This window comes from Nocardia sp. NPDC060255 (genome assembly GCF_042727395.1).
Lineage (GTDB): Bacteria > Actinomycetota > Actinomycetes > Mycobacteriales > Mycobacteriaceae > Nocardia.
The window spans coordinates 1-113,222 of record NZ_JBHXAU010000014.1; the positions used below are offsets into that span (position 1 = coordinate 1).

The following is a 113,222-nucleotide window of genomic DNA, read 5'->3' on the forward strand; positions in this document are numbered from 1 at the left end:
TGCTTCTTAGGGACTCCAGGCGATGACCTGTCCAGTGAGCTGAAGACCTGATCCCATGTTTTCTTGTGAGTAGTGCTGGGCACGTCGTGTGCCGTCCCCGGCTTTAGGTGCGCGTCAGGTGCGTGATGTCGCGTTCTGGAGGTGGTCACCTGGCTGTGGTGGCGTTTCGAGAGCTCGAAAACCAGCGAATCTCGGCTCCCGGGGGGTGGTGAAGCTACCGTCGCGCTCCCGCTGTGTCAGCCTCACACCCAGTACAGGCGGTGTTCGGCTGACACAGTGGGTGTACGGAACGGGTTCTCGCGTGGTGATCTGGCCGGGGTTGCGTCCCAAGCGCTTTGGACAAGCGCGAGTAGGCGGCGGCCGGGCCTTCGCAGGATCCAATGGTGGTCGCCGCGCGTGAATTATGTAGCCGCGCACGGTATTGCTAGCAATTTCGGGCGCGGGCGCACAACGCGTACGCAGGGAGGGCTTGCTCGTCGTTCGTAGGGCGGATCTGCACTGGGACTCGGGAGTTGCACTGGCTTTAGGGCCCTAGAGCGAGTGCGGGTCCCGAGTGAGGGTGCAGATCTTCTGGTCGCGTGGGGGGGTTACTTCGGTGACGGGAGTTCTAGGGCCTTCGCCAGTATCGGCCAGGCTCGGGGGAGTTCGGCTTCGAAGTCGGGCCAGGTGTGCATGCCTGCGGGGTCGTATTCGAGGGTGGCGGGGATGTTCAGGTCGGTTAGGCGGGCGGCGAATCGTTCGGTGCAGGAGCGGGCGCCTGCTTCGAGGGCCGCGCCGCCGCCTGCTAGGCGTAGTGCTTCGACGACCGACGGTGATTGGGCGATGGCGACCAGGTCGGCGCCGGTGGGGGCGCCGGTGGCGGCGGAGAGGTAGATTGCGGTGCCGCGCAGGGCTTCTGCACCGAGTAGGCTGTCGTGTTCCGCCCATTCCGGGGAAGTTGGTGGGCCCCAAAGGTTTTCGACGTTGCCGCCGCGTGAGGCGACGGTGATCGTGGTGACGGCGTGGCCGAGGGGGTCGGCGGTGGAGTAGCAGCCGCTCATGCCTGCTACCGCGCGATAGCGGCCCGGATGTCGTTGGGCCAGCATCATTGCCGCCTGTGCGCCCATCGAGACGCCGGCGATGGCGCGGCGGCCGCTGGACTTCAGTAGCGATTCCACGATCGGCGGGAGTTCCTCGGTGAGGAAGGTTTCCCAGCGGTTGAGGCCGAGGGTGGCGTCGTGGCGGTCCCAGTCGCTGTACATGCTGCCGGTGCCGCCGCTGGTCAGCACCACGTCGACCGGTTTGTCCGCGAAGAACTCCGCAGCGCCGCCCTTGCTGAGCCAGCCCGAGGTGGTTTCGCCGTCGACACCGTCGAGCAGATACAGCGTCGGGCGCGGTCCCGAGCCGGTGCCGCGCAGCACGTCGACCTCGATGATCCGCCGCATGGCCGCCGACGCGATCCGCAGGTGATCGCGGTGCGGGCCCGCGCTCTCGATCGAGATCAGCCCGGTCCGCGTCATCGCCGGATCGACGGCGGGCGGCGACCCACTCGGCACGCCGGGCGGGTCCGCCACCGCGGGCACAGCGACCGTCGCGGCGATTACGGTCATCGCCGCCACGGTGATCGAGCCCCGGAGTCTCATCGCGCCGCGGCGGCTCGTTCTGCCTGCCTGGCCGCCACCCGATCTCGTTGTTCCTCGAATCTGGTTGCCTTCTCGGCCAACTCGTCGAGGTAGGCGCTGAGCTCGTCGCGGGCACGCTCACCGTCGCCGGATAAGTCGTTGCGCTCGAACACATGCCACGCTCGCAGCACCGGCCGGACCACTACATCGAGGTGCTGGCGTAGGTCGTAGATGCCGTGTCTGGCGAGCACGACCGCGTTGCGGCGGAAGTTCGGCTGGGTGAGACCCGGCATCTGGAAGCGCGTGACGATGTCGGTGATGGCACGCAGCATCTCGTTCGGCAGCAGGTCCAGAGCGGCGGAGCTGAGGTTGCGATAAAAGATCATGTGCAGGTTCTCGTCGGCGGCGATCCGTTGGAGCATACGCTCGGCGACGGGTTCGTCGCACGCGGTTCCGGTGTTCCGATGACTGATTCTGGTAGCCAATTCCTGCAGCGTCACATAACTCACCGAACGCAGAAACTGTGGCCCCGGCACCGGTTTCGCGACACCCGCGGTCATATGCGCCATCCTGGCCTGTTCCAGCAGCACCGGATCGACCGCGCGGGTCACCACCAAATAATCGCGCATCACGATGGCATGCCGGTTCTCCTCGGCGGTCCAGCGACCGACCCAGGTGCCCCACACGCCGTCCAGGGAGAACGAATCCGAGATCTCCCGGTGATAGGACGGCAGATTGTCCTCGGTGAGCAGGTTCGTCACCATCGCCGTCCTGGCCACCTCGGTCAGCTTCGATTGACCGGGCTCCCAATCTATTCCGCCCATCGCGGCGAAATTACGCCCGTCGTCCCACGGCACATAGTCGTGTGGCTGCCACGCTTTGGCTTTGCGCAGATGGTCGTTGAGCAAACGTTCGGCGACGGGTTCGAGTTCGCGGAGAATATCGCGATCGGTCAGCGCAGTGGTCACACGTGCTCCTCTTGCTCGGCGCGGCGAATTCGACACTAGGCGGGAAATCTCACGCCGAGCGACCGATTTCGTGATCATTGGCCGAGGTGACGACGGGCATCCGAACCTGCTGGGCCGGATCACAATCGGTCGCCTCCTGCGGCTCGGCCACCCGATAGAGACCGGGCGGCCTGCCCGCGGCGCGGATGCGGTCGAGCAGGTCGTGGGTGCGGGCGGCGAGTTCCGGAATCCGCGCGGTGGCGCCGGTGGCCAGCACGGCGGTGAGCGGCACCTCGGCCGCCTCGGTCAGCATCGCGAGCACCTCGGCGGTCATCGCGGGTGCGCCGATGCGCACGGGCCGCACCTCGGACGGCACCAGCACGGTGCCACCCGCCGCGGACAGCAGCGACAACGCGCGCGAGCCGAGCGGATCGGCCAGCGCGGCCTGCACCCGGCGCAGCTTGCGCCGGGCCGCCGCCGCGCCCGCACCCGGTCTTCGCTCGTCGGGATGGGCCGGAATGCTCAGCGCCACCACCTGATACGCCGGCGCCACGGCGATCCCGGTCTCGCTCACCAGTTCGCCGACCGCATGGCCGCCGAGCAGCGCGGACACCAGGGTCTGCGCCGCGGTCTGGTGTTCCCTTGCCACCAGGCGATGTTCGTCGACATAGGCGGTCGATGACGTCACCGTCACCATTTCCAGCACCCGCAAGATCAACTGTGCCCCGGCGACCGCGTCGTCGCCTTCGGTATGCGCCGCAACGAATTCCAGGCCGGAGCGAATTTCGTCGTGATAGGCCGCGAGCACGGTTTCCAGCGACACCCCCTCGCGCGCCCAACGCGTTGCGGCACCGGCGATTTCCGGTGGCTCGGCTACTCGGGAACGCTTGCGCGGCGCCAGCAACTCGACGGCCGCCGCAACGCAATCCCGCGTGGTGGTCACGACGTCACCGGGTGGCGCGCTACCCGCCCGTGGCGCCAGGTAGTCGAGAAGTTTCGACGCCAGACTCTCGGAACTCGAACTCATCCGCATTGCCGTCATGACTGCCAAAGGCTAGCGCCGAATCGTGACCGAATCGGGATACGATCACGAAATCGGGTAAGTCATCAGTGATCACGTCATCGGTTGGGCGAAATCACAAGCCTCGGAGTGCGTTTCGTTACGTCAACCGTCCCATACGAGAAATGTTCCGACGGAAAAGAAGCATCCGGCGCAGACCGATTTTCAGTTCGACGCGATCCCCCGGCCCCCCAAATTATTTGTGACGCAGCGCCGACCGCGCATTCCGGCGCTGCGTCGACGTCACCTTAACGCCACTCGCCCGCCCCCGAACAGACATCTCGGCGATCCTCGGGAGCTGTCCTCGGCGCGTCGCCCGCCGACTGGTAAGTTGCCCAAACACCGCGCTCCTTCGCAGGCAGCGCGGGCTGTCGCATTGACCACTAGCGCCTCGGCCAAACCTGTGAGCAGTCCCATGGGATGTGACGAACAACTGTGCAGTAGCTCTCACCACGGTTAACATCGAGCGCTGCGCCCCACATACGGCGACGCTGCAGAGTTTTCGAAGGGCATAGACACCACACATGACCGGAACGCGAGAGAAGCTGGAAGAGCTGCGGGGCATCCTGGAGCTTGCCGAGGAACCCGCAGGCGAAGTCGGCATCGCGAAGCGCAAGAAAAAAGGCATCCCGAGCGCGCGGGAACGCGTGCGCGCCCTGCTCGACCCCGGCAGCTTCGTCGAGATCGGCGCGCTGATGCGCCAGTCGGCGCAACCCGGCGCCATGTACGGCGACGGCGTGGTCACCGGCCGCGGCCGGATCGACAACCGGCCCGTCGTGGTGATCGCGCACGACCAGACCGTGCACGGCGGCTCGGTCGGCGAAATGTTCGGCCGCAAGGTCGCCGCCGCCATGGAGTTCGCGTACGAGAATGCCTGCCCGGTGGTGGCGATCAACGACTCCGGCGGCGCCCGCATCCAGGACGCGGTGACCTCGCTGGCCTGGTACGCGCTGATGTGCCGCCGCCAGGGCGACATGTCCGGGTATGTGCCGCAGGTGGCCGTGATGCTCGGCAAGTGCGCGGCCGGTTCGGTGTACGGGCCTGTCAACATGGACGTACTGGTCGCCACCGAGAAGTCGTACATGTTCGTCACCGGGCCGGAGGTCACCAGGGAGGTGACCGGCGCGGACGTGAGCGCGGAAGAGCTCGGTGGCGCCGCCGCACTCACCCGCAACGGCACGGTCCACCACGTCGCGCCCGACGAGCAGGCCGCCTTCGACTGGGTGCGCAACTACCTGAGCTACTTGCCGTCCAGCTGCCTGGAGCAGCCGCCGGTGGTGAACCCCGGCCTGGAACCGGAGCTGACCAGCCATGACCTGGAACTGAATTCGATCATCCCGGATTCGGACAAGGTCGGCTACGACATGCACGAGATCCTGCTGAGGATCTTCGACGACGGCGACTTCCACGAGATGGGCGCGGGCACCGCACAGAATCTGATCACCGGCTTCGCCAGGGTCGACGGCCGCAGTGTCGGCGTCGTCGCGAATCAGCCGCAGGCGCTCGGCGGCGCGCTGGACGCGCAGGCCTCGGACAAGGCGACACACTTCATCCGGCTCTGCGACGCCTACGGCCTGCCCATCATCTTCGTGGTCGATACCCCCGGCGTGCTGCCGGGTATCGAGGAAGAGCGCAACGGCGTCATCAAGCGCGGCGGGCGTTTCTTCCGCGCGGTGATCGAGGCGACCGTGCCGATGGTGACGATCGTGACCCGCAAGGCCTACGGCGGCGGCTACGCGGTGATGGGCTGCAAGCAGCTCGGCGCCGATATCAGCCTGGCCTGGCCGACCGCCCGCATCGCGGTGATGGGCGCCGAGAGCATGGTCGGCATCGTCGGCCGCAAGCAGCTCGAGGCCGCCCCGGTCGACCAGCGCGCCGCGGTGCGGCAGCAGATGATCGATTTCTACAACGCCACCATGGCGACCCCGTGGATCGCCGCCGAACGCGGCTACATCGACGCGGTCATCGAGCCGGCGCAGACGCGGCTGGAGATCCGTAAGGCGTTGCGGTTGCTGCGGGAGAAGGACATCGCCAAGCCGAATCCGCGCAAGCACAGCCTGCTGCCGGTGTAATCGCGCGACCCGGTTGTGTCGGGTCACAACGCAGCCGGGTCCCGATCGTGGTCTGTCCGGTGATCATGTTCTTGCCCAACGACTTCGGGCCGGATGGCTTAACGTCGAGCACGTGCCCGGCCGTCGTTCGCCGCGACCCTGGCACGCGACGTGCCCGCCGGACCTGAACCCTACCCTCGTCGGCGGGCGCGTCGCACTCTCGATCAGCTGTGGCTGCCCCAGCGCAGATCCGCTGTGGCCCATTCCATTTCCCACATCCGCAGGCGCTTGCGGTCGAGGCTGCGGCGCAGCACGAAGTAGCAGGCCACCACCGCGAGCAGCACGCCGAACAGGGCGCCGGAGGTGAGCAGCACCGCCTTGCTGAGCGCCTGGGTCGCCGACGGCGGCTCGACGATCTTGTCGGCGCCGTTGAGCCAAATGGTCACGGCCTGACCGGGTTGCACGACGGTGGTGGATTGATAGTCCTCGGTGTGCGCGACGCCGTCGGCATCCTTCCACTGCACCTTGGTCGGCATGATCGGCGCGTACAGCGGCGCCTTCCCGGTCTCGATCACGGTCGCGGCGACCTGGTGCAGCTGCGCCGTCTTCGCTTGCACCACAGCGGTTTCCGTGTGGTAGACGCGAACACCGACCACGAGCACCAGTACCGGCACGATGATCAGGAACACCAGCGCCAGCGTCGCGGCGACCATGGTCTGCACGCGATCTTCTCTGCGGCGCATCGGGTTTCGATCCAGCCCGACGCGGCGGCAGGTCCTGCGATACATATTCACCGACCCTGTGGTCATGACGGTGACTCCTCGGTCCGGAACTCGGTGGTGAGTGCGACGAGTGTGGCGAAATAATCCTCGATGAGGTCGGGCAGGGCGCTCGGATCGTCGCCGGCGGCCCAGGTTTGCAACGCGGAGATGAGCAGGCCCGCGCCCGCGGCCACCGCGGTGGCGGGGCGCAGGTCCAGCTCCGGGTCGACGTCGAGCCGGGCGGCAATGATCCGCACTGATTCTCGCTGACCTTCGATGCGGATGCGCTGATATCCGGCGAAAAGCTCGGGTTCGTCCTCGAAACGCTGGAACAGCGTCCACCGCCGGGCCAGCAGCGTGGCGCGTTCGCCGCCGTATTCGACCTCGAACCAATCGTGGACGGCGTTGCGGTACGCGAGCAGGGGCGATTCGTGCGGCGGCCGGCGGCACAGCGCCTCGTTGAACAGGTGGACGTCCTGGTCGACATCGCCGAGGACGGCCTCCGCGATGGACGTGAAATGGCGACTGAAGGTGCGCCGGGTGACTCCGGCCCGCACCGCGATGTCCTCGACCGCCACCGCGCCGAACCCGCGTTCGGTGAGCAGGTCGAAGGCGGCGCGCGACAACGCTTCCCGGCTGCGCCTGGTGCGCAGCCGGCGGCCATCGAGATCGACACCATCGTCGCTCATGTCGTCAGTTTACCACCTTATTGTCCCATTGGGACAATACTTCGCGCCCAGTTTTCGCCCGCGTCGGGGTCACTCAGAGCCAGATAGGTCCGCACTCAGCGCGATGCGAGCATTCGTCTCGTATATCGACATGCCCAATTCGGCCGAGCCGAATCATGGTGGCGTACCGGCAGGGTCAGGCCCTGCGGATGTTGGACGGCTGATCGAGGATCGGCGGTTGGCGCCGGCGCAGCGCTTTCAGCAGCGAGACGGTGTACTCCGGCGGCGCGGCATGCACCGAAAGCTGGTTCGCCACAGCGCGATACGCGTCGAGGTCGGCCTGCTTGTCCAGATACAGCGCGCTGGTGAGCTGCTGCAGGTAGACGATGTCGGGCAGGTCGGCCTCGGCGAAACGCAGGATGGTGAACGCGCCGTCGGCGAGCGCGGGCCCACCGACGTGGTCGGCGAGCACCTGAACGATCACGTTCTTCTTGTCGACCACCCGCAACAGGTGATCGATCTGCTCGTTCCACACGGTGGAGCCGCCGATCGGCCGCGACAGCGCCGCCTCCTCGACGACCACCCACAGCTGCGGCGGATTCGGGCGGTCGAGGATCGCTTGGCGGCGCATCCGCAGCGCGACCCGCCGCTCGATCGAGGGCTGCGGCTCACCCGAATGCGCCAGCGACAGCAGCGCGCGAGCGTATTCCGGAGTCTGCAGCAGCTCCGGCACCGCCCTCGGTTCGTAGGCGCGGACCAGGGTGGCCGCCTGTTCCAGGCCGAGATAGGTGTCGTACCACTTGGGCAGCCAGTCGTTGTCGCGATGCCACCAGCCCGACTCGTTGCCCTGCCGCGCCAGCTCCAGGTATTCCTCGCGCTCGGTGGGATCGGTGACCTGGTAGAGGTCGAGCAGATCGACCAGGTCGCGCACCCGGAAACCGGTGCGGCCCAGCTCGAGCCTGCTGATCTTCGAATGCGAGCCGCGAATCGCCTCGCCCGCATCCTCGCGGCTCATCCCGCAGTTCTCGCGAAGTTTGCGCAGGCGGCTGCCGAGCATCATCCGCAATACGGTGGGCCCGCCCGCCGGACCCACCCCGCGCGCGAGCGGGGATTCAGCCGACTGTCGAGCCTCCAAGGGACGCATTCCTAAAGTTTGCCATGCGAAGCTTGTCTGTTTCTACTGACCAAAGACCCTGTGCCGGTTTCGGACCGCCGGTACAGTGCCCGCCCAGAACGCGAAATCTCGACGAAAGCACCGTCTCGGACGCCGCGATAGGCGAACTCAGCGCAGCGCGACGTCCGCCGTCGCGCGGCCGAACAGCTTCCGGCCGTCACAGGTCGCCGTGAGCGCGACGGTAGCCATCCGCCGCTCGGGATCGAGCGACTTGATCTTGCCGCGGAACTCGATCTCACTCGCCTTGGTCGCCGCGACCGGCGCGAAACCGGCGAACCGCACGCCGTAACTCGCGACGGCGGCGGGATCGCCCAGCCACGAGGTCAGATAACCAGCACCGAGGCCCATGGTGAGCAGCCCGTGCGAGACCACGTCGGGCAGGCCCGCGCTGCGCGCGACCACATCGCTGAAGTGGATCGGATTCGAATCACCGGACACGCCTGCGTAATTCACCAGATCGCCGCGCGACAGCGGCATCGAACGCACCGGCAGTTCCATCCCGACGGCGAGCTCGTCGAAGCTCGGCACGGTGCGCGGGGTCCGCCGGTGGTCGAGCGGGTCGGCCTGCGCGGGTGCGTCGAAGCACTCGACCACGCCCGCGTCCGCACCCAGCGAATCCCGCTGTGCCGCAGCGTCGTTGCGATCGGCCGTCGACTGCCCGCTCATGATCACGCCGTCGACCGCGGTCCGCAGGTCGGCGGCTATTTCCACGCCGGTCTGCGCGACCGCGGTGGAGGTCGCGATCTGCAGCAGTTCCTTGTGCTGGTTGGTGAGCACGTTCTTGGTCACCATGAAGTCTTTGTCGCCGAACTGCCGGAACGACTCGATGTACGAGACGCAGTGCAGCCGATCGCCGGCCAGCACCGGGCGATGCACCTGGATCGACTGTTCGGTCTGCAGCACCTGGCCGATGTCGTAGGCGCTGAGCACGGACTCGAACATGTTGCGCTGCATCAACATCAGCACGATCGAGGTGAAGGTCAGCGGCGCCAGCAGCGCGTCGTAGCCCAGCTCCGCGGCGGCGTCCTCGTGCCAGTGTGCTGGATGCCGCTCGTGCACAGCGCGGGCGAATTCCCGGATCTTCTCGCGCCCTACCTCGTAGTGCTCGGTCATCCGATAGTGCCGTCCCACCAAGGCCATTGCCTGTTCGGACGCGGTGGTCGTGATGTCGTTCATCTGCCTCTTTCGCGAATCCTGGCGTCAAGCTCGCCCGGACCGGCCCACAATACCGAAACGCGGCAGAGTCGCACCGCCGGGGCGGCAGGTCCGGACTTGGCCCAACCGACATCGGGGGGAAGGGTTCGTCCGTCTTAGATCGCGACGAACGCGGCAAACGCTAACACCGATTATCCAGCAGCCTTGACGACACACCGGCCGGTGGCTATTCGTCAGCACTCATTGGGTGCGGGCACACCTTGCAGCCGTTGATCCAGCCACAGCATTGCCTCCGGATAGCCGAGCCCGCCCGCGATAAGGTGCTCGCCGAGCACACTGCGATAGACCGCGGGCACCCCGAGCCTGCATTGTTCGAGGTAAAGATTGTGCGCGCCTTCGGCCGGGATCCAGAATTCCTGCTCGCCGTTGTAGATATAGAGCGGGGTACCCGATTTCAGGTCCGCCATTTTGGTTACCCGGAATATCTCGTCCGCGACCGCGGAGTGCAGCGGGTCGGGGATGTTCGCGGCGATATCGATCGGCAGCATCAGCACCCCGATCAGCCCGTAGGTGCTGCCGCACAGGTCTTTCGCCGGCGAGGTGACCACCCACTGCGCCAGATTGTTCATCCGGGCCAGGATTTCCGGGCGCTCCCGGCCGATGCCGAAGACCGCCGCCATGAACACCGCCGAGGCCAGGTTGCCGTTCATGCTGCGCGACAGGATCTCGTAGTCCGCGGGCACGCCGCCCAGCGCCGCGCCGACGATCACGCCCGCCAATTCCGGTGCGTAACTGTCGATCAGCTTCACCGCGCCGTGCGTGGCGATGGCGCCACCCGAATAACCGGCCAAGCCGAATTTGCTGGCGCCGAACTCGTCCGGCAGCAGCCCGCGCACCGCGCGGATCGAGTCGAGCACCGCGTGCCCCGCGACGTATGGCTCGGCATAGGCCATCCACGGGCCCTCGTGATCGGGAATGAGCACCGCGTAGCCGCGCAACGCCGCGACATAGGTGGTGGGCGGGACGAAGTCGGTGACGCTGGTGTCCGCGTTGAAGCCGTGCGACAGCGTGTAACTAGGAGTGCAGGTGCGGCCGAGCGCGTCGATCGGCAGGTTGTTCACCACGACCGGCCGTTCCCCCGGCCCCGGCCAGGCCGCAGCCGGAACCACCAGTGTCGCAGTGGCATAGGACGGCGCGCCGTGCGCGTCGGTGGTCCGGAATTTCAGCAGCTGCGCGCGTTGGATCGGCAGCAGCATGAGTGGCGCGGTGGTCGCCGTAATGTCACGTGACTCTATGACCTGCCCCTCGGCGTAGTCCGCCAGGTTCGCCGGCCAGGCATCGAAGATCGGATCACCGACGTTTCCGGGCAGCGCGGCATCGCGCAGCGCGACCAGCGGCGGCGTCACACTCGTCGCCTCCCACACCGGCGACGGCTCCGTCTGGGCGGGCGCGATCGGCGGCGGTGGAATCACCTGATCGATCAGCTGCTGCACCCCGGCCAGCAGCGAACCGCCGCCCGGCGGCGGCGGGAAAAGACCCGGAAATTGCGGCAGCGCGGGCAGTTCCGGCAGCGCGGGTGGTGCGGGCAGCGGCTCGGCGACCGCCTGCCCCGTCACCATCGGGCAGACGATCAGCAATGCCACGGCAATGGCAGGCAAGCATCTCATGGCACACGCCTTTGGGTGCGGACGTCGGGTTCACCTGGCACCCAGGAAGATGCGGCTTTCGCCCCCGAAAATGCCCCCTGTTGTACCAGACAGTCAGGCTAACCCGTGCGGCGCGCAACTCCGCGCTGACGCGACCGAGTTGTGTGTGACACGTGGCCGAACCGCAACAACCGAGCCGAACGCCGCGTCTCTCGAAACGGCTCGGCTCGGCAGTCGCCAGATATTCAGCAGTTGCTGGGCGCCGGGTCTCCGCGGAATCGGGCGTCGAGCCAGTTCAACGCGTCCGGAATGCCGAGCACCGCTGCGGTGAGGTGATCGGGCACCGGGATCTGTTCGGTCTGCACCTTCGCGCCTGCGGTGCACCAGCGCTTGTCGGTGTTCACCACGGCATCCACCGGGATCAACCCGTCGATCGGCGAATGCCATTCGAACACCGGCGTTTTCGGGACGCCGTCGTAGAGCTCCAGGCTGTTCTCCTCCACTACGCCGCGGGCGGTGTTGTCGTTGATCATCGACGTCGTCTTCGCGAAGTCCAGCGCGCCGTGCCCCGCGCCCGCCGAGAGAATGTCGTTGGTGCAGCTGTTGGCCATCTGCGCCCGGGCCGCGAGACCACGATCGTTCAGCTGATCGCTGAGCGGAAAGCGGTCGGGATATTCGCGTTCCAGGCCGAGCCCCGCGGCCAGCGCCAGCCCGAACACCGGGTGCGAGCCGAGGCCGAGCGACTCCAGCATCTTCACCAGGTTCATCGGCACGCCGCCCATCGCCGCGCCCGCGATATCCAACTCCGGCGCGTACTTCGGTTGCAGCGCCGCGGCCCACGCGGTGGCCATACCGCCGCCGGAGTAGCCGACCATCGCCACCTTGCTCTGCTGCACCTGCAACTCGGCCACCTGCTTGACCGCACGGATACCGTCGAGGGTGATCTGGCCGCCGAGTTTCGCGGCGCCGTAAGCGAAGTTCGGTCCGAGATGATCGGGCAGTGCGACGGTCCAGCCACGCTGCAGCAGCACATTCCAGCCCGGCGCCTCGCGGACGATCAGGTTCGGGTCACCGGTGTAGAGGACCTTGGAGACCGAGCATTCGGCGCCGAGGCCGTTGATGATGTGCTGGAAGGACAGCAGCGGACCGTCCTTGGCGCGCACCTTCGGGGTGAGCGCGGTGGTGGTCGCCGCGATCGGCTGGTTCTCGGAACTGGTGGAGCGGAAGCGGATCACGGTGACCGTGGTGTCCGGGAAGATCATCAGCGGCGGCATCACCCGGGTCGCGAGGACATCGCCCGGCTTCTTGTCCGCGATATCGGCCGGTGTCGCATAGAAGGGGTCTGGGTCCGGTGCTGGGTACAGGGGGGCGGTATGGCCCGGTCCGGCCATCGTGGCGACGAGCACCAGCCCGGCCGCCATCGCGCCGAACGCGCGAGCCAATCGTGTGCGGGTCGCTCCCCTGCCCATCGAACGTAGGGCCTGACTCATCGATAGGTGCCTCTCGAATGGTCCAACGTTGTGACTCATCCTCGACAATTTCGGCATCGAAAGGCAGATAGCGAAGCGATCATGTTGAGATCTCACAAGTGTGGAGCGACCAGTCTGTGACGGATATCCGCATTCGCTCGTGACACGGCCCCACCGCCGCGACCACGTCCTGTGACATGTCCAGCCAACGAGACGGACCATGTCGCGACCCATGGCGCGGCCTTACCTTCACAACTACCGGCGCGGTTGCCGCGCCCGGCCCGGAAGGAGACGGTGGCATGGACGGCACTGCGCGCAAACTCGCTTACCGCGAAAATATCGACGAGGTGCCGACGCGACGCGTGACCGTCTACTTCGACGGCCCGACTCCCGACGACGCGATGATCCTGGAGTACGCGGCAAGCAGCACGGAGGCTTGGGAATTCACCTCCGCCGCCGTGCACGCCGGGCTCACCGTCACGGTGGACGGCATGCTGCGTCCGGGATTGCGCCGACTCCCCTGCCGATCGCTCTGGCACTGAGCGGATTTCGTCGGACGTGCGGCGAAAATCGCCACGTTTCAGCACATTCTGCGCGTCAGCACCGCACGCCAGTTGGCAGCGCGTGCATTTCCAGCTTGCTACACCGGATCCAGCACGCGACGCAGGAAGGCCACGGCGTCGGGCAGCGCCGCCCGCGCCGCGCCGAGGTGATCGCCTGGATAGAGGTGGGTTTCGAGATCGGTGCCCGACGCGCTCAGCTCGGCAAGCAGTTTCGCGGTCAACGGCGGCGGGACCTCCATGTCGGTCAGGCCCTGACCGACGAAGAGCGGAATCGTGTACCCGGCGGTCGGAATTCGCATCATCGCGGCGGCGGCCGACGTCAGCGCCGGATCGTTCAGCGGCTTGGCCAGCATCTCGCCGATCGGCACCTCGGCCAGCCGGGCGTTGGCCTCGGTGATGCACTCCGTCTCCACTACCCGCAGCGCCGCCGCACCGGTCGGCGTCAGGTAGCTGTCCACATCGAGTTCCGGTGCGCTGGCCCGCAATCCGGCCAGCAGCATGGCGACGTAGGCGGGGGTCTTCTCCAGCGGCAGCCGCGGAATCCACGGTCCGCCCAGCGGGAGCAGCAGGTCCAGATTCGACGGCGGACCGGTGGCCGCCGCACCGCGCAGCTGGAGTTCCGGCGCGTCGGCGGGCCCGAGGTGCGCGGTGAACAACGCCGCTTGCGCGCCCTGCGACTGGCCGAGCACCGCCCATCGGGTGCCGAGCTCCGGCGCGATCGCCCGTGCCGCCCGGACGCCGTCGATCACGCTGCGCGCTTCCGACGGTCCGTCCAGATAAGGATGTGTGCCCGGCGTGCCGAGCCCGACGTAATCCGAGATCACCACCGCGTACCCGGCTCGCAGCAGCTCCGGGTACAGCGAATCCAGGTAGTACACGCGGGGTTCGGTGGTGAACGCGCACTGATCGGCGATGCCGGTGGTGCCGTGCGCGTACGCGACGATCGGCCAGCCACCCGCCGGCGGCGGACCCGGCGGCACGTACACCGCGCCGGTGCTCTGCATCGGCCCGCGTGGACCACGCGACCAGTAGGTCAGCCGCTGCGCGGTCGCCGCACCGTCCACCCGGAAACGCCCCGTCAATTCCACCTGATTCGTCACCGTCCCCGGTGCCTCACCCGAGCCGGCCACCGCCGGTGGCGCGAGCGCGACACCCACCGAGATCACGACCCCGGCCGCCCCTGCCATGATCCGTGTACACATCATCGACCGACTATCCCCACCCGGACATGCCGGGGCAAGCCACCACATTCAGTGGCCTACGCGGGGCGGGCAGCACGTTTCGGCGGCCGTCACCGAGGTATGGCTAGGCTTGGTCGCGGGCCCGAAAGCTGTCAAAGGTACCGGGCGGTCGCTAGGCTCGACGGACAGGGCCGGATCGCCGGCGGCCCGAGCACGACGCGAAAGGAGCCGGAGTGGGACACCCGAACCGGCCGACTCCTATCCCGCGGCGGGCCGATGTCGTACGCCGAGCCCGGACGACCGTACTGCTCTGTGCCGCAATGCTGCCGACGATGACGGCCTGCGGATCGAGCGGACCCGCCACCGTATCCCCCGCGACGACAACGATTTCCGCGACGACGCCGCCATCGACCACCCCGGCACCCGCCGTCGACCCCTTCGCCGGCCTGCCGCTCATCGACCACACCGACTGGACCGAGGCCGTCGACGGCCCGCGGCTGCTCGTCTACCCCACACCCGCCGGACGGCAGACCACCTTTCCCGGCACCGACGAACGCGCCTGGCAGGAGGTGCTCACCCAAACACCGGACGCGGACACCCCCGGCATGCGCGACCAGTTCCTGTGTCATTGGACCTGGGCGCGGCTGGTCGAACCGGACAAACCGAGTTGGAATCTGGAACCCTGGCGTCCGGCGGTCGGCTACCAGGCCACCGTCGAAGCGCGCTGCAACCCGGGTGGCCCCGAACGCTGAGTCCCGGCCCACCCCCGATCGGAAGGACCGACCCATGCGCACTGTCATCGCAGGCGGACACGGAAAGATCGCACTGCTGCTCGCCGAACTGCTCACCCGCCGCGGCGACCAGGTGGTGTCGCTCATCCGCAATCCGGCGCACGCCGCCGACGTGACCGCCGCCGGTGCCGAACCCGCCGTGCTCGATCTCGAACACGCCGACGCGGCGGACCTGCTCGCCGCCGTGCGCGGTTCGGACGCAGTGGTTTTCGCGGCGGGCGCGGGACCGGGTAGTACTGCCGAACGCAAGTACACTGTCGACCGGGACGGCTCTGTCCGGCTGGCCGACACCGCCGAGCGGGCGGGAGTGCGGCGTTTCGTACAGATCTCCACGATGGGCGCCGGTCAACCGCCCGCACCCGGGAGCGACGACATCTGGGCCGCCTACCTCGATGCCAAGACACAGGCCGAAGACGACTTGCGCAAGCGCGCACTGGATTGGACGATCCTGCGGCCGGGCCGACTGGTCGATACCGCGGGTACCGGCCTGGTCACGCTGGGCACACCGCCGGTTCCGCGCGGCGACATCTCGCGCGCCGACGTGGCCGCCGTGCTCGCCGAACTACTCCCCGCGACTCACACCGCGGGCGCGACACTCGAACTCGTCACCGGCGACACGGCGATCGACCGGGCGGTGGCGGCGCTCGCCGACGGCGCGATTTCGGATGGCGCTGCCCCCGTTGCCGATTGAAGTTCACCTTCTCGTTAGGAGTGAGCAACCTTGTTCAGCCGCATCGTATCCATGAAGATCCGGGAGGGATCGCGCGCCGACTTCCTCGACGCCATCTCGCGCAGCGCCGTGTCGTCGTTGCGAGACGAGCCGGGTTGTCTACGCTTCGATGTCTGTGCCGACCGCCTCGACCCGCATCGATTCTTCCTCTACCAGCTATATACCGATGACGAGGCGGCCGAGGCGCACCGCTTCACCGAACATTTTCTGGCGATGCGGGCCGCCGCCGACAAGTACGTGGAACCCGGAACCCAGATTCACTACAGCACAGACGTCCTTTTTGCCAACTGATCGTCTTATTGCTACACCGTGTCAGCAAACAATCAGACGCCCGAACCCGCACGTGCGCTTGCAAATCGATCGTGCAGATGTACTTGCATATGAAAGGTGCAGCGACCTAAACTCAGTCCCGCAACGCTTTACAGGGGACAACCAGGGGAGGCCGGATGGTCGAGCCGAAGGCCGCAGTCGCCGTGGGTCCGCCGCCGCCAAACGTCAGGGGCGTTCGAATGAACCAACCACTTTCCGGCGCTCGGCTCGGAATAGCCGCCGCCGCACTGGTCGACCAGCCAGCGAACGGTACAAAAATGAGCACACCAACGGCCCGGAGCGGCCAAAGGACCACCGCGTACTCGCGGGAAACCGCCGTCGCGTTCGTCATCGATGCCGTCGAGTCCAAAGGTGCGGCCACTCGGCACGATTTCGATATCGATCGGATCGTCACCACGGCGCACGATGTGGTCGACGATTGGGACTTCCACACCATGCAGCCGTCGACGTTCTGGCGGATAGCCTCCAGCTTCATCCGGCTGTAAGACTTCCGGGCATCCCGATGTCCGGCGGACGTCGAATTGCCTTGTACCGCAAGCGCTGAGCCAACCTGCTCCACCGGCGATGATCTACCCTCAGGCGCAGGGTTTGCGGCACAAGGCAATTGGGCGCGGAGTCGGATCGAGCCAGCAGACGGCGCGCGCGCCGCCTGCTGATGCGCCCGCGGCGAATCAGCCAGCGCCCATAACGAATTACTAGGCGCCCATATCGAATTGCATTGCATACGTTTCACATTGCGCGGCACTCGTGCAAATTTCCGAGACGCCCGTGCCGAATTTCGAGACGCTCGCAATGCATCGCACCGCGCCCACGCTGAATCGCACCGTGCCCGCGCTGTATGGCGCGCCGTTCGCGCCGAATTACACTGCGCCCCTGCTGAGTTATCCCGTGCCCGCAGTGAATCATCCTGCACCACCGGTGAATTGCCCCGCGCCCGCGGCAAATCGGCCGACGCCATGGAATCACCAGGCCCGCATTCGTGTCGAAGTCCCCCACTGAATTGCCCTGGACCACACGCACTCATCACGCCGGCGAGCGGCGGAGCCGTGGCACGCAACAGCCCATTCCTGACGGCTGATCGCGCACAGGGTCGCGTAACGGGCACCGAATCACCCAGTGTTCCCAACGAATAGCTACGTGGCGCAGAATCGCGCACAGCGGCCGGGCCACCTCGGCCCGTCCGGCGCCGAACAGCACTCGAACCAGACCACCACGGCCGACTTCGTGACACGTGGCGTTCTGGTTTGTCCGTGCTGACGCGCTTCACAAAATGATCCCCTAGCGGGCGATCAGCTACCGTATCCCTCGGCGTACTTCCGGAGGATCTCCACCGACTTCTCCGGCCGCTCGGCCTGCACGCTGAGCCGGTCCATGACCGACAGGTACAGCGCGAGGTCTTGGCGCCGGTCCAGATACAGTGCACTGGTCAGATGTTCGAGATACACGATGTCCGGCAGCTCGGACTCAGCGAAGCGCAAAATGCTGAATGAGCTACCCGCGGCGGCGTGTTCACCCGACGAGTACGGCAACACCTGAACGGTGACCGTCGGCAGTTCGGCGAGCTGGATCAGGTGCTCCATCTGCTCGCGGTGCACCCGGGGCCCGCCGACCGGCCGATGCAATGCGGCCTCGTCGATAACCGCCCACACGATCGGCGGATCCGAGCGATGCAGAATCTCTTGCCTGCGTTGACGTACCTGGACCCGCCGATCGGTGTCGGCGTCCTCGTACCCGAGCGCCACTACTGCCCTGGCGTATTCGGGGGTTTGCAGTAGTCCGGGAACAAGATGCGCTTCGTAGGTGCGAATCTTGCTCGCTGCCTGTTCGAGACCGAGGTAGGTGCCGAACCATTGCGGCAGCAGATCGCTGTAGCGATGCCACCAGCCCGGCTCGTTCGCCTGCCTGGCCAGATCGAGGAACCGCTCGCGCTCCTCGGCGTCGGTGACGCCATATAGCGACAGCAGGTCCCGGATATCGCGATCCTTGAAACCGGTGCGGCCCAACTCGAGACGACTGATCTTGGCGTGCGAACCACGAATGGCGTCGCCCGCCGCCTCTCGGGTGATTCCTTTGGCTTCTCGTAGCCTGCGCAACTGGCCGCCGAGTGCGATGCGTAGCACTGTCGGACCACGTTCCGCGACAACGGGATGCACCTGACCATCGTCGTCGGGTTCAGCGATCATTGAGTTCGTCTCCGATACTCGGGGGTTGCCCACAGTGTGTCACAACCACCTGTCGCGAAACACACCGCACCGATCGCCAATGTTACCGCTCAACTCGTCAGATAGTCGAACTCCCCCGCCTTCGCGCCGCGAACGAACGCATCGATTTCGGGACGGGTGTAGAAGAGCACCCCGCCTTCGGGATCTCGGGAGTTCCGCATGGCTACCTGGCCGTTGGTCGCCTCGGCGACTTCGACGCAGTTGCCGCTCGGGTTGCTGTATGTGCTCTTGCGCCATGAGCCAGTGATCTTGTTGATGGATGTATCCGACATTTTCCCCACTCCTCGGTTACGCCAGTGTTGGATCAAACAGTTCGTGCATCTGCACGCTCAAACGTTCTTGCATCTGCACCAACAGTTTGGACGATAGCACGAAGTTCGCCGCTATGCCTCTACTAATTCGGACCATCCGGTCCGAGGTCTGAGGCACTCACGTTTCGCACAACGAACCGACTGGTCAGGACGGTGCGGGCGACTGTCCAGGAAAGGTGAATCTTGTACTGTCGCAAAGCAGATCGGATGTATCAGTCATTCGCGACAGCACCCCGGTGCGCACCGGCAACACCCGCCGGCACCGGCGTTCCCGAGGAGCCGAACCCCATGCCAGACGAGGACAACAGCCCCGTGATCCGCACCGACATCCCACACTCGGCGCGCGTCTGGAACTACTGGATGGGTGGCAACGACTATTACGAAATCGACCGGATCGCCGGCGACGCGGGCATCGAGATCGACCCCGAGATCGTCACCATGGCCGTGCAATCGCGGCAGTTCCTGATCCGCGCGGTCCGCTACCTGGCCGGCGACGCGGGACTGCGGCAGTTCCTCGACATCGGCACCGGCCTGCCGACCGTGCAGAACACCCACGAGGTCGCCCAGGAGATCGCCGCCGAGTCGAAAGTCGTTTACATAGACAACGATCCGATGGTGCTCGTCCGATCCAGCGCCCTGCCGACCAGCTCCACCAGGTCAGGCGTGACCGCCTATATAGAGGCCGACATCAACGATCCCGAGCGCATCGTCGCCGACGCGCGGCACGTGCTGGACTTCGACCAGCCGATCGGCGTCATGTTCATGGGGGTACTCGGCCACGCCGCGTCGCATGACGATGTGTCGCGCATCGTGCAGACCGTCCTGGCCGCCGTGCCATCCGGCAGCTACCTCGCCGGGTGGGATGGCACCGACGACAGCGCCGACTATGTGAAGCTCTGCGACAACTACACCGGAACCGGCGGCGCGCCGTATCTGCCGCGGCCCAAGGAACAAATCCGCGAAATCTTCGACGGACTGGAACTCGTTGAGCCAGGCTTCGTTTCGATCACCCAGTGGCGAACCGACACTACGGAAAAGGCCCTGACCAGGCCGATCTCTGCCTACTGCGCGGTAGCTCGCAAGCCGTAGCCGGATCGGGGACGACGACGGCGGCCGCGAATGACCGCCGTTTGTCAGGATTTCGGCTCGAATTCATCGTGGCCGTTAGTGCAGATGTACTTGCATCTGTAAGCGACAGCGGCATAGACTCGGACCCATATCGGGGAGGTACGCAGGGAGATTCGAGCCGGCGGCGCCTACACAGCAACTTCCCCACACGCCACACGCGAGGGGCGGTCGAATGAGCCAGCCATTCCGGACTCCCCGCCGGGTTGCCGTCATCGGCACCGGCGTCGAGACTTTGCGGCAATGTCCCGCTCCGGTCCAGGTTTCCGACTGCGGTGTCGAACCACCCGGCCTCACCTACCGGCTGGCGCGCGACATCCTGTCCGCCCACGAGGTGCATGGCCCGCAGTGTCGGCAATGGCTGGCCGCGGCCGCCTATCTCTCCGCCGGTCTCGACGACGAGTAGTCGTTCGAATCCCTTGGCACACAATCGATGTTCGAGTCCGAACCGAACATTGTTCGAACCGACCGAACATTCTACGCAGCATAACGCAGTCGCGCGTCGATGTCCCGAGACAGTGGGATGTCACGATCCGGCCACCTCATAATGCCGTAGGCTCCCAATGGATCTCGCCGATAAGTTCCCCGGCGAAGGACCCTTTCGTATAGTGAGCCGAACGATTCGGGCACAGTTCTATTACGCCCGACGTGGCAATGGAGCGACCCGAATGACCTTCTCCGCGCTGCATCTTCCCGCCGATTCGTCCGACACGGCGCTCGAAATCGGTGGCCAGCCGGCTTCGGTGCCCCTGCAGAACACCGACCGGGTGGCCTCGCGGATGGTGGGATATTTCGCCACCTGCATGGCACCGTGCCGCTCCCTGCCCGGCGAACAAATACGCGGTGACGTCACCAAACTCACCCGCAGCTGCCTGGGTCTGGTCGCCGAAATGTTCGACCGGCGCACCGTGCCGGGTGACGAACAATTCGGCGAGGTGCGCGAGGCCGCCGCCCAGTGGGCCCGAGAAGGCGTGCCGCTCAGCACAATTCTGCGCGGCTACCACGAGGGCGTTCGCATCGCGTTCGGTCTGGTCACCGCGCCCGCCAGGGCCGACGATGTGGACGAACTGCTGGTCGCCACCGATCTCATGCTGGAACTGCTGGAGGCCGTCACCGCCGCGGTGGCCGACGCCTACGTCGACGAACAGCATCTGGTCGCCAAGGAACACCAGACCGCCGCGCAAACCCTCGCCTCCGCGCTGCTGAGCGGACGGGGCAGTTCGGCGCTGGCCAGGCAGGCGGGCATCCCGATCGCCGACGCGTATCAGGTAGTGGCGCTGTCGCTTTCGGAGCATCCGGACGAGCGCGATGCGCGGGTCGACGCGCATGTCGCGGCCCGCCGCAAGCTACGCAGGCTGCAATCCGCGCTGGCCACCGTCTTCGCCTCGCGCGCGCTCGCACTGCTCAGCACCAAGGGCGGCACGATGCTCATCCCGGCGGGCGACAGCGGTGCGGCCACCATGACCGCCGAGACGCTGGCCCTGCTGGCCGAGGCCGCCGAGGTGCCGCTCACCGCGACGGTTGTCGCGAGCGGCACCGACGAGGTCCCCGAATCCGCCGATCAGGCACACGAATTGCTCAATCTGGTGCGGGTGGGTGCCAAGCCCCCTGGCCTCTATCAGATGGCCGACCTGGCGGTGGAATATCAACTGACCCGCGGCGGCCCGGCGACCCGGCGGATCGCCACCATCCTCGACCCGCTCGAAGCGCACGCCGAACTCTTCGAAACCATGCGCGCGTACCTCGGCAACGATATGAACCGCCAGCTCACCGCACGTCAGCTGTATGTGCACCCGAACACCGTCGACTACCGGTTGCGCAGGATCGCGCAGCTCACCAGTATCGACCTGGCCACCTCGGCCGGGATTTCGCAGGCGGCCATCGCCCTGCTCGCCCGCGATCTGGACAACAGCGTCACCCGTCGCCTATGAGCAGGCACTAGCCACCGGGGCAGAACCTTGCGATCCTGAAACTGCCGCGGACACTGGATGGGTGACAGTATGCGAATAGCCGAGATCTTGCGCAGAAAAGGGAGCGACGTCGCAACGATCGCACCCGACACGACAATTCGAAGCCTCCTGGCCACACTCGCCGAACACAATATCGGTGCGGTTGTCGTGTCACGTGACGGCGAAGGGATCGTAGGGATAATCTCCGAACGCGACGTGGTGCGCAACCTGCACGCGCGCGGTGCCGAACTACTCGACACGCCGGTATCGGAGATCATGACCACCGACGTGCGCACCTGTGCGCCCGACGACGAGGTCGACGGGCTCCGAAACACCATGACCGAGCACCGGATTCGGCACCTACCCGTGGTCGATCAGAGCAGGCTGATCGGCATCGTCAGCATCGGCGACGTGGTGAAGAGCGCGATCTCCGAGCTGGCCACCGAGAAGCAGCACCTCGTCGAATACCTACAGGGGAAGTACTGAGCCCGTTCGCGCTAGGCGCTGCCGAGGTCCGCCGACAGCCAGTGCTCGGGCCGCAGGTACACCGCGACCTGATCGCCGAAGTTCGCCGCCTGCTTCAGGTAACGGTCGACGGCATCGCCGCTCAGATAGCGCTCGACCATCTCCACATGCAGTTCATCGGTCAGCGGAACGATCCTGGAGACCGAACCCTCGACTGAGACGTACCGAGTGGTCGGTTCGCTGCGCTGCACCAGCAATGTGAACCGCCCGGACTCTTTGATCAACCGGATCTTCCGCGAGTCGCCCCCGGTCGTCACCCAGGGCTCGCCGCCGGGCTCGTACTGGTACCAGATGGGTACCGACAGCGGGCCCCGACCGGGACCGCCTGCCACGGACAGCGCCGCGATATGCGGCTGCGCGAGGAACTCTTGACGCTCTTGCAAGGTCAAAGCCATGGTCTCCACCCTAGTGTGTGAAAGCCGTTGCCCTCGAAGCGCTTGCGAGGACGAATGTCCGGTGCCGCTCGATAACCTTCGAAGACCCTACCAAAAGTGCGTATCGTGGGTGGCGTCCAACGCACCTTGTGAACGGGTTTTGCGGAGGGAGCGTCACGTTGCGATCCCAGGCCTCGAGGTCGCATTTCGCGCGGCCATCAACCACCCGACTATCGGCAGCGTCGACGCCGACCCCGACCGACGTCCGGAAGCTCTTCCCCGCCCTGACCGAATCCACCGAAATCTACCTCGACAGCGCCGCGACCACGCAGAAGCCGCTGCCGGTCATCGAGACCATTCATCGGTATCACAGCTCACGAACCGCCAACGCCGGGCGCGGAACCTACCCGTGGGCGACCAGCCTGACCACCCGGTTGAGCCGAATCCGGGATCGCACCGCGGCCTTCATCGGCGCCGAGTATCCGGACGAGGTGGTCTTCACCGGTGGCGCGACCGCGGCACTGAATGCCGTCACGCTCTCCTGGGGGTTGGCCGTCCTGGAGGACGGCGACGAAATCCTTTACAGCCCAGCCGATCACGCGTCGAACGTGCACCCCTGGTACCACCTGCGCGGCCTGCTCGCGCGTTTCGGCCGCCGGATCGAGCTGGTGCCCTATCGGGTCACCGGCACCGGGGAGGCCGACACCGCCGACATCCTCGCCAAGGTCACCCCGCGCACCCGGTTGATCACCACCAGCCATCTGCACCACGTATACGGCGGCCTGACCACCCTCGCACCACTGCGCGACCTGCTCGACCCGGCCATTCTGCTGTGCTTCGACTGCAGCCAGAGCGGTGGGCATGTGCCGGTGGACGTGACCGAACTCGGCGCGGACTTCGCGATCTTCGCCGCGCACAAGATGTTCGGCGCACCGGGAACCGGAATCCTCTACTGCCACAGGCGAGTCCACGATACCCTGGTGCCATTCCTGCCCGGCGGTAACTCGGGGGTGCTGGTGAGCGAGGCTGGATTGGTGCCGGCGGCGATGCCCGCGCTCCTGGAGGGCGGCACGCACAATATCCCCGGCATCCTCGCGCTCGGCAGCGCGCTGGAGGTGCTGGAGTCGTTCGATATCGGTGCCATCGCGGCCCACAATCACGCGCTGACCGTGCGGCTCATCGAGGGTCTCCGGCCCATCCGCGGGCTCGAATTCCTGCCTGGCCCAGCGCATGCGCCGAACCCGGGCGGCTACGGCATCGTCTCGTTCACCCTCGACGGGATCTCCGCGACCGACCTCGGCTTCGTGCTGAGCGAACTGGGTTTCCTGGTCCGCACCGGCCTGCACTGCACGGTCGCGGTCAAGGACAGCGCGTTCGACCAACGGCTCGCCGACGCCGACGACTCGGTGCGGGTCAGCACCCACATCTACAACACCGCCGACGAGATCGACCGATTCACCCAGTGCGTCAAGACGATTGCCGAGGAGGTCAGATGACCATGGACACTCCGCGCTACGACCGGCGGGCCGCGTCCCGGGTGCTCGCCGGGTTGGCGCAGCCGGGCCTGTTCGCGGCGCCGGTGCCCGTCCCCGACCGGCGCAAGTTCGAATTCACCTGCACCGCACTGCATACCGAGCCCAACAGTCACCTCACCTTCTCGCAGCGGCTGTATCTGGAGCGATTCATGCGGCCGTGCCGGCCGTACCAGGTCACCAGCGCCACGCACCGGATCACCTGGACCGACAGCGACGGCATCCCCAACACCGGCCACTATCGCGCCGACGGGCTCGGCCCGCAGGTGCCGATCGCCATGCGCGAGACGGTCTTGGCGCTGTGGCACGCGCTGGACGCGAATACCGCTTTCACCGAACGCATTTCCGCACTCGGCCCGCGCGAACACGCGATGCTGGACGGCACCACCACCGACCACGAGCCGATGGACATCTTCCGGGTCGGCATCGAGGCCGCCGGGCGGGCGCTGGCCCAGCACGCCCTGCTCGCCAGGCAGACGCCGTATCGCAGCGCCGCCGAATTCGCGCTCGGCATGCACGAATCCGGCCTCTTCTCCGCCGTCGCCACTCGCTGGTACTGGGAGCTGCAGGCCTCGACCTACCGGCGCGGCATGATTCCGGTGACCCTGATCGCGCAGCCCGACGGCACCGTGCGCTACTCCGCCGAGACGGTGGCGACGCTGCGGGCGATGAAGGACGCCACCATCGCCGACGCGCACACGGTGATGCGCCGGGCCACCCACGTGGAGGGGCTCAGCATTCCGGCGGCGCTGGCCAAGTATCACGACGACCTCGACCTCATCTCCCGCCAGTACGCGCTGCTGCCCGCGGGGACCAGGCCCGCGTGTCTGGCCGCGATGCCGCATCACCTCGGCGGCGGGCACTACAGCATCCTGCCGGTGGTGGTCGATCAGTTCGTCGCGGTGTTCGCCCAGGTCGCCGGGCGCTGCGAGCTCGTCGAGGTGAGCGCCGACCTGGACGGCGATACCGCCGACCGGGCGGCCACCGCCGAGGATCAGGTGTTCTACGTGCCGGATATGACCTGCAAGCACTGTGTCCGGACGATCGGCGGGGTGCTGGAGTCGATGGACATCCGGGTGGTGGAGATCGATCTGATCAGCAAGCGGGTGGTCGCCGAGTTCCGCAGTCCGCGCAACCGCGCCAGGGCCTTCGAGGCCATCCGGGACGGCGGCTACAACCCGGTCGCCGAGCGGCCCGCGGTCGCCGCCGAGGGTGTCGTGGCGTCGGAAACTGCGGTATGACGGCACCGATTCCGGCACTACCCGCGAAGATCGATCCGCTGGTGCGCGCCTTTCTCGATACGCCGGGCGCGGTGGCGGCGGCGCTGGATCGGTTCGGTTCGCCGGTGCACCTGGTGTTCCCGCAGGTGTTCGCGGAGAACCTCGCGCAGTTCCGCTCGGTGCTCGATCGCGTGCTGACGCGGTATCGAATCTGCTACGCGCACAAGGCGAATCAGTCTGGTGGGTTCGTGCGGACCGCCGCGCGGGCCGGGATCGCCATCGATGCCGCCTCACCGCAGGAGGTGGCCAGCGCGGTGACCGCCGGGTTCGGGCCGCAGCGGATCGAGGTGACCGGGCCGAAAGGTGAGGTGTTCCTGCGTGATCTGATCGATCAGGGCTGTACGATCAATGTGGACAATCTGTGGGAGTTGGCCCGCATCCCCGAGTTGACCCGCACGAAAGTGCCGGTGCTGCTGCGTGTTTCCGGATTCGATGACGGTCAGGTGAGCCGGTTCGGGGTGTCGCTCGGACATATCGAGCGCGCGTTCGAACTCCTGTCGGCGCACCGTGATCGAATCTCCTTCCTCGGGTTCGCATTTCATCTCGACTCCGGCGACACAGGCGAGCGGATCCGCGCGATCGACGCGTGTCTGGCGCTGGTCGAACGGGCCTACGGTTACGGGCTGACACCGACGGTGCTGAATATCGGCGGCGGGTATCGTCAGGTCTTCACCGCCGACGCCGACCAATTCGACGCCTACGTGCACGCCTTGCGCGAATCGCTGCTCGGCCGCGGGGAGCCGATGAGCTGGGGCAGCAATACCTTCGGCTATCACGTCGCCGGTGGCGCGGTGCACGGTATACCGGTGTTCCACAAGTACGCCAACACGATTCCGGCCACCACGATGCTCGAGGACCTGTGCACCGCGCCACTCGATCGGCACGGCGGGCGCACCGTCGCCGAGGTGGCCTCGGACAATCTGCTGGACATGTGGCTGGAGCCGGGCAAGGCACTGGTCGATCACGCGGGGGTGACGGTGGCCACGGTCGAGTTCGTCAAGGAGATCGCCGACGGCACGGTGCTGGTCAACCTCGACCTGAGCCGTGACTCGGTGACACCGGCCGATCAGGAGGTGATGGTCGATCCGGTCGTGCTGCCGAAGCACGGTCTCGGCGAAACCGCGCCTGTCGGTGTGTATTTCGCCGGGCGGCTCTGCTTGGAACGTGATCTGATCACCAATCACAAGGTGTGGCTGCCGGAGCGACCGCGGCCCGGCGATCTGGTGGTGTTCCCGAATACCGGTGCCTACCATATGGATCTGTCCGCGGCCACGGCCTCGATGCGGCCACCGCCGATCAAACTGGCGGTCGCGCACCGCGGTGGCAACTTCCAGGTATGCCTCGACGCCGACTATCAACCTGAGCTACCGATCGGACCGCCACCACACCAGTCCGCACCGCGACGTTCGCCGCGCATCCCCACCGAGGCACCCTGATGCGCTACGACCACATCACCGAACTCATCGGCAACACTCCCCTGCTGCGGCTCGACCCCGCGGTGCACGGTCTCCCCAACGTCGAACTGTACGCAAAGCTGGAGTCCTGCAACCCCTTCGGCTCGGTCAAGGATCGGGTGGCGTGGGGCATGATCCGCGACGAACTCGACGGCATCGTGGCGAACGGGCAGACCTTCATCGAGGCGTCGAGCGGCAATACCGCCAAGGCGCTGCGGATCCTCGGCGCGATGCACGGCATCGGGCTGCGCGCGGTGACCAACCGGATCAAGGTCGCCGAGGTGCGAGAGCTGTTGCAGCTCTTCGGGACCGAGATCGTCGAGCTGCCCGGTCTGTCCGAGTGCCCCGATCCGACCACGCCGAACGACGTGTACTCGGTGATCGAGGCGACGATGGCGCAGCAGCCGGACGCCTACTTTCACGCGTCGCAATACACCAACGAGAAGAACATCGAGGCGCACCACCACGGCACCGGCCGGGAGATCCACGAGGACCTGGCCGCCGACGGCATCAATCGGGTCGACTATCTGATCGGCGGCCTCGGCACGACGGGCTCGACCAGGGGGACCGCCACCTATCTGCGCAAGCACAATCCCGAATTGCGCACTGTCGCCGTGGTTTCCGACCGCAGCGACTTCATTCCCGGCATCCGCTCGGAGAGCGAGATGTGGGATGTCGGCCTGTTCCAAGCCGACTTCTACGACGATATCGTGACCGTCGACGCCGGGAACGCGGTGGACGCCACGCTGCGCCTCGCCACCGGTTACGGCATCCTGGCCGGGCCGACCAGCGGTGCCAGCTATGCGGCCGCGTTGGAAACCCTTGCCGCAGTCGATCTCTCGGAGCGGACGGACGGGCCGATCGTCGCCGTGTTCATCGTCTGCGACCGGCTGGAACCGTACCTGTCCTACATCAAGAAGCGCAGGCCCGATCTGTTCGACCGCGCCGACCGCCTACCGCCGCTCACCGCGACGGAACAGGCTGCCACGCCGACCCTTTCCCCGAACGAGCTGGCCGAGCTGGACCGCACCGGCAAGCCGACCATCGTGGACACCCGCGGTTCGATGGCCTACCGCATCGGGCATGTGCCTGGCGCGCTCAATATTCGCGACGACCAGCTCGACGACATGTTCGCGCACGGCATCCCGTTCCCGCGCTCCCGGCCGGTGGTGTTCGTCTGCCCGGTGGGCGAGCTGTCGCTGCGCTTCGCCACCCGGGCCAAGCAGGCGGGTTACGACGCGAGCAGCCTGGCCGGCGGCATCGTCGCCTGGCGGGATGCGGGCCTGCCGCTGGAAAGTGGCGGGTGACGCGCGCGGGCCATCGGCCATTTCGCGCGTGTCTCTTTCGGGTCGCGGGGAGACTGCTCACGAAGCGCGGAACCCAGCGCTGTCTGTACGTCACCGCCCGAGAGAGATGACTCATCATGTACCGGTCGAAGAAATCCGTCGCCGCCGCACTGACCTCCTTCGGTGCCATCACCGCGGCCCTGGTGCTCACCGCGCCCGCCGCACCGGCCGCGGTCTCCGCCGTCGGCGTGGCACCGGGGCTGAGTTTCGGCAGCTCCACCTCGTTCGGCACCAACTGCACCTACATCGCGACGGCGACCGCGACACCCGGCGACGTGGTCGGATTCTTCGACCCGACCGGCACCTTCGACCCGGGCGGCTGGCTCACCGTCCCGACGTCGGGCACGGTGACCGCGAAGTGGACGCCGCTGCTCCCCGGCAATCACACCGTGTACGCGGTGCACAATTCGGGCGCATTCGTCTCGACCGCGGCCACCGTGGGCAACGGCGTCAATCTCGGCCCGGTTTGTCTCGTATTGCCCTGAGCGATGCCTCGGGCAGCAACGAATCGAGCGATCCGCGACAGCCGTCGGCCAGGATTTCGACGGTCGCGGTGAACAGCGCCACGATCTCGGCCGCCGTTGCCTGGTCGAACAGCGCGGTCGGATAGATGAACACGCCGTCCACGCCCGCGGGCGCGCCGACCCGGTCGTAGCGCTCGACGAGGCCGAATTCGAGGTCGTGCTTCGCCCTGGTCACCCCGGTGGGCAGCTCGGTAATCGTCAGCGTGCCGGGGCAGGCGGGCTCGGGCACGGTGCCGCGCTGCAGGATCAGCGTCGCCTGGAACAGCGGGCAGCGGGCGTCCTGCAGCAGGCAGCGGCGCAGCCGTTGGTTCGGCGTGTCCGGGTGCGCGAACGCGGCCAGGGTGACCCGGCGTACCTGGTCGAGCAGCTCGTCGACATCGGCGGCGCGGTCGAGGCGGATGCGCGACAGCACGTCGTCGGCGAAATTGCCGACCAGATCGTCGAGCAGGCGGTGGTCGCGACCCGCCACGGCTGTCGCGAGAGTGATGTCCGTGCTGTCGGCGAGCGCACCGACGACGACCGCGAACGCCGCTTGCAGCACCATCAGCAGACTCGCCCGTGCTTGCTGTGCGCGCACCAGCAGCGCGCTGTGCACCGAGGCGCTGAATACCACGGGCACCGTGGCGCCGGTGGTGTCGCGTGCGACGTCAGCCGAACGCGCGCAGGCGAATTCGAGTACCGGGGGCCGTCCGGCGAGCGCGTTCGCCCAGTAGCGCAGTTGCTGGGTCGCGCGGCTCCACTCGTCGTTGTAGTCGCCCAATTGCGCGTGCTTCCACAGCGTGTAGTCGGCATAGTCGACCGGCAGTGGCGACCATCCCGGCGATAGGCCGGTCTGCCTGGCGAGATACGCGGTGGCCAGGTCGCGCATCAGCGGCGCGACCGATCGACCGTCGATCGAGATGTGGTGCGCGACAAGGATCAACACCACCTCCTGCGGACCGAGCACGCATACGCGGGCACGGAAGGGCAGATCAGTTGTCAGATCGAAGGGCGCGGTCACAAATTCCGTGATGCGGCAAGACAATTCGGCTTCGGTCGACGCGATGATCTCCGTCACGATCACAGCCTCGGCCGTCGGAACGATCACCTGAACAGGCCCCGACGCGGTCGCCGGATAGCAGGTGCGCAGCGGCTCGTGCCGGTCGACGACATCACCGATCGCCGCGGCCAGCGCGGGCAGACTCACCGCGTGACCCGAAATGCGAACGGCGCGTGCCACATTCCAGTCGCTAGAGCCACCTGCCCGGGACGTGTGCCACATCCGCTCCTGTGCCGGGGCCAGTGGCAGCCGCGCGGGACGCGGCACACGGACCAGACACGGCTGCCGAATCACCTGTAACGCAGGATAATTCGGCATGTTGGCCGTCCTCCTGCTGACGTACCCCCCCGTCGAAACCCCCGCCGCGGAGCCGTCCACTCGCCATTAACCTCCGCTGTACCGCCGACCGATCGGGCGCACCGTAACCAGCGCGAGTGAACCGATGGTGGCCGCGGGATGGCCGTCCCGGATCAGCGACGGCAAGACCCCGATGTCAGGGGCGCCGATCTCGCCGCCGACCAGGCACTAGTCTGGTGCGGTGCAATCAGGCCAGGAATCAGACGACGACGCGGGCCCACGGATCTGGGGCGGCACGACCCTCACCGAACGCCGGGAGGCGCGCCGCACCGCGCTACTGGAGGCCGCGCTCGATCTGATCGGCGAGGCGGGCGCCGCCGGGGTCACCATGCGTGCGGTGTGCCGCCGGGCCAACCTGACCGACCGATACTTCTATGAGAGTTTCACCAGCCGCGACGAGCTCCTCGACGTGCTCTATCGGCAGGTCGCCGACGAGTTCCTGCAGCCGATGACCGCGTTCGCCGCGACCGACGAGCCGACCCGCGACCGCGAACTGGCCAAGATCCTGGTCGACAAGGTGCTCGACGACCCGCGCAAATCCCGGCTCTTCCTGGTCGAGCCCTACTCCAGCACCGGCCTCGGCCAGACCACCATCTCGGTGATGCCGGTCTTCACCCGGCTCATGCAGGACCACCTGTTCTCACACATCGACGATCCGGTCAAGCGCAGGCTCGCCGCGGTGACCATGGCCAGCGGCAACGCGGGCATGTTCTCCGCCTGGCTCAACGGCTCGCTGCGCGCCACCCGCGACGAGATCATCGACCACTGCGTCGCGGTGATCACCGCGTACCGCTCACTGTACAAATCCTGACAGAGCGCGTTCTGCGCTCGGGCACAACGGAATTCGGCCCCGCGATGCGACCGCGATCACATCCGGGTTGCCATCGCTTCCGTTCGGGTGTTTACTGACCAGCGCAAGGTGCCGATCGTTCGCTGAGGCTCCTTCACGGAAACAGGCCAGCGACCCCGAACGTCGAGAGACGCCCCGGGTCAGGACAGATCTCCCCGGCTTAAGGGGTGATCCCGATTGGCTCCCGGCTCCACCGGGTTTACGCCGTGAAGTGCCAAAGGTCTTACGAGGAGGGGTGCTCACCGGCGTTTTTGTCGGGTTCCACTGCTGCGCTCTGCAACGATCAGTCAATGACGTGCGGTATTTGCCGTGCGCTGATGGACCAAGGAGGTGAGCCGGATGCCCGGCGGTAATAGTCCGTATCCCCCGTTAGCCAAATATTCACCCGGCGACACCTCAACAGCTGATTTCACCTCGGGAAAAACCCCGTAACCTGCTGTTTTCGACGGTGCGCTGACAAAGTTCAGGGAGTGCGGTCATGACAACAGTGGAAATGATTCTCCGGCTGCTCGCCGGGGTCGGCCTCGGCGCGGCCATCGGCTTCGAGCGCCAGTATCGGGCCCGGATGGCGGGCCTGCGCACCAACGCGCTCGTCGCCGCGGGAGCGACACTGTTCGTGCTGTTGTCGGCACACGGCTTCTCCGGCGGCGACGCCGACCCGACCCGGGTCGCCGCACAGATCGTCTCCGGCATCGGCTTCCTCGGCGCGGGCGTCATCATCCGCGACGGGCTCAACGTGCGCGGCCTCAACACCGCGGCCACCCTGTGGTGCGCGGCGGCGGTCGGCGCGCTGGCCGGCGCGGGCATGTACAGCACCGCGGCCGCGGGCACCGTCGCGGTGGTCGGCGTCAACGTCGCACTCCGCGCGGCCGGACGCGCCGTGGACAAGCAGCCCGAGGCCGGTCACGAACAGCCCGCCTCCTACGCGTTCGCCGCCGTCACCAACGACGACAACGAAGCGCACGTGCGTGCCCTGCTCGTACAGGCGTTGACCCGCACCGACTTTCAGCTGATCTCGATCTCCAGCGCGAACACCGGCACGCCGGGCCGGGTCGAGGTGCGCGCCGAACTGTTCGGCGATCAGCGCGACGATCGCCAGATGGAGTCGGCGGTGAGCAGGCTCAGCCTGGAACCGTCGGTGACCAGTGTTGGTTGGCACATCGCCACCACGGATGTGAAGGGCCCGCAGGCATGACTCTGCTTCGTTCTTTTCCTGCGGGCAGCGCGCTCGACCGGCCGCGCAATCGGTTCGCCGACGTCGTCGTGTTCGTCGGCGCGGCCGTGCTGATCTGGCTGGTCGTGCGGGTATCGGCCAGCGCGAACGTGCCGTTCGACCAGGCCGACGCGCCCGCCACCGTGTCCACCGATCCCGCGCAGCTGCCCTACTACGCGGCGCGCTCGCTGCTGCGGATGTTCGCGGCGCTCGGGCTGTCGATCCTGTTCACCTTCGTCTACGCGACCGCGGCGGCACGGCTGCGGCGGGCCCGCACGGTGCTGCTGCCACTGCTCGACATCCTGCAGTCGGTGCCGATCCTCGGGTTCCTGTCGATCACCGTCGCCGGGTTCATCGCGCTGTTCCCCGGCTCCCAGCTCGGCCTCGAAAGCGCCTCCATCTTCGCGATTTTCACCTCGCAGGCGTGGAACATGGCGTTCGCGTTCTACCACAGCCTGGCCGCGCAGCCGCGCGAGCTGGACGAGGCGGCGCGGAACCTGAGACTGTCACGCTGGCAACGCTTTTGGCGGGTCGATGCGCCGAGCGGGATGATCCCGCTGGTCTGGAACGGGATGATGAGCTTCGGCGGCGGCTGGTTCTTCCTGGTCGCGTCCGAGGCGATCAGCGTGAACAACCACGAATACGCGTTGCCCGGCATCGGTTCCTACGTCGCGACGGCCACCGGAGACGGCGATCTGGGCAAGGTGTTCATCGCGATCGGCGTGATGGTCGTGATGGTGGTCGGGGTGAACTTTCTGTTCTGGCGACCGCTCACCGCATGGGCCGAGCGGTTCCGGGTGGAGGACACCGGGGCGGCCGACGCACCGCGCAGCGTGATGCTGAACCTGTTGCGGCGCTCGCACATTCCGCTGCTGCTCGGCAAGGTGTTCGGTCCACTGGTGTCGCCGCTGGATCGGTTGATGAGCGTGTTCGGGCTCGCCGAGTACCCGCTGCACGCCTCGCCGGTCCGGCGTCGCGCCGGGGATCTGGTGTTCGCCGCGGTGGTCGCGGCCGGGGTCGCCTACGGCGGGTATCGGGTGGCCGACTACATCGAATCCACCGCGGGCTTCGGTGAGGTCGGGCACGCGTTCGGGCTCGGCTTCCTGACGCTGCTGCGGGTGATCGTGCTGCTGGTCTTCGCCACCATCGTGTGGGTGCCCATCGGTGTGTGGATCGGGTTGAACCCCAAGGTGTCCCGGCTCGCGCAGCCGGTGGTGCAGGTGCTGGCCAGCTTCCCGGCCAACTTCCTGTTCCCGTTCATCACCGCCGTGCTCGTGTGGAGCGGGGCCAGCCTCAACTGGGCGGGCACCATCCTGATGGCGCTCGGCGCGCAGTGGTACATCCTGTTCAACGTCATCGCGGGCGCCAGCGCGGTGCCCACCGACCTGCGCGAGGCCGCGGCCAACCTGCAACTGCCGCGAAAACTGTGGTGGCGCAGGCTGATCCTGCCCGCCATCTTCCCCAGCTATGTGACCGGCGGGATCACCGCGGCCGGCGGCGCGTGGAACGCGTCCATCGTCTCCGAGGTCGTCGACTACGGGTCGACCACGCTGGTGGCGGCCGGGCTCGGCTCCTACATCCACGAGGCGACCAAAGTCGGTGACTCGCCGCGGATCCTGATCGGCGTGCTGGTCATGAGCATCTATGTGGTCGGCATCAACCGGCTGTTCTGGCGGCGGCTCTACGCACTGGCCGAACGGCGGTACTCGCTGTGAACGCCCGCTACTGCTCCATCCGTTCGACGGGAGATCCATCATGACCGTGACCACCACCGAGGCCAACCGCGAGGTGCTGCTGGACATCTCGGGAGTCGGCAAGCGATTCACCGGCGCCGCGGGCGACGAGTTGCGGGTGCTCGACGGTATCGATCTGCAGCTGCGCAGCGGCGAAATCGTCGCGCTGCTCGGGCGTTCCGGCTCCGGCAAGTCCACCCTGCTGCGCATCATCGCCGGGCTCATCGCGCCGTCCGACGGCGAGGTGACCTACCGAGGCACCCCGCTCAACGGCAGCAATCCCGGTGCCGCGCTGGTGTTCCAGTCGTTCGCGCTGATGCCGTGGCTCACCGTGCAGGACAACGTCGAACTCGGGCTCGCCGCCCGCAACGTGCCACCGGCCGAGCGGCAGCAGCGGGCACTGGCCGCGATCGACATGATCGGCCTGGACGGCTTCGAATCCGCCTACCCCAAGGAGCTTTCCGGCGGCATGCGCCAGCGAGTCGGCTTCGCCCGGGCCCTGGTGCTCGAACCGGATCTGCTGCTGATGGACGAGCCGTTCTCGGCGCTCGACGTGCTCACCGCGGAGAACCTTCGCACCGAACTGGTGAACCTGTGGGCCACCGACGGTTTCCCGACCAAGGCGATCTGCGTCGTCACCCACAACATCGAGGAGGCCGTGCAGCTGGCCGACCGGGTACTGGTCCTCGGCTCCAACCCTGGTCGCATCATCGCCGAAATCCCCGTGTCGCAGCAGCGTCCACGGGATCGGCGCGCGCCGTGGTTCGAGGCCATGGTCGATCAGATCTACGGCCTGCTCACCGGCCGCGACACCGAACCCGTTGTCGCCGAACCGGATAAGGCCACCCCCACCGCCCAGCCGCTGCCCGACGCCTCGGTCGGCGGACTGGCCGGCCTGGTCGAACTCGTCTACGCCAACGGCGGCCGCGCCGACCTGCCCGACATCGCCGACGAGCTCAACTTCGAGATCGACGACCTGCTACCCCTCGTCGACGCCGCCGAGATGCTCGGCTTCATCACCGTCGAGGACGGCGACGTGCTGCTCACCGACATCGGCACCAGCTTCACCACCGCCGACATCCAGGAGAGCAAGCGCATCTTCGCCGAACAAGCCCGTCACCGCGCCCCCCTGGTCCGCACCATCTGCAAGGGCCTCACCGGCAGTTCCGACGGCAGCCTGCGCGCCGGCTTCTTCCTCGACCTGCTGCGCCGCGGGTTCGGGCCGGAAGATGCTCGGCGGCAACTGGATATCGCCATCGACTGGGGCCGCTACGCCGAGTTGTACGACTACGACACGGATTCCGACAAGATCACCGCCGACCCGGCGGCCCAGGTCTTCGCGGGCGTGCGCGGGAAGTGGACCGCGTAGACACCCGGCCCGAGGGTCGACTACCTCCGAGGTAATCGACCCCGCAGCGTCTTTCGGGAACCCTGATACGTATGACAACGAATATCGTGTCACCTCCCCCACTGTCCGGTGCGATGCGCGGGTTAGCCGTCGGCCGAATCATGTTGGGTGTCGCAGCCCTCGTAATGCCACGCACCATGATCACCGCCTTCGGCACCCGCTCGACCCCCGAATTGACCTACCTGACAAGAATTTTCGGCGCGCGAGGGGTAGCACTCGGCCTGGGCTACCTGACGGCCCCCGCTGATGAGCGCCCGCGATGGCAACGCATCGGGCTGATGGTCGACCTCATCGACACCGCCCACGGCGCCGCCCATGTCGTACGCGGTGACGTCCCGCGCACGACCGCCATTGCGCTGGCGACATTGACCGGCGGCTATATGACCGTCGGCGCAGCCAGGCTAGCCCGCGATCTGTGGTAGCAAGCGCGGCGCGGTGTCGCGGAGCTCGGCTGCCGAACGAACGAGCGCGGCGACCGCCCGGGAGCGGCTGCTCGGCGGCCACGCGATCACCGTGGTGACATCCGGCGCGTCGACAACCGGCACCGCGACGTGTTCGGGCCACTGCCAAGCCCGGCTGGAGGCGGGGATAACGAGCAAGGTTTTGCCGAGCGCCACGAGCTGAGCGAGCTGCGACTGGGTGCGAACCTCCGGCCCCGGCCCGTCCGGGTAAGTCCCGTCGAGTCGGGGCCATCGAGCGATCGGCAGGCCCGGCACCGCGCTGACCTCCGCCAACGTCAGCTTCTCGCGCGCTGCGAGCGGATGCCGGGCGGGCAGGAGCGCGATCTGCCCTTCCACGTAGAGATCCTCGGTGTCGAATCCGGCGAGGTCGTCGTACGGGCGATGCATGAGTGCCACGTCGGCCTGCCCGTCGCGCAGCCGTCGTGCCTGCTCACCTACCTCGCACAGCAGGATTTCGACAGGTGCCGCATCGGGTTCGCGCGCCAACGCGTCGAGGAGTCGCCGCAGCAACTCGTGGGATGCCCCTGCCTTCGTCACCAGCACCAAGGGCCGCTGCGGACTTCCGGCACGCTGCGTCCGGCGCGCGGCGGCGGCGACCGCGTCGAGAGCCGACGCGGCCTCCCTAAGGAGTACCCGGCCCGCATCGGTGAGCGCCACGCCACGACGGTCCCGGTCGAAGAGTCGGACGCCGAGCCGCTGCTCCAACTGGCGGATCGCGCGCGAGAGCGGCGGCTGGGCGATCCCGAGCCGACCGGCGGCGCGGCCGAAGTGCAATTCCTCGGCGACGGCGATGAAGTACCGGAGCTCGCGGGTCTCGAGATCATGCACGTCGGCAGCCTACCGGCTGATACCTGGTGAGTATCACAGTGCACTGAACCGATATTGGACGATCCATCCGGGCTCACCAAGGATTGATCGAGTGAACGACACAAAGATCGCGCTGGTCACCGGCGCGAACAAGGGAATAGGCTTCGCCATCGCCCAGGGCCTCGGAGCGCTCGGCCACACCGTCGCGGTAGGAGCCCGCGACGACGCCAGGCGCGCGGAAGCTGTTGCGCGCCTGCGTAACACCGGCATCGACGCGTTCGGCGTCGCCCTCGACGTCACCTCCGGCGACAGCGTCACCGCCGCAGCGACAACCATCGAACGGACCGCAGGACGACTCGACGTGCTCGTCAACAATGCAGGCATCGCCGGCCGAATCGACGGTGGCGCACAGGATCCGACAACCCTCGACCTCGACGTCCTCCGAACTGTCCTCGACACCAACGTATTCGGAGCCGTCCGCGTAACGAACGCAATGCTCCCCCTGCTCCGCCGCGCCCCCGCACCCCGCATCGTCAACGTATCGAGCAACATGGGCTCACTAACCCTGCAAACCGGCCCGATCCTGGCCGCCTACGCCCCCTCCAAGTCCCTACTCAACAGCCTCACAACCCAATACGCTCGCCAACTAGCCGACACCGACATCATCGTCAACGCCTGCTGCCCCGGCTACGTAGCCACCGACTTCACCGGCTTCAACTCACCTCGCACCCCCGACCAAGGCGCCGCCATAGCAATCCGCCTTGCCACCCTGCCGGATAACGGACCACGTGGTGGCTTCTTCGACGACGAGGGCGTCGTCCCCTGGTAGGTCGTGGCCCTGGTCGCCGAGTTCGGTGCGCCACTATGCGACGTAGTCGATGGTCAGGACCGAGACGCGCAGCTGATCGGCGTGGATCCGGAGGAAGATACTCGCGGACCAAGCTGACGCGAGGGCTGCCAACGGATCAGGCGGGAAACCCTCGATCCAACTGTTCCCAGGTCACCGTGACTTCTAGCGGGTCGGAGGTCTGGACCGCGAAGAGATCTTTGTCGCGGATGGCTCCGCCGCCGCTCACGTACACCTGGTCCGCCGACAATCGCAACCGCTCGATGGACATCGCGATGCCGTCGTCCCCTGCCATCCGAATGATCCAATAGTGCGGAATGCCGGCCTTCGCGTACAGCCGTCGCTTGATGATCAGATCCTCGGCGACTCACAGTGAATTATTCGGCCGTCCTCGACCTCGATTTGCCGGGATAAGTCTTCCGGCAGCTCGAGATACGAATCCAACGTGATCTCTGGCACGGCAGTTGCCTGCCGGAGCCATGACCAATCGAATGCCTCGGACATGCGCCTCCACACCTGTGCGGCGGGCTCGTTCCCGCGATCCAGCGGTCGGAGACCGCCGCGCTCAGCATATCCAACCTGCGCTCGGGCCTCACCGCACCGCGCGCCTACTTGACGAGTTGGGCTCGCCAGTGGGCGAGGGTGGATTGGGTGCGGATGGTGGCGGCATGGGTGGGGCCCAAGGCGCGGAGTTCGGCTACCAACAGGACCTCTAGTTCGGCGATCGCTCGGGGCAGGTCGCCTGCTTCGGCGTGGCGGGTGGCCAGGTCGTTGCGGGTGGCGAAGGTGTCGGGGTGGTCGGGGCCCAGCACGCGGAGCCGGTCGGCGAGGAGGTGTTCGAGTTCGGTGATGGCGTCGGGGAGGTCGCCGGTGTCGGCGCGGTAGTCGGCGAGAGTGCTTCTGGTGGTCAGGGTGTCGGGGTGGTCGGGGCCGAGCACGCGGAGGCGGTCGGCGAGGAGGTGGGTGAATTCGGTGGCCGCCCCGGCGAGGTCGCCGCTGCGGGCGCGGAAGGCGGCCAGGCTGTTGCGGGCGGCGAGGGTGGACGGGTGGTCGGGGCCGAAGATGCGCAGGTTGTCGGCGAGGAGTTGTTCGAATTCGGTTCGGGCAGCGGTCAAATCGCCGTTCTCGCCGTGCCAGTAGGCGAGACTGTTGCGGGTGCGCAGGGTCTGCGGGTCGTCGGCGCCGAGTACCCGGGCGCGGTCGAGGCGCAGCTGTTCGAAGTCGGTGATGGCGCCGACGAGGTCGCCGAGGTCGGCCCGGTTGGACGCCAGATCGTTTCGGGTACGGAGGGTGTCGGGGTCGTCGGGGCCGAGCAGGCGGCGCTGGTCGGCGAACAGGCGCTTGTATTCGCTTCTGGCACCGAGGTAATCGCCGCAGCGGGCCCGGTAGGAGGCCAGATTCGTGCGCGTGCCAAGGGTTTTCGGGTGATCCGGGCCGAGCACGCGCAGCCGGTCGGCCAGCAGCAGCTCGAAGGCGCTGATCGCGCCGACCAGATCGCCGCTTTCGGCACGGTGGTAGGCCTCACGGCTGCGGGTGGTCAGCGTGTCCGGGTGGTCGGGGCCCAGGGTCTCGACGAACGCGGGCACCCAGGCCGCCCAAAGGTCCCGGTTGTCCGCGGCTCTGGTGGTTTGCAGCAGCTCGAGGAAGTGCAGGGCACTGGCGGAATCCCGGTACGCGAGGCAATGCCGCACGGCCGAGCCGCGTGCATAGTCAGCTGCACGATCACCGGGACTCTGCTTGATGGCCGTCACGATGGCCCGGTGCGCGTCTTCGAGTTCCGCGCCGAGCTTGGCGCATTCGGCGCGCAGTCCGGGCAGCAGGGCGCCGTGGGTCACGCCGAGGGACTCACGCGGCGTGCCGGGACGACTGCGGGTGACCAGCGCACCCAAAGCGACTGTCATGTCCCGGATTCGGGCGATGTGCAGGTCGAACCCGCGCGCCGTGAGCGCGGCATCGAGCAGCTCGATCGGCAGCACCGGCCCGACCCCGGCGGCAACCATGATGCTGAGGAAAGTACCTGTCGCCCCGGATGTTTCGGCATACATCCCGCGCAGCGCCGCGTCGACCCGCAGCGCGACGATCCGATCGAGCCCGATACCGGCGGCGACCGCACCGTCGGTGATGCTCGAGGCCACCTCTAACAGCATCCTGGCCAGCAGCCAGCCGCCGGAGACGACGTGCGGTCCCTCGACGTCGGTGGGCGTTTCGATCAGCAGCGACTGGATCCAGTGCACCCAGTCCGCCGGGTCGGTGGGCGCACCGCTGCCGCGCGCGGACCCGACGACGGTGGCGATGTCGTCGGCGGCGGGTTCGCCCACGTCGATCCGGTACATGTGGGCCAGCGCGGGATCGTCCTCGACGCCGGTGCCGTCCCGGATGCCGACGATGACCCGCACGTGCCGCAGATCGTGGCGGCGGGTCAGATCCGCGATGGCCGAGATCAGCAGCCGCCGCGTGCCTTCCTGCGGCTGGTTCAATCCGTCCAGCACGATCGTCACCCGCCGACCGGCGGTCGACAGCCGCGCCAGCGGGTGCCGCACCGACAGGTCGAAGATGTCGAACTCGTCTCGGGCCAGATGCACGTGCACCGCCTGCGCCGCCTCCGCGAAGCCGGGTAGCCGTGCGCTCAACTGCGCGGCCAGCTCGGCCGCGACCGCCTCGATCGAGCTGGCGGCGGTCAGGAACACTGCGGCGGTGATGTATTCGGGCGTCACCGCCAGGCCTTCCACCAGGCTGGGCCGAATCAGCATGGCGAGCAGGGTGGATTTACCGGCACCGGCCGGGCCGATCACCACGCGCAGCCGATTACTGCCCGCGTCCACGATCGTGTCGAGATGTTCGCGGACGTCGGGCGTCACCAGCAGCCCGCGGGTCAGCTGATCGACGAAACCCGCTGCGGAGCGCCCACTTACGGCGTCGCGATGCCGAGCGGTGTTGGGCACCAACCAGAGTCCCGGATCCGCGCCGTGCGCTACCGACACGGCCCCCGAGGTGAACGAAAGATATTGCGGCTGTTGATGAATGCATTCCCCGGCGATCGGGTCGACCAGGTCCGCGGGCAGCAGGTTCTCCCCGCGCAGCGGCAGCCCGTCATCGAAGGTGGACAGCATGGTCCTGGTGAAGCAGCCGGAAAACGCGGGCCCGTTCCCCGCCGCGACCAGCATTTCCATCCGGCCCGCCGACTGCGCGAGCAGATCCGTCCACCGCCGCGCCGCGCCGAGCACACCCTGCCCGGTCTCACACGCGTCGACCAGCACCACCAGACCGTCCACGGCCGACTGGTTCAGCCGCTCCCTGATCTCCTGGGTGAGATGAAAGGCGTTGTGCGAGTTGGGCACCGCGGGCGAGTCATGCCCGAGCAGATAGAAGTCCTCGGCGCTGGTGGCGACGCCGTGCCCGATGAACGCGAGCAGTAGCGTCGCCTGCCGCTGCCCGGCCGCCTCGAAGGCCACGTCCACCGCCGTGACCAGCTGCGCCGCAGTCGGATTCAGCACCGGGCCGTCGTCGTCGATGGCGGAGCGCCACCCGCCGACCTCCGTCAGACTCCCGTACAACCCCGTGGCGAGTTCGCCGGTGAACCCCAGTTCCCCCAGCGCCGCACACTCGGACCCGACAACCAACGCGAGTCGTCCTCCCATGCAAGCAACATACCCGCGTGCTATCGGAACGGATCACATGCCCGCAACCTGGACATTCCGTCGTCACAACGATCGCGTTACGTTCGCAGGCACCATTCGTATACCGAAACGTGCTGTGTGAGACGTAGTGTGGCGAGCCTGGATACGAGTGGGAGGAGATCGTTGCGATGAGCGACCCCGTGGTCGGTTTGACGGGTACGCTCACATCGCCGATCCGAGGCGCGGGGCTGCTCGGGGAGGTCCTGGTGGCAATTCGCGGGGGGACGGAGCTGTACATCGCACGTGCCGTCGAAGCGATTCCGGCGGGCACCACCGTGTTGGTCATCGACGTCAGTCCGGGGCGCATCGTCGATGTGGTGCCCTGGATACCGCTGCCGCCAGATCCGGCCGAAACCATCTGAAACTGTAAGGGAGACAACCGTGCTGGGTTACCACGTACCCGACCCGGACGAGGCGATGCTGATCAGCGGCGCCAAGAGCAAGGACAACGCGCCGTTCAAGGTGGTGATCGGCCGCGGCACCTGGGCGGTTCCGCTGTTCCGCAAGGTCAGCTACCTGTCGCTGGCGATGTTCGAAGCCGAGATCAAGGAGCGCTGCGTCACCAAGCAGGCGATCCAGCTCGAGGTCCGCGCGGTGATCGCGTTCAAGGTTGCCAACGACACCACCTCGATCGTGAATGCCGCGCAACGCTTCCTGTCCGAACAGGAAAGGGAGATGTCGGTCCTCACCGGCCGCATCTTTTCCGGTCATCTGCGCTCGATCGTCGGTTCGATGACGGTCGAGGAGATCATCCGGGAGCGCCAGAAACTGGCCGATGAAGTACTCGTCGCCTCGAAAGTCGAGATGGGCAATATCGGCCTCTGGGTGGATTCGTTCCAGATCCAGTCGATCGATGACGGCAACCTCGGCTACATTCAGGCACTCGCCGCGCCGCACAATGCCACCGTCCAGCGCGACGCGCAGATCGCGCAATCGCAAGCGGCGCAGCTGTCCGCGCAGGCGGAGCAGGAGTCGCTGCGCAGGCAGGCCGAGTACGCACGCGAGACCGCGATCCTGCGCGCGCAGTATCAGCGCGACATCGACAAGGCGAATGCCGAAGCGGCACAGGCTGGTCCGCTCGCCGAGGCGATGGCGCTGCAGGAGGTGCTGACCGCGCAGGCCGAGCAGGCCCGCAAGACCGCGGAGCTGCGCGAGCAGCAGCTGCAGACCGAAGTGGTGAAACCCGCTCAGGCAGAAGCGGAACGGGTGCGCATCCTGGCCGAGGCGGAGGCCGACCGCACCAGGATCCAGGCCGCGGCCGCCGCGTCGAACAACCGGATCGCGTTGGACCAGTTGTTGATCGAACAACTGCCGGAAATCGTCAAGCAGGCCTCGAACGGGCTGGCGGGCGCGAATCTGACCGTGCTCAACGGCCCGGACGGCGTGAGCGAACTCGTCAACGGAATGGTCGGTCAGGGACTCACCGTTTTCAATTCATTGCAAAAGGCGCTTTCGTCCAACAGCGACGATAACGCGGGCTAAGGTGACCGGGTAGCGACGGCGCGACGAGGAGCGGGTGTTGGTGTCCATCGGGAAATTGGTGTCGTTCGACAGCTCTCGGGGATTCGGTTTCATTCGACCGGAGGACGGCGGGCCGGACGTATTCGTGCACGTCAACGACATCGGTCTGGATGAAGACGAGTTGCGGCAGGGGCGGGTGTTCGAATTCGACATGACAGAGGGTGATCGTGGGCCGAAGGCGGTCAATCTGAGCGTGGTCGGTGGCCAGCCGAGTCCGCCGCCGGGGCCGCACAAAATCAAACACCGGTCGAACTCGGGCCAGCTCAACGCCGCCGAACACAAACGACTGATCACCGAGCTACTCCTCGACGCGAGCCCCGCCCTCACCGCGGGCGAGATCCTCACCATCCGCGACCGGCTCACCGTCTTCGCCGAACAACACGGCTGGCTGGACTTGCCGTAGTTCCCGTGCCGCCGCATCCGCAAGTTCGATGATCTTGTCGGATGCGGCGCTTACGATCATCGGCAAGTACCGATGAGTTTCGCTCGATCAGTCCGTCGGTACCGGTGAGAACCGAATCCGAGGAGGATCGCGTGGACCTACCGGTGATGCCGCCTGTCAAACCTATGCTGGCCAAAACCGCGCCGGCGGTGCCACACGAGGCGGGGCTGAGTTATGAGCCCAAGTGGGACGGCTTCCGCTGCATCGTCTTCCGCGATGGTGACGAGGTCGAGCTCGGCTCTCGCAATGATCGCCCGTTGACCAGGTACTTTCCCGAGGTCGCCGAGCTGTTGAAGAAGGCGCTGCCGGAGCGGTGTGTGGTGGACGGCGAGATCGTCGTGGTCACCGACGAGGGCCTCGACTTCGACACCCTGCAGAATCGGTTGCATCCGGCCGCCTCCCGGGTGAACAAGCTGGCGGTGGAGACGCCCGCCAGTTTCGTCGCGTTCGATCTGCTCGCCCTCGGTGACAAGGATCTGACCGAGGAACCGTTCGCCGAGCGCAGGCGGCTGCTGGAAACCATCCTGGACACCGAGCTCGCGCGGGTCCATCTCACCCCGATCACCCAGGATCCCGCGGTCGCCGAGGACTGGTTCACCCGGTTCGAGGGCGCCGGGTTCGACGGTGTCATGGTGAAGGCCAACGACCTGGCCTACCTGCAGGACAAGCGGGTGATGCTCAAGGTCAAACACGAGCGCACCGCCGACTGCGTGGTCGCCGGATTCCGGTGGCACAAGGACGGCGAGGGCGTCGGATCGCTGCTGCTCGGACTCTTCGACGACGAGGGACATCTGCACCACGTCGGTGTCGCGAGCAGCTTCACCGCGGCCAGGCGCAAGGAACTCGTCGAGGAACTGGCGCCGCTGCGCGAGAACGCCCTGGAAAACCATCCGTGGCGGGAATGGGCCGACGCCGCCGCGCAGGCCAAAGCCGACGGCAAGATGCCCGGCGGGGTGAGCCGCTGGACCGGCGGCAAAGACCTCTCCTGGGTGGCACTGCGCACCGAACTGGTCGCCGAGGTCCGCTACGAACACGTGCAGTCCGGGCGGTTACGCCACGGCGGCAGGCTGGTCCGCTTCCGCTCCGACCGCACACCCGAATCGTGTACCTACGCTCAGCTCGACGAGGCGCCGCCCGCGGAATTGAGTGCGATCTTCAGTGAGGCGAAGTGACAGCGTCAGTCGATATCGAGACCGACGGCCGGACCGTCACCATCAGCAATCCCGACAAGGTGTATTTCACCAAGCGCGGGGACACGAAACTCGATCTCGTGCATTACTACCAGGCGGTGGCCGAACCGTTCTTGAATGTGGTCGGCGGCCGGCCGCTCCTGCTGGAGCGTTATCCCGACGGCGCCTCCGGTAAGTCCTGGTTTCAGAAGCGGGTGCCGAAAACCGCGCCGGACTGGCTGCACACCGTCGAGGTGTCCACGCCCAACGGCACCACCGCCGACGCGCTCGTCGCGCACGATCTCGCGCACATCCTGTGGGCAGTCAACCAGGGCTGCTTGGGTTTTCACGTGTGGCCCAACCGGGCGGACAACCTGAAGATCGCCGACGAGCTGCGCATCGACCTCGATCCGTCCCCCGGCATCACCTTCGACGACCTCAAGCATGCCGCCGTGCTCACCCGAGAGTTGTTCGTCGAGTTGGGCATCGAGTCGCGGATCAAGACCTCGGGTTCGCGCGGCCTGCACATTTACGTTGCGCTGGAACCGAATTGGGACGGCTACCAGGTGCGTGCGGCGTCCGTCGCGCTGGCGCGGGAACTGGAGCGCCGTCACCCCGAGGAGATCACCGCGCAGTGGTGGAAGGAAGAACGCGGCAACCGCGTGTTCGTCGACTTCAACCAAAACGCCCCGCACAAAACGGTTTTCGGAGCCTGGTGCGTGCGCCCGAAGGTCGGCGCGCAGGTGTCCACCCCGATCGCCTGGTCCGAATTGGACAACGTCGCGCCGGACGAACTGACCATCGCCACCGTGCCCGGCCGGCTCGCCGAGCTCGGTGACCCGTGGGCCGATCGCGCACCGCAATCCATTGCCCCGCTGCTGGAAATGTCGGAACGCGATATGGCGGCGGGTCTCATGGACGCGCCGTGGCCGCCGCAGTATCCGAAGATGCCCAACGAACCGCCGCGCGTTCAGCCGAGCCGGGCCAAGAAAGAGGAGTAGGCACCGCTACTCGGTCCACAGCACCCAGGTGCCGCTGCGAGTCGCCGGTTCGCACACCAGCGCGCGGCCGTCCGCGGTGCGGCCCGTCTTCGCCGTCGTGCCATCGCATTTCGCCCCGGCCTGCTGGACCGCCGTCGACACGGTGTACGGGCCCGCCCACTGGTAGGCGCTGCTGGTGCCGAGACAGATCAGCGTGCCGCCGTCCGAGGCACTACCGATCTGCCCGACCTGCCCCTCGGTGCACGAGGCCCCCTTCTTCAGGTTGCTCTGATTCGCTGTCGACGGGCTCGCCGTCGTGGTCACCACCGGCGGCGGCACGGCCGAGACCGTCGGCTGCGGTAGTTGCGCCACGGTCGCCGGTGCCGTGACACTCGCCGCGGGCTTGTTCGCGCGAGTCAGCGAGTCCGGCAGCATATTTCCCGACACCACCACGACCCCGGCCAACGCGGTCACCTCCGCGACCCCGATCAGCAGCGCGAACATCGCCATCACCCGGCCACGCGGATGCGAGAACGCGATGAACCCGAAAACGATGGCCACCGGGAACAACCCGACCAGCGCGGCCACCAGCGCGACAATCGCATACGGATTCACAATCGGCGGAATTTCCACCCGCAACCGACCGGTCCGACGCCGGCTCGGCGCGGGTTCCTGCCACCGCTCCTCGGGTTCCGGATCGGCCCACTGTTCCTCTTCGCCCGCCGCAGGCCACCGATCGTCCTGCCCTGCCGCAGGCCAACGTTCACTTTCACGGCGTTCCGCCCGTGCCATGCCAGGTCCCTCTCCACACCAACAACCGTGCAGGAACCTCGGACTACCCGGACCCGCCCCGATATCCCGACCAACAATAGGGGCCAAACGACGCGACATCACCTGAAACGTCAATTGCTAGCCGTTTTCCCCGAGTGAGGTTCATGATGATCGGAATGTGTCACTGATCTTGCGCTGACTCCACAGGAGGAACCATGTTCGGTAGCACCACCGATGACGGCCGCGAAAATCGGCCTTGGCACGCTCAGGCCGGGGATCTGCTCGGCGACAATTACAACGTTCCCGGCCTGATTCTGTGTGCGCTCGGCATCGTCGCGCTGGCCTGCACGCTCACCGCCGCGGGATACGGCTTCCACGATTGGACCCAGACCGGCGCGATCATCACGGCCGCGCTCTGGATTCTCGGCATCGGCGCCCTGGTGGTCGAGCATCGGCGCGAAGAAGTGATCGAGCTGAAGCACGGCAGGCTCGGTCACGCGCCGGGCCACCGGCGCCCGGTGCGCTACAGCATGGAACCGGGCGACACCGCACCCGAGGCGCTCAACTAGCGAACCGGGACCGCCGTGCGCTCAGCGCCGGCGGTCCACCTTCGGCAGCGACTCGGTGACCAGCGTCATCAGCATGTCGGCGAGCAGTTCGTGCACCTGCGGGCGGGTCAGCGTGCCGCGGGTGATCCATTCGCGCCCCGCCACTTTCACCAGCCCGCCGTAGGCGCGGACCATCGCGCGCAATGCCGCACTGCGTGCCGAATCGGCGAGTCCGACCATCAGCAGCAGCCGTTCGGCGGCCGCGTCGTCGGCCTGGTCCAGGATCTGCTGCACCTCGGGGTCGTTGCCGACGCCCTCGTGGCTGGTCACCTTCACCCAGGTGCTGCCGTGCTCGGCGATGGTATCCAGCAGCCAGTGCACACTCGCATCGACGCGTTCACGCTCGGTGCCGGTGGGCACGATCATGTCGTCGAGCTTGGGCAGGGTGACCATCCGGCGCACCACCACGAGATACAGGTCGCGTTTGTTGCCGAAGTAATGGTTGATCAGACCGCGGGCCACCCCGGCGCGCTGGGCCAGCTCGGCGGTCGAGACGGCCGCGTACGGCCGCTCGCCGAACATGTCGATCGCGCACGCCAGGATCTCGGCCCGGCGCTCGTCGGGTTCCAATCGGCGGCGGCGTGGCACATCGCCGGCGGTCTCACTCGTCGTATCAGAGAGACCGGGCAATGAGATCCTTCATCACCTCGTTGCTACCCGCCAGGATGCGCAAGACGCGGGCGCCGGTGTAGAGCTGCGAAATCGGATACTCCGTCATGTAGCCGTAGCCGCCGAACAGTTGCAGGCAGCGGTCAACCACGATACCCAGCTGATCGGTGAGCCAGTACTTCGACATCGCCGCGGTGGGAATGTCGAGCTCACCACGCAGGTGCTTGACGATGCAGTCGTCGAGGAAGGTGCGGCTGACCTTCGCGAGGGTCGCGCACTCGGCCAGCTCGAATTTGGTGTTCTGCATGGCGAACAGCGGCTTGCCGAAGGCCTCGCGGCCCTTGGTGTAGTCGATGGTCAGCTGCACGGCCTTTTCCATCATCGCCACCGCGATAATGCCGGTGACCAGGCGTTCCTGGGCCAGCATCTGCATCATTTGGTAGAAGCCGAGGCCCTCGGCCTCGCCGAGCAGGTTCGAGGCGGGCACGCGCAGTCCGTCGAAGAAGAGTTCGGCGGTGTCCTGGGCCTTGCCGCCGATCTTGTTCAGGATGCGGCCGCGCTTGAAGCCGGGGGTGTCGTCGGACACGTCGGCGAAGATCAGCGAGACGCCGGACGCGCCCTTCGTCGGGTCGGTCTTGGCGGCGATGATGATGCCGTCGCAGAGCCAGCCGTTGGTGATGAAGATCTTCGAGCCGGTGATCACGTACTCGTCGCCCTCGCGGACCGCGCGGGTCTTGATGTTCTGCAGATCGGAGCCGGTGCCCGGTTCGGTCATGCCGATCGAGAGCACCATCTCGCCGGTGGCCGCCTTGGGCAGTACACGTTGCTTGAGTTCCGCGGAGCCGAATTCTTTGAGGTACGGCGCGATGATCGAGCTGTGCACCGGCATGCCCAGCGAGCCGTCGCCCGCCCGGGACTGTTCCTCGATGATCGCCGCCTCGTGCGCGAATGTGCCGCCGCCACCGCCGAATTCGGTGGGGATGGCGGTGCACAGCAGGCCGAGTTCGCCCGCGCGGTTGTACAGCGCGCGGTCGGGGTGGCCCTGCGCGACGAACTTCTCCTCGTGCGGGACGACCTCCTTCTCGAAGAACGCCCTCGCCAGGTCGCGTACCGCCTCGACCTCGTCGTCACTCCATGCGGCGCGTGCCATCATCGGATCCTTTGCTCGCAGCTCCCCCGGCGTCGACGCCGGTCATCGTGCTCAGATTCTCGCACTATTGGCAGCATGTCAACAAGACGGGCACGGGTCGGTCCGATAAATGCTGGCAGCGGTCAGCTTGCGGGTTGTTGCGCCTGATTGACGGCGGCGAGTGAGGTGAAGATCGGCGTCTCCGGATCGGCCGAGATGCCCTGCCTGCGCAGGAAGCCGTCGATCAGGCCCCAGACGAATTCGGTGGCCTGGTCGATGAATTCGGCGGTCCGGTCCGGGTGCGGCACTGCCGAATCGGCCAGCCACAGGTCGGTGATCGAGACGACGACGCCGACCACCGCGCGGGACAGGTAGTCGATGCCCGCGGTGTCGATCGGGATGGACTCGGCGATGTCGCGGGCCTGCCTGGCGAAGCGGTCCGAGGCCGCGCGGCCGAGGTCGAACTGCAGCACCGTTCCGTCGGACTGCTGCGTCACCTGCGCCTGGCCCAGGAAGCGAAAGACGTTGGGATGCTGCAGAATACTGTCGGCGTATCCGGTGAGCACCCGGCGCAACGCGGTCCGCGGCGGCTGCAGCATGAGCGTCAGGTCGTTGCCCGCGGCGGCCGCGGCGGCCTTGGCCATCCGGTTGCCGATCTCAGTGTAGAGATCGGCCTTGTCGGCGAACTGCCGATACAGGCGGGGCTTGGTGATGCCCGCCTCGCGGGCGATGTCGTCCATGCTCGGCCGCGGTCCGTCCCGGTCGATCACCCGGATCGCGGCGTCGACGATCTCCGTACGGGAGGTCGTCGAACGGACGCTGGGACGGGGCACGACCGCAGCTTACACGTACCGCTGGTACGGATTTCCAGCGTGAGGTACGCCATAGTCTGCCGGTAGCTCTCCCGTTCGCGGGAAATTCTTCGTACTGTCAGTATCAGAAAACGTACTACCGGTACGGGTCGATTCGTTCCAGCGCGCCATGCGCAGTGTCCGATGCCCGGCCGACCACCGCGTGACCGTCCGGCAGCCCGCACCCGAACGAGGCAACAAATAATGACCAACGAGCTCGACACCGAAACGCCCCGCCCGGATCGGCAGTGGACGGTGACCGCCGACGGCACCGAACTCGCCGTCTACGAATGGGGCGACCCCGCCGCCGCACCCCTGGTCCTGGTGCACGGCCTCACCGACACTCATCGCGTGTGGGCCACGGTCGCCGCGCTGCTGACCGACGGCTTCCGGGTGATCACCTACGACGTGCGCGGCCACGGCCGTTCGGCCACGCCCGCGCTGCTGTCCGACTTCCGGCTCGATCGGCTCGCCGCCGACTTCTTCGCGGTGATCGATGCGGCGAGTCCGAAGCGGCCGGTGCACACCTGCGGGCACGGCTGGGGTGCGGTGCAACTGTGGGAGGCGGTGTGTGATCCGCGGGCGAACACCCGAATCGCTTCGTTCACAGCCATTTCCGGGCCGAATCTCGATCACCTCGGCCTGTGGCTGCGGGCCGTCGCGCCGCATGCCCGGCTGCACGCGGGCGATATCGGCTGGTGGTTGAGCGGTGTGCGCTGGACATTCAGCCCGGTGCCGGTCGCGCGCAGGCTCTACCCGCCGCGGGTGCGCACGCTGCTGGTGGAACGGCTCGGCGGTCTTTCCCCGGTGCCGGCCAGGATCGCGCGCACCTGGCGTACGGACCTGATTGCGGGCGGGCGGATCGCGCAGGCCAACCTGCTGCATCACCTGCGGCGGCCGCGGGTGCGACGCACCGCGGTGCCGGTGCAGTTGCTCGTCGACACCACCGATCCGTTCGTGCCCGCCTCCATCTACGACACCTCGACGCGCTGGGTGGACCGGCTGTGGCGCTGTGCCGTACCCGCCGACCACTGGCTGCCGGTGACCGAGCCGCTGCTGGTCGCCGAGGCGATCGCCAATTTCGTCGACGACATGCGAGCCGACCACGCGGCGATCACCCCGCGCAGCAGCTGACCACAACTCGATACCGATACGGAGATCCCATGCCGGACGCAGCCACGCCGCTGATCCGCACACTTGGCGCACCACTGCCCGACGAATTCGACCGGCTCACCGACTCCGATCTCGCCGAACTCGACCGCCTGCTGCGCCACGCCGTGACCGCGCGCGGCGCGCGCCTCGGCGCAGCGGTCGAGTCCTCACTCCAGCTCATTCCCCGGCTGATGCGGCCGACCGTGAAAAGGGCGCTCGGTTTATGAGCGCTCAACTAATGGCACGCGCCGAGACCACCAAACTCGCACGCTTGCTTGATATTTCCGACCCGGCAGCGCTCGACTTCCTCAATGGGCTTTCGCCGGAGGCGATTCGAGAGTTCCGCGAGCGCGCCACCGATCTACTGTTCAACGGTGACGCCGCGCGCATGAAACGCGTTGCCGCGGCGACGAAATTGGTGCCGGCCGCGATCAGCGCCAAGGCCGCCGAGCGGGCGTTCGGCCCGGTGTTGTGTGCGGCCGTCGCGGGGTCGGTCGAACCGGCCCGCGCGGTCGATATCGCCAAGGCACTCCCCGCCGAGTTCCTCGCCGAGACCGCGATTCAGCTGGACCCGCGCCGCACCGCCGACATCATCGCCGCGGTGCCGCCGCGTCTGGTCGTCGAGGTGGCCCGCGAGCTGCTGCGGCAGGACGATCACGTGACGATGAGCCGGTTCGTCGGCGTGGTGCCCGAGGAGTCGATGCGGGCGGCGGTGCCGGTGTTCGGCGATGCGGATCTGCTGCGCATCGGGTTCCTGATGGAGGACAAGTCCGCGATGGACCGGCTGATGGGGCTGGTCACCGACCGGCTCGCCGGCGTCATCCGCGCCGCGCACGAACAAGACCTGTGGGCCGAGGGACTCGACCTGCTCGACAGCGTCGGCCAGGAGAATCGGGCCGCGCTGGGCGATATCGCCGCCGGGCTCGGCGGCGCGGTGCTCGACGGCCTGATCGAGGCGGTCCGCACGCTCGACGCCTGGGACTCGCTGCTGCCGGTGACCAGCGCGATGAACGCGGACAGCTTGCGCGCATTCGCCGAAAGGCCTGCGGTACAGGAGGAATCGGTGCTCGCCTCGATCATGAATGCCGCACTGAACAAAGGCTTCTGGCTCGACCTGCTGCCGCTCGTCGTGCATCTGCAGCCCGCGCAGCTGGCCATTCTGGCCGCGCGGCTGGCCGACAAGTCCGACGAGGAGCTCGGCGACCTTGTCGCCCAAGCGGATACGGCGGGCCTGTGGAACTCTATGCTGCCGATCGCGCTCGCCATGACCGACACCGACCGCCGCCGGATGGCCGGACTGCCGATCATGCAGGACCCCGAGGTGCTCCGCGCGGTGATCAACACCACCGCCGAGCACGAACTCTGGTCGCAGGCACTGCCTTTGGTGGACGCGCTGCCCGACTCGGCGACGCCGATCCTCGCCTCGTGCATCGGTGATCTCAGTACGGACCAGCTACTCGCCGCGGTCCTGGTCGCCTCGCGCAGCGACAATATCGACACCCTCGTCGATATCGCGCTCGCGCAGGACGCGGACGGTCGCGCCCGGGTGCTCGAAATCATCGACGGAATGGACAATCTGGACGAGTTCCTCGCCGCGCTCACACCGGACACCCCGGATGTGGTGTGGCAGGGACTGATCGAGGTACATCCGGAAATCCCTGCCGCCCTGCGCCTTCGGCTGGCCGACCGCGCGGATAGCTGCGGCCGTGCCGCCGCGGCCGCGAGCCTGCGCGCGGATCAGGCCTGACTCGAACGTCCGGCACGGCCACCAGCGAAGTGATACTTTCGCCCCATGATGGGACCGGCTGGTCAGAGGCCTCCTAGCCTCAGCAACGCCGGATGGCTACACGAACCGTTGACGCCGATCGGGCCGATGCGGCCGTACCCGGACGGTCCGGTGCCGCCGCAGCCGCTCGGTCGATGGCGGCAGCCGGGCGGTAACCGGGGGCGACTGTGGGTGCTGGGCGCGGCGGTCGGCGTGTCGACGCTCGCGGTCGTCGGCGTGCTCGCCGTGTCCGACAGCCGCAGCGCCGACCCGGTGCCCGATCTGCGGGGCTACCACCACGTCGACAACCTCTGCGCGATCACGGACATCGCGCCGTATGTGCACGCCGGATTCGCCTTGGCGCCCTCCAGTCCGGCGACGCTGAAGTACCCGCTGCACCAGACCCGGCTGCACCCGGCGCTCGACTCGATGACGTGCACGATCCGCCTGGCCCCGGCGGGAAAGGGCGAGCGAGCCGACGACACCACCCTCATGGCCAACGCGTTGGTGCACAAGCGGGCCGATCCCGGTCCCGAATTCACCGCGCGTTTCGAAACCTGGACGCAGGCCGACCTCGCCGCGCACGACGTCGTCACGAAGATCGACGGGCTCGGCGACGAGGCGTATATCGTCCGCAAACAGACCGAGCACGCGCCGAACACGGGCGTCACCCTCGCGGTGCGCGACGGCTGGACCACCTTCGAAATCAGCTGGTTGCACCCGCCGTCGGTGGTCACGACCACCGATATCAAGGTGCCGGAGGTCATCGAATTGCTGAAGCGAACCGCGGCCACCACCATGGCGCTGCTTCGCGCATAGGCCATCGAGAGGCAACCGGGCGGCAACCTGGTCGCGGAGTTTGCGACAATGGTCCGGTCGATTTCCCAGCTCACCGAAGGATGCCTGTACCACCGATGGCCGAAAGCATGATCGATCCGGACGACCTCGCGACCTGTCTGCGGGTACTGGACCAGGCCGGGCAGCTGGAAAAGGAGCATCCCGACTCGGTGGCGGTGCAGCGCGCGGTCGGGCACATGTTCAAGAAGCTCAAGCAGCGGCGCCGGGTCGAGGCCAGGACGGCGGTGGCCGAGGCCGACCGCGAGGTGATCGCCGCGACGGCCACCGGCTCGCCGCAGCGGATCGATGACGAGACCGCGGGCATTCCGCTCGCCTCGAACGCCCGTGGCGCGACCGCGGGCACGCTGATCCGGGCGCGGCCCTGCTACATCTGCAAGCAGCCGTACACGCAGGTCGACGCCTTCTATCACCAGCTGTGCCCGGAGTGTGCCGCGAGCAGCCACACCAAGCGGGACGCCCGTACCGATCTGACCGGTCGTCGCGCGCTGCTCACCGGCGGGCGCGCGAAGATCGGCATGTACATCGCGCTGCGGTTGCTGCGCGACGGCGCGCACACCACCATCACCACCCGGTTCCCGAATGACGCGATCCGCCGGTTCGCCGCGATGGACGACAGCCCGGAGTGGCTGCATCGGCTGCGCGTCGTCGGCATCGACCTGCGTGATCCGGCGCAGGTGGTCGCGCTCGCCGATGATGTCGCGGCGCAGGGTCCGCTCGATATCCTGATCAACAACGCCGCGCAGACGGTCCGCCGCTCCCCCGGCGCCTACAGTGCGCTGGTCGACGCCGAGTCCGGCCCGCTGCCCGCGGGCGCGCTGCCCGATGTGGTGACGTTCGGTAAGACGATGCAGGCGCATCCCACCGCGCTCACCGCCTCGCTCACGCCGACGTTGACCGCGGCCGACGTCGCCGAGCTGGCGCTCGTCGCGGGATCGGCTACACCCGAACGGATTTCGCGTGGTGTGGCGATCGATGCCGGTGGGCTGGTGCCGGATCTCGCGCACACGAACAGCTGGGTGCAGACCGTCGCGGAAGTCGACCCGACCGAGCTGCTCGAAGTGCAGCTGTGCAATTCGGTCGCGCCGTTCATCCTGGTGTCGCGGTTGCGGCCGACCATGGCCGCCGCGTCCGCGCGGCGAAAGTACATCGTCAATGTGTCGGCGATGGAGGGTCAGTTCGCCCGCGCGTACAAGGGGCCGGGCCACCCGCACACGAACATGGCCAAGGCCGCGCTGAACATGCTGACCCGCACCAGCGCGGGCGAAATGCTCGAAGCCGACGGCATTTTGATGACCGCCGTCGATACCGGGTGGATCACCGACGAGCGGCCACACTACACGAAGGTCCGGCTCGCTGACGAGGGCTTCCACGCGCCCCTCGACCTGGTCGACGGGGCGGCGCGGGTCTACGATCCGATCGTGCAGGGCGAGAACGGCACCGATCTCTACGGTTGCTTCCTCAAGGACTACCGGCCGTCGCCCTGGTAATCGCGCCTTGCCCCGGGCAGAATCGGCCGCACACCGACCTGCCTAAGGGGCTGCATGACGAATCGGACTGGGCTCGGCGCGATGGTGCGCGATCGGCTGCCGTTCCTGCGCTGGTCGATCATCCGGATGGGGCTCGGCATGGGCAGTCTGCTGCGCACGGGTCAGGTGGGTGACGGGCGCGAGCGGGCCTTGCTAGAGCACGTTCGGGCCACTGCCACGGCGGGCGATCCGGACAGTGTGCTCGCCGCGATCGACGACTTCGCGCGCAATCGCAGTCTGCTGATGAACGTCGGCGACGAAAAGGGCCTGATTCTGGACAACGCGATCAAACGGGCCGAGCCGACGCTGCTGCTCGAGTTGGGCGCTTACTGCGGATACAGCGCGGTGCGCACCGGCCGGGTGATGCCGTCGACCGCGCGGTTGGTGACGGTGGAGGCGAGCCCGGACAACGCCGAGATCGCGCGCGCGGTGATCGAGCACGCGGGCCTGGCCGATCGGATCACCGTGCTGATCGGCAAGATCGGTGACGGCGGCGCGACCATGCGGCACCTCGCCATCGAGCACGACTTCGCGCCCGGCGCACTGGATTTCGTGTTCATCGATCATTTGAAGACCGCGTATCTCCCGGATCTGAAGTCGATCATGTCCGCGAGTTGGCTACATCCCGGGACGATCGTGGTGGCCGACAACGTCAGAATTCCGGGTGCGCCCGGGTATCGCCGCTATATGCGCGAGCACGAAGGGTCGCGCTGGCGCACCACCGAACACAAAACACACTTGGAATACCAATCCTTGGTCGCCGATCTGGTGCTCGAGTCCGAATTCCTCGGCTGACGGCTACGCTGGTGGGGTGCTGTATCGGCTGCTGGCCGATGCCACCGCCGCCGCACATTTCGTGTTCGTGGCGTATGTGGTTGTCGGCGGGTTCCTCGCGTGGCGCTGGCCGCGCACTATCTGGCTGCACGTGATCGCATTCTGCTGGGGCTTCAGCACCGTGCTGTTCCGGATCGATTGCCCGCTCACGCATTTGGAGAATTGGGCGCGGCATCGGGCGGGCGAGGCGGGGTTGCCGTCCAGTGGGTTCATCGACCACTACATCACCGGGGTGCTCTATCCGGAGAGCGCGCTCGGGTTGGTGCGGGTGCTGGTCGCGGTGTGTGTTGCGGTGTCCTGGGTGGGGTATGGGTGGCTGCGGCGGCGGGCAGCCGGGTCGACTACCCACCTGCAGGCATCCCACTAGTTACCTGCCCATGAAACGGCTTGGCCGAGAGACGTTTTCGCGCTCAGGACGACGCCAGTCGCTTCTCGACGGCTTCGGCGACTTCCGCCGGGTGTTCGTCCAGATAGAAGTGGCTGCCGGGGAACGTTGTGCGAGCGAAGGTTCCGGAGGTGAAGTCGCGCCACTCGTCGGCCTGCTCGGGTGCCATCGTGGGGTCTTCGGTGCTGACGAAGGCGACGATGTCGGCGGCCAAGGGATCGCCCGGCGTGTATCGGTACGTCTCTACCGCCTGGTAGTCGCCCCGGACGGCGGGCAGCACCAATTCCGCGAGACTTGGTTCGTCACGCAGCATTTGGATCGGCGCCGGGTCGGCGGCCAATCGCTCCAGGTCCGCGATCAGGTCGCTGTCGGTACCGAGGTGCAGCTGCTTGGTCTCCACGAAAGTCGGTGCGGGACGGCCGGAGACGAACAAGGTCGTCACCGCCTGGCCCTGACACTCGAGCCGGCGCGCGGTCTCGAACGCGACTGTTGCGCCCATGCTATGACCGAATAGCGCTAGCCCATCAATGATTCCGAGCTTCAGCACTTCTCCGGCAATCCGCTCGGCGAGCGTCGCGAGGTCGGTGATCGGTGCTTCGCCGAGCCGATCCTGCCGACCCGGATACTGCACCGCGGCGACGAGGACGCCCGCGCCGAAGCGTTGCGCCACATCTCGGTATGCGGTCGCCGGACCACCGCCGGGAGGGAAACACAGCAGGTGGTGCCGGGGAGTCGCCTCGGATCGCAGGATCCGCAGCCAGTCACCGGACTCGACGGTTCGGCCCATGTAAGTCTCCTTCTCAGACGGAACTATTACGCTCTTTCGGGTGAACGCGCACACACGGCTGGTCCACGACTACGAAGCCGGAATCGGTGTCACCTCCGCTGTCATTACGCCCTCTCCCGATCCGGGCAGCAATCTGGCTGCGACACTGCCGGTCTGGTCGCTCGCCGCCGGGTCGGTCGCCGCACTCATCGGCGCGGCGAACCGGATCCGCGGCATCCGCGGCCTCGACCCGGTCGCCCACCGCATCGACCCCGCGCGCATCACCGCTGCGTTCTGTAGCGAACGCCTACTAAGGATCAACGGCCGGCCCGCCAAGATGTTCGGCGACCTCTCCGGATTCTTCCCCACCTTCGACGGCTGGGTCCGCACACACGCCAACTACCCGCACCATCGCGCCCGCCTGCTCACCGCGCTCGGCCTGCCCGCCGACGCGCCCTTCGACCTGGCCGTGGCGCAGATGGCGATGAGTCGCGCGGCCGACGTCGAGGACCACGCCGCCGCGCACGGGGCGATCGCGGTCCGCGTCCGCACCGAACAGGAGTGGGCGGGCAGCGCCGAAGGATGGGCCGCCGCACACGGGCCGCTGGTCGCGATCGAGACGCGCGCCGACCGTGGCGAGCCCGGATTGCCGGTCGGCGCAGCACCTTTCCAGCCGTTGCGCGGGCTGCGAGTGCTCGATCTGACCCGGGTGATCGCCGGACCGGTCGCGACACGCACGTTGGCGTTGCTCGGTGCCGATGTGCTGCGCGTGGATCCGCCGCAGCTGCCCGAAATCTCCTGGCAGTACGCCGATACCAGCCAGGGCAAGCGCTCCACACTGGTGGATCTGTGGACCCAGCTGCCGCTGATCCGCGATCTGCTCGCCTCCGCTGACGTGCTGGTCACCGGATACCGGCCGGGCGCGCTGGAACGCGCGGGTCTCCTCGCCGCGCTGCGCCCAGGATTGATCCACGGCCGCGTCAGCGCCTGGGGCGAGGTCGGGCCGTGGTGCGAACGCCGCGGCTTCGACAGCATCGTGCAGGCCGCGTCCGGCATCGCCATCGCCGAAGGCGCACCCTCCGTCCCGAGCGCCCTGCCCGCCCAGGCCCTCGACCACGCCACCGGCTACCTCCTCGCCGCCGGCGTCATCGACGCACTGTCCCTGCGCGCCGCCGACGGCATCGGCCGCGACGTCCGAGTCGCCTTGGCCCGCACCGCCGCCTGGCTCCTCGCCGCCCCCGACCGCACCCCCCGCCACCCCCAACCCGCCCTCCCCAACCCCACCGACGTCATGTCCCACGGCGACGTAATCACCGCCACCCCCGCCATAGCCGAATACCCCGCCTACAACTGGCCCGCCCCCACCTACGGCGCCGACCGCCCCGCCTGGCCCCTCAAGACCCACTAACCGGCACCACCCGCGCACAGTTCAGCGCAACGCGCACAGTTCAACGCCCTGCGCACGAATCAGCCAGCAAATTCGTACGCAGCACACCACGATGCGCGCGGCACACGACAACACCGACGCCGCGCACACCTCGGCGGCAGGCGCACACCCCACCACGCCGCGCACAGTTCAGCGTCCCGCGAACAAATCAGCCAGCGATTTACTACGCGGCACACCACAACGCGCGCGGCACACGAACACCGACGCCGCGCACGACTCGGCGGCACGCGCACATCGTGGTGCCGGGCGCGTGACTCAGCGTGCAATTCGATGCGCGGCGTGCCGAGCGGTGCGCGCGGAGCTGATGCGAGCCCTGCAGGGTGGGCAGGGGTGCGCCGACGGTTAGGCTCGTTGGGTGCGGCAGAAGATCATCATGGATGTTGATACCGGGGTCGACGATTCCCTTGCGCTGCTCTACCTTCTCGCGTCACCGGAGGCCGAGATCATCGGGATTGCCTCGACTGCGGGGAATGTGCCTGCGCCGCAGGTGGCGGCGAACAATCTCGCGTGGCTGGATGTGTGTCGGGCGCCGGAGATCGAGGTTGCGCTCGGGGCCGCCGAGCCGCTGGCGATTCCGTTGCGGACCACCGAGGACACGCATGGGCCGCAGGGGGTCGGGTACGCCGAGTTGCCGGCCTCGACGCGGGCTGTCTCGTCGCGTTCGGCCGCGCAGATGTGGGTCGATCTGGTGCGTGCGCATCCCGGTGAGGTTGTCGGGTTGTGTACCGGGCCGCTGACCAATCTGGCGCTGGCCGTTCGGCTGGAGCCCGCGTTGCCGACGTTGTTGCGCAGGCTGGTGATCATGGGTGGCGCGTTCAATCACCCCGGCAATACGACGCCCACCAACGAATGGAACGTGCACGTGGATCCGGAGGCCGCCAAGGAGGTCTTCGACGCCTTCTCCGCCGCGCCGCCGGACCGTCGGCCGATCGTGTGTGCGCTCGACATCACCGAGACCATCGAGATGCGGCCGAAGCATCTCGCGCTGCTCGCCGAGCGCGCGGGAAGTCTTCCGGTGGAGACGGTTTCGGAGACCGACCCGCCCGAGGCCAGGTCGGCGGCGAGCAATCCCATCGTCCGGCACGCCACCGACGCGGTGCGGTTCTACTTCGATTTCCACCGGCTCTATGACCTCGGCTACCTCGCGCACATGCACGATCCGTTCGCGGCGGCGGTGGCACTCGACCCGGCTCTTGCCGTCACGCGTCCGGCGACGGTCGATGTCGAGCTCGCCGGGACGATAACGCGCGCGACGACGGTGGCGGACTGGACGGGCATGTGGGGGCGAGAGCCCAACGCGGACATCGTGATCGGCACCGATCAGCAGTTGTTCTTCGACCGGCTGATCACCCGGGTCGGCGACTTCGCGCGGCAGGTGTACCCGCCGGATGTGTGAGACAGGAGGGGCCGTGATCGGCGACCAGGACGACAATACCTACCTCGCCGAGTTCCGCAACCGGCTCGGGTTACCCGGAATCATCGACGTGCACACGCATTTCATGCCGGAGCCGGTGATGCAGAAGGTGTGGGCGTATTTCGACTCGGCCGGTCCGCTCACCGCACGCACCTGGCCCATCGCCTACCGGGACGACGAGCAGGTGAGGTTGAAGACGTTGCGCGGCTTCGGTGTTCGCGCCTTCAGCGCCCTGGTCTATCCGCACAAACCGGAGATGGCGGCCTGGCTGAACGAATGGACCGCCGAATTCGCCGAGCGCACACCGGATTGCCTGCACACGGCCACGTTCTACCCTGAGCCGGGCGCCGAAAGCTATGTCGCGGCGGCGATTCAACGCGGCGCCCGACTGTTCAAGGTGCATATCCAGGTCGGCGGCTTCGATCCTGGCGATCCGCTGCTCGACCCGACCTGGGGCTTGATCCAAGACGCGGGCATTCCGGTAGTCATTCACTGCGGATCCGGCCCGGTGGCGGGCGAATTCACCGGACCGGCACCCATTGCCGCACTGCTGCAGCGATTTCCCCGCTTGCCACTGATCATCGCGCACATGGGCGCACCCGAGTACACCGAATTCTTCGACCTCGCCGAGCAATACCCGGATGTCCGCTTCGATACCACGATGACATTCACCGATTTCTTTGAGGAAGTCGACCCGTTCCCCGATACCGAACGCGGTCGGCTGCTCACCCTCGGCGATCGGATCATGTTCGGCAGCGACTTCCCGAACATCCCCTACACCTACGGCCACGCCGTCTCCGCACTGGAACGCCTCGGACTCGGCGACGACTGGTTGCGCAAGGTCTGCTACCAGAACGCCGCCAACTTGTTCGGTATCGAGTAGAGGACTCGCCGCCGCCCGCTGGATGCCGGCTGCGACGAGCCTCCCGTCAGTACGGGTGCCGCCGGGTCACTCCGTCGGCGTCGGGCAGCGTGACCGTAATGGCATTCACACCATCGTCGTCCCGCCCTGGGTACGCGCCATAGAACACGTCCTCGTCACTTTCCGAATCGCTGACTTCCTCATCGATGTCTCGCGGGCCCCCGACAATTGCCATATCGATACGAACGCCATCCGCTGCGGGCCAACCGATGAGGGCATCCCCGTCTCGCGTGATGAACTCGAGCAACTCCGTCCGAACCTTCTCGACGTACGGCCCTCGCGGGATCCTCTTGTCGAAGTAAAAGCTGACAAGAGACCCCGGACGCAACGCGTGCACGATCTTCACCAGATCCGCACGAGATTCGGCCCTATACCAGTTGGTGGCGCCTGCGGCGTGCGGGATCCGTTCGAGTGCCACCAGTGAGCCGACCTGATCCAGTCGCTCGATTACGCCGCTGCTCGCGACCGTCCGCCAGCAGCTACGTTCCGATTCGGTCATTTGCCCCTTCCTGAGTTCGGTGGCCAGCAGGTGCTATCCACTGTGCGCCACATAAGCTTTCACGCCCATCCCCCTAAGATCGGGGCAGTTGACGCGCAATCAGGCTGCCGCGACCGTGAACCTGGTGCGGCGGTGCGCGGGGTGCTCGGCTTCGTCGAGCAGGGCGACCGCGAAGTCCTCCATCGAGATGGTCGATTCGCCGTTGGAGCAGGTGAGTAGTTCGTCGGCGCCCGTCTGGTAACTGCCGGTGCGCCCGCCCGGTACCAGCTGGGCCGGCGGGCTCAGATAGGTCCAGTCCGCGACGGTTTCGGTTCGGCACAGCGCGAGCTGGTCGGCGCAGGCTTGCGCGATCGGTTGCAATTCCCTTGGAAAGTCCGGTGTTTCGCGCAGCATCAGGCCATCCGCGTCCGGCACCAGCAGCGTCGACGCGCCGCCGACGACCAGTAGGCGGACACCGTTGTGCGCCAATGCCTTCAGAAGCACCGAGGTGATCTCAGGCAATTCGTGCTCCAGTCCGCTTGCCGGACGGGTCGCGGTGATCACGAGATCCTGTCCGGCACTGAGCGTTACGACATCGTCGAGATTCATCGCATCACCGATTCTGACCTCCGCCGCGGCCGGCACCGCGGCCGCACCGGCCGGGTTGCGCATGACCGCGACGACCTCGTGACCGCGCGCCAACGCCTCGGCCACCACCCGGCTGCCCACCTCACCCGTCGCGCCGAACACCGTGATCCGCATGATCAACCTCCACTCATTTCGATTGCTTAGCTCTAAGTAACTTACCTTAGCGCTCAGCAATTCCCACATGAGATACCTCACCATTGAGATATTCGCTAGAGTGCGGTGGTGACCGATCACGTCGACCATGTTCTCGCGCAGTGGCAGGACCAACGCCCAGACCTGGACGTCTCCCCCATGGCCGTGCTCGGGCGACTGTCCAGACTCTCCCAGCTCACCGGTGCCGAGCTGCGCAAAACCTTCACCGCACACGGTCTCGACCCCGCATCCTTCGACGTCCTCGCCACGCTGCGGCGCAGCGAACCGCCGCACAGCCTGACCCCCACCGAGCTGATGCATTCGGCGATGGTCACCTCCGGCGCGATCACCCAGCGCCTGGATCGCCTCGAGGACCGCGGCCTGGTGCGCCGGTCCCGCAGCGAATCCGACGGTCGCGGCATCCGCGTCGACCTCACCGACAGCGGACGCACGCTTATCGACGACGCGCTGCCCGATCACGTCGCCACCGAAGAGCGCCTGCTCGCTCCACTGAACCCGAAGCAACGCGCCGCACTCGCCGACGCGTTGCGCACATTGCTCGAATCCCTAGGCGACGCAACCTAAGTCGATGCCGTGCCGCCGCGCATCAGTTCGACCGATGCGCACGAAATCGCCAGTCGAACCGTACGCGTCGCGCTGAACGGTGCGCATGACGCTGATCAATGCGCGCGAGGCCCGGTCAGGCGGCGGGCAGTGCGGCGGCAAGTGCGCGGATGTAGTTGACGCGCTGCTCGGTGTCGAAGACCTGCGCGCGGTCGGTGATCTTGACTTGGGTCGCGTAGTAGAAGCCGGGGCCCTGGACGCTGACCTGCACGAAGCCCTGGATCTTGTCCTCCTTGACGGCCAGGAACAACAGGCCGAGCAGGCAGAAGACCATCAGCAGCACGGCCAGCACGATCGCGTACGACGGAATGCGCTGGTTGACGCTGGTCTGGTTGGTGACAATCCACGTGGTCCCGGCCAGCGGATGCTGCCCGGAGGGCGTCATGACCTGAGTCGCGGTACACCCGATATCACCGACAGTCACCAGTACCGGCGCCGGAGTGAACGAATTCCACTGCGGCGGAGGCGGTTCCGGACCGGAAGTCCACTGCGGCCGAACCAGCCCCGATTCGGACGGCCGGGCAATCGCTTCATCGGACATCGCCAGCACCTCCTTAGCCCAGCGGAGGGAGGGATCCCCCCGCACACGTCGGCTGGCGAGTCCTCGTCGCCGCATCGTCGCCAGCTGAGGAACCTTCCAATCTACTACTCGTCAATATGGCTCGACAACTAGCAGACCTTCAGCAAATATCCATCGGACGCGATGTTTACGCAGGTAGACCGACCGGCCGAGGCGGCGGGCAGGCCACCGCCCCGGCCGTAGCGACGATCAGCTCTCGGCACGATCCCAATGGAACGGACAGTGCGTCCCGCCGAGCCCGATCGTGGTGGCGCGCTCGAACCGGAAACCGTGCTTCGCCGGATCGATGGCGCCGATCCAGTTCGCGTCGAACTCACACATCACCGGCGTCAGCTCGGATGCCGAGTGCGCAACCAGCACATCGTGATAGAAGCAGCGCACGATATCCAAGTGGTAGCTCTCTTCGTCGTCCACGGTGCGGGCGAAGTCGAATCCGGCACCGAAGGCATACTTTTCGCGCGTCTTCGACACCGCTACCAGCGCGGCGAACGGATCATCGGCGGCGTCGAGCATCGCCCTCGTACCCGCCTGAACGGGCTCCCCGAGCGGTTCGACGAAGGCCGACCGGAGCGCGGCAATGGTGACCTCCCCTCCGAGCCGAGGTCGCAACGCCCGATAGGCGACCACCAACGCGAGCGTCATCTGCAGGTTGTAGCGCGCGGGCTCATCCACGCAACGCCACTCCTCAGCGGCGCACAGTTCGACGAGCGACGCACGCATAGCGGCGAACAGCTCATCGGGCAGATCCGCATCTCGCAAACTCCCCGCGAGATGGTCGAAAAAGGCCTCGACGATCGCCGCCGAGTCGCCCGCCACATCGGGCACATAATCGTCTCCGGCAAGACCGAAGCGGTCGGTGTTCATACTGCGTCCTTTCGAGACATCGCCGGTCTCGAAACACAGCACAACCCCACACAGCAGAGAGTCGGCCGTGCCCGCCACCGACGAGCACGCCAACGCGCTCCACCGACCTACCTGGCGCTGACGATATTCCTGGATAGTCCCGCGGCTGCGGAACATTCGCAGCATCTCACGCCCCGCAACACCTGTCCACTGGTCGTCAACCCCCTCGGGTGAGGGTCAGTGGGTGTCGAAGGCACGGAGGAGTTCTTCGGCGGCCAAGGCGGCGGTGAGGGTGCCGTCGCGGACTTGCTTTTCTACCTGGGCGCGAATGGCTTTCACGTTGGGGTTGTCGGCCAGGCGGCGCAGGAGCTGGTCGTGCACCATGGTCCAGGTCCAGTTGATTTGCTGACGGCGGCGCTTCTCGTCGAATTCGCCTGCGTCGGTGAGGACGCGGCGGTGTTCGAGGACGGTGGCCCAGAACTTGTCCAGGCCAATGCCTTCCAGGCCGCTCATGGTGAGCACCGGTGGGCGCCACAGGGCGTCGTGCGGGTGGATCAACCGCAGCGCGCCCGCGAGCTCGCGGGCGGCCGACTTGGCCTCCAGCTCATGCTTGCCATCGGCCTTGTTGACCGCGACCAGATCGGCGAGTTCCAGCACACCTTTCTTGATGCCCTGCAACTGATCTCCGGTACGCGCCAGGGTGAGGAAGCAGAAGACGTCGACCATATTGGCGACGGTGACCTCGGATTGGCCGACGCCGACGGTCTCCACCAGGATCACGTCGTACCCGGCGGCTTCGAGCAACACGATGGTCTCCCGGGTCGCCTTGGCCACCCCACCGAGAGTGCCCGCCGTCGGCGACGGGCGAATATAGGCGTTGCGCTCCACCGACAATCGCGCCATCCGCGTCTTGTCGCCGAGAATCGAGCCGCCGGTCCGAGTAGAGGACGGATCGACCGCGAGCACCGCGACCCGATGCCCCTTCCCGATCAGATCCATCCCGAGCGCATCGATGAACGTCGACTTGCCGACACCCGGAACACCGGTGATGCCAACACGATTCGAGACCACGGCATCCGCAGAGCTGTGCTTGTCCGGCGTCAGCTGCAGCAGCAACCGCTGCGCCAGATCCCGATGGTCCGCACGTGTCGACTCCACCAACGTGATCGCCCGCGCGAGGGCGGCCCGCTCCCCCGCCCGCACCGCCTTGGCCATCGCATCGACATCGATGGCCCGACTCCGCTCCGCTTTCGCTGGAGCAACGGAATGCTCGCTCATTCGGCCTCGGCGGAACCCTCGGCGCCGCTGCCGTTTTCGGAAGACAGGTCCGGGTGGCCGAGTTCGGTGGCGAGCTTCTTCAGTAGGTCGATGGCGGCGTCGGCGATGACGGTGCCGGGCGGGAAGATCGCCGCGGCACCGGCCTCGTAGAGCGCGTCGAAGTCGCCGGGCGGGATGACGCCGCCGACGATGACCATGATGTCGGGGCGGCCCGCGTCGGCCAGTGCCTGCCGCAGGGCGGGCACCAGCGTGAGATGGCCGGCCGCCAGCGAGGAGACGCCGACGACGTGCACGTCGTTGTCCGCCGCCTGCTGGGCCACCTCTTCAGGCGTCTGGAACAGCGGGCCCACGTCGACGTCGAAGCCGAGGTCGGCGAAGGCGGTGGCGATCACCTTCTGGCCGCGGTCGTGGCCGTCCTGCCCCATTTTCGCGACGAGGATACGCGGGCGGCGACCTTCCGCCTCGGCGAACGCCTCGACGAGATCGCTCGCCTTGGTGATGTTGCTGACCTTCCCTGCCTCGTCGCGGTACACACCGGAGAGGGTACGGATCTCGGCTTGATGCCGGCCGTATACCTTCTCCAGCGCGTCGGAGATCTCGCCGACGGTGGCCTTGGCGCGCGCCGCGTTGATGGCCAGCGCCAGCAGGTTGTTCTCCATGCCACCCTCCGAAGAGGCTGCCGCACGGGTCAATTCGGCCAGCGCCCGTTCGACCTCGGCCGAATCACGATCGGCGCGCAACTGCCGCAGCTTCTCGATCTGCTCGGCGCGCACCCGCGAGTTCTCGACCTTGAGGACCTCGACCTGCTGGTCCTCCTCCGCCTGATACTTGTTGATGCCGATCACCGGCTGCTGACCGGTGTCGATCCGCGCCTGCGTGCGCGCGGCGGCTTCCTCGATGCGCAGCTTCGGGATGCCCTCACCGATCGCCTGCGCCATCCCTCCGTGGGCCTCGACCTCGGCGATGTGCGCGCGAGCCCGGTTGGCCAGCTGATGGGTCAGCCACTCGACGTAATACGAACCGCCCCAAGGATCTACGGGGCGCGTGGTTTTGGACTCCTGCTGGATCACCAGCTGAGTATTACGAGCGATGCGCGCGGAGAAGTCCGTCGGCAGCGCGAGCGCCTCGTCGAGCGCGTTGGTGTGCAGCGACTGGGTGTGCCCCTGGGTCGCGGCCATCGCCTCAATGCAGGTCCGCGCGACGTTGTTGTAGGCATCCTGCGCGGTCAGCGACCACCCCGAAGTCTGCGAATGTGTGCGCAGCGACAGCGATTTCGAACTTTTCGGCTCGAACTTCGCGACCAGCTCGCTCCACAGCAGCCGCCCGGCCCGCAGCTTGGCGACCTCCATGAAGAAGTTCATGCCGATCGCCCAGAAGAATGACAGCCGCGGCGCGAACTTGTCCACCGCCATGCCTGCGTCGATACCGGCCCGGATGTACTCGACACCGTCGGCGAGGGTGTAGGCGAGCTCCAGGTCGGCCGTCGCACCCGCTTCCTGAATGTGGTAGCCGGAGATGGAGATCGAGTTGAACTTCGGCATCTTGGCGCTGGTGAAGGCGAAGATGTCGGAGATGATCCGCATCGACGGCTTCGGCGGGTAGATGTAGGTGTTGCGGACCATGAACTCCTTCAGAATGTCGTTCTGAATGGTTCCGGCCAGCAGCTCCGGTCCGACGCCTTGTTCTTCTGCCGCAACGACATACAGCGCCAGGATGGGCAGCACCGCGCCGTTCATCGTCATCGACACGCTGACCTGGTCGAGCGGGATGTGATCGAAGAGCTGGCGCATGTCGAGAATCGAATCGATGGCGACACCGGCCATGCCGACGTCACCCTGCACGCGCGGATGGTCGGAGTCGTAACCGCGATGGGTGGCCAGGTCGAAGGCGACCGACAGACCCTTCTGCCCGGCCTGCAGATTGCGGCGGTAGAAGGCATTCGAGTCCGCGGCGGTGGAGAAGCCCGCGTACTGACGGATGGTCCACGGCTGGTTGACGTACATCGTCGGGTAAGGCCCGCGCACGAACGGCGCGACCCCGGGCACACTGTCGAGCGGATAGCCCTCGGCGACAACGCCGTCCCGGTCGGCCTTGGTGAACACCGGTGGCACGTCGATGCCTTCGGGCGTGGACCACACCAGCTGTTCGGGCGCGTAGTGGTTGGCCTTCGCGGCCTCGCCGATGAAGGCCTCGACCTGCGCGGAGTCCACAGCGGCGGGCTCGGGCGCGTGCTCGGTGAGCGGCACCTCGGCGAAACTGCCGATCACGTGTTTGATTTGACGAGTAGTCATCAGGCTCCCACCTTCTCCAGCAGGGCGGACAGCGCGGCGACCGCATCGATCTTCGCCGCGAGATATCCGTCCGGGCGCTGCGCGTCCTCGAGCTCGGCGACCGCCTTCGCGGCACCGGCCAGCAACACTGTCTCCACTCCGGCGGCACGCAACTGCTCCACTGCCGCACCGGCTTCCGCGCCGTAACGCTTGTCCGAACCACACAGCACCGCGATCGGCGCACCGGCCTCGGTTGCCGCCGTGGCGATCTCGTCTATCGCCAGCGGCCCGGGATTGATCGACTCGATACCGCCGGAGGCCAGCAGGTTCGCGATGAAAGTCACCCGAACGTTGTGTTCGGCGACCGAACCGAGCGGCACCAGCAGCGCTTTCGGCCGCGCGCCATGCTCGGCCAGATAGGCGTCGGAGCGGTTGCGCAGCGCCTCGAAGGTGGCACCGTAGCGGGCCACCCTATCGTCGTGGCGCGCCGCTTCGGACAGCGGGCGCTCGGCCAGGTTCGGGAATTCGTTCACCCCGGTGACGGACGTCTTCCGGTGTGCGACATCAGCATCGCGCGCCGCCTTGGTCTCGGCGATGCGCTCGGCGAGCAGCCCGGAATCGAGTGCGGCGAGATAACCACCCGCCGCCTCGATTTCCTGCATGAACTCCCACGCCTTCGCGGCGAGCGCGCCGGTCAGGTCCTCGACGTACCAGGAGCCCGCGCCCGGGTCCTGCACGAAGCCGAGGTGGGATTCCTCGAGCAGCAGCAACTGGGTGTTGCGAGCCATCCGGTCCGCGAACGACTTCGAGACGCCGAGCTCACCGGCGGGCAGCGCCGAATCGAAGGTCAGCACGGTGACCGCGTCCGCGCCGCCGACGCCGGCGCCGAACGCCGCGAGGGTGGTGCGCAGCAGGTTCACCCACGGGTCGCGCTGGGTCATCATGGCCGCGGAGGTCACCGCGTGCTGCGGTGCGCCACCGAAATTCGGTGCGCCGCAGGCGTGCGCGACGCGGGCCCAGAGTTGGCGGGCGGCACGGAATTTGGCGACCGTGGCGAACTGGTCATCGGTGGCGGCGAAACGGAAGGTCAGCTGCTCCAACGCATCCGCGATGTCCAGGCCTTCGGTGAGGGCGCGCAGGTAGGTCAGGCCCGCGGCGACGGCGGCACCGAGCTCCTGGGCATCGGAGGCGCCCGCCTTGTGGAACACCGTGCCGTCCACGGTGATCGCGCGCACCGTCTCGGCGCGCGCGACGGCGGTGGCGGCCAATGCCAATGTCTCCGCGAGCGAAGTATCGTCGACTCCTGCGAACCTACTCGTGAGCGGTGCCGCGCCGAGCGAGACGTGAATGTCCTTGCGGGAGGCCGCGTCATAGCCGTCGAGCGCGGTGTACAGGTGCTCGGCCGCATCGGCGGTCGCGGTGCCCGCGTCCAGGGTCACCGGTGCGAGGTCGAACAGCAAACCGGACAGCGCGGCGGGCAGATCGGCGACCGGCACACCGCGCTCGCCGGCACCGAGCCATACGGCGCTGATGCCGTTGCCGAGACCGGCCATGATCTCCCGGTTCACCGCGGCGGCGTCGGCGCCGCCGAAATATGCGCTGACGTGCCAGCCGCGGTGCACGTCGCGGGTGGCGTCGCCGCCCCGGACGAACGGATACGTGCCGGGCAGCGGCTGCTCGGGCAGCTCGTCCTTGCGCGTGTACAGCGGGGCGATGGTCAGCCCGTCGTAGGTCGTCTCATCGAGCAGATGCTCTGGTTCGTCCGGCAGTTCGGCGATCTCGACCCGCCGGACCTTCGCCAGCACCCCGGCCACGCCCTTGCGCCACGCGGCGAACTGCGGCACCGGATCCGCGCCCGTGGGCGCCGATCCCGGTCCGGGCTCTGAAGCAATCGGCATAGCTTGCTGTTCCTCTTCCACTCGACTGCAGGCGCACCCGTGATTGTGTGCCGAAACCGCCGTATTCGCCCAGTTCAGCGACTACTTTGGTTAACGAGCATTCGTCCCGTTTCTTCTGATGCTAGCGGGAACTCCGCAACGCGTTGTCCCCTAGTACCACTACCACCCGGTAATCTGGCCCCGGTGACCAGGCTGATCCGTGACCCGCGCGTGCTCGCGTTGATCGTCGGTGTCGTCGCGTTGTTCGTGGCGGCGATGCTGGTCCCGCTCCCCAGTCCGCGGCAGATCCAAGACTGGGCGACCTCGGTCGGTCCGATCTTTCCGGTGCTGTTCTTCGTGGTGCACGCGCTGGTGACGGTCGCGCCGATCCCGCGCACCGTGTTCACGGTCAGTGCCGGACTGCTGTTCGGTCCCGTGCTCGGCATCGCCCTCGCCGTCGGCGCGACGACGATCAGTGCCGCGCTTGCCATCCTGCTGGTGCGTGCGCTCGATCGCGAGCAGGTCGCGTCCCGACTCACCCATCCGGCCGTGCGCGCCGTCGACGATCGGCTACAGCGCCGCGGCTGGCTGGCCGTCGGCTCGCTGCGCCTGATCGCCGCGGTGCCCTTCTCAGTGATCAACTATTGCTGCGGGCTCTCCTCGATCCGCTTCTGGCCGTACATGATCGCCACGCTGATCGGCGTCCTCCCCGGCACCATCGGGACCGTCATCCTCGGCGACGCCCTCACCGGTACTACGCACCCAGCGCTGATCGTGTTCTCCGCAGTGCTGATCGCGGTCGGCTTGATCGGACTGGTCATAGACACACGCTGGGGCTATCAGGCCGACGAACCGGCCCCGGTCACCGTCGAGCCCACACCGACCGCCGTCGCCGAATAGCCGATCGGCCGCACACGAAATCGCATGCGGCGGGTCAGGCAGCGGGTGGCGCCGTCAGTCGACGGTCAATTCGATCGGCACTGCGATGACGTCGACCATCGCACCGTTGCGCAGGACCGTGACAGGCAGTTTGACACCGATCGCGTCGGCGAAGAGCTGACGCTGAATGCCTTGGGCGTCACGGACTTCGGCGCGGGCGACACTGAGGACCAAGTCGCCGCGGCGCAGGCCCGCCGCTTCCGCGGGGCCGCCGCGGACTACCTCCATGATGCGGACACCGGCGGCTTGACCGGTACGCGCGGCGACAGCGGCGGGCAGCGGTGCGGGCATGCCGACCAGGCCGAGGTAGGCGCGGCGGACCCGGCCTTCGGTGTGCAGAGTCCCGATGATGCGTCGAGTGGTGGCGTTGATCGGAATCGCCAGGCCGAGGCCGATTCCGGCGACGGCGGTGTTGATACCGACTACGCGGCCCGCCGAATCCGACAGTGCCCCACCGGAATTGCCGGGATTGAGCGCGGCATCGGTTTGGATCACGTCTTCGATCACTCGTCCCGCACGGCGTGAGGCGACCGGGACCGCCCGGCCCAGCGCGCTCACCACTCCGGCGGTGACCGAACCGGCGAGACCGAGTGGGCTGCCGACGGCAACCACCAGCTGGCCGACGACGAGTTCGTCCGCGTCGCCCAGCGTGACCGCCCCGGGTGCGCCGTTGCGGGAGCGCAGCACCGCGAGATCCGACAGCGGATCGATGCCGACGACATCGAACTTGGCTTCCACCCCGTCGGCGAACACCACCTCGCCGCCGCTGGCCGACCCGATGACGTGCGCGTTCGTCAGCATGAAACCGTCATCGGTGAACACGACCGCCGAGCCGCTCCCCCGTCTGGTCCGCACGCTGGCCACGTGCGGCGTGACCGACGCGGCAACCCTGGTCACCGTGCGCGAATAGGCATCCATCGCGGCGTCATCGTCCACGTCGACCACCACCCCTGATTACACGTTTGCACCAACCCCTCCAGCATGCCCGCACGACGCCCTGGGCGCACCGTGTTCACCACGGGCACAACCAATCGACGCCGTACCGTCGCCTACCAACCGGCGTTGGCGCCGACCCCTCCGTCGATTGTTGCGTTCAACGCAATATGACTGTGCAAACTATGCACTGGACATCATGCCACCGGCGACAGAGACTGTGTTCATAGCGAACGTAGCTTTCCGGCCGCCCCGATAAGCAGGGGATTCGGGTTCCGTTCAGCGACATCGCATTACGAGACAACATGCATCCACCTGGCCGCTGCGTGCGCAGTGACCGACGAACCAATACAGGAGTGAGCACTATGGCGAGGACCGTACGACCGACGGCTTATGGCACACCGGAGGTCCTCGAGATCGTCGAGACACCCGTCCCGCAGCCTGCCGTCGACGGAGTCGTCGTGGAAGTCCGCGCAGCCGGGGTCAACCCGATCGACTGGAAGGTCTACAGCGGCGCCTTCCACACCGTGGACGACGAACACAAGGATGCCGCCGGGGTCGCGTCGGACCTGCCTCGGCTCGGCATGGAGTGCGCGGGCGTTGTCACGGCCGTCGGTGCGGACGTCACCGGGGTCCAGGTCGGCGATGAGGTCATCGTCTACCCGGCCTCCGGCGCCTATGCCGATTACGTCGCCGCACCCGTCACCGCGCTGATCCCCAAGCCCGCCGAGCTCGGCTGGCCCGAGGCCGGGGCGTTGATGCTCGCGGGCCTCACGGCGACGCACGCCCTGCACGCCGCCGGTGTGGGTGCGGGCGATACCGTCCTCATCCATGGCGCCGCCGGCGGAGTCGGTTTGCTGGCCGTGCAATTGGCCACCGCGCTGGGCGCGACGGTGATCGCCACCGCCGCCGAACGCAATCACGAAGTGCTGCACGGCCTCGGCGCCGTCCCGGTGACTTATGGCAGCGGGTTGCTCGACCGTGTGCGGGCTGCTGCGCCCGATGGCATCACCGCCGCGGTGGACTGCGCGGGCAGCGAGGAAGCGCTCGAAACATCCCTCGAGTTGGTGGCCGACCCGCAGCGCATCGTCTCGATCACCGGCGGTGACGGCCGCTTGGCCGCCGGGATCAAGGTGCTCGGCTATGGGCCGGGCGAGGACGCGGGCACCGAGTTCCGGCAGGCTGCGCGGGCCGAGCTGGCGGCCCGCGCGGGCGCGGGTGAGCTGCGGGTACTGATCGACAACGTCTACCCCCTCGCGGAGGCGGCGAAGGCGCATCAGGCCGGGATCAGCGGACACGCCCCGGGCAAGCTCGTACTTGTCCCGTGATCGAATTCGGCTGGGCCGCAAGGAGTTAGGCGGCGGGACTCATCGTGGCGCCCTCGAAGAACTCCGATTCGGTCATGCCGAGGCGGGTGGTTACCAGCTCGAGCGCCAGCCGGAGGACTTCCTGGGCGGTCGGGGCTACCACCTGGGACTGTTCGAGGCGCGTGGTACCGCATTCGACCCGGACTCGGCAGCGCCAGCCCCCGCCGGTGGCATAGGGCTGGGGGCGGCCGATCAGGACGCTCATTCGGACGCCGTCCCGGAGGAACTCGTTCGTGGCCAGCAGGTCGTCATCTGGGGTGATCATCATGGTCATGTCACGCACGACCCAGCACAGGCAATGTTGCAGCTACAAGTCGGTTCCGCATCGGATACTCCCGGTATTACTCAACAGGCAGGGCACTTACGACTATCCGTTCGCTATGAACGTAGCCCGACACGCGCAACTCCGCAACATTTGAGCAAACATTTCGTCACGAGAGGGTTGACACGCAGGTAACCAGCGGGAAGCCCCGAACCTCGAAACCAGCGAGGGCGGGGCTTCTCCGCAGTTCAGAAGTCACGTCCGACGAAGGTCCCCCACTGGCGATCCCCACAGCGACGCCACCCACTCGCCGGGATCGAGGGCCAGGCCGGGCGAACCGGCAATCGGATTAATCGCCACGGCGGCGATCATCTACGCCGTGGCGAATGCGCCGATACAAACCTCCGGCAAATCCAGTTTCAGCAATCCGGCGATCCCGACGTAAAGATTCATGTCCATATCGTCGAAATGGTTTTGACACCCAAAGCGCGCCATTCCGCCGATTCGCGAAATACATGGACATTCAGCACTATTCGGACCAAGCGAAGGTCGGGCACATCAACGGCGACACACCACGATTGCCACCGACTTTTCCAGTCAATGTGCGCTCCGACACCTACCACCGACCCTGTGTTGAGCATCACCACGTAAACCCCTGCCGCTCAACGGCTTTCCCGCCCGATTTCACCGCTGCGTTACACATTCGGCACGCGATCGGAAATGTTCTGACCGGACGCTGTGCGCATGCGTCCGATGCGATCTCGACATCGTGTACATGTGCTGGCGTGCGATGTTTGCGGCCGTTTGCCGCACCCACGCCGAGCGCGCTTGACGCTGGCCAAATTGGCCGCCGTATTTCCGGTCGAGCTCGCGCTGCATGCGCTGGTCGTCCACTTCGACCCACCTTATTTACTCACCGTGGCCTTGCTGACGATCAGCACCACAACGCTCATCATCTGGGTCGTCGAGCCCTCCGCAACGCGCATGCTCGGCGCATGGCTGCACGGCCCCGAACTCCGTAGCCGCGACGACGTCGACCGCGCGCCCACCCTGTGGCGCATCCGCGTCCGCGTCGACGACCGTCCGGGCCAGCTCGAGGCACTGGCCAGGCACCTGGCCCGTCGCGGCGCCAACATCCTCAATGTCCATGTGCACCAACTCGAATCGGGCGTTCTCAACGAACTGGTCATCGCGGCACCGACCGGCATCAGCCCGGACGCGCTGTCGTCGACGGTCGTACACGCCGGCGGATCCGGGGTCCGCATCTGGCCCGCCTCGGCGTTCGCCCTGATCGACGGTCAGACCAAGGCGCTGGGCATCGCAAGCCGGGTGGCGGCCGATCCCGAGGAACTCCCGCTCGCCATCGCCGAACTGCTCGGCGCCCGCTATCTCACCCCCGGCACCTTCGCCCACCGCGACCTCACGTTCGACGGCACCACTCTGGTCGTGCCGTGGCAGCCCGATCGCCCGCTCATCTTCGTCCGCGCTGACGAACCCTTCACCCCGGCCGAGAACGCCCGCGCCCATCGTCTGACCGACTTGGCGCGCAGCGTTACCAGACACGGCTGACGCACGGTCCCAACAGAATTCCGTCTACCTGCGTCATCGTGAACGCCTCTTGCTCTATCCGTCTGGGACGGTATCGTACTAGTAGTACCGCATACTGACGGTACCGAGCTCAATGAGGTGCGAGATGACCGAGCAAAGTGTGCGAGCCAGGGAACGCACGGGCAGCGGATACCCGAAGGCGCGGCGGATCAGATTTCGCTTCGGCGAGCCGGTGCCGATGTCGAAGTACTACGCGGGCGGCGACATGGTGTTCAGCCACTTCATCGCCGGACTGTCCGCGGGGTTCCCGCCCGGCGAGGAATCGTTCATCCGGTCGGTGCGCCGATTCGCGGACCAGATCACGGATCCGGTGCTCAAGAAGCGGGTGGCCGGGTTCATCGGCCAGGAGGCGATGCACGGCCAGGAACACCGGCGGCTCAACGAGAAGCTGATCGAGATGGGTTATGCCATCGAATGGCTGGACGCACCGGAGGTCGTCGAACGGCAGAAGCGTTTCGAGCAGCGCATCCCGGCGCGGCTGCATCTCGCGGCGACCGCGGCGGCCGAGCACTACACGGCGGTGCTGGCCGAACGCGTGCTGTCCAGTCCGGAGATCCAGGCGCTGGCCGGTGACGAAGAAGTGCGAAACCTGTTGAACTGGCACGCTTTCGAGGAACTCGAGCACAAGTCGGTGGCGTTCGACGTGTACCGCGCGGTCGGCGGCACGGAGATGATGCGCATCCTCACGATGGCGACGTTGGTCGCGCTCACTCTCCCGCTCACCGCCGTCACGCTCACCGTGTCGCTCAGCCGCGACCCCGACGCGCGGCAGTACCCGCTGAGCCTGGCCCGGGAAGCTCTCACGCTGTTCCGCGGGCCGGTGTTCCGCGGCATCGGCCGCGAGCTGGTGCTGTATCTGCGGCCCAACTTCCATCCCGACGACATCGATTCGCGAGAGTTGCTGGAGCACTGGCAGAAAGAGCTCTTCGGCACTGAAGGCAGCCTCGTCGATCACCTGAAGTAGTTACTCATCGCAATCGAATAATCCTGGAATCAACGGAGATTCACATGACTACCAGCGTGCGGAAAAACGGCGCGGGCGGCTACCCGAAGGTGCGCCGGATGAAATTCCGGTTCGGCGAACCGGAACCCATGACCAAGTACTACGCGGGCGACGACATCGTGCTGAGCCACCTCGTCGCGCTGCTCTCGGCCGCCTTCCCGCCCGGCGAGGAATCGTTCATCCGATCGGTGCGCCGATTCACCGAGCAGATCACCGATCCGGTGCTCAAGAAGCGGGTCGCGGCGTTCATCGGCCAGGAGGCGGTGCACGGCCAGCAGCACGGCCGATTGAACGAGCAGCTGTTCGCGCTCGGCTATCCCCTGCCGCATTTCGTCAGCGGGCGTGGCGAACTCCTGCGGCGGGCCGAGCGGCTGGCACCGCCCGCCGCCCACCTCGCCATCACGGCCGCCGCCGAGCACTACACCGCGGTACTGGCGGCGCGGGTGCTGTCCAGTCCCGAAATCCAGGAACTCGCGGGCGATCCCGAGGTGCGCAACCTGCTCAACTGGCACGCGCTCGAAGAACTGGAACACAAGTCGGTGGCGTTCGACGTCTATCGCTCGGTCGACGGGCCGGAGTGGCTGCGGATCGCGGTCATGTCGGTGCTGTACGCCTTCACGATTCCGGTGGTCGGGCTGGGCGTGCTCGCGTCGATCCTCGCCGATCCCCCTGCCTGGCAGCCGATCACGGTCGCCCGGCAGTCCTACCGACTGATTCGAGGACCGATCGTGCGCGGGCTGCTCAGCGAGATCCAGGTGTATCTGAAACCGGGTTTCCACCCGGACGACGTGGACACCGGGGCCCTGCTCCAGCAGTGGCAGACCGAATTGTTCGGCGCCGAAGGCGCGCTCGTGGATCGCGTCCGATGAGCGCGGTGCGGCCCGACCACGAGGCGATCGTGGTCGGCGCGGGGTTCGGCGGTATCGGAGCCGCGATCGCTCTGCAACGCAAAGGCATCCACGACTTCGTCATCGTCGACAAGTGGGATCGGGTCGGTGGAACGTGGCACGCCAACACCTATCCCGGTGTCGCCGTGGATATCCCGTCGTTCATCTACAGCTTCTCCTATGAGCAGCGCGGAGACTGGTCACGAATCTTCGCGCCGGGCACCGAGTTGCGCGACTACGCCGAGGGCATGGTCGACAAGTACGGCCTGCGGCCGAAACTGCGGTTGAACACGACGATCGTCTCGGCGGTGTTCGACGCCGAGGACAGCCTGTGGCTGCTCGGCACCGACGGCGGCCGCACGCTCACCGCGCGCTACGTCGTAATGGCGATCGGCGGACTGGAACGGCCGAAGATGCCTGACATTCCGGGCCTGCACGACTTCGCGGGCACGCTGATGCACACGGCGCTGTGGGACGACGATGTCGCGCTGACCGGCAAGCGGGTCGCGGTGATCGGGACCGGCGCGACCGCGCTGCAGCTGGTGCCCGCCATCGTCGACAAGGTGGCGCACCTGAGCGTCTTCCAGCGGACACCGATCTGGGTGTTCCCGAAATCCGATGCGGCCGTCGGTTCGATCGGCCGCGCGATCCTCGAACGTCCCTGGGTGCATTCCGGTATCCGCATGTTCGGCACCATCGCGACCGAGATCGGCATGGGCGGCATGGTGGCCGGCCCGACCTGGCTCGGCGACGCGGGCCGCCGGCTGGCCGAGATCCCGGCGCGCCGGTGGATGCGGGCGCAGGTGCACGATCCGGTCATCCGCGAGAAGCTGATTCCGGCATACGGGCTCGGTTGTAAACGCCCGTCGATGTCGAACGACTACCTGTCGACGTTCAATCGGGCGGATGTCAGCCTGGTCACCGAGCCGATCGGCTTCATCGGCGAACGCGGCATCACCACCGAGGACGGGGTGGAGCATCCGGTCGACGTGCTGATCTGCGCCACGGGATTCAAACTGTGGGAAAAGGATTCGATCCCGCCGTTCCCGGTGACCGGTCGCAACGGGCTCGACCTCGGGGAGTTCTGGGACCGCCATCGGTTCCAGGCCTATCACGGTGTCTCGGTGCCCGGGTTCCCGAATATGTTCACCATCACCGGGCCTTACGGCTTCGTGCTCGGCTCCTACATCTGGATGATCGAGGCCACGGCCGCACACCTGAGCCGGGCCATCGCCGAGACCAAGCGGCGCGGTGCGACCGTGTGTGAGATCAGTCAGCACGCGCACGACGAGTACTTCGCCAAATGCCTGCGCCGCCAAGAGAAGAACTTCCTGTTCACCTCCGCCTGCGACGGGTCGAACACCTACTACATCAACAGCCACGGCGATTCGCCGTTCCGTCCGTCCACGCACGGCGAGATGTACTGGCAGAACCGGCATTTCGACCTCGACGACTACCACTACCGGCAGTCCGTGCCCGCACCGCGGACCGGCGCGATCCTCGAGGAATCCGTATGAGAATCACCAACATCCACCCCGAACTGGTGGTGGTGACCGGTGCGGGCAGCGGCATCGGCCGGGCCATCGCGATCCGGTTCGCCAAAGCCGGTGCGCACGTGGTGGTTTCCGATCTGGACCTGGACTCCGCCTTGGCGACCGAGGCGATGATCCACGCGCACGGGCGGCGGGCCTCCGCGGCCCGGCTCGACGTCACCGATCCGAAGGCGTGGGAAGCGTTCGGCCGGGACGTGCTCGCGGACCACGGTGTGCCGGATGTGCTGGTCAACAACGCGGGCATGCTGGTGAGCGGCGCGTTCGTGGATCTGACGCCCGCCGACTGGGATCGCCAGCTGAGCGTGAATCTGCTCGGCGTGGTGCACGGCTGCCGGGTGTTCGGACAGCAGATGATCGACGACCGCAAGCGCGGGCACATCGTGAATATCGCGTCGGCGGCGGCATTTACACCGACGCCAGTGATGTCGGCGTATTCGGTATCCAAGGCCGGGGTGAAGATGCTCACCGAGTGCCTGCGACTCGAGTTCGGGCCCAAGGGAATCGGGGTCAGTGCCATCTGTCCCGGTGTGATCAACACCAACATCGGCGAGCATGCCGTCACCGTCGGTGTCGACCAAGAGTTGATCGCGCGCGGCAAGGAACTGGCGCGGCGGGTGCAGGAGATGGCGGCGAAACTGCCGTTCTCGCCGATGAGTCCGGATCTGGTGGCGCGGGCGGCGCAACGCGCGGTGCGGTACGACCTCGCCGTCGTTCCGGTGCGGACGGAGGCGTGGTTGGGGTACTTCATGCTGCGGATCGCGCCGGGGGTGAATCGGCGGATCACCCAGCCGTTGGACGTCGAGCGGATCGAACGGATCGGGCGGCGGATGCTCCGGTTCATCGATCCGGTATCCGTGACTTCCTCAGCGGCACAGCCTGATTCCGCGCCGGTCGAGGTGCCGAGGTAGCACGATGACCGCGGACAAAGGTGTCCATGAGCTGAAGGTCAGTGCGGTGGTCGAGGAGACGGCCGATGCCCGCACCTTGGTCTTCGAGGTGCCCGACGAGCTCAGTGAGCGGTTCCGGTATCGCCCGGGTCAGTTCCTCACTGTGCGGGTGCCGAGTGCGCGTACCGGCTCGGTGGCGAGGTGTTATTCACTGTGCAGCAGCCCGCACTGCGATGATCGGATCGCGGTGACGGTCAAGCGGATCGCGGACGGCTATGCCTCGAACCTGATCTGTGACACCGTCGCGGTCGGCGACCTGATCACGGTGCTGGAGCCGTCCGGTGCGTTCGGGCCGCGCGAGCTGGATGCCGATGTGCTGCTGTGCGCGGCGGGCAGCGGCATCACGCCGGTCCTCTCGATCATCAAATCCATGATGGTCGGCGGGGAGGGGAATGTTGTTGTGCTGTATGCCAATCGTGATCGGCAGTCGGTGATCTTCGCGGACGTGCTGGACGACTTGACACACCGTTACCGAGGTCGGCTGAAGGTACTGCATTGGCTCGAATCCGAGCGCGGGCTGCCCACCGTCGCGGCCGTCGCGGAACTGGTACGACCGCACGCTGGCCGCGACTGGTTCCTCTGCGGGCCTGCCGGATTCATGACCGTGGTCGGTACCGCGGCCGCCGCGCTGCGCGTGCCGACGACCCGCATCCACACCGAGGAATACCGCTCCCTGCAATCGAATCCGTTCGATGAACCCGTCCGCAGCAACGGAAGCACGCCACTCGGTGACGTAGCCGTTGTCGAGGTGGACATCGACGGTGAAACCCACGTCCTGGACTGGCCCAAGCACACTCCCCTACTGGATGTGTTGCTGGACAACGGAATCGACGCGCCCTACGTCTGCCGCGAATCCGCTTGCGGCACTTGCGTCTGCTCGGTCAAACAGGGGCGCACCCGGATGCGGCAAAACGAGGCCCTCATCGATGACGAACTCGCCCTCGGACTGACCCTCGCCTGCCAAACCCTCCCGGAGTCACCCCGGGTGCACATCGCCTTCGACCAGTAACTCACTCCGGCTCGAACGCCAGATGCGCCGGTTTCGCCACGTCGAGCGGTAGGTTGTTGAGCTCGGCGACCCCGTCCAGCATGTTCCTGGCGATGATGCTCACATGCTGGGCGAACCGCTCGGTCGACATCACCTCGGCTTTGGCCCGGTTGGCGCCGAGCCACCAGTCGGTGGCCGAGCCGACCGCGCCGAAGATGGCGTAGGCGGTCAACTCCAGGCTGCCGGTATCGACGTTCTGCCCTTCGAGCCGCTCCTCGATCATCTGGGCCGCCAGCAGCGCCGACCGCTGCGCCACCTCGATGGCGCGTTCGGGCTGTTCGGCCTGCTGCGCCAGCCGACTGTGCACCAGGAAGCGGAACACGTCGGGCTGCGCCTCCACCACCGCGACATACTCGGCTATCGCGGTGCGAATCAGCTCGGCCACCGAATCGGTGGTCAGGCTGATCTTCGCGAGCACCCGCTCCCACAGCATGCTCTGCACCCGTTCCAGGATCGCCAGGTACAGGTCGGTCTTGTCCGCGAAGTGCCGATACAGCTTCGGCTTGGCGCAGCCCGCCGCCCGCGCGATGTCGTCCATGCTCACGTCGGGCCCGTGTTCGGCGAGCGCCCGGAAGGCGGCGTCGACGAATTCGCCACGCACCTGCTCCCGATGCGCGCGCCATCGTTCGGTCCTGGCATCCGGACGCGGCGCGTCGGGCGAGCTGCTACCGGCGGCCGTCATGCTTGTCATGATATTGAATGCCGGCCGCGGGCACGCGCTTCGGGCCACGACAAGGTCAGCGCAGCCAGCCCTTTCGCTTGATGTAGGCGAGCGGGATCACGGCGGCCACCAGTGTCATGAGGGTGGTCGCGAGAAAACCGTGCTGCCATTCGAGTTCGGGCATCCAGGTGAAGTTCATGCCGTAGAAGGTGGCGATCAGGGTGGGCGGCAGGAAGACCGCGGTGATGATGGTGAACACCTTGACGATCTGGTTCTGTTTGACGTCGAGCCAGGTCATCACCGACTGCTGCAGGTAGCGCACCTTGTCATGCTCAAAGCCCGCGTGCTGCTTCACCCCGTCGACGTCGGCGATCAGGATGGCGAGCAGGCTCTCCAGCTCGGCGCTGTGCACGGTGATGTCGGCCATCAGATGTCGTGCGGCGCGGGCCAATTGGAGCTGGGTCTCCTGGGTGCGCGAGACGATCTCCTCGGCCGCGTTCATCCGCGACATGGTGCCGCGCATGTCGGCGACGCCGATCTCGCGGCCGCGCTGGTCGTAACCGTTGGTGGCCATCTCGATCTCGTCGTTCATCGCCTCCAGCGCGTCGCTGGCGTAGTAGATCACCCGCTCGGACGCCTCGTTCAGCGCCCACAACAGCGCGTACATGACGCCGTGCGAGGAACCGGTGAGGGTCGGGTTGCGGCGCATCTTCGCGATCGCCTTGTCGAACGGGACGAAGTGCTCGTCCGGTTGCAGCGTCACCAAGAACTCCGAACCCAGTGCGAAGACAATGGTTTCGCGTTCGATGGCGTCGCCGCGCTTGTAGTTGGCGACGACCGGTAAGTAGAGGAAGTTGTCGGTCTCCCAGACCCGGTTGCGCGCGGCGGCGAAGTCTACGCCGAGCCGTTCGCGCAGTACCGCGGCGGTATCGGCGTCGGCCGCCGCCAGCGGAATCCAATGTTGTTGCAGGACTTCGGTGTCGAACCGGTCGGTGGTCACGGCGCTGGTAAGGGCACGCATCGCTACTGACCGTAGGACGAGTGGGCGGGCGAGACGGACGACGAGCCGACGGGTGCCTGCGGGTGGGCGTAATGCATCGTCAGCAGTCCCGCACTGATGAGCAGATAGAGGCCGACCGTGAACCAGATCGACTGTCGCTCCAAATTCGGTGCGCGGTGCGGTGTTTCGGCCCTCTTGAACATGATCGCCATGGCGGAACTCCAATGCTTCGTAGCGTCTGATGGTGACAACGTCTGGTGGTGACACGCCCGCCTGCCGCGGGCCGGGCGCGGACAGCAGGCAGCCGCGCCCGGATGCCGGTGCGGCCGTCCGGGACGGTCACACCGACTACGCAGGCCGACGCCGTACGCGCCGGACCCGTCGGGTCGAAGAATGTTGAGAATTGGTGCCGCGTCAGGCGATCGGCCGGCCGCTCAGCTCGGCCGCGGATCGCGCGGGCAGATCAACGACGAACCGGCACAACCCGTTTCGCTAAGGCGGTCCGGCTAGAGACGTCGATACTGTCAACCGGCATCAGCCGCTCACCCCGCTTCGGTTGGTTGCTCACTACGCAGAATTGCGCACCCATTATTAGAAACCCGCCGTCGTACGTTCGTCAATCAGTTGCGCAAGTATTCGACTCCATGCCACGCTACGGACATGCGGCCCCGCGCATTCGCGGCTCGCAAGCGCTCCTTGCTGGAGGCGGACGTGACCGAGCACGGCGAGCCGGGCCCCCTCCCGGCGGCTCAACTCCATGACGCGGCAGCGGTTTTCGGCATGCTCGCGGCCACCGCCCGGCTGCAGATCCTCTGGCTGCTCGGTCAGGGCGAACGCGACGTGGGCTCGCTGGCCGCCGAGATCGGTCAAACCGTGCCTGCGGTCAGCCAGCACCTCGCGAAGCTCAAACTGGCCGGTCTGGTGCACATGCGCAAAGAGGGCCGGCGCAACGTCTACGTGATCGCCGATCCCGGCATCGCCGACATCGTCCGCCTCGCCTTCCGGCACCACCGACTGCACGGCGGGCAGCTGCCGCCGGGCCTGGGCGACTGAGAGCAAGATCGCCCCTGCTCAGGTCGCGTTCCGGCGGGCCGCTGGGTACCGTGACCTGGTCTGACCCGTTAATGATCCAGAAAGGGAGCGGTGATGAACCCGTTCTCTGTCCGTAATGTCGGACTTGCCGTTATTGCCCTGGCCGGATTGGTGACGGGATGTAGCAGCGCGAGCACGCCGGACGCCGCCCCCGCGGCGCCCGCGAACCCGTTCGCCGATTGCGCGCCGCTGACCAACCAGCAGATCAGCGACGCCGTGCACGCGGCAGGCCTGACCACGCACCACTCACCGCAGGTCTGCTACTGGGAGGCGCAGGTCGGCGACGGCGACGCGACCGTCAGCTTCACCTACTCCGCGCAGGACTCGCTGCAGCAGCTGTGGGACCGCGCCCGAGCCGACGGTTTCCAGACCGAGCACATGGTGATCACCAAGCACGTCCTCGGCACGGTCACCGCGACCGCGTTCTACATCCGCAACCCGCACGACCCCGGCGACTGCGCGGTCACCGCCGCCGCCAACGGCGCCATCACCTGGCGGGTCCAGAACCGTTCGCAGGCAACAGCACTCGACCCCTGCGCGGCCGCGCTCGACCTGGCCACCATGATGGTCGACCTGTCGCCGTAGCCGTCAGAACAGGAAATACCGCTGGGCCATCGGGAGTTCGGTGGCGGGCTGCTCGGTCCAGACCTCGCCGTCGATGCGCACGGTGAAGGTGTCCGGATCGACTTCGATGCGCGGCATGGCGTCGTTGTGCGGCATGTCGGTCTTCTGGCGATCGCGAACGTTCTTGACCGGGGCCAGTTTTCGATTGATCCGCAGGCGGTCGACGAGGCCGTCGTCGATGGCCTGCTCGGAGACGAAATGCAGTGAGGTGGCGGCCGCGACGAGCGGAGCCGCGCCGAACATCGGGCGGGGCAGCACCGGCTGCGGGGTCGGGATGGACGCGTTGGCGTCGCCCATCGCGGCCCAGGCGATGGCGCCGCCCTTCAGCACCGCGTGCGGGCGGACGCCGAAGAAGGCGGGCTCCCACAGCACCAGGTCGGCGAGCTTGCCGACCTCGACGGAGCCGATCTCGTGGTCGAGGCCGTGCGCGACGGCCGGGCAGATGGTGTATTTCGCGATGTAGCGCCGCACCCTGGCGTTGTCGGCCGCGCCGTCGCCGGGCAGCGCGCCGCGGCGGCGCTTCATCACGTGCGCGGTCTGCCAGGTGCGAATGACCACCTCGCCGATCCGGCCCATGGCCTGGGAGTCGCTGCCGATCATCGAGATCGCGCCGAGGTCGTGCAGCAGATCCTCGGCCGCGATGGTGGACGGGCGGATCCGGCTCTCCGCGAACGCGAGATCCTCCGGGATGGAGGCGCTCAGGTGGTGGCACACCATGAGCATGTCGAGGTGCTCGTCGAGGGTATTGACGGTGTGCGGGCGGGTCGGGTTGGTGGAACTGGGCAGCACGTTGAGATGTGCTGCGACGGTGATGATGTCGGGCGCGTGGCCGCCGCCCGCGCCCTCGGTGTGATAGGCGTGGATGCCGCGGCCCGCGATGGCGCCGAGGGTGTCCTCGACGAAACCGGCCTCGTTCAACGTGTCCGAGTGCAGAGCCACCTGGACACCCGCCGCGTCCGCGACGGTGAGGCAGGCGTCGATCGCGGCCGGGGTGGAGCCCCAGTCCTCGTGCAGCTTGAAACCCGCTGCGCCGCCACGCAATTGCTCCCACATCGCCTCGGCGCTGACGGTGTTGCCCTTGCCGAGCAGCACGATGTTCAGCGGCCAGCCGTCGGTGGCCTCGAGCATCCGGGCCAGATGCCAGGAGCCCGGGGTGACCGTGGTCGCCTTGCTGCCCTCGGCCGGACCGGTGCCGCCGCCGATCAGCGTGGTGATGCCGCCGCCGAGCGCCTCGTCCATCAACTGCGGACAGATGAAGTGCACGTGACAGTCGATGGCGCCCGCGGTGAGGATGCGGCCGTTGCCCGCGATGATCTCGGTGGACGGGCCGACCACCAGGTCGGGATGCACCCCGTTCATGGTGTCGGGGTTGCCCGCCTTGCCGATGGCGCAGATGCGGCCGTCGCGAATGCCGATGTCGGCCTTGATGATGCCCCAGTGGTCGATGATCACCGCGCCGGTGATCACGGTGTCCGGGGCGCCGTCGGCGCGGGTCGCGCGGGACTGGCCCATCGATTCGCGCAGCACCTTGCCGCCGCCGAAGACCGCCTCGTCGCCCGCGAGACCCGGTCCGCCGCTGCGGTCTTCGGTGATCTCGACGAAAAGATCGGTGTCGGCCAGGCGAATTCGGTCACCGGTCGTCGGTCCGAACAGTTCCGCGTACCGGGCGCGGCTCAACTCAGTCATGGTGCCCCTCCAGAATGGCCGCGCAACACTGTTGATCGGAGGTGGTGCGGCGGTGCTTGCTCACTGCGTGTCGTCCAGGTGGCCGGGCGGCGTCAGACTGATGCCGTGTACCTCGCGCGTGCCGCCCAGCGGGACCAGCGAAACACGTTGGCCCAGGCCAGGTTCGAAGCGAACCGCAGTGCCCGCGGGGATGTCGAGGCGGTGGCCGTGCGCGGCGGCGCGGTCGAAGCGCAGTGCGGCATTCGACTGCGGGAAGTGCACGTGGCTGCCGACCTGTACGGGACGGTCACCGGTGTTCACGACGTCGAGTTCGATCCGCTCCGCACCCGCGTTGAGCTCGATAGTGCCCTCAGCACAGATGTATTCACCGGGGATCATGCCGGGCACATCCGCTCGAGGCCGGTCCGCCTGAGACGTTTCGGTGCCGACAAGCAACTCGGAGTTATCTGTCATCGGGTCCCCTAACCGATCGGATGATGGACGGTGACCAGCTTGGTGCCATCCGGAAAGGTGGCCTCGACCTGGACATCATGGATCATCTCCGGCACGCCCGCCATCACGTCGGCGCGCGTGAGAACCGTTCGGCCAGAAGACATCAGCTCGGCGACCGAACGCCCGTCCCGCGCTCCTTCGAGCACGTGGTCGCTGATCAGCGCGACGGCCTCCGGATGGTTGAGCTTGAGCCCGCGCGCCTGCCTGCGCCGGGCCAGCTCGGCCGCGTAGCTCAGCAGCAGCCGTTCCTGCTCATGCGGCGACAGTCGCATCCGGGCTCCTCACCGGGTCGGTTTATGGGTGACGGTCATTCTGGCACGCCCGTTCCGGCGACGCGGGACGAGCGCCCCGCCGAGCGGCTGCGGCTGCTCCGGCCGAGGGGTCGTGGCGTCCCTGACCGGAGGCTGCGCGAGTCCCTAGCCGGGCAGGTTCTGCAGCCGAACCTGGCCGCGCGCGACCACTCGTCCCTGCTCGTCGGTGATCACCACCTGCCACAACTGCTGCAGCCTGCCGCGGTGGATCGGGGTCGCCTCGCCGACGAGGTTGCCGTCGCGGACCGCCCGCAGGAAGTCGGTGTTGTTGTTCACCCCGACGACCGTGCCCTTTGCGCCGTACCAGATTCCGCCCGCGACGCTGGCGAGCGTTTCGATGACGGTGCTGTAGACGCCACCGTTCTGGATACCCGCGGGCTGGTACAGGTGCGGCTTGACGGTCCACTCACCGCGCACCCGGTCCGGGGTTGTTTCCGTGTAGCGCAGGCCGATCAGATCGGTGAACGTGCCTTCGCTGACCTTCGTCATCTGCTCCGGCGTGATGGTCGCGAGCCAATCCGCCGCCCGGGTCTCCTGATCTGTCATGCGGTCCACTTTTGCACAGCGACCGCGACCCGATTACCGCTGGCTCGCCTGTCGCACCGCCGGAAAATAAGCGATGGGCTCCACGGCTAGACGTGGAGCCCATCGCGGCAATGGATCGGGGGTCACCGCAGCCCTCGGGACTCTCGACCAATCCTTACGCCGGTTATGAGTATAGGTCAGGCTTACCTAACTAAGCAAGGCCGTCGCGCGACGAACCGGTAATCCGCGCTGCTCCAAGGCAGCCAAGAGCCCTTGACCACGGCGGGTACCGGCCACCGCGTCGGTGCCGGCGAGCTCCGGCACGTAGGTCGAAGCACCAGCGATGGATTCACCGACCAGCAACCAGAATCGGCGGGCGCTCAAACCCGAGTAGCGGGCCATGCTCGACTGGATCAGCGTCAGCGAGGGCTCGCAGCGATGCGCGAGCCACACATACATCGCGCCCTCACACGGCAGGCTCACCGCGCCGGCCTCCTCGGCCAGCGGGTCGCCCTCGAGCACGCGAATGGTGGTGTCGCCCAAGCCCGCCCAGTCGATGCCGCCGTCGTTGTCGGTGTGGATCCACAGGTTCTCCAGGCCGGGATCCCAGGCCCGCCCCTCGGCCACCAGCAGCGCGATCACCCGGCCGATCACCGCGTGGATCAGCGCGGTCGCCACCACCTCGGCCGCGACGTCGGCGCGGATCATCTCCGCGGCATGCCTGCGATACATCCGTTCGATGCGACCCTCACGCACCCCGTCGGCCAACCGCCACCAGCGCCGCTTGCCCTGCTCGACCATCGCCGCCACCGCGTACACACGCGGATGCTCAGGTTGCAGCGCACGCAACCTGTCACATGTGCGATCGAACGCCATGTGGGCATGACGCGGCGGGCAGGTGGTCATGAGCTCGGGCATTGAACCTCCTCGAGGATTGGCCATAGCGGTGCGAACCGCAAGATAGGTTAGGCTTACCAGACCAACCGGTTCTCTGCTACAACGAATCCCAGGAGTAGTTCGTCACCGTGACCACGCTCGGCAACACACGGCGGCGGCGCCTTTCCGGCCTGTTCGTGCTGACCGTTCTGCTCCTGCTCACCGTGCTCGCCAGTGTCGCGATCGGTACCAGGTCGCTGTCGCCCGGCGCCGTCTACGACGCCCTGCACCACGGGATCACCTGTCGAGGCGGTCCGTTCAGCTGCCCGGCCGGATCCACCGCCGAGGAGATCGTACGTGGACTTCGGCTACCGCGCACGGCACTGGCGTTGGTCACCGGACTCGCCCTCGGCATCGCGGGCGCGCTGATCCAGGGCTACACCCGCAATCCGCTCGCCGACGCGGGGCTGCTCGGCTTGAACGCGGGTGCGGCTTTCCTTGCGGCGCTGAGCATGTACCTGTTCGCGTTCACGACGCCGGAGCAGTACATCTGGTTCGCGTTCGCGGGTGCGTTGATCGCGGGCATCGTGGTGTTCGCGGCGTCGTCGATCGGCGGCGGCAAGGCGAGTCCGCTGAGCCTGGTGCTGGCCGGCGCGGCAGTCACCGCATTTTTGCAGGCGATGACGAATGCCATTGTGCTGCTGGATCCGGCGTCGCTGGACACCTACCGGTTCTGGGTGGTCGGCACCGTCGCCGGACGCGATATCACGGTGTTTTGGCAGGTACTGCCATTCCTGGCGTTCGGAGTGCTGCTCGCGCTCATCGCTTCTCCCGGTTTGAACCTGCTCAGTCTCGGTGACGACGTGGCGCGCGGGCTCGGCGTGAACATCGGACGCAGCCGCGCACTCGGACTGGCCGCGATCGTGTTGCTGTCCGGCGCGGCGACCGCGGCGGTCGGGCCGATCGCGTTCATCGGTCTCGTGGTGCCGCATCTCGCGCGCGTCATCACCGGACCGGACTATCGCTGGCTGGTGCCGTATTCCGGCTTGATCGGCGCGGTGCTGCTGCTGATCGCCGACATCGTCGGCCGCGTCGTGGCCAAGCCCGGCGAGCTGCAGGTGGGGGTGATGCTTGCGGTGGTCGGTGCGCCGTTCTTCATCGCGTTCGTCCGGCGTCGAAAGTTGGTGAGCCTGTGACTGTTTCGCTGAAGACCGACAACGTGCGGCCCGCGCTGCGGGTCGGGCCCGTCTCGGTGGTGTTGCGGCCCGCGATGGTGTTCATCGTGATTGGCTTGGTCGCGTTGATGCTGCTGTGCTTCTGTCTGGACATCGCCACCGGGGAAACGCATATACCGCTCGGGCGCGTGATCGACGTGCTGACCGGCGGCGGAACGCGATCGCAGCGGTTCATCGTGCTCGACTCCCGGCTGCCGCGGGCGCTCACCGCGCTGGTGGTCGGCGCGGCGCTCGGGCTCTCGGGCGCTATTACGCAATCCATCCTGCACAACCCGCTGGCCGCGCCGGACATGCTCGGCATCACCTCCGGTGCCAGCCTCGGCGCTGTCGCGGTGGTCGTCGGCGGCGGCGGGACCGGCCTGCTCGCGACATTCGGCGCGCCACTGGCCGCGCTGGTGGGTGGTCTGCTCACGGCCGCGGCGATCTACCTGCTGGCCTGGGGCCGCAGCCCGACCGGGGACCGGGGCGTCACCGGGGTGCGGCTGGTCTTGATCGGCGTCGGCTTGAACTCGGTGCTGATCGCAGGCATCAGCTGGCTGCTCACCCGGGCGACCCTGCAGGACGCGCAGCGAGCGCAGTTGTGGCTCAACGGATCTCTCAACGCCGCCGATCGCTCCGGTTTGCTGCCTGCCACCCTCGCGCTGGCCGTCGTGGTGGTGGTCGCGCTCGGTTCGGCACGCACGCTGGCCGCGCTGCGGCTCGGCGCCGACACCACCCGCTCACTCGGCGTGCGGATCCAGAGCCAGCAGGCGATCTTGATCGGCGCGGCGGTGGTCGGCGCCTCGGTGGCGACCGCGGCCGTCGGTCCGGTGAGTTTCGTCGCGCTGGCCGCACCGCAGATCGCGCGACGATTGCTGCGCACCCCCGGCGAACCGCTGATCGGGTCGGCGCTGGTCGGCGCCATCCTGGTGGTCGGCGCGGATGTCGCGTCGCGCACGGTGTTTCCGGCGGACCTGCCGGTGGGCATCGTCACCGCGGCGTTCGGCGGACCGTTCCTGCTCTACCTGCTCATCCGCATGAATCGAAAGGCGACGCTGTGATGACCGCTGACGCTACGACCAGCGCGGAGCCCACCCGGCTCGCCGCCGACGACGTCACGCTCGCCTACGGCGACCGGGTGATCATCGACAGACTCACCCTCGACATCGCGCCCGGCGTGATCACCACGGTGATCGGCCCGAACGGCTGCGGCAAATCCACGCTGCTGCGCTCACTCGGCCGGCTGCTGCGCCCGCAGCAGGGGCGAGTGCTGTTGGACGGCAAGGCCATTTCGACGATGAAGACCAAGGACGTGGCCAGGGTGATCGGCATGCTGCCGCAGTCGCCGGTCGCGCCGGAGGGGCTCACCGTCGCCGATCTCGTTGCGCGCGGGCGTCATCCGCATCAGACCTGGTTCCGGCAGTGGTCGGCGTCCGACGAGGACGAGGTGCTGGCCGCGCTCGGCCAGACCGGCATCGCCGACCTGGCCGACCGCGCGCTCGACGAACTGTCCGGCGGGCAACGCCAGCGGGCCTGGATCTCCATGGCGCTGGCGCAGGGCACCGACATCCTGCTGCTCGACGAGCCGACCACCTATCTCGACCTCGCGCACGCGGTGGATGTGCTCGACCTGGTCGACCGGCTGCACGCCGAGCTCGGCCGCACCGTGGTGATGGTGCTGCACGACCTCAATCTGGCGATCCGCTACAGCGACGAACTGATCGTCATGCGCGCGGGACGCATCGTCGCGCAGGGCCGGCCCGCCGACATCATCACCGTCGAGCTGCTGCGCGAGGTTTTCGACCTCGACGCCTCGGTGTTGGAGGATCCGGTCTCCGGCCGGCCGATGGTCGTTCCCATCGGAACGCGGCACGTTGTCGGCAAGGCAGGCGGGCCCGTCATGCCCGAATCCACCGCCGTATGACAATTAACACACCAGCTATTCCATAGTTACGACACCCTGTAGTACGCATGCGCGTCGTTGAGTCCGTAAAATTGTGGGATGGCAGGACTTGGTGAACTCGAGAAAGCGGTCATGGACCAGTTGTGGTCGACCGATGAACCGCAGACAGTCCGGCAGGTGCACGAGGCATTGGCCGCACGCCGCGAGCTCGCGTACACCACGGTGATGACGGTGCTGCAACGACTCGCGAAGAAGAACCTCGTGGTCCAGCAGCGCGACGACCGTGCTCATCGCTACGCGCCGGTGCACACCCGGGACGAATTGGTCGCCAGTCTGATGGTGGACGCACTGCAACAGGCCGACGCCGCGGGCAGCCGCGCCGCCGCGCTGGTGCACTTCGTGGAACAGGTCGGTAAGGATGAGGCTGACGCGCTGCGGGAGGCACTCGCTAAGCTCGAAGCAACCGAGGACACACCGCCCCCGCAGTAGACTCCTCGCGACCTTGCCCCCAACGCAGTGAGCTGAGTCGATGAACGCAACCGCGCCGGTATTCGCCGGACTCGCATTGCTTCTCGCGGGGCCCGCCCCGGCCCTGCTCAGCCGGGCGACCTGGACATACCGGACGCCCCGCGCAGCATTGGTGCTGTGGCAGGCTATCGCGCTGGCCGCCGTGCTCAGTGCGTTCGGGTCCGGACTGGCCATCGCCGCCGAACTGCTGGTGCCCGGTCTCGACGGCCGGCCCACCACGCAACCCACCCGCGAGATCGACGCGCTCGGGCTACCGCTGTGGCTGGCCTACGTCTTCGTGTTCGCGCTGACGCTGCTGGTCGGCGCGCGACTGTGTTACGCGATCGTCCGGGTCGGGGTGCACACGCGGCGGCGCCGGGCCAGGCATCGGATGCTGGTCGACCTGCTCGATCAAAGCGGGCCGCGCCGGCGCGCCTCCGACATCCGGGTGCTCGCCGCGACCGAGCCCATCGCCTACTGCCTACCCGGCCTGCGGCAGCGCGTGGTGATCAGCGAGGGGACGCTGACCAACCTCGACGATGCCGAGATCACCGCGATCGTCAGCCATGAACGCTCGCACCTGCGCGCCAGGCACGATCTGGTGCTCGAGGCGTTTACCGCTGTGCACGAAGCGTTTCCGCGGTTCGTCCGCAGCAAGGCCGCGCTCGGCTCGGTGAAACTGCTCATCGAATTGCTCGCCGACGATTCCGCGGTGAAGGTCACCGGGCCGAAGCCGCTGGCCCGCGCGCTCGTCGCGTGCTCGAAATCCACCGCGCCCCAGGGTGCGCTCGCCGCGGGCGGGCCGACCACTCTGATTCGCATCCAGCGCCTCACCGGGCGGATCGGTGATGTTCGGATCGCCAGCGCCGCCTACCTGGGCTCGGCCGCGATCCTTGTCGTTCCGACGATGGCCGTCGCGGTACCGTGGCTGGTTGAGCTGGGGCGACTCTTCCGCGGCTAGACAGTCGTAGGACGTATCCTGAACACTTGGCCTGCCACCCGGTCGGCCTGTTTTGGCGCTGCACCCCTTTGGTCGCAGCGCGCGGTGCACCGAACCGGTCTCCACCCCGATCCACCGAACAGCGCGCAGCCCAGCCCGAGCGCGTCGTCTTACGAAAGGCACACACCACCCGTGACCTCCTCGACGCCAGTCGCCGCTGCGCCCGTGACCTTCATGGACCTCGGCCTGCCCGCCGTGCTCGTGCAAGCGCTGCGGAACGACGGCATCGAGGCACCGTTCCCGATCCAGGCCGCGACCATTCCTGATGTGCTGGCGGGTAAGGATGTACTCGGCCGCGGGCCGACGGGTTCCGGCAAGACGCTGGCCTTCGGGCTGCCCATGCTCACCCGGCTGGCCAGCGGGTCGACCAAGCCGGGCCGGCCGCGTGGTCTGGTGCTGGTGCCGACCCGCGAGCTGGCCGCGCAGATCGAACGCGCACTGGACGCACCCGCGCTGGCGGTCGGGCTGCGGGTCGCGTCCGTGGTCGGCGGCGCGCCGATCCGGCGGCAGGCCGAGCGGCTCGCGCGTGGCGTCGATCTGTTGATCGCCACGCCGGGGCGACTCGCCGATCTGATCGCGCAGGGGTCGGCGGGACTGGGTGACGTGCGGATCACCGCGTTGGACGAGGCCGATCACATGGCCGACATGGGGTTCCTGCCGCAGGTCACCAAGCTGCTCGATCAAACGCCGAAAGATGGTCAGCGACTGCTGTTCTCGGCCACGCTGGACGGGGAGGTGGACAAGCTCGTCAAGCGCTATTTGCGCTCCCCCGTCACGCACTCCACCGCGCCCGCGTCCGCGGCGGTCGCGACGATGACACACCATCTGCTGTTCGTGCGCGACAAGATGGCGAAGCGGACCGTCGCCGCGGAGATCGCCGCGCGGGACGGGCTGACCATCATGTTCGTCCGCACCAAGCATGGGGCCGATCGGTTGGCCAAGCAGTTGCGCGGGGCCGGAATCGCGACCGGGGCGTTGCATGGCGGGAAGGCGCAGAACAACCGGACGCGGACGTTGGCGGCGTTCGCGGATGGTTCGATTCCGGTGCTGGTGACCACCGACGTCGCGGCGCGCGGTATTCACGTCGACAACATTTCCCTTGTGGTGCACGTTGATCCGCCTGCCGAGTCGAAGGCGTATCTGCATCGCGCCGGGCGGACCGCGCGGGCGGGCGAGGACGGTGTCGTCGTCACGCTGGTGATGGACGAGGAGCGGCGCGAGGTCGAGGCGATGACGCGTAAGGCGGGCGTCGAGATCGTGGGTATCGAGGTGCGGCCCGGGGATCGGCGGTTGATCGAGATCACCGGGGCGCGGCAGCCGTCCGGGATTCCGGTCGCGGCGCCCGCACCGCCCGAACAGCCTGTCGCGGAAGGGGCCTCGAAGGCGGGGACCGGTCGGCGACGTGGTGGATCGGGGCGGCGGACGACGGAGACTCGGGGTGGGGGCGCTCCGGTACGGGCCGAGGCGTCGGCGAGTGAACGACGGAAAGACGGGTCCATCAAGGGATCATCGCGCGATACGGGTTCGTCGAGCCGGGCCGGTGGTCGCGGATCGGGCGCGGGTGCTGGCGTTGCACGCGGATCGGGCGCGGCAAAAGGCGGCACTCGCGGATCGGGCACGGCAGCAGCCGACGCAGGGTCGAGTAGCGCTCGAGGATCGGGCGCGTCGAACGGCGGCGCACGCGGCGCGAGCGCGGCGACTGCTGGTCCAGGGGCTGGCGGTGCGCGCGGATCGGGCGCGGCTAAGGTCGGGACAGGTGGCGCTCGCGGGTCGGCCAGTGCTGGCCGCAACACCGGCGGCGCATCGGGATTCTCCGGTCGCTCAACCGGTTCCACCAGCGGCGACACGCCCGGGAGTACCCGGCGACGCGCCGTACGCCCGGAGCACGCGCCGGGGACCCGCAATCGTGGGGCAAACTGACGGTTGTGTCCAATCATCCAGTGGGCGCTATTGCCTGCGCACTGCTGGCAGCGCTGTTCTTCGCGGTAGCGGCCGTCGCGCAGCAGCGCGCGGCCGCCGCAGTCCCCAAGGGTGATTCGCTCGTCCGCGCACTACTGCGCAACCCGCGCTGGTGGGCAGGCATCGTCGGCGATATCGGCGGATACGCGATGCAGGTCGCCGCGCTCGCACTGGGCGCGGTCCTACTGGTGCAACCAATCCTGGTGAGCGCCTTGGTATTCGCACTACCACTCGCCGCCAGACTGAACGGCCGCAGCATCACCGCCCGCACCTGGGCCACCGCACTCGCACTCACCGCCGCCCTCGTCTGCTTCCTCGTCGTCGGCAACCCCTCCGAGGGCAATACCAATGCGCCACTACATGATTGGCTACTCCCCCTGACCATCCTGGTCGCCCTCATCGGCGCGGCCACGATCATCGGCCTCAGCAGCGCCGACCCCGGCCGACGAGCCCTACTCCTCGGCACCGCAAGCGGCTCCCTCTACGGACTGGCCGCCGCCCTAACCTCCTACGTCACCTCACTCTTCGACCACGGCATCGGCGAAGTACTGAGCAGCTGGCAAACCTGGGCACTGGTAGCCGCCGGAACAACCGGCGTCTACCTGCAACAACGAGCCTTCCAAGCAGGCCCGCTCTCGGCTTCCCTCCCCGCAGTCACCATCGCCGAACCCCTCGCCGCAGCCTTCATCGGCGTAACCGTCCTAGACGAACGCTTCCGCACCAACACCATCGGCCTAGCAATAACAGCCCTCGCCGTAATCATCATGTGCGCCACCACAATCCGCCTCTCCCGCGCCCAAGCCGCCACCTAACCACCCCCGCGCACCTTCCCGCCCGCCGCGCACGAAATTGCCAGCAGATTCGTGCGCGGCAGGCAAATCTGCGCGCCGCGGCGGCCACCGGCGACGCGCCGGCGGGCAGACTGCGGTTGCCACGCTGCGCACTTAATTGCCCGCCGCGCACGAAATTGCTGGCAGATTCGTGCGCGGCAAGCCGATCCGTACGCGGCAAGCCGATCCGTGTGCGGCAAGCCGATCCGTGTGCGGCAAGCCGATCCGTGTGCGGCAAGCCGATCCGTGCGCCGCAGCGGCCAGTGGCGACGCGCTGGCGGGCACACCGCGCGGTTGCCATGCTGCGCACTTAATTGCCCGCCGCGCACGAGATTGCTGGCAGATTCGTGCGCGGCAGGCAAATCTATGCGCGGCAGGCCGATCCATGCGCGGCAAGCCGATCCGTGCGCCGCAGCGGCCAGTGGCGACGCGCTGGCGGGCACACCGCGCGGTTGCCATGCTGCGTACTTAATTGCCCGCCGCGCACGAGATTGCTGGCAGATTCGTGCGCGGCAGGCCAGTCTGTGCGCGGCACCCAATAGACAGCGCCGCCACGCCTGGCGAGCAGACCGGGCGGTTTGCTACCGCCGCGCATCTTCTCGCGCGCTGCGCAGGAAATTGCGGGCAGATTCGTGGGCGGCAGGCCGATCTGTGCGCCGCAGGGAGACCTGGGTGGGCGGCCAGAACTGTGCGCGGCATGCAGACGCGGCAGGCAGAAATGTGTTGCGTGGTGCCCGCAGGCGGAGCAGCCTGTCCTGGTTTGCTGCCCGCCTGCGCGCCGAATTGTTCGCTGCGCATGAGATTGCCGGAAGGTTTGCGCGCGGCGGGTGAATTCATGCGCGGCGGGCGGTGCGCTGTGGGGCGCACGGGCTCGTTGTGGGCGGTGGGGCGAGTTGGTGACGGTGTTGGCGCAGTCGGCGGATGCTGTTCGCTGTGAGGTTCGTCTCCGCGGGGTGCTGGAGAATTGCGCGGTACCGGGCGGACTTGGTTATCATCGGTTAAGTGCAGTTTCTCCCTGGCCATCAGCCGCCGTATGACCTGACCTACGACGACCTCTTCCTCGTCCCTAATCGGACGGATGTCGCCTCGAGGTTCGACGTCGACCTTTCCACCGTCGACGGGTCCGGCACCACCATTCCCATCGTCGTGGCCAATATGACCGCGGTCGCGGGTCGCCGGATGGCCGAGACGGTCGCCCGTCGTGGAGGCCTCGTGGTGCTACCGCAGGATCTGCCGATCAGCGCGGCCGCCGACACCATCGCGTTCGTCAAGAGCCGCTCGCTCACCGCCGACACCCCGGTCATCCTCGGCCCGGAACATTCGGTGTCCGAGGCCGTCGCCCTGATGCACAAGCGCGCCCACGGCGCCGTCGTCGTGGTGGACGAGACCGGACGCCCGATCGGTGTCGTCACCGAAGCGTCGTGCACCGATGTGGACCGGTTCGCCCGGCTGCGCGACGTCGCGATCACCGATTTCGTGCAGGCCCCGGCCAGCACCTCGCCGCGCGACATCTTCGAACTGCTCGAGGCCAAGCACACCCAGCTCGCGGTGCTCACCGCCGAGGACGGCACCCTGGCCGGGGTGATGACCCGCACCGGCTCGGTCCGCGCCGGGATCTACCAGCCCGCCGTCGACAATCAGAACCAGCTGCGCGTCGCCGCCGCGGTCGGCATCAACGGTGACGTCGTCGCCAAGGCCAAGGCGCTGGCGGACGCGGGCGCCGACGTCCTCGTGATGGACACCGCGCACGGCCACCAGGCCAAGATGCTCGAATCCCTCAGCGCCGTCCGCGATCTCGGACTCGGCCTGCCGCTGGTAGCGGGCAATGTGGTGTCCGCGCAGGGCACCCGCGACCTGGCCGCCGCGGGCGCCGACATCATCAAGGTCGGCGTCGGCCCCGGCGCCATGTGCACCACCCGGATGATGACCGGCGTCGGCCGCCCGCAGTTCTCCGCGGTCGCCGAATGCGCCGCCGCCGCCAAGGAACTCGGCGTGCACATCTGGGCCGACGGCGGTGTGCGGCATCCGCGCGACGTCGCACTCGCGCTGGCCGCCGGCGCGTCCAACGTGATGATCGGCTCGTGGTTCGCCGGCACCTACGAATCCCCCGGCGACCTGCGCACCGACCGCGACGGCAACGCCTACAAGGAAAGCTTCGGCATGGCGTCCAAGCGAGCCGTCGCCGCCCGCACCGCCACCGACAGCGCGTTCGACCGGGCCCGCAAGGCCCTGTTCGAGGAGGGCATCTCCAGCTCGCGCATGCGGCTCGATCCGGAGCGCCCCGGCGTCGAGGACCTCATCGACCACATCTGCTCCGGCGTGCGCAGCGCCTGCACCTACGCGGGTGCGCGCAGCCTGGCCGAGTTGCACGAGAAGGCCGTGCTCGGCGTGCAGTCGGCGGCCGGTTTCGCCGAGGGGCGCCCGCTGCCCAGCGGCTGGTGAGCTGTAACTAGCTGCAGCGCTGGTAAGTTCGCGGTACTCCGCCGGTGACCGAGGCGCACACCTCCGCCTCGGTCACGCGGCCCTGCTCGATGTGCCATCCCGCGCACGACCCGCGGCGGCCTCGCGCACAGTGATCGTCTTGCGACACGCCAACGACGGCACGACCACCGGCCCACGCGACCCGACGTGTGGGCCGGTAACATAGTGGTTGCCGGTCTCCGGCCCAACATCTCCGGCTTGCGAAAGGATCCAGTTGTCACCCGCGTCCGAGGGCGCAGCACAGGAGGGCTCCTCTACCGAGCCGGGTGACAAACCCGGCGTCCTCCTACTCCCAGCCCCACGTCCCACCGGCCAGTTCCCAGTACCGTTCGGCGGGTGCTGACGATGTCCGTCACACTCACGGTGCTCAGCCTGCTGGGATTCGTCGCTCTCACGGCAGGCACCGCCCTCTTCGTCGCCGCCGAATTCTCCCTCACCGCGCTGGAACGCAGCACCGTAGAAGCGCACGCGCGCGACGGTGATGTCCGCGCCAGAATGGTCCGCCAAGCGCATCGGACGCTGTCGTTCCAGCTGTCCGGCGCCCAGCTCGGCATCACCATCACCACGCTGATCACCGGTTACATCGCCGAGCCCGTGCTGGCCCGGCTGCTGGATCCGCTGTTCAGCGGCATCGGACTGAGCGACGGCGCCGCGCACGGCATCTCGCTGGCCCTCGCGCTGGTGCTGGCCACGTCGCTGTCGATGATCTACGGCGAACTGGTGCCGAAGAACATCGCGATCGCCAAGCCCCTAGCAACCGCGCGCACCACGGCTCCGCCGATGGTCGCCTTCTCCGTCATCTTCAAATGGCTGATCCACTTCCTCAACAACACCGCGAACTGGGTTGTCCGCAGGCTCGGCGTAGAACCGGCCGAGGAATTGCGTTCCGCGCGATCGCCGCAGGAACTCGGCTCGCTGGTCCGCACGTCCGCGTTGCGCGGCGCGCTCGACCAGCGCACCGCCTTGGTGATCGATCGGTCGCTGCAGTTCGGCGAGCGTAGTGCCGAGGAACTGATGACCCCGCGGGTGAAGATCGAGGCGCTGGATAAGCTCGACACCATCGCCGACCTGATCGACGCCGCCCGCCGCACCGGCTACTCCCGGTTCCCGGTAATCGACGGCGACCTCGACAACACCCTCGGCGTGGTGCACATCAAGCAGGCGTTCACCCATCCGACGAACGTGCGCCGCACCATCCCGCTGCAGATGCTGGCCCATCCGGTCCCGATCGTGCCCGCCAGCCTGGACGGCGACGAGGTGCTGGAACGGATCCGGGCCGACGGCATGCAGGTCGCGCTGGTCGTCGACGAATACGGCGGCACCGCGGGCATCGTCACCATGGAGGACATCATCGAGGAGATCCTCGGCGACGTCCGCGACGAGCACGACGAGGAAGAACTCGACGTGCGCCGGGTGTCGGACGGCTGGGACTGCTCCGGCCTGCTCCGCATCGACGAGGTGTCCCGCGCCACCGGATACGACGCTCCCGAAGGCGAATACGAAACGCTCGGCGGTCTCGTGCTGACCCGGCTCGGTCGCATCCCGGTCGCCGGTGACGAGGTCGTGTTGCCGAATCCGCGCTCGCAGCAATGGTCTTCGAGCGACCAGCCGACCACAGGCGGGTGGATCGCCCGGGTGGAACGGATGGACGGACGCCGGATCGACCGGGTTCGGTTGATTCCGGTCGCCCCCGACGACCTCGCGTTCCGTCAGCTGCAAGCCGAGCCAGAGCAGGAGCACAGCCATGGGTGACCTCCTCGCCGTCCTGCTCACCGCGGTCCTGCTGGCGAGCAACGCGTTCTTCGTCGCGGCCGAGTTCGCCTTGATCTCGGCCCGCCGCGACCGCCTGGAAGCGCTGGCCGCACAGGGAAAGCGCAACGCCGACATCGTGATTCGGGCGGGCGAGAACCTGTCGATGATGCTCGCCGCCGCCCAGCTCGGCATCACCATCTGCTCGATCCTGCTCGGTCGCGTCGGCGAACCCGCGGTGGCCCACCTGCTGGAGGGGCCGTTCGATTTCCTCGGCCTGCCCGAACAACTGCTGCACCCCGTGTCTTTCGCGCTCGCGCTGGCCATCGTGGTGATCCTGCACATCCTGTTCGGCGAGATGATCCCGAAGAACATCGCGCTGGCCGGCCCGGAACGCAGTGCGCTGCTGCTGGTTCCGGTGCACCTCATGTGGCTGCGCCTGGCCCGGCCGCTCATCGCCCTCTACAACCTGGCCGCGAATCTCACGCTGCGACTGCTGCGGATCGAGCCGAAAGACGAGCTGCAGGCGACCGTCTCCTCGGTGGAACTCGCCGAGATGATCGGCGAGTCGCGCTCGGAGGGCCTGCTCGACGAGGAGGAACACCGCAGGCTCACCCAGGCCCTCGGCACCAGCGACCGGGTGGTCGCCGACGTGATGGTGGCACTGGCTACCACAAGGACAGTTCCGTTGCGCGGCAACGGAACCACCCTCGGTGACATCGAAACCGCCGTCGCCGAAACGGGTTTCTCCCGCTATCCGGTACAGGCCGGCGACGGCTCGCTGGTCGGCTACCTGCACGTCAAGGACGTGCTGGACAAGGTCGCCGACGAGAGCGCCGGGCCGGGAACCCCCATCCCGCGCACCGACATTCGCCCGTTGCCGACGGTCAGCCTGCACACGCCGCTGTACGAGGCGCTGGCCAGGCTGCGCCGCACCAACAGTCACCTCGGCCGGGTCGTGGATGCTCGGGGCAACACGACGGGCATTGTGGCGCTGGAAGATCTGGTGGAAGAGTTCGTCGGCACTGTCCGCGACGGGACGCACCGGATCATCGAATGAGTGGGTGGGGCAACCGGGTGCGCGCCGAGTCTCGGGCGGCGGCATGAGTGGGGCCGTGGCGGTGCTGGCCGAAGAGCAGTGGCGTACCCAGGTGGCCGAGCATCTCGTTAGAGTGGATCGGCTCGTCGGGCCGTATGTCGAACGGCGAGCGGCGGGTTCGTCGCATCCGGTGATCGATTTTCTGTTCACCTACTACGGGCACAAGCCCGCCCAGTTGCGGCGCTGGCATCCGGGGTTCGGCGTCGGGCTGGCCGGTGGTCGCGAATACGAGGGTGCGCGGGGGTACCACCGAATCTCGACCGGTGCGGATTCTGTTGCACCGCAGTCGGTCCTTGCGGCGGACCCCGCTTACCTGGCCCGCCGCCGCGACACCGTCGAGTTCGTCGCGAAACTGTTGCGCGCCACCGCATCAAGGCCCGCGCAGCTGTCCTGTTTCGGGTTGCACGAATGGGCGATGGTGTACCGGACCGAAGACGTCCGGCATCAACAGGTGCCGTTGCGTCTGGGCCGAGCGGGTACCGACGAGGTCGTCGAATCGATGCCGCTGCGCTGCACCCACTTCGACGCGTTTCGCTTCTTCACGCCGGACGCGGTCGGCCGCAATATCGAGCCACTGACCCGCGCGGACCAGGTCAGCCGGGAACAACCCGGCTGCCTGCACGCGAACATGGACCTCTACAAGTGGGGTTTCAAACTCGTCCCACTGATCTCGTCCTCCCTGGTCCTGGACTGCTTCGAACTCGCCTGCGCGGCACGCGAACTCGACATGCGAGCCAGTCCCTACGACCTGTCCGAGTACGGATACGAACCGGTCCGAATCGAAACACCTTCCGGGCGTGCGGAGTACGTGCGATCCCAGTCCGCACTGGCCGAACGCTCGGCACAGTTACGCCGGACTCTGCTGGCAGCCTGCGACGACCTCCTCGCCTACGACCTGGCCCAGCTCACCACCGACTGAACGCTCGCCGCCCACCATGCCTGCCAGCGAGCACCGCGCGCCACCCCCGCATCCGACGCGGCCCCTGAGCCCAGGGCTCCGTGGCGAAATCCGCACCCTGACTCGGGATCGGCACTGACTTTAGGGCCCTATTCCGAGTGCCGATCCCGAGAGCTGGTGCGGCTGTTGCCGACATCGGCACCGGCGGACGTTCCCGACCAGCCACTTCATCGGATTTCCGCGAAACCTGCCACATAAGTTAACGGCAGTTACTACCATTCAGTCAGTTCCCTTAGCTGTCCCAGTCAGCAGAGGGATAACGGATCAACTGATGAAGGTTGGGGAACCCGACGATGCGCTCACTGACGAGCTTGCGCCGTTTCAAACCGCTGGCCCTGGTCACGGTCGGTCTTGCCGCCGTGCTGATGCTGCCGAGCAGCGCATCGGCGGATCTACAGTCCGACCTCCAGAACGCCGTGCAGGAATTCCTGGACGTCGGCCGCACTTCGGTCCCGCGCGCCGACTGCGGGCCCGGCTCGCTGCCGGAGAACGGCATGCAGGGCGACGTCACCGCCGCCGACCGAGACAGTGGCCGCAGCACTCAGGGCTACCGCTGCAATATGTCGTTCGTCGGCGGCTTCGCCGGTCGCGGCGCGGGCATCACCTCGACCAGCTTCGAACACTGCTCCTACATGGGCTCCTTCTTCCCCGGCGACCTGATCAGCGAGGGCCGTGGCGTCCAGGTCCTCGACGTGTCGGACCCGGCGAACCCGCGACCGACCGCCACGCTCACCGAACCCGCGATGCTCGCGGGCACCTGGGAGAGCCTGAAGGTCAACACCGCGCGCAAGCTGCTGGTCGGCACCGGCGTCCCGATCGGCACCGGCGTCGGCTACCTCTCGGTGTACGACATCTCCGACTGCGCGCATCCGCGACTGCTCAATCCCGGCCCCGGCACGAATGTGCTGATGCCCCTGCCGATTACGACGCACGAGGGCGGCTTCTCTCCCGACGGCAACACCTACTGGGCCTCGGGCATCGCGCCCGGTTTCGTCAGCGCCGTCGACCTCACCGACCCGACCAACCCGCACGTCGTCTGGCAGGGCCTCACCGGCATCGAGGCGCACGGCTTCGGCGTGAGTGCCGACGGCAACCGGATGTACCTGTCCGCGCTCGGCGGCTTCACCGTGCTCGACATCAGCGCGGTGCAGCGCCGCGACCCGAATCCGCAGGTGCTGCACATCGGACGGGTCTTCTGGACCGACGGCTGGGCCACCCAGCACAGCATCCCGGTGACCTACAACGGCAAGCCTTATCTCTACACCGTCGACGAAGGTGGTTCCGGCGGTGTGAAACTCATCGATATCGCCGACGACACCAACCCGAAGGTCGCCGCGAAGATCAAGCTGGAAATCAACCTGCCGCAGAACATCGACAGCAATATCGGTTCGTCCATGGGCGGTTCGGCCTTCGCCTACGAATCGCACTACTGCACGGCCGACCGCAGGGACAACCCGACGGCCCTCGCGTGCGGCTGGATCTCTTCCGGCATCAGGGTTTTCGATGTGCGTGACCCGTTCAACATCCACGAGATCGCCTACTACAACCCGCCCGCCCGCACAGGCCAGAACTTGAGCCTGTGGAATTCGCCGCACGCGCTCGCGTCGATCATCGGTGTGCCGTTGATGAGCGCGCCGCCCGCAATTCGCGCGGTGCTCGAAGGACAGTTCAATCCGTTGGACGCGCTCACCCCGCGCACCGGCAGGCTGGCCTTCGGTGACGTCTCCACCGACTGGTGCCTCTCGCCGCCGGAATGGCGTGGCTCGCAACTGTATGTCACGTGCTCCGACAACGGATTCATGGTGCTGCAGCTCGACAACGACGTGTATTCGCCTCCGGCGGACCAAGAATCGATCGTCGGGTCATAAACGATGCCACGCTGGATCCGCGGCGCCGCGCTCACCTCACTCGCCTTCGTCCTGCTAGTGCTCGGCGCGGCGCTGCGACCGCTCGTGCTGCCGGAAACACACACGGCCGCACCGATTCTCAACTCCGTCGAGATCGGCTTCGTGCAGGACATGACCGCGCACCATCAGCAAGCGCTGATCATGGTGCAACGCCTCGACCGCACCATCGATCCCGTGGTCGTGCGCCTGGCCGACCAGCTGGACGACACACAGCGGCTGGAGATCGGCACCATGCTCGGCTGGCTGCGGCTGGCCGGCGCGTCTCCGGTGCCGACCCATCCGATGGCCTGGATGCACACCGACGATGCTGCGCCACATCAGCATTCGGCACCGGTCGCGATGTCGGACAAGAAGCGGCCGGACAACATGATGCCCGGAATGGCGACAATGGCCGAACTCGACGCCCTCTCCGCCGCACACGGCCGCGACGCCGAAATCCTGTTCCTGCAGTTGATGTTTCGGCACCATCAGGGCGGGATCGCGATGGCGCAGGCCGCCGATGAACTACTGCCGTCCGGCCCGGTGAAGGAGACCGCACGTTCGATGATCCAGGCTCAGGGACAAGAGGCGGGAGTGATGGGGATGCTACTCACCCAACTCGGCGCCGCCCCCCTGCCCTGATCAGCTCACGTGCAGCCCGAAGCCCGTCGCGTCCACGGATTCCAGGCCTGGCTCCAGCCGCAGGCTGCGGTCATAATCACCACCACCCTGCGGTCGATACCGGATCGGCTCGATCTTGGCCAGCTTCGACAGGCGTTCGCGCAGGTCGCCGGCGACTTGTTCGAAACGTTGCGAGTCGAGCCGGGGCGCGTACGCGACAAGTACGTTCATTCGGGCTTTCGTCACACCTCGTGCCAGCACATCGGCCGACGGGGGAATTCCAACCCCGCTGGACCAGGCCCTCAGGCGGCGACCCACACGCCTCGAATCATGTCCGACTCAACGCGTAGGACCCACCGGTCGGCCTGGGCTCGTTCATGATCGACCACGACGTGGCCGTCCACCCGGACGCTCTCCCGGACCTGGCGCCGCATCCACCTGCTCCTCGACAGCCCCCGGCCAGGGCGTATCGGGCTCTCGGAATGCGCGGCAATTTCGCCGTGTTGCCGACAACGAAGGTCGGCACGCATGGCCGGCCGACGACAGAGAGGCACGGCATTGTCCGAAAAGACGTTCGCGGAGCAGCATATTGTCGTCACCGGCGGCGGGACCGGCATCGGCCGGGCCGCGGCACTCGCGTTCGCCGAGCAGGGTGCGGCCAGCGTGACCATCACCGGTCGCCGCAGCGAGCCACTCGATGAGGTCGCCGCACTGCATCCCGCGGTCATCCCGGTGGTCGCCGACGTCGCGACCGAAGCAGGCACCGACGCGATCGCCGCAGCCGTCCAAGCGCGCGGCGGCACGCTCGACGTACTCGTCCACAACGCAGGCGTCTTCGGCCTCACCCCACTCGACGACCTCGACCCCGCCGACGTCCGCCACCAGTTCGAGGTCAACGTCTTCGCCCCAATCCTGTTGACCGCCAAGCTACTTCCCCTACTCCGCTCCCCCGGCGGCAACATCGTCGTGGTCTCCAGCATCTCCGCCCGCCTCGCCTCCCCCGAACAGTCGGTCTACTCCGCAAGCAAAGCCGCCGTAGACAGCCTGATCCGCAGCTGGGCAGTAGAACTCGGCCCCAAGGGCATCCGCGTCAACGGCGTAGCCCCCGGCAACGTCCGCACCCCCATCCTCACCACCGGCGGCCTCTCCGACGAAACAGTCACCACCTGGCGCTCCGGCTACGCCGACCGAGCCCCCACCGGCCGCATAGGCGAAGTCTCCGACATAACCCCCTGGATCACCCGCCTAGCCGAACCCACCAGCTCCTGGATCTCCGGCGAAATCATCGTCATAGACGGCGGCCGCCTCGTCGCCTAACGCCAAACCCCCACTCCCACAGCGCACTTGACGTACGTTCCATGTTCTTGACGTAGGTTGCAACCTGCGTCAAGAGCATGCTTCCTACGTCAAGTGCTTGGCTCGGTTGATGGCGTGACGCCAGCGGGTGGCGGTGGGGTGGAAGGGGTGGAGGTCGGGCCAGGTCCAGCGGAGGACTTGGAGGTTTTGGGCTCGGATGGCGTCTTCGCGGCGTTTTTCTTCGTAGACCGCTTGGGCGGGGGTGGTGTGGGGGCGGAGGAGGCGGTCGTATTTGGCTCGGCCGTCGAATTCGCCGATTATGGCCAATTCGGGGAGGGCGAAATCTACGCGGGCGAGGAAATTGGTGGCGGCGTCGGTTACCACGTGTTGGAGTTCTGGTTTGGGGAGGCCCGCCCAGTGCATGCGGACTCGGCTGCGTGATTCGCCGGGGCTTTCGCTGCGGGCGTCCATGAAGGCGATCGCCCTTCTCGCCTTGGCCGCTCCGGGCCTGCGCGGCCAGTGGTCCAGGGCTGCCAGCAGGTCTTCAGTCGTGAGCCGATACTCGCGCATCGCAGCGTCGCCGACCACGACAGCTTCTTCGAACGGCAAGGCCCGGGCCAGATCCGCCACAGTGCGGGCCGACGACAACACCCGCATACCGTCGACAATCGTCAACTCGGTTTCATCGAACGGCGAACTGTGCACATGAACATGGTTCGCTCTGCGCGCACGCCCGCGCCGGCAAGTAGTCACGTGCACTCGCCCCAATTCCACATTCCACACCGGCAACCCCAGCACGACCGCCGCCGACTGATGACTCACCACGACGTCCCCGCCGAGCCCACTGACAGCAGCCCGCACAGCTAAGCCATGCCGCGCCCCGGCATCCAGCCGTTCAAGTTCCACCCGCTCGACGTAAACCCCTCGCTGAACCCGCGCCAACTCCCCGCGCCGCCGCCCGGCCCGCAACTCCCCATCCGAAACCCCTTCCCGCCGAACATCCTTCCGAAAGATCAATGACCCCATCCCCCCATCCCACCCCGCCCTCCCACCAAAAACCACCCCCACCTGCCAACATGTGAACACCCCACACTTTGAACCGCCCCCCGGCAAGCCGAGCGGCCCACTTGACGTACAAACCACGCTCTTGACGCAAGTTGCAGCATCAGTCAAGAGCATGCAACTTGCGTCAAGTCGGCGGGGAGTGTCCGAAAAACGGTGGATTTGATCTTGGTCTGACACGCCGAGCGTTGCTTGGCGGGAAGGATCGATGATGAGCGAAACACTGGATCCCATGACAGCTATCGAGGATCAGCGGGCGCTGGCCGAGCAGCTGGCGGCCCAGGCCAAGGCCAAGGCCGAGAAAGTCGTAGTTGATCGGCCCGGACGGGCTGCTCAACGGGTTGACCAAGAACGTGCTCGAGCTCGCCCTCGAGGACGAGATGAGCGAGCACCTGGGCTATGACAAGCACGATGCGGCCAGGCGAACGGGCGGGAATTCTCGCAACGGCACACGGTCCAAGACGGTGCTCACCGAGATCGGGCCGGTGCAGATCGAGGTGCCACGCGACACCGATGCTTCGTTCGATCCGCAGATCGTCAAGAAGCGCCAGCGTCACCTGAGGCCGCATCACCCCGAGTAGTAACTAGCCGATGCCAGGGCAGATCCACCGTTAATCGGACACTCCCGGGTGGCCACTTGACATACAAACCACGCTCTTGACGCAAGTTGCAGCATCAGTCAAGAGCATGCAACTTGCGTCAAGTGGGCGGGGCGATTGTGGATGGCGCGGTTGGTCAGGACTCTTCGGTGAAGCGGTACCAGTTGCCTTGGAAGGGTTCGTAGCCGATGCCGGAGGTCGGGGTGCCGATGTAGGGCGGGGCGGCGTCGGGGAAGTAGGCGAAGCCGCGGGAGGAGTTGGATTCTTCGCCTTCGGTGTAGAAGAGGCAGCCGCCGTCTCGGCGGGTGATGTAGGTGATGGTGTAGACGCCCAGGCGGGTGCGGTGGCCGGGGTTGGCGCAGTCGGCGGCTTGGTTTTGCAGGATGTTGCGGGAGAGTTTCCAGCCGGTGGTTTCGGGGACGTTCTGCCAGACGAGGGTGACGAAGGCGCCGATCACGACCAGGGCGATGAGGCTGTAGAAGAAGGAGTGGTAGCGGAACAGGCCGAGTAGGCCGAAGAGCAGTGCGATCGCGCCGAGCACGCCGATGGCCACCCACAGGATGACCTTGATCGGGAAGGTGCCTTCGGCGGCCAACTGCCAGAACAAGATTAGGCAGCACAGCACGATCAGGGCGGTCAGTAGCCCCATCCAGAGTACGAACCAGCCAGGGGTGCGGCGCGTCGTGCCAGCGGTCTTCACGGTGCTCAACATACGGGGGACATACCCCGATGGACGCGGAAAACCCCCAACCCGACTGCGATCAGGAGCCGCCGGGCCGCGACGGACGGATCAGAGTGGCGGGAACCCGGCGGAACCGGTGTACATCCAGTTCCAGAAGGCCGCGGCCCGCAGAATGATCAGGTTGACGACGTCGAGGGCAGTGCTTCCCATCGATTTTCCTAACAATCAGACAAATCGCTGTCGATTCACCACGGTAGCCACCGAAGCCCACCCGCGCTGGAAAGTGCGACAAGCCCGGCGAATACGCGAACGCCCCGGCCGCGAGACCAGGGCGTTCGCCGAACAAACCGTTCATCGCGAAATTACAGCGGTGGAAATCCGGACGACCCGGTCGCCATCCAATTCCAGAACATCGCCGCACGATTGGCGAGCAACGCGACAACGTCGAGGACAACGCTTCCCATAAATCTTCCTCACATCCGACAATCTCCAGTGCAGCGCCCAGGGTAGTCGATCGGCATTCCGCAGACCCCGGCGCGGACGGCAATCCTCCCGGTCGACCGCCGCTGACCAGGGGAATTCCTTGTCGCCTAACGCATTACGCGCAAAGGTGGTTGAGCATCTTGCCGAAACGTACCAGGGCCGGACGTTCTCGATCCTCGCGGACGACCACACACGCGGTCATGCGCCGCAACCGAGGCCGCCTGCGCGAACCGATCCGACGTACCGCCACCTCGCGGTCGGGGCCAAGCGCACCCGCAGGCGTGGATCCCACCGGCCGCGAGTCATCGACCTCCACCGAGCCGATACGCGCCGATCGGCCCGCACACCGTGCCGTGTAGACCACCGCCAGCGCGAAGGCCTTGACGCGATGATCACCTCGAACCGGGTCTCCGGTGCGGGGACTCAAAGGTCAGCACCGTTGACCGAAGCCCGCCGGGTCGACACCACCGGGAATGGGTTCTGCCGGTTCGTAGGGTGCGCGGGTGAACACATAGCTCACGAGTTCGAGACGCTGTGCCGCATTGCCGGGGCCACGCACGACCTCCATGCGCTCACCGGCGTAGTAGCCATCGAGTCCGGTCCAAGAGCCGTCGGCCTCAGGGCGGAACCGGGACTCCCGCCCGCCATGCGCGAGGGCCTTGAGCTCCAGCAGGCCATCGGCCCGCAGGTGCAGCGCGATCGAGGCGGTGCCCCAATACCAAGTTCCGGTGAGCGCCAACAACTCTGGGTCCACGGTGGCCGCGGGCAGCCATTCTTCGGGCATGGCCGGCTCGTGCTCGGCCAGAATGTCGAGCAGCGCGCCGCCCAGTTTGCCCTGGATGCCACCGTAGGTGGTGTTGGACAGGAACAGCACGCCGGTGCGGTCCTTGGGGTCGGCCCAGGCGGTGGCGATGAAGCCGGGCATGGCGCCGGTGTGGCCGGCCAGCCGACGGCCCTTGCGGCGCAGCAGCTGCAGGCCGAGTCCGTACCCGGACTGCCACTCGTCGCCATCCTGGACCGTGGCAGGCTCACGCATCTCCGCCAAGGTGTCGGCGGCGAGCACACCGCCGCCGTCACCGCCGACGAACGCCGTCCAGCGGGCCAGGTCGGCGACCGTGGACCACAGCTGGCCTGCCGCGCCCATCGCCCCGTTGTCGTGCGATGGCTCCGGCAGCGTCACGTCCGCCCACGGGTGCACCGCCCGGCCGGTGGCGTGCGGGGCGGCGGGCAGCACTGTGGTGCGGTCCATGCCGAGCGGGGCGAGCACCTCGGAACGCAGTGCCGCGAACCAACTTTGGCCGCGCAGCTGGGCGACCAACTCGCCGAGCGCAGCGAAGCCGAGGTTGGAATAGTGGAACCGCCGACCCGCTCGATGCAACAGCGCTTTGCTGCCCGCGTCAGTGTCCAGGCTGTCGGCGAGCTCGGCCCAGTCACCGCCCTCGGTACGCTCCCACCAGTCGCCGGGCGACTCCGCGCGCAGGCCGGCGGTGTGCGAGAGCAGCTGGGCGACAGTCCGATCGCCCAGTGGTGCGCCGGGCACGTGCTTGTCCAGTGGATCGGCCAGGTCGAGTTTGCCCTCGTCGCGCAACCGCAGCACCACGACGGCCACCATCGACTTGGTGATCGAGCCGATGCGGTACTGCGTGTCGATGGTCGGCCTGCTCCCGTCGACCCGGCCCCGGGCCCCCGACCACGCCAGTTGTCCGTCCCGCACCACCGCGGCGATCAGCGAGGGCACCCGGTACTCCGCTTGCTCGACGGCGACCCGGTGCAACAACGCCCGCTCGGTCGATGGCAACAGCATCCTGCGATTTCCCTTCACTTGCTGAACAACTCGGACGGGCCGACGGGGCTGCCGCGCCTTGCGATATCGGCAGCACCGTGGCATGTGGTCCTCAGCGTAACGCCGGTCCGGAGGCAACTCGGTCAGGTATTTGCCCGACGCAGGCGTTCGGCTGCCGCCCCGTTCTGCTCGGACAGCCAAACCTGTAGCTGCCGAACGCATTCCGGGCCCTGATCCCCGGTTATTCACCTCGTGTCCAGGCTGGATCTCGGGACAGTCTCCTCACGAAACCTTTTGACGTGCATACACTTTGCCCTGTCCTTGGCACCGGTCTACCCCGCGTGCCAGGTTTCGAATAGCGCTGATCATGACCGGGTGCCGGCGGTGGGTCAGTTCACCTGGTCGCGACGAATCGACCCAGTTGGGGAATCGCCTGCCCGGGGTGTTTGGCGTGAAAACCCTCACCGATGGCCTGCATCTTCCAGTCATCGCCCACGCGAAAGACCTTGGCCATCGCCATCGCCGTGAACGCCATATCTCCCCCACGCAACGAGTACCGGGCCAGTTCCGCGTTGTTCGAGTTATCGACCAAGCGGCAGAACGCATTCTGGATCTGCGCGAAGGTGTGTCCCTGGTAGGACGTGACGATGAACAACAGCAGCGTGACATGAGCCGGGACGCGGGTGAGGTCGACCAGAATCACTTCGTCGTCGCCCTCGCCCGCACCGGTCAGATTGTCACCCTGGTGGCGGATCGAGCCATCCTTGGAGGTCAGCTGCCCGTAGTAGACGGCGTCGACCGGATTCGCGCCGGCGAACAGCACGACCGACGCGTCGAGGTCGACATTGATGGCCCGGCCACCGAACAATCCGCCCTTCTTCACCGGATCCCATCCCAAACCCATTCGTATGAAACTCAGCGCCACTCCGCCGTCCTTACGCAGGGTGACCCGCTGGCCCTTCGCCAGACTGACCGGATGCCCCTTGGCCAGCGTGACCTCACGGGGCTGCTGCGGGTCGGGCCGGGCCGGCTGCGGATACGCGGGTCCCGGCGTGACCGGCGGCGGATAACCCGATCCCTGAGCGGGGTAACCCAGTACCGGCGACGGTGAGTTCACCGGCGCCGGATAGCCCGACACATTCGATTGCCGATAGTTGAGTGTCTGCTGAGTGGCATCGTTAGGCGCGGGCCGAGGCGGCGGGCCGTCATCGACACTGACGCCGTGGTCGGTGACCAGTGCCGCGAATCCCCCGGCATAGCCCTGCCCGACGGCACGCACCTTCCAAGCGTTGTGCCGTCGATAGAGTTCGACGGCGATAACGACCGACTCACTGTCGAGGCCCTCGATCCGGTACTCGTACAACGGGTTACCGCTCGCGTCCGACACGATCGCGGTCGGCGCCGGGTACCGGCCGAATGTGCTGGAGGCATCGTCCAGCGTGATCACCGCACGAATCTGGGCGATATCGCCGGGTATCTTGTTGAGTGAAACCTGCAGCGCCGCAGGCTGACCGGGCGGTGCCGGCCGCAGCTGCACCCCGGGCCCGCTCGGCTGGTTGAAGAAGACGAAATCAGCGTCGGAGCGGACCTTGCTCGCCTCGGTCACCAGCAGGGCCGACAGATCCGCAGCCGCACTGAATTTGATCGAGACCACCACGTCATTGACGGGCAGGGGACCGTTCTGCCCCTTCACTAATGCGGACAACTCCGGGCCTCCCTGTCGACGCCTTCGGTTCCCACTGTACGACCACGCGCACGCCCAGGATCTGGGCGATGACCGGCCAGCGGCCGGTAACGCTCAGCGGCAACCGGCGGTCACTGTGCTACCTGCAGGGCGGTGGTCCAGTCGGTGGCGATTGCCTCTTGGGCCTTGGCCAGGGCGACCGCACCGGAGCAGACCCGCTCGTGCAAGGTGTTTTCCACGCGATCCTTGGGATTGGTCGAGCGCCCCGGCTCGATCCACAGATTGCGCGGATCGTTCGGGTCGCCGCCGAGCTCGAGCGGCACCAGATGATCGAATTCGGCGTCGGCCAGCGACCCGGTGTAGCTATAGCCCCGAGCGCTGTCCTTCTTCTCCGGTTCGGTGATCGATGCCGGAGGGCGAATCGATGTGGTGTACCCCGATTTACAGATCGTCGTCGTCAAGGTCTCTTGCGTAGCACGGGGATTGAGTGCTCCAGGGGTGCAGGCCGGGTCGGGCAGTGTGGCTCCGTCGGCGGCGGTGCGGTAGTGGCAGCCCTGCGGCTGGGGCTCCACCCGGTAGTGCCCCGACGGCCCTGGACCGATCGGGATACTCGCCCCAGCCGGGGCACTGGTAATGAAAAGTACTGCGGCCAAACCTAAACCGATGAGCACAGCCCTCATGGCCCTCAGGCTACGCCCGTGTGGCCCGTTGCTGCCCGGGAATTGACGCCGAACGAGGCCCTTCCTACTCGGCGTCTCGAGGTCAGACTGTCGGGCAGGCCATCCCGGAGTCGTCGGGATCCAGGCGCGGACTGTAGCCGGGTTCACCGCGGAACAACGGCGCACGCCCCGCGGCGCGAGCCTGATCGCAGGTGTCGAACGCACCTGATGCCGAACCGGTTTGATTGATCCCGGCCGACCCGACCGCGGCAGAACCCGAGTCCACCGCCGACGAGCCGGTCCCCGAAGAACCGGTGACGGGGTCGGCCAGCGCGGCTGGTGCCGCGAGGAGCATAGGCCCTACAGCGGCGAGAACAACGAGCCTGCGAAGGTTCATCTAATCCTCGATCTGATTGCGACGGAACGGCATCCACGACGCGTGAAGCCGCCACCACTGTTATGACAGCCCGCCAGCTTGTCAACCCACCTGGTCGCCGAGGACCAGGGGAACACGGAAGAGGCCCCGCTGTTGACCAACAGTCCTAGTCGTCGCTGTTCCCGTTGTCCGAGCGCAGCGCGGCTGCGGCGAGGCCGCTGTGGCGGACCCGTGCGGGCAATACCGCGTTGACGGTACGGATACCGGTCCCGACTCTGTTGAGGCGTCGCTGGTCTTTGTGCGTCCACGTCAGATCGAACGACTCCCGTGCGCTGGGTCGCAACAGGCCGACCGCGAACAGCCGCACCAACGACCCGGCAGGCGGGCGCACCTGATTCCAGACACGGTCGGGCAGGTGCGGCACCGGCGAGGCCGTCATGTAGTTGAGGATCAGCGATTTGAACATCGTGTGGAATACGCGGCCGGTGTGCAGCCGCTCGGCGATCATCGTTTCGTAGTACACCTCGAATTCGGCGAGGTCGGCCGGCATATGCGAGGGCCGCAGTCCCAGCACCCCGCCTAGTTGGCGCCAATCCTGATACAACCGCTCTCGATCGGGTTCGGGGATCGGCGCGTTTATCGCCACGCGATAGCGGCACAACCCGTCGAATAAGGTTGCCAGCACCCACGCGTAGGCCTCCGGACGCAACGCGTGGTAGCGGTTGCCGTCGGCGTCGATACCTTTCATCGCCTTGTGCATCTCGAACAGTCGTTGCGATTCGTCGAGGGCTGTCTGCCCGCCGTAGATGAGCCGCCAGATCGATTCGATGGTCCGGTTCAACCGGCCGACCAAATCGGCGCCAGGCGTCGAATGATCCAGTACCGCCGCGGCGATGATCGGATGCGCGGTCTGCATCAGCAGACTCGCCGCGCCTTGCAGGACTACGGTCCGATCGGCCGCCAACCTCCAGGCCATACACCCCGGGCCGAGCGGTTCAGCGGCGATCATGCCGCGCCGCACGACAGCGTCCATTCTTGCCTCCATCTGATCGTCGTCATCTTGTCGATCGAGCCAAGACCGATAATTCGATGGTGCGTCTCACAGTTAACGCAACTGCTGATGACAATTCAACTATTACACGAGAAAACCGTCAGCAAAGACTGCGAGACAGGTTATCGAGATGAATCGCCCGACAACCTCGCCGCCATCGAATAAACCGGTCTGTCTTTGCTAGCGTGTGGCCCGCACCATTGCAGTGGATCGACCGTCCCTCGGAACGGAGGATCAGGCATGTCGGACAGTGGGATCGAGCGTCGCGCACTCCTGAGGACCGCACTGGCGGCAGGTGCGGTAGGCGTCGCCGGATCTGCGGCGGTCAGCTCGTGTGGGGCGCCGTCGACGAATATCGAGGCCGAACGTTCTCGGGAGCGAAGCCTGGAGTTGGCGCGTGAGATGTTGCAGGTCGACGCCGGCGGTAACGATCTGAAACTCGCGCAGCTGAAGACCCTCATCGATACCGGTCTGCCGAAGACTTCC

At 67.1% G+C, this 113,222-nt stretch carries 110 protein-coding genes, 2 pseudogenes and 1 riboswitch (1 of these 113 running past the window's edge); of the genes and pseudogenes, 64 read left to right on the forward strand and 48 right to left on the reverse strand.

Translation table 11 applies throughout. The features are described from left to right. Positions 1–587: 587 nt before the first annotated feature. The 3 genes from ACFWF1_RS24505 to ACFWF1_RS24515 are packed head-to-tail and all read right to left on the reverse strand — an operon-like array spanning position 588 to position 3,575. Positions 588–1,589: an alpha/beta hydrolase gene (locus ACFWF1_RS24505; protein ID WP_379288524.1), complete on the reverse strand. Its 1,002-nt coding sequence runs from the start codon at positions 1,587–1,589 to the stop codon at positions 588–590. Between the two features lie 29 nt (positions 1,590–1,618). Further along, positions 1,619–2,569: an acyl-ACP desaturase gene (locus tag ACFWF1_RS24510; RefSeq protein WP_379288522.1), complete on the reverse strand. Its 951-nt coding sequence runs from the start codon at positions 2,567–2,569 to the stop codon at positions 1,619–1,621. Positions 2,570–2,618: 49 nt separating this feature from the next. Then, positions 2,619–3,575, reverse strand: a complete 957-nt coding sequence (locus ACFWF1_RS24515; RefSeq protein ID WP_379288520.1) for a transcriptional regulator — start codon at positions 3,573–3,575, stop codon at positions 2,619–2,621. A 557-nt stretch (positions 3,576–4,132) separates the two neighbouring features. Between ACFWF1_RS24515 and ACFWF1_RS24520 the strand changes: the two genes are divergently transcribed. After that, complete coding sequence (locus ACFWF1_RS24520; protein ID WP_379288518.1) at positions 4,133–5,680, forward strand: acyl-CoA carboxylase subunit beta; 1,548 nt, start codon at positions 4,133–4,135, stop codon at positions 5,678–5,680. A 203-nt stretch (positions 5,681–5,883) separates the two neighbouring features. Here ACFWF1_RS24520 and ACFWF1_RS24525 read toward each other — a convergent pair whose 3' ends face one another. The 6 genes from ACFWF1_RS24525 to ACFWF1_RS24550 all read right to left on the reverse strand — a co-directional run bounded on the left by ACFWF1_RS24525 (position 5,884) and on the right by ACFWF1_RS24550 (position 12,532). Then, positions 5,884–6,468: a hypothetical protein gene (locus ACFWF1_RS24525; RefSeq protein WP_379288516.1), complete on the reverse strand. Its 585-nt coding sequence runs from the start codon at positions 6,466–6,468 to the stop codon at positions 5,884–5,886. Next, positions 6,465–7,109: a TetR family transcriptional regulator gene (locus ACFWF1_RS24530; protein ID WP_379288514.1), complete on the reverse strand. Its 645-nt coding sequence runs from the start codon at positions 7,107–7,109 to the stop codon at positions 6,465–6,467. The genes ACFWF1_RS24525 and ACFWF1_RS24530 overlap by 4 nt, the downstream gene beginning before the upstream one ends. Before the next feature lie 175 nt (positions 7,110–7,284). Continuing rightward, entirely contained in the window at positions 7,285–8,232 is a 948-nt protein-coding gene (locus tag ACFWF1_RS24535; RefSeq protein ID WP_379288512.1) for a helix-turn-helix domain-containing protein, read from the reverse strand. Between the two features lie 138 nt (positions 8,233–8,370). Further along, positions 8,371–9,438, reverse strand: a complete 1,068-nt coding sequence (locus ACFWF1_RS24540; protein ID WP_379288510.1) for a fused (3R)-hydroxyacyl-ACP dehydratase subunits HadA/HadB — start codon at positions 9,436–9,438, stop codon at positions 8,371–8,373. 212 nt (positions 9,439–9,650) lie between these two features. Beyond that, positions 9,651–11,084 (reverse strand): lipase family protein, encoded by a 1,434-nt coding sequence (locus ACFWF1_RS24545; RefSeq protein WP_379322216.1) that lies wholly within the window; start codon positions 11,082–11,084, stop codon positions 9,651–9,653. A gap of 224 nt (positions 11,085–11,308) precedes the next feature. Continuing rightward, positions 11,309–12,532 carry a lipase family protein gene (locus ACFWF1_RS24550; RefSeq protein ID WP_379291630.1) on the reverse strand — a complete coding sequence of 408 codons (1,224 nt, stop codon included), beginning with the start codon at positions 12,530–12,532 and terminating at the stop codon, positions 11,309–11,311. 299 nt (positions 12,533–12,831) lie between these two features. Between ACFWF1_RS24550 and ACFWF1_RS24555 the strand changes: the two genes are divergently transcribed. After that, a complete protein-coding gene (locus ACFWF1_RS24555) occupies positions 12,832–13,074 on the forward strand; it encodes a hypothetical protein (protein WP_379291621.1) in 243 nt (80 codons plus the stop codon). Between the two features lie 98 nt (positions 13,075–13,172). Here ACFWF1_RS24555 and ACFWF1_RS24560 read toward each other — a convergent pair whose 3' ends face one another. Next, positions 13,173–14,297, reverse strand: coding sequence for a lipase family protein (locus ACFWF1_RS24560; protein WP_379291628.1), 1,125 nt, complete (start codon positions 14,295–14,297; stop codon positions 13,173–13,175). 212 nt (positions 14,298–14,509) lie between these two features. Here ACFWF1_RS24560 and ACFWF1_RS24565 point away from each other — a divergent pair, with 212 nt between their 5' ends. The 4 genes from ACFWF1_RS24565 (at position 14,510) to ACFWF1_RS24580 (ending at position 16,612) form a co-directional block, all read left to right on the forward strand. Further along, a complete protein-coding gene (locus ACFWF1_RS24565; RefSeq protein ID WP_379291619.1) occupies positions 14,510–15,028 on the forward strand; it encodes a DUF2599 domain-containing protein in 519 nt (172 codons plus the stop codon). Between the two features lie 34 nt (positions 15,029–15,062). After that, on the forward strand, positions 15,063–15,758 hold the full coding sequence (locus ACFWF1_RS24570) for an SDR family oxidoreductase (protein WP_379291617.1): 696 nt from the start codon (positions 15,063–15,065) through the stop codon (positions 15,756–15,758). 51 nt (positions 15,759–15,809) lie between these two features. Further along, on the forward strand, positions 15,810–16,088 hold the full coding sequence (locus ACFWF1_RS24575) for a putative quinol monooxygenase (RefSeq protein ID WP_357388470.1): 279 nt from the start codon (positions 15,810–15,812) through the stop codon (positions 16,086–16,088). 296 nt (positions 16,089–16,384) lie between these two features. Beyond that, positions 16,385–16,612 (forward strand): hypothetical protein, encoded by a 228-nt coding sequence (locus ACFWF1_RS24580; RefSeq protein WP_379291615.1) that lies wholly within the window; start codon positions 16,385–16,387, stop codon positions 16,610–16,612. 804 nt (positions 16,613–17,416) lie between these two features. Here the strand turns inward: ACFWF1_RS24580 and ACFWF1_RS24585 are convergent. Further along, on the reverse strand, positions 17,417–18,310 hold the full coding sequence (locus ACFWF1_RS24585) for a helix-turn-helix domain-containing protein (protein WP_379291613.1): 894 nt from the start codon (positions 18,308–18,310) through the stop codon (positions 17,417–17,419). A gap of 89 nt (positions 18,311–18,399) precedes the next feature. Further along, positions 18,400–18,621 carry a DUF397 domain-containing protein gene (locus tag ACFWF1_RS24590; RefSeq protein WP_357388464.1) on the reverse strand — a complete coding sequence of 74 codons (222 nt, stop codon included), beginning with the start codon at positions 18,619–18,621 and terminating at the stop codon, positions 18,400–18,402. 327 nt (positions 18,622–18,948) lie between these two features. Here ACFWF1_RS24590 and ACFWF1_RS24595 point away from each other — a divergent pair, with 327 nt between their 5' ends. From ACFWF1_RS24595 to ACFWF1_RS24610, 4 genes are all read left to right on the forward strand, one after another. Next, entirely contained in the window at positions 18,949–19,749 is an 801-nt protein-coding gene (locus tag ACFWF1_RS24595) for an SAM-dependent methyltransferase (protein WP_379291611.1), read from the forward strand. A gap of 211 nt (positions 19,750–19,960) precedes the next feature. Next, the gene (locus ACFWF1_RS24600; RefSeq protein ID WP_357388460.1) at positions 19,961–20,191 is read left to right on the forward strand and encodes a hypothetical protein; all 231 of its coding nucleotides are present in this window, start codon (positions 19,961–19,963) and stop codon (positions 20,189–20,191) included. A 262-nt stretch (positions 20,192–20,453) separates the two neighbouring features. Beyond that, positions 20,454–21,716: a PucR family transcriptional regulator gene (locus tag ACFWF1_RS24605; RefSeq protein ID WP_379291609.1), complete on the forward strand. Its 1,263-nt coding sequence runs from the start codon at positions 20,454–20,456 to the stop codon at positions 21,714–21,716. A gap of 69 nt (positions 21,717–21,785) precedes the next feature. After that, positions 21,786–22,220: a CBS domain-containing protein gene (locus tag ACFWF1_RS24610; RefSeq protein WP_379291626.1), complete on the forward strand. Its 435-nt coding sequence runs from the start codon at positions 21,786–21,788 to the stop codon at positions 22,218–22,220. Between the two features lie 11 nt (positions 22,221–22,231). Here the strand turns inward: ACFWF1_RS24610 and ACFWF1_RS24615 are convergent, their stop codons facing one another. Beyond that, complete coding sequence (locus ACFWF1_RS24615) at positions 22,232–22,654, reverse strand: pyridoxamine 5'-phosphate oxidase family protein (RefSeq protein WP_379291607.1); 423 nt, start codon at positions 22,652–22,654, stop codon at positions 22,232–22,234. 158 nt (positions 22,655–22,812) lie between these two features. Between ACFWF1_RS24615 and ACFWF1_RS24620 the strand changes: the two genes are divergently transcribed. From ACFWF1_RS24620 to ACFWF1_RS24640, 5 genes are all read left to right on the forward strand, one after another. Further along, positions 22,813–24,129 carry an aminotransferase class V-fold PLP-dependent enzyme gene (locus ACFWF1_RS24620; RefSeq protein WP_379291606.1) on the forward strand — a complete coding sequence of 439 codons (1,317 nt, stop codon included), beginning with the start codon at positions 22,813–22,815 and terminating at the stop codon, positions 24,127–24,129. After that, positions 24,126–25,406 (forward strand): heavy-metal-associated domain-containing protein, encoded by a 1,281-nt coding sequence (locus tag ACFWF1_RS24625; RefSeq protein ID WP_379291604.1) that lies wholly within the window; start codon positions 24,126–24,128, stop codon positions 25,404–25,406. Before ACFWF1_RS24620 ends, ACFWF1_RS24625 begins: the two co-directional genes overlap by 4 nt. Then, on the forward strand, positions 25,403–26,881 hold the full coding sequence (locus ACFWF1_RS24630; protein WP_379291602.1) for an alanine racemase: 1,479 nt from the start codon (positions 25,403–25,405) through the stop codon (positions 26,879–26,881). The genes ACFWF1_RS24625 and ACFWF1_RS24630 overlap by 4 nt, the downstream gene beginning before the upstream one ends. Then, positions 26,881–28,206: a pyridoxal-phosphate dependent enzyme gene (locus ACFWF1_RS24635; RefSeq protein ID WP_379291601.1), complete on the forward strand. Its 1,326-nt coding sequence runs from the start codon at positions 26,881–26,883 to the stop codon at positions 28,204–28,206. Before ACFWF1_RS24630 ends, ACFWF1_RS24635 begins: the two co-directional genes overlap by 1 nt. 116 nt (positions 28,207–28,322) lie before the next feature. Then, positions 28,323–28,730: a hypothetical protein gene (locus tag ACFWF1_RS24640; protein WP_379291600.1), complete on the forward strand. Its 408-nt coding sequence runs from the start codon at positions 28,323–28,325 to the stop codon at positions 28,728–28,730. Here ACFWF1_RS24640 and ACFWF1_RS24645 read toward each other — a convergent pair. Further along, on the reverse strand, positions 28,696–30,126 hold the full coding sequence (locus ACFWF1_RS24645; RefSeq protein WP_379291599.1) for a condensation domain-containing protein: 1,431 nt from the start codon (positions 30,124–30,126) through the stop codon (positions 28,696–28,698). The two genes, ACFWF1_RS24640 and ACFWF1_RS24645, sit on opposite strands and share 35 nt — an antisense overlap. A 220-nt stretch (positions 30,127–30,346) precedes the next feature. Between ACFWF1_RS24645 and ACFWF1_RS24650 the strand changes: the two genes are divergently transcribed. From ACFWF1_RS24650 to ACFWF1_RS24670, 5 genes are all read left to right on the forward strand, one after another. Further along, entirely contained in the window at positions 30,347–30,976 is a 630-nt protein-coding gene (locus ACFWF1_RS24650) for a TetR/AcrR family transcriptional regulator (protein ID WP_357388440.1), read from the forward strand. 107 nt (positions 30,977–31,083) lie between these two features. After that, positions 31,084–31,255, forward strand: a riboswitch (M-box (ykoK) riboswitch). 238 nt (positions 31,256–31,493) lie between these two features. Beyond that, positions 31,494–32,210, forward strand: a complete 717-nt coding sequence (locus tag ACFWF1_RS24655; protein WP_379291598.1) for an MgtC/SapB family protein — start codon at positions 31,494–31,496, stop codon at positions 32,208–32,210. Then, positions 32,207–33,943, forward strand: a complete 1,737-nt coding sequence (locus tag ACFWF1_RS24660) for an ABC transporter permease (protein ID WP_379291596.1) — start codon at positions 32,207–32,209, stop codon at positions 33,941–33,943. The genes ACFWF1_RS24655 and ACFWF1_RS24660 overlap by 4 nt, the downstream gene beginning before the upstream one ends. Before the next feature lie 40 nt (positions 33,944–33,983). Beyond that, the gene (locus ACFWF1_RS24665) at positions 33,984–35,330 is read left to right on the forward strand and encodes an AAA-associated domain-containing protein (protein ID WP_379291595.1); all 1,347 of its coding nucleotides are present in this window, start codon (positions 33,984–33,986) and stop codon (positions 35,328–35,330) included. Positions 35,331–35,401: 71 nt separating this feature from the next. Beyond that, positions 35,402–35,791 (forward strand): hypothetical protein, encoded by a 390-nt coding sequence (locus ACFWF1_RS24670; protein WP_379291594.1) that lies wholly within the window; start codon positions 35,402–35,404, stop codon positions 35,789–35,791. On the opposite strand, the gene ACFWF1_RS24675 is transcribed toward ACFWF1_RS24670, so the two are convergent. Further along, complete coding sequence (locus ACFWF1_RS24675; RefSeq protein ID WP_379291592.1) at positions 35,771–36,658, reverse strand: LysR family transcriptional regulator; 888 nt, start codon at positions 36,656–36,658, stop codon at positions 35,771–35,773. The genes ACFWF1_RS24670 and ACFWF1_RS24675 overlap by 21 nt on opposite strands. 91 nt (positions 36,659–36,749) lie before the next feature. Here ACFWF1_RS24675 and ACFWF1_RS24680 point away from each other — a divergent pair, with 91 nt between their 5' ends. Beyond that, positions 36,750–37,466, forward strand: coding sequence for an SDR family oxidoreductase (locus tag ACFWF1_RS24680; protein WP_379291591.1), 717 nt, complete (start codon positions 36,750–36,752; stop codon positions 37,464–37,466). A 136-nt stretch (positions 37,467–37,602) separates the two neighbouring features. On the opposite strand, the gene ACFWF1_RS24685 is transcribed toward ACFWF1_RS24680, so the two are convergent. Both ACFWF1_RS24685 and ACFWF1_RS24690 read right to left on the reverse strand, forming a co-directional pair. After that, on the reverse strand, positions 37,603–37,779 hold the full coding sequence (locus tag ACFWF1_RS24685; protein ID WP_379291590.1) for a hypothetical protein: 177 nt from the start codon (positions 37,777–37,779) through the stop codon (positions 37,603–37,605). Between the two features lie 313 nt (positions 37,780–38,092). Beyond that, a complete protein-coding gene (locus ACFWF1_RS24690) occupies positions 38,093–41,122 on the reverse strand; it encodes a tetratricopeptide repeat protein (RefSeq protein ID WP_379291589.1) in 3,030 nt (1,009 codons plus the stop codon). Positions 41,123–41,289: 167 nt separating this feature from the next. Here ACFWF1_RS24690 and ACFWF1_RS24695 point away from each other — a divergent pair, with 167 nt between their 5' ends. From ACFWF1_RS24695 to ligD, 5 genes are all read left to right on the forward strand, one after another. Then, positions 41,290–41,523 carry a hypothetical protein gene (locus ACFWF1_RS24695; RefSeq protein WP_379291588.1) on the forward strand — a complete coding sequence of 78 codons (234 nt, stop codon included), beginning with the start codon at positions 41,290–41,292 and terminating at the stop codon, positions 41,521–41,523. 19 nt (positions 41,524–41,542) lie between these two features. Next, positions 41,543–42,643: an SPFH domain-containing protein gene (locus tag ACFWF1_RS24700; protein ID WP_379291586.1), complete on the forward strand. Its 1,101-nt coding sequence runs from the start codon at positions 41,543–41,545 to the stop codon at positions 42,641–42,643. 34 nt (positions 42,644–42,677) lie between these two features. Next, entirely contained in the window at positions 42,678–43,085 is a 408-nt protein-coding gene (locus ACFWF1_RS24705) for a cold-shock protein (RefSeq protein ID WP_379291584.1), read from the forward strand. A gap of 131 nt (positions 43,086–43,216) precedes the next feature. Continuing rightward, on the forward strand, positions 43,217–44,296 hold the full coding sequence (locus ACFWF1_RS24710; RefSeq protein WP_379291582.1) for an ATP-dependent DNA ligase: 1,080 nt from the start codon (positions 43,217–43,219) through the stop codon (positions 44,294–44,296). Beyond that, positions 44,293–45,294, forward strand: a complete 1,002-nt coding sequence (gene ligD / locus ACFWF1_RS24715) for a non-homologous end-joining DNA ligase (RefSeq protein ID WP_379291580.1) — start codon at positions 44,293–44,295, stop codon at positions 45,292–45,294. Before ACFWF1_RS24710 ends, ligD begins: the two co-directional genes overlap by 4 nt. Positions 45,295–45,300: 6 nt before the next feature. Here the strand turns inward: ligD and ACFWF1_RS24720 are convergent, their stop codons facing one another. Then, positions 45,301–46,065, reverse strand: coding sequence for a DUF4190 domain-containing protein (locus ACFWF1_RS24720; RefSeq protein ID WP_379291579.1), 765 nt, complete (start codon positions 46,063–46,065; stop codon positions 45,301–45,303). Between the two features lie 194 nt (positions 46,066–46,259). Between ACFWF1_RS24720 and ACFWF1_RS24725 the strand changes: the two genes are divergently transcribed. Next, positions 46,260–46,613 carry a hypothetical protein gene (locus tag ACFWF1_RS24725; RefSeq protein WP_379291577.1) on the forward strand — a complete coding sequence of 118 codons (354 nt, stop codon included), beginning with the start codon at positions 46,260–46,262 and terminating at the stop codon, positions 46,611–46,613. A 21-nt stretch (positions 46,614–46,634) separates the two neighbouring features. On the opposite strand, the gene ACFWF1_RS24730 is transcribed toward ACFWF1_RS24725, so the two are convergent. The 3 genes from ACFWF1_RS24730 to ACFWF1_RS24740 all read right to left on the reverse strand — a co-directional run bounded on the left by ACFWF1_RS24730 (position 46,635) and on the right by ACFWF1_RS24740 (position 49,223). Next, a complete protein-coding gene (locus ACFWF1_RS24730) occupies positions 46,635–47,282 on the reverse strand; it encodes a TetR/AcrR family transcriptional regulator (protein ID WP_379291576.1) in 648 nt (215 codons plus the stop codon). Next, a complete protein-coding gene (locus ACFWF1_RS24735) occupies positions 47,266–48,411 on the reverse strand; it encodes an acyl-CoA dehydrogenase family protein (protein ID WP_379291574.1) in 1,146 nt (381 codons plus the stop codon). The genes ACFWF1_RS24730 and ACFWF1_RS24735 overlap by 17 nt, the downstream gene beginning before the upstream one ends. Positions 48,412–48,533: 122 nt before the next feature. Continuing rightward, complete coding sequence (locus ACFWF1_RS24740; protein WP_379291572.1) at positions 48,534–49,223, reverse strand: TetR/AcrR family transcriptional regulator; 690 nt, start codon at positions 49,221–49,223, stop codon at positions 48,534–48,536. 222 nt (positions 49,224–49,445) lie between these two features. Between ACFWF1_RS24740 and ACFWF1_RS24745 the strand changes: the two genes are divergently transcribed. The 7 genes from ACFWF1_RS24745 (at position 49,446) to ACFWF1_RS24775 (ending at position 55,743) form a co-directional block, all read left to right on the forward strand. After that, a complete protein-coding gene (locus ACFWF1_RS24745; protein WP_379291570.1) occupies positions 49,446–50,375 on the forward strand; it encodes an alpha/beta fold hydrolase in 930 nt (309 codons plus the stop codon). Between the two features lie 29 nt (positions 50,376–50,404). Beyond that, positions 50,405–50,620, forward strand: a complete 216-nt coding sequence (locus ACFWF1_RS24750; RefSeq protein WP_379291568.1) for a hypothetical protein — start codon at positions 50,405–50,407, stop codon at positions 50,618–50,620. 44 nt (positions 50,621–50,664) lie between these two features. Beyond that, positions 50,665–52,140, forward strand: coding sequence for a hypothetical protein (locus ACFWF1_RS24755; protein ID WP_379291566.1), 1,476 nt, complete (start codon positions 50,665–50,667; stop codon positions 52,138–52,140). Positions 52,141–52,266: 126 nt separating this feature from the next. Further along, on the forward strand, positions 52,267–52,977 hold the full coding sequence (locus ACFWF1_RS24760; protein WP_379291565.1) for a hypothetical protein: 711 nt from the start codon (positions 52,267–52,269) through the stop codon (positions 52,975–52,977). 95 nt (positions 52,978–53,072) lie between these two features. Further along, positions 53,073–54,503: an SDR family NAD(P)-dependent oxidoreductase gene (locus ACFWF1_RS24765; protein ID WP_379291563.1), complete on the forward strand. Its 1,431-nt coding sequence runs from the start codon at positions 53,073–53,075 to the stop codon at positions 54,501–54,503. A gap of 54 nt (positions 54,504–54,557) precedes the next feature. Further along, positions 54,558–55,337, forward strand: coding sequence for an O-methyltransferase (locus ACFWF1_RS24770; protein ID WP_379291561.1), 780 nt, complete (start codon positions 54,558–54,560; stop codon positions 55,335–55,337). A gap of 16 nt (positions 55,338–55,353) precedes the next feature. Continuing rightward, complete coding sequence (locus ACFWF1_RS24775; protein ID WP_379291560.1) at positions 55,354–55,743, forward strand: DUF2784 domain-containing protein; 390 nt, start codon at positions 55,354–55,356, stop codon at positions 55,741–55,743. Positions 55,744–55,786: 43 nt separating this feature from the next. On the opposite strand, the gene ACFWF1_RS24780 is transcribed toward ACFWF1_RS24775, so the two are convergent. Further along, positions 55,787–56,548 (reverse strand): thioesterase II family protein, encoded by a 762-nt coding sequence (locus tag ACFWF1_RS24780; protein WP_379291558.1) that lies wholly within the window; start codon positions 56,546–56,548, stop codon positions 55,787–55,789. Positions 56,549–56,588: 40 nt separating this feature from the next. Here ACFWF1_RS24780 and ACFWF1_RS24785 point away from each other — a divergent pair, with 40 nt between their 5' ends. The 3 genes from ACFWF1_RS24785 (at position 56,589) to ACFWF1_RS24795 (ending at position 60,271) form a co-directional block, all read left to right on the forward strand. Next, positions 56,589–57,935: a CoA transferase gene (locus ACFWF1_RS24785; RefSeq protein ID WP_379291556.1), complete on the forward strand. Its 1,347-nt coding sequence runs from the start codon at positions 56,589–56,591 to the stop codon at positions 57,933–57,935. A gap of 394 nt (positions 57,936–58,329) precedes the next feature. Continuing rightward, complete coding sequence (locus ACFWF1_RS24790) at positions 58,330–59,370, forward strand: nucleoside hydrolase (RefSeq protein WP_379291554.1); 1,041 nt, start codon at positions 58,330–58,332, stop codon at positions 59,368–59,370. Then, the gene (locus ACFWF1_RS24795; RefSeq protein WP_379322217.1) at positions 59,363–60,271 is read left to right on the forward strand and encodes an amidohydrolase family protein; all 909 of its coding nucleotides are present in this window, start codon (positions 59,363–59,365) and stop codon (positions 60,269–60,271) included. Before ACFWF1_RS24790 ends, ACFWF1_RS24795 begins: the two co-directional genes overlap by 8 nt. Before the next feature lie 46 nt (positions 60,272–60,317). On the opposite strand, the gene ACFWF1_RS24800 is transcribed toward ACFWF1_RS24795, so the two are convergent. Together ACFWF1_RS24800 and ACFWF1_RS24805 are read right to left on the reverse strand one after the other, a co-directional pair. Continuing rightward, positions 60,318–60,809 carry a hypothetical protein gene (locus ACFWF1_RS24800; protein WP_379291551.1) on the reverse strand — a complete coding sequence of 164 codons (492 nt, stop codon included), beginning with the start codon at positions 60,807–60,809 and terminating at the stop codon, positions 60,318–60,320. A gap of 99 nt (positions 60,810–60,908) precedes the next feature. Then, positions 60,909–61,550, reverse strand: coding sequence for an NAD(P)-dependent oxidoreductase (locus tag ACFWF1_RS24805; protein ID WP_379291550.1), 642 nt, complete (start codon positions 61,548–61,550; stop codon positions 60,909–60,911). Positions 61,551–61,658: 108 nt separating this feature from the next. On the opposite strand from ACFWF1_RS24805, the gene ACFWF1_RS24810 reads away from it, so the two are divergent. Continuing rightward, the gene (locus ACFWF1_RS24810) at positions 61,659–62,153 is read left to right on the forward strand and encodes a MarR family winged helix-turn-helix transcriptional regulator (RefSeq protein ID WP_379291548.1); all 495 of its coding nucleotides are present in this window, start codon (positions 61,659–61,661) and stop codon (positions 62,151–62,153) included. Between the two features lie 115 nt (positions 62,154–62,268). On the opposite strand, the gene ACFWF1_RS24815 is transcribed toward ACFWF1_RS24810, so the two are convergent. From ACFWF1_RS24815 to ACFWF1_RS24835, 5 genes are all read right to left on the reverse strand, one after another. After that, the gene (locus ACFWF1_RS24815) at positions 62,269–62,733 is read right to left on the reverse strand and encodes a hypothetical protein (protein ID WP_379291546.1); all 465 of its coding nucleotides are present in this window, start codon (positions 62,731–62,733) and stop codon (positions 62,269–62,271) included. A 228-nt stretch (positions 62,734–62,961) separates the two neighbouring features. Further along, the gene (locus tag ACFWF1_RS24820; RefSeq protein ID WP_379291545.1) at positions 62,962–63,636 is read right to left on the reverse strand and encodes an L-2-amino-thiazoline-4-carboxylic acid hydrolase; all 675 of its coding nucleotides are present in this window, start codon (positions 63,634–63,636) and stop codon (positions 62,962–62,964) included. Between the two features lie 216 nt (positions 63,637–63,852). Beyond that, on the reverse strand, positions 63,853–64,893 hold the full coding sequence (gene meaB / locus ACFWF1_RS24825; RefSeq protein ID WP_379291543.1) for a methylmalonyl Co-A mutase-associated GTPase MeaB: 1,041 nt from the start codon (positions 64,891–64,893) through the stop codon (positions 63,853–63,855). Then, entirely contained in the window at positions 64,890–67,184 is a 2,295-nt protein-coding gene (scpA, locus tag ACFWF1_RS24830) for a methylmalonyl-CoA mutase (protein WP_379291541.1), read from the reverse strand. The genes meaB and scpA overlap by 4 nt, the downstream gene beginning before the upstream one ends. Continuing rightward, on the reverse strand, positions 67,184–69,061 hold the full coding sequence (locus ACFWF1_RS24835) for a methylmalonyl-CoA mutase family protein (protein ID WP_379291540.1): 1,878 nt from the start codon (positions 69,059–69,061) through the stop codon (positions 67,184–67,186). The genes scpA and ACFWF1_RS24835 overlap by 1 nt, the downstream gene beginning before the upstream one ends. 183 nt (positions 69,062–69,244) lie before the next feature. On the opposite strand from ACFWF1_RS24835, the gene ACFWF1_RS24840 reads away from it, so the two are divergent. Next, positions 69,245–69,940, forward strand: a complete 696-nt coding sequence (locus ACFWF1_RS24840) for a TVP38/TMEM64 family protein (RefSeq protein WP_379291538.1) — start codon at positions 69,245–69,247, stop codon at positions 69,938–69,940. Positions 69,941–69,994: 54 nt separating this feature from the next. On the opposite strand, the gene ACFWF1_RS24845 is transcribed toward ACFWF1_RS24840, so the two are convergent. Further along, complete coding sequence (locus ACFWF1_RS24845; RefSeq protein WP_379291625.1) at positions 69,995–70,897, reverse strand: S1C family serine protease; 903 nt, start codon at positions 70,895–70,897, stop codon at positions 69,995–69,997. A gap of 380 nt (positions 70,898–71,277) precedes the next feature. On the opposite strand from ACFWF1_RS24845, the gene ACFWF1_RS24850 reads away from it, so the two are divergent. Continuing rightward, on the forward strand, positions 71,278–72,240 hold the full coding sequence (locus ACFWF1_RS24850) for an NADP-dependent oxidoreductase (RefSeq protein WP_379291537.1): 963 nt from the start codon (positions 71,278–71,280) through the stop codon (positions 72,238–72,240). 25 nt (positions 72,241–72,265) lie between these two features. Here ACFWF1_RS24850 and ACFWF1_RS24855 read toward each other — a convergent pair whose 3' ends face one another. Further along, the gene (locus ACFWF1_RS24855; protein ID WP_379291535.1) at positions 72,266–72,544 is read right to left on the reverse strand and encodes a hypothetical protein; all 279 of its coding nucleotides are present in this window, start codon (positions 72,542–72,544) and stop codon (positions 72,266–72,268) included. 741 nt (positions 72,545–73,285) lie between these two features. On the opposite strand from ACFWF1_RS24855, the gene ACFWF1_RS24860 reads away from it, so the two are divergent. The 6 genes from ACFWF1_RS24860 (at position 73,286) to ACFWF1_RS24885 (ending at position 79,548) form a co-directional block, all read left to right on the forward strand. Beyond that, positions 73,286–74,110: an amino acid-binding protein gene (locus tag ACFWF1_RS24860; protein WP_379291534.1), complete on the forward strand. Its 825-nt coding sequence runs from the start codon at positions 73,286–73,288 to the stop codon at positions 74,108–74,110. A gap of 124 nt (positions 74,111–74,234) precedes the next feature. Beyond that, positions 74,235–75,113 carry a metal-dependent hydrolase gene (locus tag ACFWF1_RS24865; RefSeq protein ID WP_379291533.1) on the forward strand — a complete coding sequence of 293 codons (879 nt, stop codon included), beginning with the start codon at positions 74,235–74,237 and terminating at the stop codon, positions 75,111–75,113. A gap of 44 nt (positions 75,114–75,157) precedes the next feature. Further along, positions 75,158–76,021 carry a metal-dependent hydrolase gene (locus ACFWF1_RS24870; RefSeq protein ID WP_379291531.1) on the forward strand — a complete coding sequence of 288 codons (864 nt, stop codon included), beginning with the start codon at positions 75,158–75,160 and terminating at the stop codon, positions 76,019–76,021. Beyond that, a complete protein-coding gene (locus ACFWF1_RS24875) occupies positions 76,018–77,556 on the forward strand; it encodes a flavin-containing monooxygenase (protein WP_379291530.1) in 1,539 nt (512 codons plus the stop codon). The genes ACFWF1_RS24870 and ACFWF1_RS24875 overlap by 4 nt, the downstream gene beginning before the upstream one ends. Continuing rightward, positions 77,553–78,500, forward strand: coding sequence for an SDR family NAD(P)-dependent oxidoreductase (locus ACFWF1_RS24880; RefSeq protein WP_379291528.1), 948 nt, complete (start codon positions 77,553–77,555; stop codon positions 78,498–78,500). The genes ACFWF1_RS24875 and ACFWF1_RS24880 overlap by 4 nt, the downstream gene beginning before the upstream one ends. A gap of 4 nt (positions 78,501–78,504) precedes the next feature. Then, positions 78,505–79,548, forward strand: a complete 1,044-nt coding sequence (locus tag ACFWF1_RS24885) for a 2Fe-2S iron-sulfur cluster-binding protein (RefSeq protein ID WP_379291526.1) — start codon at positions 78,505–78,507, stop codon at positions 79,546–79,548. Between the two features lies 1 nt (position 79,549). Here the strand turns inward: ACFWF1_RS24885 and ACFWF1_RS24890 are convergent, their stop codons facing one another. From ACFWF1_RS24890 to ACFWF1_RS24900, 3 genes are read right to left on the reverse strand one after another with little or no spacing between them, the layout of a single operon-like run. Continuing rightward, positions 79,550–80,269: a TetR/AcrR family transcriptional regulator gene (locus tag ACFWF1_RS24890; protein WP_379291524.1), complete on the reverse strand. Its 720-nt coding sequence runs from the start codon at positions 80,267–80,269 to the stop codon at positions 79,550–79,552. Between the two features lie 55 nt (positions 80,270–80,324). Next, positions 80,325–81,269 (reverse strand): CorA family divalent cation transporter, encoded by a 945-nt coding sequence (locus tag ACFWF1_RS24895; protein WP_379291522.1) that lies wholly within the window; start codon positions 81,267–81,269, stop codon positions 80,325–80,327. Between the two features lie 2 nt (positions 81,270–81,271). Beyond that, complete coding sequence (locus ACFWF1_RS24900) at positions 81,272–81,460, reverse strand: hypothetical protein (RefSeq protein WP_379291521.1); 189 nt, start codon at positions 81,458–81,460, stop codon at positions 81,272–81,274. 448 nt (positions 81,461–81,908) lie between these two features. Between ACFWF1_RS24900 and ACFWF1_RS24905 the strand changes: the two genes are divergently transcribed. Together ACFWF1_RS24905 and ACFWF1_RS24910 are read left to right on the forward strand one after the other, a co-directional pair. Next, positions 81,909–82,301: an ArsR/SmtB family transcription factor gene (locus tag ACFWF1_RS24905; protein ID WP_379291519.1), complete on the forward strand. Its 393-nt coding sequence runs from the start codon at positions 81,909–81,911 to the stop codon at positions 82,299–82,301. A gap of 93 nt (positions 82,302–82,394) precedes the next feature. Continuing rightward, positions 82,395–82,925, forward strand: a complete 531-nt coding sequence (locus ACFWF1_RS24910; RefSeq protein WP_379291517.1) for a DUF3558 family protein — start codon at positions 82,395–82,397, stop codon at positions 82,923–82,925. 3 nt (positions 82,926–82,928) lie between these two features. On the opposite strand, the gene ACFWF1_RS24915 is transcribed toward ACFWF1_RS24910, so the two are convergent. The 5 genes from ACFWF1_RS24915 to ACFWF1_RS24935 all read right to left on the reverse strand — a co-directional run bounded on the left by ACFWF1_RS24915 (position 82,929) and on the right by ACFWF1_RS24935 (position 86,896). Further along, positions 82,929–84,650 carry an urease subunit alpha gene (locus ACFWF1_RS24915; protein WP_379291515.1) on the reverse strand — a complete coding sequence of 574 codons (1,722 nt, stop codon included), beginning with the start codon at positions 84,648–84,650 and terminating at the stop codon, positions 82,929–82,931. 60 nt (positions 84,651–84,710) lie between these two features. After that, positions 84,711–85,028, reverse strand: coding sequence for an urease subunit beta (locus tag ACFWF1_RS24920; RefSeq protein WP_379291623.1), 318 nt, complete (start codon positions 85,026–85,028; stop codon positions 84,711–84,713). Positions 85,029–85,111: 83 nt separating this feature from the next. Then, a complete protein-coding gene (locus ACFWF1_RS24925; RefSeq protein ID WP_379291514.1) occupies positions 85,112–85,414 on the reverse strand; it encodes an urease subunit gamma in 303 nt (100 codons plus the stop codon). Positions 85,415–85,558: 144 nt separating this feature from the next. Then, on the reverse strand, positions 85,559–85,999 hold the full coding sequence (locus tag ACFWF1_RS24930) for a PaaI family thioesterase (protein WP_379291512.1): 441 nt from the start codon (positions 85,997–85,999) through the stop codon (positions 85,559–85,561). A 186-nt stretch (positions 86,000–86,185) separates the two neighbouring features. Then, on the reverse strand, positions 86,186–86,896 hold the full coding sequence (locus tag ACFWF1_RS24935; protein WP_379291511.1) for a hypothetical protein: 711 nt from the start codon (positions 86,894–86,896) through the stop codon (positions 86,186–86,188). A 107-nt stretch (positions 86,897–87,003) separates the two neighbouring features. On the opposite strand from ACFWF1_RS24935, the gene ACFWF1_RS24940 reads away from it, so the two are divergent. From ACFWF1_RS24940 to ACFWF1_RS25000, 13 genes and pseudogenes are all read left to right on the forward strand, one after another. Then, positions 87,004–88,050, forward strand: a complete 1,047-nt coding sequence (locus tag ACFWF1_RS24940) for a FecCD family ABC transporter permease (RefSeq protein WP_379291509.1) — start codon at positions 87,004–87,006, stop codon at positions 88,048–88,050. Next, positions 88,047–89,129, forward strand: coding sequence for a FecCD family ABC transporter permease (locus ACFWF1_RS24945; RefSeq protein ID WP_379291507.1), 1,083 nt, complete (start codon positions 88,047–88,049; stop codon positions 89,127–89,129). The genes ACFWF1_RS24940 and ACFWF1_RS24945 overlap by 4 nt, the downstream gene beginning before the upstream one ends. Beyond that, entirely contained in the window at positions 89,129–89,992 is an 864-nt protein-coding gene (locus ACFWF1_RS24950; RefSeq protein ID WP_379291505.1) for an ABC transporter ATP-binding protein, read from the forward strand. Before ACFWF1_RS24945 ends, ACFWF1_RS24950 begins: the two co-directional genes overlap by 1 nt. A gap of 78 nt (positions 89,993–90,070) precedes the next feature. Further along, entirely contained in the window at positions 90,071–90,460 is a 390-nt protein-coding gene (locus ACFWF1_RS24955; protein WP_150401655.1) for a BlaI/MecI/CopY family transcriptional regulator, read from the forward strand. 40 nt (positions 90,461–90,500) lie between these two features. After that, positions 90,501–91,439 (forward strand): M48 family metalloprotease, encoded by a 939-nt coding sequence (locus ACFWF1_RS24960; RefSeq protein ID WP_379291503.1) that lies wholly within the window; start codon positions 90,501–90,503, stop codon positions 91,437–91,439. 213 nt (positions 91,440–91,652) lie between these two features. Next, a pseudogene (locus ACFWF1_RS24965) lies at positions 91,653–92,972 on the forward strand (DEAD/DEAH box helicase); the annotation flags it as partial. Positions 92,973–93,403: 431 nt separating this feature from the next. After that, positions 93,404–94,249 (forward strand): DMT family transporter, encoded by an 846-nt coding sequence (locus ACFWF1_RS24970; protein ID WP_379291501.1) that lies wholly within the window; start codon positions 93,404–93,406, stop codon positions 94,247–94,249. Positions 94,250–95,269: 1,020 nt separating this feature from the next. Then, on the forward strand, positions 95,270–96,709 hold the full coding sequence (locus ACFWF1_RS24975) for a GuaB1 family IMP dehydrogenase-related protein (protein ID WP_379292216.1): 1,440 nt from the start codon (positions 95,270–95,272) through the stop codon (positions 96,707–96,709). A gap of 384 nt (positions 96,710–97,093) precedes the next feature. Further along, complete coding sequence (locus ACFWF1_RS24980) at positions 97,094–98,500, forward strand: hemolysin family protein (RefSeq protein ID WP_357388307.1); 1,407 nt, start codon at positions 97,094–97,096, stop codon at positions 98,498–98,500. After that, entirely contained in the window at positions 98,493–99,557 is a 1,065-nt protein-coding gene (locus ACFWF1_RS24985) for a hemolysin family protein (RefSeq protein ID WP_379292217.1), read from the forward strand. The genes ACFWF1_RS24980 and ACFWF1_RS24985 overlap by 8 nt, the downstream gene beginning before the upstream one ends. A 43-nt stretch (positions 99,558–99,600) precedes the next feature. Beyond that, positions 99,601–100,515 carry a 3-methyladenine DNA glycosylase gene (locus tag ACFWF1_RS24990; protein ID WP_379292218.1) on the forward strand — a complete coding sequence of 305 codons (915 nt, stop codon included), beginning with the start codon at positions 99,601–99,603 and terminating at the stop codon, positions 100,513–100,515. Positions 100,516–100,847: 332 nt separating this feature from the next. After that, positions 100,848–102,422 carry an LVIVD repeat-containing protein gene (locus ACFWF1_RS24995; protein ID WP_379292219.1) on the forward strand — a complete coding sequence of 525 codons (1,575 nt, stop codon included), beginning with the start codon at positions 100,848–100,850 and terminating at the stop codon, positions 102,420–102,422. Positions 102,423–102,425: 3 nt separating this feature from the next. Continuing rightward, on the forward strand, positions 102,426–103,082 hold the full coding sequence (locus ACFWF1_RS25000) for a DUF305 domain-containing protein (protein ID WP_379292220.1): 657 nt from the start codon (positions 102,426–102,428) through the stop codon (positions 103,080–103,082). On the opposite strand, the gene ACFWF1_RS25005 is transcribed toward ACFWF1_RS25000, so the two are convergent. Further along, positions 103,083–103,292 (reverse strand): hypothetical protein, encoded by a 210-nt coding sequence (locus ACFWF1_RS25005; protein ID WP_379292221.1) that lies wholly within the window; start codon positions 103,290–103,292, stop codon positions 103,083–103,085. Between the two features lie 71 nt (positions 103,293–103,363). Further along, the gene (locus ACFWF1_RS25010; protein ID WP_379292222.1) at positions 103,364–103,495 is read right to left on the reverse strand and encodes a hypothetical protein; all 132 of its coding nucleotides are present in this window, start codon (positions 103,493–103,495) and stop codon (positions 103,364–103,366) included. Positions 103,496–103,619: 124 nt separating this feature from the next. On the opposite strand from ACFWF1_RS25010, the gene ACFWF1_RS25015 reads away from it, so the two are divergent. Continuing rightward, a complete protein-coding gene (locus tag ACFWF1_RS25015; protein ID WP_379322218.1) occupies positions 103,620–104,378 on the forward strand; it encodes an SDR family NAD(P)-dependent oxidoreductase in 759 nt (252 codons plus the stop codon). Between the two features lie 84 nt (positions 104,379–104,462). On the opposite strand, the gene ACFWF1_RS25020 is transcribed toward ACFWF1_RS25015, so the two are convergent. Beyond that, on the reverse strand, positions 104,463–105,062 hold the full coding sequence (locus ACFWF1_RS25020) for a hypothetical protein (RefSeq protein ID WP_379289803.1): 600 nt from the start codon (positions 105,060–105,062) through the stop codon (positions 104,463–104,465). A 568-nt stretch (positions 105,063–105,630) separates the two neighbouring features. Here ACFWF1_RS25020 and ACFWF1_RS25025 point away from each other — a divergent pair. Beyond that, positions 105,631–105,979 (forward strand): annotated as a pseudogene (locus ACFWF1_RS25025) (transposase); the annotation flags it as partial. A 175-nt stretch (positions 105,980–106,154) separates the two neighbouring features. Here the strand turns inward: ACFWF1_RS25025 and ACFWF1_RS25030 are convergent. The 6 genes from ACFWF1_RS25030 to ACFWF1_RS25055 form a co-directional block, all read right to left on the reverse strand. After that, the gene (locus tag ACFWF1_RS25030; RefSeq protein ID WP_379289805.1) at positions 106,155–106,718 is read right to left on the reverse strand and encodes a hypothetical protein; all 564 of its coding nucleotides are present in this window, start codon (positions 106,716–106,718) and stop codon (positions 106,155–106,157) included. A gap of 895 nt (positions 106,719–107,613) precedes the next feature. Further along, the gene (locus tag ACFWF1_RS25035) at positions 107,614–108,987 is read right to left on the reverse strand and encodes a serine hydrolase domain-containing protein (RefSeq protein WP_379289806.1); all 1,374 of its coding nucleotides are present in this window, start codon (positions 108,985–108,987) and stop codon (positions 107,614–107,616) included. 373 nt (positions 108,988–109,360) lie between these two features. Beyond that, positions 109,361–110,671, reverse strand: coding sequence for a TerD family protein (locus tag ACFWF1_RS25040; protein WP_379289808.1), 1,311 nt, complete (start codon positions 110,669–110,671; stop codon positions 109,361–109,363). A 110-nt stretch (positions 110,672–110,781) separates the two neighbouring features. Beyond that, positions 110,782–111,330, reverse strand: coding sequence for a hypothetical protein (locus ACFWF1_RS25045; protein WP_379289809.1), 549 nt, complete (start codon positions 111,328–111,330; stop codon positions 110,782–110,784). Positions 111,331–111,412: 82 nt separating this feature from the next. Beyond that, complete coding sequence (locus ACFWF1_RS25050; protein WP_379289810.1) at positions 111,413–111,706, reverse strand: excalibur calcium-binding domain-containing protein; 294 nt, start codon at positions 111,704–111,706, stop codon at positions 111,413–111,415. A 145-nt stretch (positions 111,707–111,851) separates the two neighbouring features. Further along, on the reverse strand, positions 111,852–112,718 hold the full coding sequence (locus tag ACFWF1_RS25055) for an oxygenase MpaB family protein (RefSeq protein WP_379289812.1): 867 nt from the start codon (positions 112,716–112,718) through the stop codon (positions 111,852–111,854). 258 nt (positions 112,719–112,976) lie between these two features. On the opposite strand from ACFWF1_RS25055, the gene ACFWF1_RS25060 reads away from it, so the two are divergent. Then, positions 112,977–113,222, forward strand: partial view of a flavin monoamine oxidase family protein gene (locus ACFWF1_RS25060; protein WP_379289814.1) — the start only. The gene runs 1,527 nt beyond the window's last position; only the first 246 of its 1,773 coding nucleotides appear in the window; it begins with the start codon at positions 112,977–112,979; its stop codon lies beyond the right edge, outside the window.

Excerpts from the sequence above, each read along its gene's own strand:
- ACFWF1_RS24750 (WP_379291568.1), top strand. The coding sequence starts at position 50,405 with ATGCCGGACGCAGCCACGCCGCTGATCCGCACACTTGGCGCACCACTG.
- ACFWF1_RS24745 (WP_379291570.1), top strand. The coding sequence starts at position 49,446 with ATGACCAACGAGCTCGACACCGAAACGCCCCGCCCGGATCGGCAGTGG.
- ACFWF1_RS25000 (WP_379292220.1), top strand. The coding sequence starts at position 102,426 with ATGCCACGCTGGATCCGCGGCGCCGCGCTCACCTCACTCGCCTTCGTC.
- ACFWF1_RS24950 (WP_379291505.1), top strand. The coding sequence starts at position 89,129 with ATGACCGCTGACGCTACGACCAGCGCGGAGCCCACCCGGCTCGCCGCC.
- scpA (WP_379291541.1), bottom strand. The coding sequence starts at position 67,184 with ATGACTACTCGTCAAATCAAACACGTGATCGGCAGTTTCGCCGAGGTG.
- ACFWF1_RS25050 (WP_379289810.1), bottom strand. The coding sequence starts at position 111,706 with ATGAACCTTCGCAGGCTCGTTGTTCTCGCCGCTGTAGGGCCTATGCTC.
- ACFWF1_RS24655 (WP_379291598.1), top strand. The coding sequence starts at position 31,494 with ATGACAACAGTGGAAATGATTCTCCGGCTGCTCGCCGGGGTCGGCCTC.
- ACFWF1_RS24815 (WP_379291546.1), bottom strand. The coding sequence starts at position 62,733 with ATGTCCGATGAAGCGATTGCCCGGCCGTCCGAATCGGGGCTGGTTCGG.
- ACFWF1_RS25045 (WP_379289809.1), bottom strand. The coding sequence starts at position 111,330 with ATGAGGGCTGTGCTCATCGGTTTAGGTTTGGCCGCAGTACTTTTCATT.
- ACFWF1_RS24640 (WP_379291600.1), top strand. The coding sequence starts at position 28,323 with ATGTACCGGTCGAAGAAATCCGTCGCCGCCGCACTGACCTCCTTCGGT.
- ACFWF1_RS24835 (WP_379291540.1), bottom strand. The coding sequence starts at position 69,061 with ATGCCGATTGCTTCAGAGCCCGGACCGGGATCGGCGCCCACGGGCGCG.
- ACFWF1_RS25035 (WP_379289806.1), bottom strand. The coding sequence starts at position 108,987 with ATGCTGTTGCCATCGACCGAGCGGGCGTTGTTGCACCGGGTCGCCGTC.
- ACFWF1_RS24580 (WP_379291615.1), top strand. The coding sequence starts at position 16,385 with ATGAGCACACCAACGGCCCGGAGCGGCCAAAGGACCACCGCGTACTCG.
- ACFWF1_RS24800 (WP_379291551.1), bottom strand. The coding sequence starts at position 60,809 with ATGACCGAATCGGAACGTAGCTGCTGGCGGACGGTCGCGAGCAGCGGC.
- ACFWF1_RS24550 (WP_379291630.1), bottom strand. The coding sequence starts at position 12,532 with ATGGGCAGGGGAGCGACCCGCACACGATTGGCTCGCGCGTTCGGCGCG.
- ACFWF1_RS25055 (WP_379289812.1), bottom strand. The coding sequence starts at position 112,718 with ATGGACGCTGTCGTGCGGCGCGGCATGATCGCCGCTGAACCGCTCGGC.
- ACFWF1_RS24520 (WP_379288518.1), top strand. The coding sequence starts at position 4,133 with ATGACCGGAACGCGAGAGAAGCTGGAAGAGCTGCGGGGCATCCTGGAG.
- ACFWF1_RS24880 (WP_379291528.1), top strand. The coding sequence starts at position 77,553 with ATGAGAATCACCAACATCCACCCCGAACTGGTGGTGGTGACCGGTGCG.
- ACFWF1_RS24630 (WP_379291602.1), top strand. The coding sequence starts at position 25,403 with ATGACGGCACCGATTCCGGCACTACCCGCGAAGATCGATCCGCTGGTG.
- ACFWF1_RS24850 (WP_379291537.1), top strand. The coding sequence starts at position 71,278 with ATGGCGAGGACCGTACGACCGACGGCTTATGGCACACCGGAGGTCCTC.
- ACFWF1_RS24555 (WP_379291621.1), top strand. The coding sequence starts at position 12,832 with ATGGACGGCACTGCGCGCAAACTCGCTTACCGCGAAAATATCGACGAG.
- ACFWF1_RS24665 (WP_379291595.1), top strand. The coding sequence starts at position 33,984 with ATGACCGTGACCACCACCGAGGCCAACCGCGAGGTGCTGCTGGACATC.
- ACFWF1_RS24725 (WP_379291577.1), top strand. The coding sequence starts at position 46,260 with ATGTTCGGTAGCACCACCGATGACGGCCGCGAAAATCGGCCTTGGCAC.
- ACFWF1_RS24890 (WP_379291524.1), bottom strand. The coding sequence starts at position 80,269 with ATGACGGCCGCCGGTAGCAGCTCGCCCGACGCGCCGCGTCCGGATGCC.
- ACFWF1_RS24645 (WP_379291599.1), bottom strand. The coding sequence starts at position 30,126 with ATGCCGAATTATCCTGCGTTACAGGTGATTCGGCAGCCGTGTCTGGTC.
- ACFWF1_RS24770 (WP_379291561.1), top strand. The coding sequence starts at position 54,558 with ATGACGAATCGGACTGGGCTCGGCGCGATGGTGCGCGATCGGCTGCCG.
- ACFWF1_RS24635 (WP_379291601.1), top strand. The coding sequence starts at position 26,881 with ATGCGCTACGACCACATCACCGAACTCATCGGCAACACTCCCCTGCTG.
- ACFWF1_RS24900 (WP_379291521.1), bottom strand. The coding sequence starts at position 81,460 with ATGGCGATCATGTTCAAGAGGGCCGAAACACCGCACCGCGCACCGAAT.
- ACFWF1_RS24670 (WP_379291594.1), top strand. The coding sequence starts at position 35,402 with ATGACAACGAATATCGTGTCACCTCCCCCACTGTCCGGTGCGATGCGC.
- ACFWF1_RS24765 (WP_379291563.1), top strand. The coding sequence starts at position 53,073 with ATGGCCGAAAGCATGATCGATCCGGACGACCTCGCGACCTGTCTGCGG.
- ACFWF1_RS24600 (WP_357388460.1), top strand. The coding sequence starts at position 19,961 with ATGAGCCAGCCATTCCGGACTCCCCGCCGGGTTGCCGTCATCGGCACC.
- ACFWF1_RS24995 (WP_379292219.1), top strand. The coding sequence starts at position 100,848 with ATGCGCTCACTGACGAGCTTGCGCCGTTTCAAACCGCTGGCCCTGGTC.
- ACFWF1_RS24545 (WP_379322216.1), bottom strand. The coding sequence starts at position 11,084 with ATGAGATGCTTGCCTGCCATTGCCGTGGCATTGCTGATCGTCTGCCCG.
- ACFWF1_RS24795 (WP_379322217.1), top strand. The coding sequence starts at position 59,363 with ATGTGTGAGACAGGAGGGGCCGTGATCGGCGACCAGGACGACAATACC.
- ACFWF1_RS24720 (WP_379291579.1), bottom strand. The coding sequence starts at position 46,065 with ATGGCACGGGCGGAACGCCGTGAAAGTGAACGTTGGCCTGCGGCAGGG.
- ACFWF1_RS24930 (WP_379291512.1), bottom strand. The coding sequence starts at position 85,999 with ATGACAGATCAGGAGACCCGGGCGGCGGATTGGCTCGCGACCATCACG.
- ACFWF1_RS24690 (WP_379291589.1), bottom strand. The coding sequence starts at position 41,122 with ATGGGAGGACGACTCGCGTTGGTTGTCGGGTCCGAGTGTGCGGCGCTG.
- ACFWF1_RS24685 (WP_379291590.1), bottom strand. The coding sequence starts at position 37,779 with ATGGCAGGGGACGACGGCATCGCGATGTCCATCGAGCGGTTGCGATTG.
- ACFWF1_RS24860 (WP_379291534.1), top strand. The coding sequence starts at position 73,286 with ATGCGTCCGATGCGATCTCGACATCGTGTACATGTGCTGGCGTGCGAT.
- ACFWF1_RS24960 (WP_379291503.1), top strand. The coding sequence starts at position 90,501 with ATGAACGCAACCGCGCCGGTATTCGCCGGACTCGCATTGCTTCTCGCG.
- ACFWF1_RS24955 (WP_150401655.1), top strand. The coding sequence starts at position 90,071 with ATGGCAGGACTTGGTGAACTCGAGAAAGCGGTCATGGACCAGTTGTGG.
- ACFWF1_RS24535 (WP_379288512.1), bottom strand. The coding sequence starts at position 8,232 with ATGCGTCCCTTGGAGGCTCGACAGTCGGCTGAATCCCCGCTCGCGCGC.
- ACFWF1_RS24865 (WP_379291533.1), top strand. The coding sequence starts at position 74,235 with ATGACCGAGCAAAGTGTGCGAGCCAGGGAACGCACGGGCAGCGGATAC.
- ACFWF1_RS24530 (WP_379288514.1), bottom strand. The coding sequence starts at position 7,109 with ATGAGCGACGATGGTGTCGATCTCGATGGCCGCCGGCTGCGCACCAGG.
- ACFWF1_RS24985 (WP_379292217.1), top strand. The coding sequence starts at position 98,493 with ATGGGTGACCTCCTCGCCGTCCTGCTCACCGCGGTCCTGCTGGCGAGC.
- ACFWF1_RS24910 (WP_379291517.1), top strand. The coding sequence starts at position 82,395 with ATGAACCCGTTCTCTGTCCGTAATGTCGGACTTGCCGTTATTGCCCTG.
- ACFWF1_RS24525 (WP_379288516.1), bottom strand. The coding sequence starts at position 6,468 with ATGACCACAGGGTCGGTGAATATGTATCGCAGGACCTGCCGCCGCGTC.
- ACFWF1_RS24870 (WP_379291531.1), top strand. The coding sequence starts at position 75,158 with ATGACTACCAGCGTGCGGAAAAACGGCGCGGGCGGCTACCCGAAGGTG.
- ACFWF1_RS24590 (WP_357388464.1), bottom strand. The coding sequence starts at position 18,621 with ATGTCGGATACATCCATCAACAAGATCACTGGCTCATGGCGCAAGAGC.
- ACFWF1_RS24515 (WP_379288520.1), bottom strand. The coding sequence starts at position 3,575 with ATGAGTTCGAGTTCCGAGAGTCTGGCGTCGAAACTTCTCGACTACCTG.
- ACFWF1_RS24660 (WP_379291596.1), top strand. The coding sequence starts at position 32,207 with ATGACTCTGCTTCGTTCTTTTCCTGCGGGCAGCGCGCTCGACCGGCCG.
- ACFWF1_RS24925 (WP_379291514.1), bottom strand. The coding sequence starts at position 85,414 with ATGCGACTGTCGCCGCATGAGCAGGAACGGCTGCTGCTGAGCTACGCG.
- ACFWF1_RS24990 (WP_379292218.1), top strand. The coding sequence starts at position 99,601 with ATGAGTGGGGCCGTGGCGGTGCTGGCCGAAGAGCAGTGGCGTACCCAG.
- ACFWF1_RS24615 (WP_379291607.1), bottom strand. The coding sequence starts at position 22,654 with ATGGCTTTGACCTTGCAAGAGCGTCAAGAGTTCCTCGCGCAGCCGCAT.
- ACFWF1_RS24885 (WP_379291526.1), top strand. The coding sequence starts at position 78,505 with ATGACCGCGGACAAAGGTGTCCATGAGCTGAAGGTCAGTGCGGTGGTC.
- ACFWF1_RS24905 (WP_379291519.1), top strand. The coding sequence starts at position 81,909 with ATGCGGCCCCGCGCATTCGCGGCTCGCAAGCGCTCCTTGCTGGAGGCG.
- ACFWF1_RS24595 (WP_379291611.1), top strand. The coding sequence starts at position 18,949 with ATGCCAGACGAGGACAACAGCCCCGTGATCCGCACCGACATCCCACAC.
- ACFWF1_RS24605 (WP_379291609.1), top strand. The coding sequence starts at position 20,454 with ATGACCTTCTCCGCGCTGCATCTTCCCGCCGATTCGTCCGACACGGCG.
- ACFWF1_RS24845 (WP_379291625.1), bottom strand. The coding sequence starts at position 70,897 with ATGGATGCCTATTCGCGCACGGTGACCAGGGTTGCCGCGTCGGTCACG.
- ACFWF1_RS24935 (WP_379291511.1), bottom strand. The coding sequence starts at position 86,896 with ATGCCCGAGCTCATGACCACCTGCCCGCCGCGTCATGCCCACATGGCG.
- ACFWF1_RS24980 (WP_357388307.1), top strand. The coding sequence starts at position 97,094 with ATGTCCGTCACACTCACGGTGCTCAGCCTGCTGGGATTCGTCGCTCTC.
- ACFWF1_RS24760 (WP_379291565.1), top strand. The coding sequence starts at position 52,267 with ATGCGGCCGTACCCGGACGGTCCGGTGCCGCCGCAGCCGCTCGGTCGA.
- ACFWF1_RS24610 (WP_379291626.1), top strand. The coding sequence starts at position 21,786 with ATGCGAATAGCCGAGATCTTGCGCAGAAAAGGGAGCGACGTCGCAACG.
- meaB (WP_379291543.1), bottom strand. The coding sequence starts at position 64,893 with ATGAGCGAGCATTCCGTTGCTCCAGCGAAAGCGGAGCGGAGTCGGGCC.
- ACFWF1_RS24875 (WP_379291530.1), top strand. The coding sequence starts at position 76,018 with ATGAGCGCGGTGCGGCCCGACCACGAGGCGATCGTGGTCGGCGCGGGG.
- ACFWF1_RS24805 (WP_379291550.1), bottom strand. The coding sequence starts at position 61,550 with ATGCGGATCACGGTGTTCGGCGCGACGGGTGAGGTGGGCAGCCGGGTG.
- ACFWF1_RS24625 (WP_379291604.1), top strand. The coding sequence starts at position 24,126 with ATGACCATGGACACTCCGCGCTACGACCGGCGGGCCGCGTCCCGGGTG.
- ACFWF1_RS24920 (WP_379291623.1), bottom strand. The coding sequence starts at position 85,028 with ATGATCCCCGGTGAATACATCTGTGCTGAGGGCACTATCGAGCTCAAC.
- ACFWF1_RS24585 (WP_379291613.1), bottom strand. The coding sequence starts at position 18,310 with ATGATCGCTGAACCCGACGACGATGGTCAGGTGCATCCCGTTGTCGCG.
- ACFWF1_RS24695 (WP_379291588.1), top strand. The coding sequence starts at position 41,290 with ATGAGCGACCCCGTGGTCGGTTTGACGGGTACGCTCACATCGCCGATC.
- ACFWF1_RS24505 (WP_379288524.1), bottom strand. The coding sequence starts at position 1,589 with ATGACCGTAATCGCCGCGACGGTCGCTGTGCCCGCGGTGGCGGACCCG.
- ACFWF1_RS24540 (WP_379288510.1), bottom strand. The coding sequence starts at position 9,438 with ATGAACGACATCACGACCACCGCGTCCGAACAGGCAATGGCCTTGGTG.
- ACFWF1_RS24780 (WP_379291558.1), bottom strand. The coding sequence starts at position 56,548 with ATGGGCCGAACCGTCGAGTCCGGTGACTGGCTGCGGATCCTGCGATCC.
- ACFWF1_RS24575 (WP_357388470.1), top strand. The coding sequence starts at position 15,810 with ATGAAGATCCGGGAGGGATCGCGCGCCGACTTCCTCGACGCCATCTCG.
- ACFWF1_RS25005 (WP_379292221.1), bottom strand. The coding sequence starts at position 103,292 with ATGAACGTACTTGTCGCGTACGCGCCCCGGCTCGACTCGCAACGTTTC.
- ACFWF1_RS24820 (WP_379291545.1), bottom strand. The coding sequence starts at position 63,636 with ATGAACACCGACCGCTTCGGTCTTGCCGGAGACGATTATGTGCCCGAT.
- ACFWF1_RS24570 (WP_379291617.1), top strand. The coding sequence starts at position 15,063 with ATGCGCACTGTCATCGCAGGCGGACACGGAAAGATCGCACTGCTGCTC.
- ACFWF1_RS24560 (WP_379291628.1), bottom strand. The coding sequence starts at position 14,297 with ATGTGTACACGGATCATGGCAGGGGCGGCCGGGGTCGTGATCTCGGTG.
- ACFWF1_RS24915 (WP_379291515.1), bottom strand. The coding sequence starts at position 84,650 with ATGACTGAGTTGAGCCGCGCCCGGTACGCGGAACTGTTCGGACCGACG.
- ACFWF1_RS25010 (WP_379292222.1), bottom strand. The coding sequence starts at position 103,495 with ATGCGGCGCCAGGTCCGGGAGAGCGTCCGGGTGGACGGCCACGTCGTG.
- ACFWF1_RS24855 (WP_379291535.1), bottom strand. The coding sequence starts at position 72,544 with ATGATCACCCCAGATGACGACCTGCTGGCCACGAACGAGTTCCTCCGG.
- ACFWF1_RS24735 (WP_379291574.1), bottom strand. The coding sequence starts at position 48,411 with ATGGCACGCGCCGCATGGAGTGACGACGAGGTCGAGGCGGTACGCGAC.
- ACFWF1_RS24895 (WP_379291522.1), bottom strand. The coding sequence starts at position 81,269 with ATGCGTGCCCTTACCAGCGCCGTGACCACCGACCGGTTCGACACCGAA.